Below are 113,657 nucleotides of genomic sequence, written 5' to 3'. Positions count from 1 at the left end.
CGGCTATCTGGGCCAGGAAACCAATGGTGCTGGCGGCCTGTTTAAAGGCCTGCGTACTATTCCGGTGATTTTTGACATCATAAAAGATGTCGAAGAGATCTGCCCGGACGCCTGGGTGATCAACTTCACTAATCCGGCCGGTATGGTGACCGAAGCGGTATTCCGTCACACCAAATTCAAGAAATTCATCGGCGTCTGCAATATCCCGGTGGGCATGAAGATGTTTATCCAAGATGTGCTGAAACTTCAGCCGCACGATGACTTGTCGATTGACCTCTTTGGCCTGAACCACATGGTATTTATCAAAGATGTCATCGTGAATGGTGAGTCACGTTTTGCTGAACTCCTGGACGGCGTCGCCTCCGGTACGCTGACGGCAGGTTCGGTTAAAAATATCTTCGACCTGCCATTCAGCGAAGGTCTGATCCGCTCCCTGAACCTGCTGCCTTGCTCTTACCTGCTGTACTACTTTAAGCAGAAAGAGATGCTGGCCATTGAAATGGGTGAGTTCTACAAAGGCGGCGCGCGCGCGACAGTGGTACAAAAAGTCGAAAAACAGCTCTTTGAACTCTACAAAGATCCTGAGCTTAATGTAAAACCGAAAGAGCTTGAACTGCGCGGCGGCGCATACTACTCCGATGCCGCCTGTGAAGTGATCAGTGCGATTTACAATGACAAGCAAACCGAGCAGTACGTCAACTTCCCGCACCACGGCCACATTGATAATATCCCGGCTGACTGGGCAATCGAAATGACCTGCACTATTGGTCGCGATGGCGCTAAGCCGCATCCGCGCATCACCCACTTCGATGAAAAAGTGCTTGGGCTGATTTATACCATCAAAGGATTTGAAATAGCCGCCAGTGAAGCCGCGTTGAGCGGTAAGTTTAATGACGTTCTGCTGGCACTGAACCTCAGCCCGCTGATTCATTCGGATAAAGATGCCGAGAAGCTGGCACGTGAGCTGTTATTAGCCCATGAAGCGCTGCTGCCTAATTTTGCCGCAACCATTGCCACGCTGAAGTGATCTGCCGCCTCCCGCAATGGGAGGCAATTTAAAGAGGCCTTTATGGACAAATTACTGATTGTTAATGCGGACGATTTTGGCCTTTGCAAAGCCCAAAACTACGGCATTATCGAAGCCTTTAATCACGGCGTTGTGACATCTACTACCGCCATGATGAATACGACGGCAGTCGAACACGCCGCTGAACTTAGCGCCGCAGCCCCGGTTCTGGCAGTGGGAATGCACTTTGTTCTGACGCTCGGACGCCCTTTATCACCCATGCCGAACTTGGTACGTAACGGCGAACTGGGGAAATGGATCTGGGAAGTCGCCGAGGCAGGGACCCTGCCGCTGGATGAAATTGAGCAGGAGCTGGCGTGTCAGTTTACCCGCTTTATCGAGTTGTTTGGCAGGCTACCCACCCACATCGACAGCCACCATCATGTTCATATGATCCCGCAGATATTCCCGCTGGTGGAAGGCTTTGCGAAAGAAAAAAATCTGCCCCTGCGTATTGACCGTGACGCAGTAAAGAATGACAACATTGCGCTGGCTGGTGCACGGAGCTCTCAGGGTTTCGACAGCGGATTCTATGGCGACGCCATCACCGAAGACCTGTTTCTGAATATTCTGGATAACGCGACACAACGGCAGGAACGCTCATTAGAAATCATGTGCCACCCGTCGTTTATCGATAACACCCTCCTCGCCAGCAAATATTGCTACCCACGCCTCACCGAACTGGAAGTGCTGACATCAGCCTCGCTAAAACAGGCTATTACGGAACGTGGATTCCGGTTGGGTTCGTTCATGGATTTGCAAGAATAGGGGCTTTGTTGAATAAATCGTTTTTAGATAAAAAGTCTCCCTTTCAATCACTTCCTCAGGCAATTCGCACACTTTCGGGCATACCTGCACGCGTCATTTTGTTTAAAGCACGGATCATGGCCATAGCCTCACCGACCTGCGCATCGTAGTCGCGCAGCGTCAGGTGTCCACCAAACAATTGTTTAACCCGATACATCGCCGTTTCGGCCACTGAACGCCGGTTGTAAGCCGTGTGCCATTTCCAGTAAGCATTGCTCCCCGTCAGCCGTTGCCTCGCCACCGCCTGATTTCTGTCGGCATACTCCACCGGCCAGTAACCGGCGCGCGTTCGCGGCGGGATAAGCGCCTTAATTTTCTTGCGCCGCAACTCGTCGTGGCACCGTTTTGTGTCATAAGCCCCGTCGGCACAGGCGGCTCTGATTTTCCGGTGCGTCTGACGGATAAGCCCCGGGAATGCCTCTGCATCAGTCACGTTGTTTAGGGACAAGTCAGCGCAGATAATCTCATGTGTATCAGCGTCCACCGCCAGGTGCAGTTTCCGCCAGACACGGCGCTTTTCCTGACCGTGTTTTTTCACCTTCCATTCGCCCTCACCGAAAAATTTTAATCCGGTGGAATCGATAACCAGATGGGCAATCTCACCGCGTGTCGGGTTTTTGAAAGGGATGCTGACGGACTTAGCCCGCCTGCTGACGCAGGAATAATCCGGGCAACGGAGCGGAAGATTCATCAGGGTAAAAATGGAGTCAATGAACCCCTGCGCGGCGCGTAATGTGAGGCGAAAAACGCGTTTGAGCATCAGAACGGTGGAGATGGCCCGCTCAGAATAACGTTGTGGACGACCACGTGACGGCGTTTTTGGTTCGTCATACCAGGCCTGAATCGCCGACTCATCGAGCCAGAATGTCAGTGAACCCCGATTGATGAGCGCCTTGTTGTAGGCTTTCCAATTGGTGATTTTGAACGTTTGTTTTGCCATGGGGTACCACTACAGGGTCAGGGATGTGGTGATCTGATCCTCATTGCGGCCAAAAGTTCGATTAATTCAACAAAGCCCGTGGGGTTCTCTAACTTGCGCTGAAAGGCTGTTTTCTCAGCTGCCGCTATTTGTCGTGCGACACTGGTTAACGCTTGTGCCGCCGCGAAAGGCATTTGCTTTTTAAGCGATTGGAGCTGTGCTGAAAGCTCTTTTATTCCAGCCATATTAACTCCAATAAAAAACCGCCTGTATGAAATGACCCCATAAAGTTGGACGGTTTATACTGCGACATAGGGTGCAGTTCACGTAGGCAGCTTGTGATGATTACCTGACACGATATCTTATTCTGTACAACACGCTTGGACCGAAACTCACTATCAGTGATGCGATAATCCCGCAGATACTTGAAATACGAACTTCGGGACCCGTAACATATTCAAACAAAGGAGTACCAAAAATAATTGCGTACTGTAGAGCAGTGAAAACCAGACAAAGTACAATAAACAGCAGCACACTCTTCAGGGTAAATAATATCCATCCTCCTAGCCCGAGGTACCTATCCCGCCTAAACGCACCTTTGTAGTCCTTTATGAAGTCTGACATGCCTAGTAACCTTGAGCTTAAATTGTTCCATATAATCGCATAGATTATCTGTTATTGGATGTCTACTGAGAGCCGTTGTGAAAGTGGATCTCAAATCGGAGCCTTCAACATATGCTCATGCTGCTTGGTCGTTATTGCGATACCGATGTTTGTTTGCCGATCACCGACTGGACAGTTTCTCTTTTCCGTTTATCCGGTATTTGAGGCGCCAGTAACGTGATCCATTGGTGTTGACCAGAAGGTAAAGGCCACCACCATCACTGAGCTTGTAAGGTTTGTCTTTGGGCTTGGAAGTATCGACCTGACGGGCGTTGAGTTTCAATTGGGGGTATCTCACTTCATTGAACCTGAGGATACCCCCATATATACCCCCCATTTGCATGTTGATTTCAATGGATGGCAATAGACGTTGGGATAATTGAATATGGCTGAAAGCCTTGGTACTAGCGGGATTTATGGACTTTAAGAGACGTTAAAATAAGTAAGGATGGTACGCCCTACAGGATTCGAACCTGTGACCTACGGCTTAGAAGTCCGTCAACTTTATCTTTCCTTTAGATTCATCTGTTTGCATTAAATTTCATAATGCTGATTTATAAAGGTTTTAATATGTTGTATGCGTGCATTGGATTTCATACCATTTCACCACAACCTGACCCGCTACCTGACCTGTAAAAAATGGCAAGCACCCTACTCACTGATAGCAAAATTCGCGGGCTAAAGCCCAAAACCTCCGCATATTATACGTGGCAAGCATCGGCGGAGCGCGGAACTGGGCGGCTAGGCCTGAAGACCTACCCCTCTGGGCGAAAGACCTTCTATTATCGGTACTATATTCAGGGTAAAGAGAAGTTTATCAAGCTGGGTGATTACCCTCAAATAAGCCTTTCAGAAGCCGGAGACAGGGCGCGAAAGGCGGCAGAGAATCCAGCGGAAGCGAAATCTCCCGCAGAGTCATTTTCTAGCCTCAAGGGGCTTTTTAATGATTACATAGCGCACCAGAAAACCACGGGGCGGCGCGGTTGGGAAAAGACAGAGAACCGGCTGGCGCAGGTGCTCAACTCTCCCCACGTCAACCCAGAGATTCCGGCGCGGGAGGTCACGCCGAATATCATAAAACTGGTGATTGCAGAGTTTATACAGCGCGGGGCGGTTGCTGGTTCAAATAAGGCGCGGGGAGCATTGCACGCTGCGTTTAATTTCGGCCTATTCGCTGATAACGATCCAGCGAAACTGTCCAGCAAAACGCGCTACGGGCTGACGGTTAATCCAGTGGCGGCAATCCCTAAACAGGCGGGAGCGGAAAAGGCGTTAGACAGATTCCTGGCATGGGACGAACTGGCGGCGCTGCTGAAATTAATCAGGGTCAGTGATTTGGCCTGCCCAATGTCGCCGGACTTTGCCCGCCTGCTGCTGCTCTGCATTTACACCGGAGGCCAGCGCCCGTGGGAGCTACTGGCGAACGCCGCAGCCAACTACGACAAAAAAGGGAAGGTGTTGACCGTACCGCCTGAAATCTCGAAAACAAAGGATTTTCACGTAATCCCGCTGTCACCCCTAGCAATTGAAATCATAGAGACGCAGCTCAAGCTATATCCGAAGTCAGCCTACCTTTTCCCAGCCAAAACAGCGCCGGGACACCTGCTTTCAGCGGAGTTTTCGAAACAGCTTAGGAAGTTCTGCAAGTTGGAAGGGTTCGCACCATTTACCCCACGTGATATAAGGCGCACATTCAAGACGCTGGCGGGGGAAATGGGGGTTAGCTCGGAACTGAGGGACAGGCTGCAAAATCACAAGATAGCGGGCACATCTAGCAAGCATTATGACCGCTATGACTACCTGAAGGAAAAGCGGGCGGCGATTGCCACGTGGACCAAAAGAATAAGCCAGCTCTAAGGCTGGCTCTCTTATTCAACTTACCGCGTTTTGCTGCACCCAATCATCATAGAGATTCTCAGGCCAGCCCAAAAAAGTACCGCCTTTGCTGCGCTGCGGGGCTGGGAATTCCTTTCTCTTTTCCCACATTCTCCACAGGGTCGTGTGGCTTTTTCCGGTAAGCCGCTGCATCTCCTTTAAACCTATATATCTGGTAGCCATCTGAATCACTCCGGCAAAAGCGCCTCTACATAACCAACTGTTTCCAGCTCCCGCGCCATCGCATCAATCAAGCCCTGAACCACAGGCGGCATGGCTTTAAACATCCCTGTAGCCACGAACAATTGCCGTAATGCATCCTCCGTGCGCTTAAGTACGGCGCGCGCTACCTCCTCCAAATCAGCGGCATAATACTCCGGCTCGGGGAGGTCTGAGGCTTGCGGAGTGAGATACGCGCAAGTGCCACACCCACCCAGTGCCCCGTCTCTGCATAATTCGCAGGGGTCACGTTCGGCGCCGTCTGCGGTTGCGCCGTCGAACCACTTAACCCACGCATCAACGTAAGAGGGTGCCATATTGGACTTAAAAGCCGCCTCCACGGCTTTCTGCGCGTAATCCTTGGAGCCCAAGCCATGTACCTTTTTAGCTGTCATTATTAGCCACCTTGATTTGCTGCATTGCATGTACTAATTTGGCGGGGTCTGTAGTAGCGCATGCCACACGGTAAGCCCCATCTGCTGATACGGAGACAGCACAACCGCTCGCCAGCGCTGCTGTCTCCACCTTCCCGTTAGGGTATTCAGTCGTAACCGCGCACCCGCTTAAAAGTGCCGTAGCCATTCCAACCGCTAAAATCTTTTTCATCCCATTGAATCCCTGTAGACGCCCGCCGCTATTAGCTTTGCGCGTTTTTTTGCAAGTTGAATATTCCGCTCCCTGTTGTTTTCCCCAGCCGTCAACATGGACTTTTGAGACAGGAATTTAAGCGAGAATTCCGGCGCGGGCTTGTAGGCTTTTTCGTGGTGTACCTTAACCAGCGTGTAGCGGATTTCCGGCATTCCGTCGTCGTTCTCAAAATGATGAATGTCTACATCTGTCATTTTCGACTTTGCCAACGAATTCATGCAGCTACGCATTTTAGTTCGTGGCATCCCATGCCTTTCCACCAACTCGGTTAATGTTGCTGGGGATTTATGCAACCCCCACACAATGCGCTCACGAATCCCCTCAAACTCTCCGGCGTTATTCCCACAGCGGCGGTAATAAGTGACACGTTTCATTTTGCTAAATCCATCTGCCGTGAGTGCCCGCGCTCAATCCGCACCTTTTCCATCATTGCGTTTAAACGCCGCTGTGACAGGCACTTGCCGTTTTTTGCAATGTCCTGACAGATAGCGAGAAATTGCCGCTCCGTGGTGGTCATGGCTTTGGCGTGCAATTCGGTGCGCAATTCGTCAAGCATTCCGCGCAGCGTGCTGATTGTGCGGCGGTCATGGGTCAAGCAGGCTTTTGTTGCGGCGTGCAATGCGGTTTCTGCCGCCAGTTGGCGTGTCAAGATTTCGGCCTCTATCGGGGCTGCGGCCTTACGGGTGAAGATTGATTTAAACCAGTTCATCAAAAGCCCTTACCTTTCAAAATGGATGATTGGATTTCTGCGGCGCGGGTATTAAATCCGCGTGGATTCCGTTCCTCGAAAATACTTACAACGGTTTCCCGCTTATGCGGTTTATTATTAAATAATGGCTTTGTGTTAACGGTGCCATTTAACCAACTGCGTCCGGTAGGTTTAATACGGTTCATTTTCTTGCCTCCAATTCTTCTTTGATTGCGGAAATAGTTAATTTATTACCTTCCGCCCACGAATAAGCGAAAGCTCGTAATTCAAATAATTCAGAATCACTAAGACCTTTAATAATGTTTTTGAATGTTGCGTTTTTATCTCTCACCGGAATAGCCCTCTTGTTTTTGAGGGTTCCCCATTTACCTTGTGTTGAACTTTGGGTGGGGTGCCGGAAATGCTTTCTAAATGAGACAATTCGTAAGCGTTAGTAACTCCGTTTCTGTTCCATATTCGGCCTCAAACGTGTGCCGCGCCTTGTGTATAGCTATTTTCCCGCGCTCTCCGTTGCGGTGGTGGTCAGGGCAAAGCGGTAACACCTTGAACCAGCTTGCCCGCTGCGCGTATCCCTGCCCGTGCCTCACATGGTGAATCTCTGCCGGTGTGCCTAATATTCCCGACATCACATAACAGGCAATACAACCCAGAGCCGCAACTTTATCAACGTGCGCTTGTTCTGCTTTTTTCATTAATGAATACCTGTAGCCATTAACCCGAAAATAAAACCAAGGGCGGCACTTGATACCGCCAGCATATAAACCTTTAACATTGAAAAGTTGCCTAACCTTCTAATAAGTCATTATTAGATTCGCACCATTCACGGCAAATTAATTCACCGTCAACCAGTGCCGTTAATGCACTGGCTAATTTCTCCTTTAATGCTTTTTTAACTTTATTCTGAAAGCGTGCCAGTTGCGCACTGGAAGCCGCATAACGGAAAGTGTTCACGTAGTCCGCCGCTTTCTGCGTCTCTGTTGGCTCTGCGGGGGCGGGTGGGGTCATGAGTACCGCCAGCGCCAGATAAATGTCTTTCGGGGTGTCGGTCAAAGCGTCAGCCGTGTTAATTGCCGCCTTTGTTACCGCTTCCCGCTGCGCTTCCTCGGTTTCGGTGTGTGCGCAGAGGTTCAGCATTTCAGACAGGGCATTATCTACCGCTGCCTTGCGTTTCATGTCCCAGATTGACGGGTCGATAACCAGATACATAGCGGCCTGAAATTCAGTGATGCCATGAAATTTAATTGCATGGTCGCGCCATTCGGTCAGGCGTTCACGGATTTGCGCCAGAGTGATGCGCGGGCGGGCAACCACTTCTTTTTTAAACTGCGCAATTAACTGAATGATGATTTGTTGTTGTGCGTTGTTCATTATGACACCACGATTTAAATGACACCGTTTCGATGTGCGTAAGATACTGGCAACAGCTCCTTATTTTTTGCACTTTCGTGCTATTATGACACCATCATTCAAATGATACTATTTTGGCAATAAAAAAGGGGCATTTAAGCCCCTGTTTTTGATCTTTATTTGATCATTTATTACGCCGGATTAACTCTCTTTTGTTTCTCGTAACACGCGGAACACCGTGCTGCGACTGGCTCCCAGCGTTTTGACTATTTCGTCAACGGTCATGCCAGCATTGCGCAACTTCACAACCTGTTCATGCTTTTCAGTATTCGGCTTTCTGCCGGTGTAAGCGCCTTTGTCTTTTGCCAGCGCAATACCTTCTTTTTGCCTCTGCCGAATCATGCCGCGCTCAAGCTCGGAAACTGCCGCCATGACCGTGACCAGAAATTGAGTCATGGGGGAGCGGTCGAGAATTAAGCCCATGTCCAGAACTTTGAGCGTTGCGCCGGTTTTCTCAATCTCTGACCAAATATCCATAAAGCCTTTGAACGAACGCGCAAGCCTATCCATCGACTTGACCACAACCACGTCACCCTCTCGCAGTTTTGCCAACATCCGGTTTAGTTCCGGCCTGTTATTGTCCTTGCCGGAAATCTTCTCCTGAAACACCTCATCAATCTGGGTTCCAGCGAGTGCCTCTAATTGCCTGTCTAAATTTTGGTCTTTAGACGAAACGCGGGCATAACCAAAAATCATATAGCCTCTCTTAATGCCAAAAGCGGGTTATTGTGACACGGTGTCATATTAGTCCATTTATCTCTCTAAATGACACTCTTTTAGCGCCTTTGTGATGGGTGCCGGTAGAGTGTACCCATTAGGCACTCTATGAGCGTAAAAAAACCCGCCGTAGCGGGTTGTGCTAATAACTCGTTTGTGTTGTTGCTTACCGGTAGCAAACCTTTTTGTAAATCTCAAAAGTTTCTGCCTGCCTTTGTCGCTCCTCTGGTGTTCCGGTGCTTCTTATTGAATTTGAGTAATCAATGGATGCAGCGCGGCAATCGTCGTAATCAATCTCGCTTCTTTCGTGAGTCCGTCCCGATACCCAGCCAGCAACAAAAAGCCCTAATAAAACCACTATCTTTAAAAAAGTTTTCATGCTTCGCGCTCCGTACAATTAATGCGCGGCACAATACCCGCAACGATCCAGCGGTTTTTGCTAATTAGTGCTACGTGACCAAAAGGCCCTCAATTTGCGCCAGCCGGATTTCTAGCGTTCTGATTCTGTCCTCAAGTAGTGCAACGTCGTGAACGGTTGTCAGCTCGTAGCCGTTCGGGTCGGTGGCGTTCAGTGCCGACATTGTGACGTGCCCGTCTGCAAAACTATAAATAAACGGACGCAGCCCTGATTCACCCAACCATTTAGACCCTATGTATGCCTACACATCAGGATGGTGTGAATACTATTCTCACCGTAACCCCGAACGCTATAAAAAATAGGGCGTGCCGGGTTCGTGCCCATCCAGTTCTTGAACCTTTTTCGTCAAGAGCCCTATTGCGTCGTTCTGCTGTGACGTAACAAACGCATTGTTGTGCGCGAGATTATTGGTTAACTCCTGCTTTTCTTCCAACGCCGTTACTCTGGCCAGTAGTGCGGCGTACTCCTCCCGCGTTACCGTTGGGGGAGCTACCTTTTGCCACAGTGACAAAATGTAAGACTGTGCGCGGGCTACCTTTGTTAACTCACTGCTTACGACACGGTGAAGGGTTTGCAGGTCGCCCATGTTAACTTTTGGGGCCTGGTAGATTGCTGGCGGTGAGCCGGTTAACTGGCTTGATGTTGTTGGTAATGCTGAATTAGATGAGCTTCTCATTTTAACCCCGTCTGTTTATAGGTGAATGTCAGGGCGCTGGGAAGGTCGCCCGTGCCGTTGATTTCAAACCGGTAGGCGATAACGCCGCCCTCCTGTCTGAATGTTGGGCGGCGCGTGGTCTGTAGGTCTATTGTCTGGCTCTCCCACTGATAACCAGCGTCGATGTGATCCGCTGAACCCACTGTGATTGTTACCTGTGATTGTCCCTTGCCTTGTATGTAGCACTCAGACACAAAGGCGCGGGCATCCTCTTCTCCGAACGTTAAGCCTCTGCGCTCCATGTAACGCTGAATGGGTTGCTGGGTCATGGTGTAAACCCCGTTACTGTATACGTTGCGCCATTCCACCTCTGAAACATTTAGGTAATACACGCCACCCGCTGCACAAGAGCCGCAAAGCGTACCCTGTGCCACTTTGTCAGCCTGGGTGTTCCATGTGTTCGTCTCGTTGTCCCATGCCTTCGGGTTGTCGTCCCACTTAATTTGCACTGAGTCCGGAGGCATCCGTAGGAATTCAGCATCATAGATGTAGGGTAGGCTTTTCTTTTGCCACGTCTGGCGGTTGTAGTTGTAGGCGTAAGCCGTGGTTTTTGCGAAGTCGTCAGCCTCGGTATCTGTGCCGTATACCATGAGCCAGATTTCTGACAGGTCGGGATAGTTGATAAGCCGAACTTGCCCTAACTGATGTTGCTCCACCAGCTGCGCGATGTAGTCCCGTACTTTGTCGTCGGCAATAGACACCCAGCTCACGGCATCGTGGCGGGCCACGTCTGAACCGGTAAACACATAGTTATAACTGTGAGCATTGACGGCGCAATAAATATCGAGCACTCCGAGATCGGAATATACCAGGTTGGTGATGAATGGCTTTTCGTCGTTACCACTGGGAGACATGCTGTAGGTTTCGCGCTCCGTGTACACGTAGAGCGTGTTTCCGTTGGCAACTGCGTCAATCACTTGCGTGTTACTGCTCAAGTCCTGCCAGCCCGCATAGCCGTCAATTACAGCCGCTGCGAAGTCCTCCGGAGTGCCGTTCCCGGCCTGGTCATCCCAGTTTATCGGTAAGGCGTTTTCCTGCGCGAAGCCAGACCAGCGGACGCGGGACGGGTATGGGACGTCTTGACCGCCTGCGCTCTCTTCTGTCGTGTTTAGCGCTAATAGGCGGTTGTCGAAACTGACTATCTTTCTGGCCGTCCAACGCCGATGTGAAACGATACTCGTAGGGTTGGCGGGGTCGGTGGTGCTGTCAATGCCCGTTGTTTGATAGCCCCATGACGGGAGGGCGTCGAACCCCGTCCAATCGTATTGTTTACCAGTCGGGGCCATATCGGTTTGTCCGAAGATGGGGCAATTGTTAATACTTTCTTTGTAGTAGGTCCACGGTTGCGTATTGTCAGGCGTCCAGCCTGCTGGCGTCACCATCTCTGTGACGGTTCCGCTGTTGAGGTTAGTCTGAAATATACGGCGCGGGTCCGTTGTGCCATCTGGTGGGTTTTTCGTGATACCACAGCCGAAAATAAGTGTAGAGCCGTCGCTGAATCCATCAAACTGGACTTGCGTCATGAGGAAGAAAACGCGGTTTTGCCACTCTGCGTCTGTTGCACCGCCTGTGTAATATGGCTGCTGTTGGTTGCCATAGTAGGGCGCAACCTCGCGCCCATTGAAACGTACATTAAGAGAGTCAGTAAAGGCATTAGAGGGCTTCTGACTGTCGTCACCATCAATCATTAATCCGGTTGCGCCCAGCTGCTGAATGGTCTGCTTTGTCATGCGGTACGCTCCCAGACATAAACGGCGCGGCCAGGTGACATAAATGCAGTTGTTTGCGTACCGAATGCCACAGAACCCGATGGTGTGTGACCGCCTGAACTTGATGTGTGTGGCATAAGTGACTGGCTAGCGCCTGATGATCCGGAAAAACCATAATCCTCTGGTAGGGTGTCATTACCATATCGACCATTTTCACCTGTGACGCCCATTAGGTGGTAATGATCGCCTACCGCATCCATTGCCAGGGTGTGTTGTTGCGGTGCCATGCTCTCTTCATGGATAAAGAGGTCACCGACGATATTTCCTGCGGGGATGCTGTATTGATTTCCCCACCTGTCGGTAACTGTGCCAGCTCCATATATTGTTCCCGTTATCGGCACCCACGTATGGCCTAGGTTTGCCAAAAAGGAGGGGAATACACCGTTAGTATTCATATAAACCGCGCCTATCGGATACATGAAATCAATAAACGTATTGTTTACGTATGCGAGATTTACAGCATGGTCCCCTTGCATTGGTGCTGCCAAGTTTGACAGCACTGCCGGAGTCACTCCGTCAATAGGGTCGTGAAACCAAAACTGGCGGAAATTGATATCGGCTGTCGGCTCAGTGAAATTTATGCCGTTAGCAACATTATTAATGCTGGTTTGTGTGGCCGTTATTGCCCCGTTGATGTTCGGGAATGTGTTTTTGATAGTCTGCTTTAATAGTCGTAAGTGGTCATCGCCTGCGCTTTCTGGGTCCTGACCTGTCGGCCAATCTGGCTGCAAATCACTAATGTAGGTTCCGGATTCAATAGGCATTATTTAATCCTCTCGTTATCAAGCCGTTTTTCAATCATATTGACGCGGTATTTCTGTACGTGCGTATCATCGATAACTGCAATGGTCAGCGCGTGGATTTCTTTCACTTCTTCCCGCGTTGCCTTCCCCTGCACCACTGCGCCCTCTATCTGGTCTTCGTACCGCCCCAACTGCACAGCAAACCCCATTAGTACAACGATGCCACCAAATCCGATGAATTTGATTAAGCTGCTATTTTTCTTTTCTTCAGAAGTATTCACGGGCCTGCACTCCCACGGTTCCCGCCATTTTGTAGGCTTCGTGTGATTCGTTAAGGGTCTGGATTTCCTGCGCGGCCATCTGTGACCATGATTGCGCCGCGTCGTCTTTGGTGAACACACCTAGATATTTCAGCGAGAGCCACAGCAAGGCGTTTTCCGCGCCTGCTGCATAGGCGTTCGTCTGTACGGTATCGGACAGCCTAACCGGCTTCTCATAGACATACAGGCGTACCGGTTGCGGGGCCACCAGCTCTATAACGTTGCCATTAATTGAGAATGCAGTGAGGTCGCTAGGTGCGCCGGGAGATAAGCCTTTACGGCTTTTGTATATGTCGGCGATTGTGGTCAACGTTCCTTCAAAATCGCCCACTATCACGGTTTCAATTTGCAGCGCGGCGATGGGGCCAACTGTGTGGCTCAAAGCTGGGAAATTCAGGATTTTGAACATTGCGGCAATGCGTAATTCCTTATCGAGATCGGTTTGAGCGGCGGCGATAAACTGCGGGATAGCGTTAATCGTTCCGCTGTCTGTGCGGCCTGAATAGCTTTTTATGTTGGCTATAAGGTCTTTGTAGGTTGTTGCCATTTCTGGATACTCCGATACAAAAAAGGCCAGCCAGTTGGCTAACCTCTGTTTGCTTCTGGTGGTTTAAGCTGCGGCGGCTGTGTTAATCGTGGCGGCGGTGTTCCCGCTTCTGGTAGTGCCGTAGCTGTCTTTAACTGACAGGGTAACAGTTACCACGCCTGCGGCTGTTGGGGTGCCGGTTAGCTTGCCTGTCTGGTCGATTGCCAGCCCTGCCGCGCCAGCCCCTGAGAGGCTCCACGTTTTGGTATAGGTTCCATCGTCAGGCGCAACCAGAACCGCTGTCACTGACTGGCTGTAGGCTACGCCCACTTGCGGCATAGTTGCCGGTGCCGTCAGGGTCACGGTGCTGATTACGCTGCTGGCTTTGGGAGCACAGCACCTGACGCCCACGGGTTGCGGTGACGTAACCCCAGCTCTGCAATCAGTGCCGTTTTCTTAAAGTCGCCGGTTTTAGAAAGCGGCTCGTTAGAAGGGGCACGGAATACCATTTCTTGCCAGTCTTCTGGGTTGAAAATATATGCGGTGTTGTCCGGCATCTGGCGGTTATAAATAACCTTCACGGTCTGGCCTAATGGGTCGGTGATCGTGTTCACTTCCAGAGTTATTTTTTCGGTGTTTTCGAACATGCGAACGCGGTTTTCGCTCGACTGCATGCCAGAAATAACATCTTTCATGGTGTCGTTAACCATCAGCACGGCTGGTTTGCCGCCCGTTTTCCAGATTGCAGCCATGCAATCTAGAATGTCCTGTTCTGTTGGGGTGTCTGACGCTGACGTAATCAGGGTAATTGCGTCGGTCAGTGGGTCGCCCTCTACTGTGATGCCGCCGTCAGTGCTGGAAATCATGGACTGATAGCCGCCCAGCTTACGCGGGGATGTGCCTTTAACCTCGGCAACCGTTGCACCGTTAGACAAAAACGCGGCTTCTATGTCGGCTTTTAGGGCACGGCCTTTTTTCTGCACTTGGTAATTGGATTCGGTGCCGCGCCCCCAGTTTGCCTGTGCATCAGCGGAGCCAGTGACTTTGATCACTTTGGCGAAAATCTGCGTGTAACCGGTCATTGGCACGGTTGCGGTGGTTGAGTCGTCCAGAGCTGAATAATCCACACCTTCCATCTGTGCATTATCTGGGTCTGGCTGTTCGTCGCTGTCGGTCTGCCATTCGAATTTAGGCTGAGTGGCTTTTGCTTTACCGATTATTGCACTGAAAGGAAAATCGTATGGCTCAAGGTTAGAAATCCAGTCTGCTACATCTTCCTTTACGCCTACTAATTCATACGAGTTTAACGGGGTGCTTGGCATTGCTAGTGTTTCTCATTTGCGCGGTCATCCATGCGCCAAATTATGTCATTTCTTTTGTGCTGCCTTTTTTAGTATCCACACCATTTAGCGCTGATGTAAATCTCATATGCGGCATTAACTACCACAAAAGCATTTATTGTTAAAATATTATTCGTGTGACTTTTTCACCAATTCATCTACAAGCGCCTTATTCCTGCGGCGGCGTTTCAGTGTCCGTGCGCCATTCACGGCTTTTTTCGCGGCGGTTTTAATGACAGGGGCGGCGATTGCTGCCGGTGCTCCGCCAACCACAAACGCGCCAGCCATGTGAGCGGCGGTATTGTCCAGTAGCTTATCTAAATAAGTGTCTTTCCTGACCTCCGGTAATGCGCTGGCTACGCTGCGTATTTCGCGGAACTGGTTCAGAACATCAAGCCCGCGTTTTGCTCCGTCATGGGTCAGCCCCATAGCCTCATAGATTGCCTCTGCGTTGGCGTCCAGCCCGTGCGACGTGCTGCCGTTCCCGCGCTTCTTAAACTCACCGGTTTCTATGAAGTGTTCAAGGTCAGATTGCATGTGTTGCAATGTTGCCTTTTTGTGCTTTAGCGCTGTGATAACGTTAGGTTTATCCGTTGGTGTTCTGTCCAGTTCCTGCGCTGTCGTCGTGTACTCCTGTTTCACATTTCCCAGAACGTTTTCGGCCTTGTTTTTCATGGCATCCCTGACGCCCTGCGCGTGCGCGTCGTACATGGATTTAGTGATTTTCTCCACGTTATCGGGGTTTGCTATCCCCCCCACGTCCAGCCATTGCGCCAGCTCAGGTGTCTCTTTTGACATTTTAATGATGTGGATTAGGTGCGCTTTTGGGGAGCCGTCAACAAAGTCTTTAACCCTTTCGTGCATTTTCATTTCGTAGCCCTTTAGGGCGTCTATTGCGTGGTTTGTGTTTACCTTCGCGCCCATTTCGTAATCCTGAATCATCTTGTCAATTTCAGGACTATCCCTGCGCATCATCGCCTCATAATAGGGAACGTCCGCAAGGTGCCAGTAGCTTTCACTTACGGCTGGGTGCGGGGTAGCGCCGGAAGCGTAACCGCTGGTGAAATCCCTGTAAAAATCCAGCGCAGTGCCAAACTCTGCACCCAAGCTGCCGTTAGCCTGCTTTTGTAACTGGCTCAGAAAATATGATTTTGCCTCGGTGGCAGATAACCGGCGTATTGCCAGCTCTTGGAAATCATTACGCCACTGCTCCTGTGACTTCATAACACCTTCGGCCTGATTCCCTAACGCGCTTTCTCCTGCCGCCTTATTTATCCCTTTGCTTATTTCTCCCGTCACGGGATTTTGTCCTGCCTGCGGTGCCTGGCCAGCGTCACCTCTCGGAATAATATCCTGCATTTCTTCCGCTGGGATTTCTGTAACCTTTCCAGCCGCACCTCCTGCGGGCGGCATGTCCATAATTATCGGGGCGTCTGGCTTAGGAATAGGTGCGTCAGAAAATAGCCCTTTGGCATAGGCGGCTACACGCGGACTAAAACGCTCTAAAAGCGGCGCGGCTATCTTCTCCGCCGCTTTCCCTATGGCGTGACCTGCGGGAACGGACAAAACGCCCTCTAAAACGTCCGTGGTGGGGTTTGTGATGCCGTCGCCGCCCTCACGCTTAGTTTCCAGTGCATCGTCCGCCACGGTTGCGCCTGTGTTGATTAATGCCTCTGCGCTTAACTGTGCCACCCGCCCTAATTTAAGCTCAGGTAATGCCGCCCAGCTCGCAATGCTCATAATGTCACTTTCTGCGTTGTTAATGGCCTTGGTTGTCGGGTTGTTCGCGTATGCCTGCAATGCCGCCGCCATTTCTGGCGTCACTCCCAGCGCTTTTTCTGCTGGGGTGATTTTTGCCGGTGCCAGTTGAGCATAGATTTCTGGGAAGCTGGCGAAATCGTCCGCCGTGGCGTAACCCTTCTCAACGGCACGGGATGCAATCTGTTGTTGTGTGGCGTCGTCTGGGACGTTGTTCATGATAAAGCCGTTAGGCAGTTTTACTGAATGCGTCATTTAGTAATCCCCCTGCGTCGGTTTTTCTTTGCCTGTAGGCATGTCGCCAAAGGCTACCGGTAAGCCGTATTTGTCCGCTTCCTGCTCCGCCCATTGCTGCGGGGTCATGTCGCCGGATTCCAGCTTTTTCAAGTCGTCGCCAGAAATGTGACCACCCAGACCGGACACGACACCGGCCAGAATTTCTGGGTTGTTCAGGTCATACCCGCCAGATTTCACAGCGTTGGCGGCTTCGTTCGCCAGCCCGCTGGCCTGCTGAATGAATGAGTTTTTAAGCGTGGCGTTAGTCTGTGCCCGCGCTGCGTCGCTTTGCCCGTTTCCGGTGTAGCGGTGCAATGCGTCATTAGCCCAGCCAAACATACCGTCGCTCATGTGTTCCTCAGTTGCTGCAACCTGATTAGCTCTTGGTGACGCTGCGGGGGACTCAATGCCCAGCACGGATTGATTAGCCTGAAAATCACCAGCCTGATTGTGAGGGGCGGTTAAGCCTTTTTTGTAATAGTCCTCAACCTTCCCGAAAAGCTGATTTGGTGATGAAAGCCCCATTCTCAGGTTTTTGGCGTTGCTTAACTGCGTGGCAATGTCTTTCAACCCTTGCGTGTGAAGCGCTCCGGCGTATGCGTTCATGGCTGCGGCCTGTAACTGCGGGGGCATGGCGGCAATCTCTGGCGGCATAGTCGGGGCTTTCCCTTCCTTCACGAAAGCGGCGTTTTGAGCGTGTACCCCGTCAGGCATTGCAGCGCCAGCGGCGGCACCCTTACCCATATCAACCGCATATTTTGCCAATTGCAGATTATAGAGCCGGTCTGCGTTGCTCTGGGCTGCTCCCATTCGGCGGTTTTGCAAGTCAAACATGCGGCCTTGCTGGGCTTCCTGCTCCGCCATGCGCTCACGAAATTGCGTGTCCTGCTGGTCAAATTTGCGGTTGAACTGGTCAGACTGTTGCGATTCCCGTTCATCGAATTGTTTCGCCTGCTGCATCTGTTTTGCTTCTGATTCCAGCGTCTTGTTATTGCCGGTTTTGTACCAATCCAGAATAGCGGGGAACGTGTACCCGTCCGCCTGTAGCTTGTTAACGTACTTCGCACGCTGGCGTAATGCGTTGCCGTGGTCGTGAATGGCAATGGCTCCCCACATACCCGCCACAATCGCAGAACCGGCGTTACCCGTGGCAAGGCCAGCCATAACCGCCACCATAAAAGAGCCTGTCCACATTTCCTTATGGATTTCACCCTGTGACGGCGGCTTAACCGTAGGGGCGCTCATTTGCTCCTGCACGTAGTTGCGTTGGTAAACCGTAGGGACAACACTCCCTTGATTCATGGTGACAGGGGTTTGCTGGATAGATTCGGCGGCGGTTTTGGCCTGTTGAATCTGCTGCTGTTGCTGTAGTGATGTTGTCATTTACCCGCTACCTTTTGGCCTTTTAATGCTTTGCTCATGGTCTGGGACTGGTCAGCGCTATTTGCTGCCGCGCCGGTTCCCTGTTTGCCGGTCTGCTTCACGGCTTCGTCATATGAATCCTGCGCCAGTTGATAGGCCAGCTCGTTTGCGCGTTGGTGGGTAATCTTTCCATCCAATGCAGCGGAAATGATTTCCTGTAACACGCCGTCAAGATGCTGTTGTTTGAAAGCGAACATTGGGAAGCTGTGCCCCAACTGCTCGGGAGACATTGAACCCTGTAAGCGCATCAGTTCCGGTTGCTGGTAGGGGGCTTTCGGTGCCTGAACCCATGTCACGGCGTCAGCGTTGGGGTCATACTGCGGTTTAAACCCTTCCTGCTTTGCCCATTCCAATTTCACAGGGTCGTCAATTGGGGCGCTTGCCGGAGCGTCAGGCATAAGGGTTGCAGCAAGCTTGTCATAGCCCGCCAGCATTGCGTTAAAGTCCTGCGTTGTCTTTTTCATCCGAAAAGGTTGCTCCACTGGTGAATGCTGCTTAACGGGTTATCGTCCGCCATCTTGATGACTTCGTTAAACGGTGCCATTTCGCCGGATGTGTTGGCGTTGATAGCGTGCGCCGGAGTCGCAGCGCCAGCGGCATGGCTTGCGGTGTGTGGGCGGAGCGCCGCGCCCATAATGGCTGGCATCATTGGCTTTAATGCGTCTCCTATCCACGATTCCGCATCATCCATAGCGCTATTTGCCGATAGCCCCGCCGGTCCGTTATTGGTGGCTGTCATTCCAGCGCCACCCTGTGCCGGTGTTAGTGGAACGGTTGAGGCGATTTGTCCGGCCTGCTGCGGCGTGTCGCCCATGCCTAACATGCTTTCTACAGAATCGACGCCCTCAGATGCCAAAGAACTCAAGCTATCCCAGATACCCATTAGAACAAGCCCCCCATAATCCCAGAATCGCTGTCACTGCTGCTGGAACTGCTGGAAGTGGTATCAATGCCCGCCGTAGGTAGAACCACGTCAAGCATTGCCGCCATGTTGAGCCAGTTCATGTTGTTGTTGATCATGTCGTTTTTGCGGTTGTTGTTTGCTGTTTCTTGGTTGTACCACTGTTCAAACAACCCAGATTTAAACTGGTTCGCGCTGCCTTTGCCCGCCATTTTCGTGCCGGTGTTAAAGATGCTTTCACCGGTTCCCATCATCTCAGAAATAAGTCCGATTTCGCCAGACATAGCGCCGCCTGTCAGGTTCACAGCCTCGTTTAGAACCTGCTGTGATACTTTGCTCATTTGCTGGGTCATGCTGTTAGCGCCAGAGGCCAGAATGCTGTTAGTTGCGTTCTGTGCTGCACTGCTGCCAGCTACGGATGTAGACGCCATGTTTGATTGTGCGGACTGCCCGAACTCTGCGCCCATCTGGGAATAAACGCTGTCCTGAATGGCTGCGTCCTGCCCAGCGATGAAATCATCAGCGGAGTTATACAGGCCGGACACGCCGCCCATGAATTGAGACTTTGCGCCGCCGTTGAGTAGATTCTCAAGGCTCGCAATTGACTGCTGAACCAGTGACGCGCCGCCCTGTGCAATGTTGGTGCCTGTGTTAATAGTGCCGCCAGAGGCGTAACGGTCTAATGCCGCCTGTTCTGCCGGAGTCATGCCCGCAACGGTTGAATCTGTGTAGTCAATCGTCGGGTTGCTGTTGATAAAGTCCGTGACAATCGGCTCTAAAATGTCAGAAAGCCAGCTCGCTTGTGAGTTGCTGGAACTGCTGGAACTGCTGCCGGAGCCGCCGACAACGTTGGAAATTACGCCCATTATTTAGCGCCCCAGATGTTTTTAGTGATCCAGTCGTCTGTCCCTACGTCGGTTTTCTTCTCTACGCGGGCGACAGGCTTTTTGTTCTGGACGCGCACGGCTTTTTTGCCTGCTGCCCGTAACTTGGTTTCAGCTTCTGCCTGTGCTTTGCGGTGCGCCATAGCATCACGCGCCAGCGCCATGAATTCTGGGCTGATTGCGTCCATGATTTGATCGGGTTTAAACAGGCCGGACACAAAGTTATCAACCTCTGTCAGCTCTGCTTTAGACCAGCCGGATCGGTAGAGATTGGTCGCAGTGTTGCGTACGTTCTGAATCTGCGCCTGTTTAAGCGCCTGTTCGCGCTGCTGCTTTTCCTGCGCTGCGGCAGTGTTCAGGACGTTGAGACGCTGCTTAGCTTGAATTAACTGTTGGTGGGTGCTCTGGTAGTCAGTGGCGGGGAGGCGTCCAGATTTGAGCGCGGCCTCAAGCTCTGCGATCACCTTACTGGTTTCAGTGGTCGCCAGAATCTCAAGTTGCTGGGCGGTTTCGCCATAGCTGCGGATATTAGCCACCAGCGGCGCGAATGACTCATTAAAACGGGTGAACACTTCGCGATGTTGCAGGGCTTCTGTTACGTCGTCGGTGGTGTAATCGACATCGCCTAGCGTCCAGATTTCGCCGTCTGTTTCGCTGCCGTCAGAATCTCCCTGAATCTCGGTGCCGTCTCCGGCGCTGGCGTCAGCTTCGTCCTCTGGGAAACCAGCGCCAGCTCCTGCGCTCGCTTCTGTGCTTTCGTCGTTTTTCGCTTCTGGTTCATGTCCAAAAAGTGATTTCGTAATGTCCATTGGGGCATCGTTGTTTACTCCGTTTACTTCCACGGTGGCGGCTTCTGCTGACATTGGTAATTATCCTGTTAAATTGTTAAAGGATGAAATTTATCACCCCTTTTTAGTTTGCCTACAGTTTTTAAAACCAATCAAGCTGCGTTATCCAGTGACTCCTGCGATTGAGCATTTTTTGTTAAGTCGCTATTTTCGTCGTCCCGCTGCTTCTGGGCGTCCAGTATCAACCGCATCTTGTCCGTGTCGATTTCACTAAGTATCTGTTTAATCTCAGCAAGGTCTTTGGCGGCTTCGTTGTATTTCTTCTGTGTGTCCGCTTTCTGGTCGTTGACTTTGCCCTCTGCTAATTCAGTTGCGGCAATCTGTGAGCGGAGTTGCGCCACGGTCAGAACGGCCTGAATCAACTGCTGTGCCTTGCTCGGTTTCGGCATATCCTCCGGTGCGGTGATGTAGTTCGAAACATCTTGCTGACCGGTTGCCGCCCGCATGTAATCGGCAAAGATGTTGTATTTATTTTCATCCGTTATGTTCGCCGGAATGGTGCCAGCCTGCGTGCCGGTGTTAAGCGCGTTCAGCACGTTGGCGGCGGCGTTTGCTCTGTCGTAAGCCGTCTCTACGTCAATCGACAAACCTAAATCGCTGCGGATTGCTTTCAGGGGGAGCGCTATCCCGTTCACGTCTAAGTTGTTGCCCATTTCCTGCAATACCAGTAATAGAATCCGGTACATAGGTTTGATAAACGTCTCTGCAATCGTCTTAGCAATCTGGTTTTCGTTAAGCTCCTGTTTGTCTTGAGTGAGCGCCACAGCGACGCCGGACGCCTGCCCGTTTTCTTCCAGTGCCTGCGCCTGTCCTGCGCTGCCCTGAATGGTGTCTTTAGCATCCTGTGAAATCTCGTTATTCAGTAATTGCATGGCGTTGGGAATGTCCGTTACCTGCAACTTGCTGATTGCGCCAACCCCCTTGACTTCATAAAAGGCTCCCGCGCCACGATTGGCTAGTGAGGCTTTCCCCTTGGCTGTTAGCAGTGATTCAACCCCGACGTACTCACCATAAGCGGCGTTATCTGCTGCGCGTTGAATTGCACGCATAGCGCGGGTTTTGCTGGTCTGTGCTGATTGGCAAATGTCATACAGGGATTCACTCCACGCGGAGCCGTTAGCGACTGACATACCTCCCAGAACAAGCGGGCAATAGGCTACTTTTTCCATGTGAACAATCTGCACGTCAGTAGTGACGCAGTAATACATGTTCTGTTTCTTGCTGTTGTAATACCCGCGCCAGTAGTGATGCCAGATGGTGATCGTGTTGTTGTAGTCGCTAATTACAGAATCCTGGCCTGTCACATCGTCGCCGTTCATGTCGTCAATAACTAACAGGGTCTTATCTATGCCGCGCCCCTCTGCGGTGTTGTCTTTCTCTCCCTTACGGAGTGCTTTCAGGTCGTAGCCGCGCTCTGCTGCCTGCCCGATAGTGATTTTCTCCGCGTAACCCGTGTAATTGCTGTCCTCTACCGTCTCCGCTTCTGGGTGTAACAGGAAGTCTTTAAAGTCGATTAAATTGATGACCGGATATTTGATTTCACGGGTGCCCTGAACCCAGCCGGTTACGGTCTGGGTGTCTTCGTCCAGCGTTATGTCTGACACGACGTTATAGCCCGCCAGCTTAATGGCTTCTGTTGCGGTCATTAGCTCCCGCACGTCTGCGCCGTCGAACTTGTGTTTATCCGTTTCGTATGTCTTGGTTTCATAGCCCACTAGTGCCGCCTGATTGCCTGTGATTAGCATTTCTTTGATGGCTTTCATGTAAACGGTGTAAGCGTTGTTTACCTTGAGCGCTGCGGTGTGTACGGCTTTGGTGATGGCCTTTGCAATGTCGATATTGCCGGTTTCGTCACTGTCGAACGATACAGGGGCTTTCTCTGAATCCGTGAATAGCGCCACCAGCGATGGATAGATACTTTCAAACGCTTTCCACATCACGCGGGACGCGGGCAAATCCCCCTTACGCATGACCTCCGGCGCGGTGCCTCTGTAGAACGCCCATGCGCGGTTATAACGCTTTGCGAGGGTGTTTTGTCGAACCTGCGCGGCGGTTTTGTTGTTCCATAATTCGGTGAAAAGCTGGCTTTTATTCAAGGTCGTAAGCTCCCATATCTGTATCAAATGGATTAATGCCTGGTGTGTCGCTTGCTGTTCGGCGCTGTTGCGCGGTGGAGTGATATTCCCCATCGTCACGCACGCGAATGGCGGCGATTCTCATTGCATCTATAAAGTGGTTGTCTACGTCACTCGGGATAGTGCGTGTTCCTGACTTCTTCCACTGGTACAGCCGTATTTCCCTCATAACCTCCGTGCATGTTGTGAATATCTTTAACATCCCGTCTTGGAACCATTGCGCGATGATGGCTATTGAACCGGTCAGGCTGCGCCGGTTGTTTTCCATAGGGGCAAGGTCGGGTGGTATTTCAAATAGTGCTGGGTGAACGTTAGCGCCAGCCCCGCGCATAATTTCGGCGCGTGATTGCTGCGTACCGGCCTGAATGCCTGCGGAGTCGTGGGGGGTTTTGATTACGATGGATGGCAAGCCCAGCCCGTCGAACTCATTCGGCGTTTTGCCTGTGCTCTCCGTCCAGTCGGCGGGACAATCGCCCGTTACCTTGCGGGCGATGTAGTCAGGCATATGGCTGTTGGCGTAGGCGTCACGCTCTGCCGTGCTGCCCCATTCGTTGAACACGTAGCGAATTCCGGTATCAGGGTCGTAAGCAATAAACACCAGCGTTGATGGGTCACGAATGCCCGAATAGCCAAAGTCGCAAGCCGCCACAACCAGCCAGTGGTCTGGAATAGCAAATGGGGCGCAAAGCATCTGTTCATCTGTGTACGGGTAGATTGCACCCACGCCGATAACTGGGATTCCCTGACTTCTCATTTTGCGTTGATAGTACGGAATACGCGCCAGCAAACTGGCCTTAACCTCTGCGGTCAGGTGTTCGGCGTCGTCCCATGTCGCATTCTGGAAGAAAATTTCCCCAGTTTTGTCGTCACGACATTGAGCATAAAAATCCGTGATTCCGATTTCAGGGGTAGCGGTAACAGCAATGCAACCGCGTGTGGTCGTAGTACGAGTGGTGCACTGTGCAATGATTTCCAGCTCTTTTTCTGACTGTTCATCAACCCATGCAAAGACGATTGATTGCCCCATGTACACGGTTTCATCTTGTGTCGCACTATAGAAATGAATCTCACTTTCTGCCCCTGATACATGCCTGACACGCAGGCTAATGAGTGTTTCACCACGGCGGACAATGGAATCCCAAACAATCAGCTCACGGGGAATGGATCCTGTCCCGTAAAGCGATGTGCTGCGGGCGTCATTGGTGCCGATGATTTCTTTCTGCAAAACCTTACGAGTAGAGTCCGCACTGATACCGATAGCCCACAGGGTGCCAGCGTCACACCGGAACCCGTTCCACCATTCGGGATAGAGGCCTGTTGCGTGATAGGCGAACTCATGCGCCGCAGCGTATGTCTTCCCGATTCGGTTTGCTGCTGACAGGTAGCGGAGCAAGCATTGCGATCCAGACGAAAACCAGCGGCGCTGATACTCATACGGGGTAAAGAAATCCATGCGGTAGAACTTATTGAACGTCTGCGCGGCGCGGATTACATGCAGGTTTCGGCGCATGGCTTCCACCCCGGCGCGGGCGATGCCTGCCGCCAGAGTCCTGACCTTTGTCCGGTGCTCAAGTGTTGATAGGGCTATGTCTGCGGTGCTCACAGCTTCACGCCCATTTCTGCGGCGATTGCTGCCAGTTCATCGTCTGAAACGTTGTTTCCGTCTGTGGCCTGTGCGATGCGCTGCCCTTCGTCAACCAGTGAAGGGGCGGAACTCATGAGGCGGACGGCAAGAGTTGCCAGAACTGCAAACGGGGTGTCTTTCAGTGTTGGCGAATTCAGGCGCTCAAAGACACGCCCCATTACGCCACCCTCAGCTACATACAGGCTTGTTTCTTCCTGCATGGCTCGGGCGCGATTGGCTGCGGCCTGTGAATTCTTGAATGCTGCGTATCGTGAATATTGCTGAACTGTGGGTAACGTATTCGGGGGACAAAATCCCTCAGAACGCATTTCGATTAGGTGGGCTTTAGCCTCTGCACTTAACAAAACCTCTTTTCGTTGTGTGCGGGCGTCTTCTTGTTCCATCTGTTTCGGCTTTGCACCTACCAGAATGTTAGCCCTCTTGCGGGCATTCTCTCTGACTTTGCGAGCGGCTTTGCTCATTGCTCAATCACTGCAATTCTGTGGGCTTATCCTGCCCAAAAACTATACGGAAAATATTTCTACGGTGATGCCAGACGGTGCCAATAACAACCATTCCTAAGCAACGGGAGGAAGCACGGCACGAACAAGGTTAGGGATTAGCCCCGACCTGTCCGCGCTTTCAAGTGCCTTACCTTAAGTTTCCGGTTAGGTTTTCACTTGCCCCGCCCCAGAATGCCGTCTGTGCGTGGGTCAAGGGTCTGATTCGAGCCTAACATTGCTCTGCCGCGCCCCCCTTGCCTCTCTCTCTCCCATTGCCTACGCGCAAACTCAATCGCAACGGCGGGGAGGGGATACAACGGCGCTCACCAATGGCGTTCATTCATCTCGGTGATTCACTTATTCCGGCGATGCAACCTGCCCTTGTATGCGATGGCTCAACGCTAACCGGAACTCTATCCCTGAATAGTTACAGGGACAGCATGAGCACAAAACTCACTTATTTAGTAAGCACAGAAAAATATCTAGGGTTTGTGGCGATTCGTGCGGGAGTTTTTTTACGGTTCGGTGAATACGGTTGTACCTGACCCGTTACCTGACCTGCTAGATTTAAGCTTGCGTGATGGAATTTGGCTTAAGTGATTGATTTTAAATGGTACGCCCTACAGGATTCGAACCTGTGACCTACGGCTTAGAAGGCCGTTGCTCTATCCAACTGAGCTAAGGGCGCATTGCAGTCCCGTTTGGGAGCGTTGCGGACTCGGATTATACGGGCAGACCGCAGTGAGTCAATGGCTTTCGACCTCACTGCTTAATGACTGAACGATTTGTCGTTATTCTCTGCCCTGCCCGCCTTTAGTTGGATTGCGTGGAGACCTTTTTCTCTGAATTTATGGCCGCAGTGATCACCCTTGCCGATGCTTGATAGGCGATATTTTCATAGGCCGTCAGTTCAGGTTGCAGGGTTTGTACCACGCCTCTTTTACCGATAACGGCAGGCTGGCCAATGTATACCCGCAGATTCTCATCCCACGCTGCGACCGGATAGACAGTGTTGGCATCCGAGAGAATGGCATCGACTAAGCGTGCGGTGGCCGTCGCGATACCAAAACTGGTCCAGCCTTTGCCTTGCAGTATCTCCCAGCCACCACCGCGCACAGCGCTGTCCATTTTGGCCCAGTCCACAGCGGTATCGCCCGCCAGTTCGGCAACCGGTCGGCCGCCTAATGTCACGGTGCTCCAGGCCACAAACTGCGACTCACCGTGTTCACCCATCACGTAACCTGTGACACTTTTCGGATCAAAGCCGAAGAACTCACCGACCACGCGCTTCATGCGGGCAGTATCGAGTGATGTTCCGGTACCGAAAACCTGTGAATCCGGGAAACCGCTGGTCTGCTGAATAATCTGGGTTATCACGTCACAAGGGTTGGTAATGTTGAGGATCACCCCACCAAAACCGCTGGCAATAATGCGCGGTACCACTTCACGCACGGCGGCACGGGTCTCGGCCAGCTCTTCCAGCCGGTCTTCGCGCAATAATGTTTTTGGACCGACGGCGATGACCACTACGTCTGCATCCTGCAATTGAGCATAGTCATTGGCGATGACCTTGACCCGAGACGCGATAAGCGATGCCATATCGCGCAGTTCCAGTGCCTGACTGGCCGCCTTCTTCTCGTTTTCATCCAGCAAAACAATCACATCGCACAGTCCCTGCGTGACCAGAGAAAAGGCCACATCCGCGCCGACATGGCCCGCGCCGATAATTCCCACTTTACGTGTCATCCCGCTTTTCCTTATATTTTCGATTTTACGTTCTCTTAAAATAGCCACATTCCCTGCAAACGTCTTCGCAATCCTGCCGCAATTTTATGGGTCACGACAATTCAGCGCCTGACAGCGCGCGCTGCATCTGCCAAAATAGGACCATCCCCTGCATTTTTTAATTGATGGATTTACTCCCCGATGTCAGCAAAGATTATTGACGGTAAAACGATTGCGCAGCAGGTCAGAAACGAAGTTGCGGAAAAAGTGAAACAACGACTGGCCGCCGGTAAACGTGCACCGGGTTTGGCTGTTGTGCTGGTCGGAGAGAATCCGGCGTCGCAGATTTATGTCGCCAGCAAGCGCCGCTCCTGTGAGGAGGTCGGCTTCCTGTCGCGCTCTTATGATTTACCCGCTACCACCACCGAAGGCGAGCTGCTGAAGTTAATCGATGAGCTGAACAATGACAGCGCCATCGACGGCATCTTGATTCAGCTGCCGCTGCCTGCGGGCATCGACAATGTGAAAGTGCTGGAAAGCATTCACCCGGACAAAGACGTCGATGGCTTCCACCCTTACAATGTCGGCCGTCTGTGCCAGCGTGCGCCAACCCTGCGCCCTTGTACACCGCGCGGCATCGTGACGCTGCTGGAACGCTATGGCATCGATACTTTTGGCCTGAATGCCGTGGTGATTGGCGCATCTAACATCGTTGGCCGTCCGATGAGCATGGAACTGCTGCTGGCCGGTTGTACCACCACCGTTACGCACCGCTTTACCAAAAACCTGCGTCATCACGTCGAGAATGCCGATCTGGTGGTGGTTGCCGTGGGTAAACCGGGCTTTATTCCCGGCGAATGGATTAAACCGGGCGCAATCGTAGTGGATGTCGGTATAAACCGTCTGGAAAGTGGTAAAGTTGTCGGCGATGTGGAATTTGATGCCGCCGCAGAACGTGCTTCATTTATTACACCGGTGCCGGGCGGCGTAGGCCCGATGACGGTCGCGACGCTGATTCAAAATACCTTGCAGGCTTGCGAGGAATATCACGACATCAGCGCCAACTAAAAGTCAGTAACAGATAAGTCAGGAAACCATGGAAACTTTTTTTCTCGAAAAACACCCGCACGTTGAACTGTGCGACCTGCTCAAATTTATGGGCTGGTGTGAAAGCGGCGCAGCGGCTAAAGCCGTGATCGCTGAAGGTCAGGTGACGGTCAACGGGCAGGTAGAAACCCGCAAACGTTGTAAAATCCTTGCCGACCAGCAGGTAGAATTTGCCAGCAGCAAGCTGGTGGTCAAAGCCTCAGCCGAATAAACCCGGTTCTGAGCAATAAAAAAGCGCGGAGGGGATAACCCGGCCGCGCTTTTTTTATGCTGCATTTAGAGCATCAGAACCGATTACTTACGACGCCATGTCGTTCCATTTGGCCCATCCTCTAACACGATACCCATTTCATTTAAGCGATCGCGCGCTTGATCCGCCATACCCCAATCTTTGCTGGCACGGGCGTCGTTACGCTGTTTGATCAGGGCTTCTATCTCAGCTACTTCGCCGTCGTCCTCCGCCTGAGCACCAGATTGCAGGAACTGCTCCGGATCTTTCTCCAACAGGCCCAGCACGCTGCCCAACTGGCGCAGTTCTGCGGCTAAACCGTTGGCCGCATTCATGTCTTCCGCTTTCAGACGGTTGATATCTCGCGCCATATCGAACAGAACGGAATAGGCTTCCGGCGTGTTGAAATCGTCGTCCATCGCTTCACGAAAACGCGTGACAAAGGCTTCGCCACCGGCTGGTGTGGCAATGGCATCCGTACCGCGCAGTGCGGTGTAGAGGCGCTCCAGCGAGGTGCGCGCCAGTTTCAGGTTCTCTTCGCTGTAGTTCAGCTGACTGCGGTAATGCCCGGACATGAGGAAATAGCGCACGCTTTCGGCGTCGTAATATTTCAAGACATCACGCACGGTGAAGAAGTTATCCAGCGATTTGGACATCTTCTCGCGGTCAATCATCACCATACCCGAGTGCATCCAGGTATTGACGTACGGGCCGTCGTGGGCGCAGCTCGACTGAGCGATTTCATTCTCGTGATGCGGGAACATCAGGTCAGAACCGCCGCCGTGAATATCAAAATGTTCACCAAGCTGTTTGCAGTTCATCGCCGAACATTCGATATGCCAGCCCGGACGTCCTTCGCCCCAGGGTGAGGTCCAGCTAGGTTCGCCCGGCTTGGACATCTTCCAGAGTACGAAGTCCATCGGGTTACGTTTGACATCGGCCGTTACTTCAACGCGCGCACCAGCCTGAAGTTGGTCCAGATCCTGACGAGACAGCAAACCGTAATCCGGATCGCTTTCCACCCAGAACATCACGTCACCGTTAGACGCCACGTAGGCGTGATCGCGGTCGACCAGCTTCTGAACGATGTCGATGATCTCCGCAATATGCCCTGTGGCACGCGGCTCGGAATCGGGTGGAAGAATACCGAGTGAGGCGAAATCAGCGTGCATCTCAGCGATCATCCGGTCGGTCAGCGCGGTAAAGGCTTCGCCCTTTTCTGCTGCACGTTTAATAATTTTGTCGTCAATATCGGTAATGTTACGCACATATTTCAGGTCATAACCGAGATAGCGCAAGTAGCGCGATACCACATCAAAAGAGACAAAGGTGCGACCGTGACCAATGTGACACAGGTCGTAAACGGTGATCCCACACACGTACATACCGACTTTACCGGCATGAATTGGCTTGAATTCCTCTTTTTGGCGACTCAGGGTATTAAAAATCTTCAGCATCAGGCTATTCCGTGTGTTGGGCATTGAAAACGTCAATTGTGCTCATAATATAACGAAAAGGAGTTTGCCGAAACGGCATAAGCCCCCGGAGAGACGGATTCGGAAAATAATTAGCGTTATAAAGTAACATTAAAACCAAAATGTAGCAGCAACGTCGCTGTGAAAATGAGCAGATGAAACGCCCGGCTGACGCCTGCTTTCGAGTTATGGTATAAAGAAAGGCTATATTGGGTGCTCGCACCGAGAGCATAAATCAACATAAGCAGGATGATTATTATGGTCACTTTACACACCAATCACGGCGACATCGTCATTAAAACCTTCGCGGACAAAGCGCCGGTCACCGTCGAAAACTTCCTGAACTATTGCCGTAAGGGTTTCTACGACAACACCATTTTCCACCGTGTTATTGACGGCTTCATGATTCAGGGCGGCGGTTTTGAGCCAGGCATGAACCAGAAAAATACCGACGCGCCAATCAAAAACGAAGCGAATAACGGTCTGAAAAACACCAAAGGCACGCTGGCAATGGCCCGTACCAATGACCCGCATTCAGCCACTGGCCAGTTCTTCATCAACGTGACTGACAACGATTTCCTTAACCACACTGGCGAAAACGCACAGGGTTGGGGCTACTGCGTATTTGCAGAAGTGGTTGAAGGCCAGGACGTGATCGATGCGATTAAAGGTGTGAAAACCGGTCGCAGCGGCATGCATCAGGACGTTCCAAAAGAAGACGTGATCATTAAAAGTGTTACTGTCAGCGAATAACTGACATTTAATGACGACGTTTTTTATCGCAGATATCCATCTTTGCGCACAGGAACCGGCAATTACTGCCGGTTTTCTGCGTTTTTTACGTGACGATGCACCGCAGGCCGATGCGCTGTACATTCTCGGTGATCTGTTCGAAGCCTGGATAGGTGACGATGACCCGCAGCCCCTGCACGCAGAGATCGCCACGGCGCTTAAAACTCTCCACCAGCAGGGCGTCCCCTGTTTCTTTATTCATGGTAACCGCGATTTTTTGGTCGGGCGACGCTTTGCACGCGACAGCCTGATGCAAATTCTGCCCGATACCAAAGTGCTCGAACTTTATGGCCACCGGGTGCTGATCCTGCACGGCGATACACTTTGCACCGACGATACCGGCTATCAGAAATTCCGCAAAAAAGTCCGCAATCCGCTGATTCAAAAAGTCTTCCTCGCTCTGCCGCTAAAATGGCGTCTGTCGATTGCCGCGAAAATGCGTGCTGACAGTAGGGCCTCTAACAGCGGAAAATCGCTGGAGATCATGGACGTCAATCCGCAGGCGGTGATTAACGCTATGCAGGCAAACGGCGTCGAATGGATGATCCACGGCCATACTCATCGCCCCGCGATCCACGACGTGCCGTTAAACGACCAGACCGGCCACCGCGCCGTACTGGGTGCCTGGCATGAAGAGGGCTCGATGATTAAAGTCAGTACCGATGGCGTGGAGCTGGTGACCTTCCCGTTCTGATCCCTTCGTTTTAAAAGCCGCATAAACCCGGCACGCAATCGTTTTCCTCGCTTTGGGAGCGTGATATGATTTGCGCCCTCTCCGTCAGAAAACCCCGGTGTAAAATCTCCGGATGCCTGGCGACGCTTGTTTAATCACAGGAGCTTTACAGACATGTCATCCAACGTTACCCCGGCAAAAATCGCCATCGTTATGGGGTCTAAAAGTGACTGGGCGACCATGCAGTTCGCCGCCGAGGTTCTTACAACGCTGAATATTCCTTTCCATGTCGAAGTTGTTTCCGCTCACCGTACGCCAGACAAGCTGTTCAGCTTTGCCGAGCAGGCGTCTGAAAACGGTCTGGATGTGATTATCGCAGGCGCAGGCGGCGCGGCTCATTTACCGGGAATGATTGCCGCGAAAACGCTGGTACCGGTGCTCGGCGTACCGGTGCAAAGTGCCGCGCTGAGCGGTGTCGACAGCCTCTATTCCATCGTCCAGATGCCACGCGGCATTCCTGTCGGAACGCTGGCTATCGGTAAAGCGGGTGCCGCCAACGCGGCCCTGCTGGCAGCGCAGATTCTGGCGCTGCACGATGCTGAAATTGGCAAAAGTCTGGCGGCTTGGCGCAAGGCGCAAACCGATGAAGTGTTGAATAACCCTGACCCGCGGGAGGAAGCATGAAGCCGGTTTGCGTACTCGGAAATGGCCAGTTAGGCAGAATGCTGCGTCAGGCGGGTGAACCCCTGGGGATCGCGGTTTACCCCGTCGGCCTCGATGCCGAACCGGAAGCAGTGCCCTTTTCGCAAAGCGTGATCACCGCTGAAATTGAGCGCTGGCCAGAAACCGCCCTGACGCGCGAACTGGCGACGCACGAAAGTTTTGTGAATCGCGATATTTTTCCTCGTCTGGCCGATCGCCTGACGCAAAAGCAACTACTCGATCAGCTCGGTTTAGCCACCGCACCGTGGCAGTTGCTGGCTGATGTGGCCGAATGGCCGCAGGTCTTCGCGCAGCTCGGCGAGCTGGCAATTGTTAAGCGCCGCGTAGGCGGTTACGACGGCCGCGGACAGTGGCGTTTGCGCGCCGACGAAGAAACGACATTACCGGCTGACTGCTACGGCGAATGTATCGTCGAACAAGGCATCAATTTCTCCGGCGAAGTCTCGCTGGTTGGCGCACGCGGCCACGACGGCCAGACCGTGTTCTATCCGCTGACCCATAACCTGCATGAAGAAGGCATTCTGCGCACCAGCGTGGCGCTGCCACAGCCGGACGCCGCTTTGCAGCAGCAGGCAGAAAGCATGTTATCGGCCATTCTTAATGAGCTGAATTATGTCGGCGTGATGGCGATGGAGTGTTTTGTAGTCAGCGAAGGTTTACTGATCAACGAACTGGCACCGCGCGTACACAACAGCGGGCACTGGACACAAAATGGCGCATCCTACAGCCAGTTCGAAATGCATCTGCGCGCGATTCTTGGCCTGCCGTTGCCAAAACCGGTGGTCAGTACGCCTTCTGTGATGGTTAATCTGATTGGTACGGCAGTTTCCACCGACTGGCTGAGCCTGCCGCTGGTAAACCTGCACTGGTATGAGAAAGAGGTGCGAGAAGGCCGTAAGGTCGGGCACCTCAATCTGAATGACGCCAGCGCCGGGTTACTGAAAGAAGCGCTGATCGCGTTAGTACCGATGCTGCCGCCGGCATACAAAAGCGGTATCGAATGGGCCGTTGAAAAACTGTGATCGGTATTTCCTCCCCTTTACCGGGGGGAGGAATAAACCGTCAGCTATCGTATTGCCTGAACAGCGCCCTTCCCCGCAGTAAACGCACGCCCATCCAGCCACCGCATAGCGACAGCAGCAGCGCGCTGACCAGCGGCACCGACCACCAGAGCACCCTATTCGGCTCCCACGGGAAATCAAACACCTTACGTTGCAGTATCCACAGCGCGGCTTCAGCCCCGACGGCGGCGGCGATCCCAGCCACCAGCCCGAGCACGGCGAACTCACACCACAGCGTGCTGCGGAGCAGTTTTTTGCTGGCCCCCAGCGTGCGGTAGACAATCAGCTCCTGACGGCGCTGACGCATTCCGACCTGAATCTGTGCCAGCAGCAGTAAACCACCGCACAGCATCACCAGAATCACCATCACCTCCAGTGCGCGGCTCACCTGTTGCAGCACCTGGCCTACCTGTTTGAGGATAGAACCGATGTCCAGCAGGCTGAGCGTCGGGAACTGGCGGTTAAGTTGCGTAATAGCTTTACCGTCACCGTGGTAACGGAAGCTGGTTAACCAGCTTTGCGGCTGGGCATCCAGCGCGCCCGGCGGGAAGATGAAGTAGAAGTTTGGTCGCAGACTGTCCCAGTCCACTTTACGCAGGCTGGAAATTTTAGCGCTGAACTCCTGGGTATCACCGCTGAAGGTCAGCGTATCGCCCATCTTCACATCCAACCTTCCGGCCAGACCTTCGTCTATCGACACTTCACCGGCCTTCGGGGGGCCGTCACCGGCCACCAGCGGGTTATGATCTGGCAACCCCTGCATCCATGTCAGGTTCAGCTCGCGGTTGACCGCTTCGCCTGCGGCATCGTCCGGCTTAATGACGTCAGTCGCCACCTGCTGATTAATACCCGTCAGGCGCACGCGGACAATCGGGTAGAAGATTTCTGGTTCAGCCTGATGCTGACGCAGGAAGTCCGTCACCTGCGGCACCTGATCCTTGGTGATATTGAGCAGGAAATAGTTCGGGCTGTCCGGCGGCAGCTGTTGCTCCCAGCGGTCGAGTAAGTCACCACGCAGCACCAGCAGCAGGGCCAGCAGCATAAATGACATCGAGAACGCCGCCAGCTGGCTGAGCGTCACCCACGGCTGGCGCACCAGACGGTTGATTGCCAGACGCAGCGGCAGGCTGCCGACGCTGATACGCCGCAACAGCAACAGGCTGCCCCAGCCGATGGCGCCGAGCAACAACGACAGTACCACCACGCCTGCCAGCAGCGACCACAGCAGCGTACTGCCCCCCACCAGCGCGGCCAGCAGACCGACCACAATCACCAGCATCACAGGAATAAACCAGCGCAGCGGCCAGACATTCGCCACCACATCATTACGCAGCACGCGCAGCGGCTGCGTTGCCAGCAGTTGCTTATACGGACGTGCGCCGACCAGCAGCGAAATCACCACCAGCGATCCCATCGACCAGATCCACGGCCAGATACCGGATGGCGGCAGCGCCGACGGTAACACCGGTGCCAGCATTTTCATCAGCACGGCTTCAAACAGCAAACCGATGACGCTGCCACAGACCGCCGCTAGCAGCAGAACGGATACCCATTGGCCGATGATCAAACGGCGCAGCGTTTTTTTACCGGCGCCGAGCGTTTTCAGCACCGCCACCAGATCATAGCGGCTGCGGCAATAATGACCCATCGCGACGGCCACAGCGGCAATCGACAGCATCAGCGTCAGCAGCGCCGACAACAGCAAGAACTGTTGCGAGCGTTGCAGGGATTTGCCCAGTGCCCCTTCTGAATCCTCCATGCCATACCAGCGCTGATCCGGTTTCAGCAGGCCTTTAATGGCTTCGCCATAGGTATGAATATTTTCAGCCGTTCCGGCAAACATATAGCGATACGTCAGACGGCTGCCCGGCTGGATAGCACCGGTTTTCGGTACATCATCCAGATTCATAATCAGGCGTGGTGCGGTCTGGAATGGGTTGAACCCGGAGTCCGGCTCCTGAATGATTTCACCGGCAATTTTCAGCGTCGCGTCGCCGACTTCAAGATTGTCGCCCACTTTGACGTTCAGCAGCGCCATCAGGCGCGGGGCGGCAAGTACCGTGCCCGGATGAGGCTTAGCGCCCGGCGGCTGGGTTTGTAAGTCGCCATACAACGGATAGGCCTGATCCGTCGCTTTGACATCCGCCAGCTGCGGCGGTGTTTCGCCATCAACAGAACCCGCGAAAGTCATAGTCATAAAGCTCAACTGACGGCTGACTTTCAGCCCCTGCTTCTGCGCATCCTGCAACCAGGCTTCGGTGATCGGATGGGCCGAGCGCAGTACGCGGTCAGCGGCGATAAAGTCGCGGCTTTGCTGGCTCAACCCTTTTTCCATGCGGTCGCTGATACTGCCGAGCGCCAGTACGCAGGATACTGCCAGCGTCAGCGCCAGCCAGACAATCAGCAGTGAGGGTTGACGCCACTCACGCCAGAACCAGCGCCAGATCATGCCTCCTCCCACAATTTTCCATCACGCAGGCGCAGGCGGCGCTGGCAGCGGGCCGCCAGTTGTTCATCGTGCGTAACCAGAATCAGCGTAGTGGCTGCATCACGGTTGAGGGAAAACAGCAGATCCACAATGCGCTCGCCGGTGGCACGGTCCAGATTCCCGGTCGGTTCGTCGGCAAACAGCAATTTTGGCTTGCCGATAAACGCGCGAGCCAGCGCCACGCGCTGCTGTTCGCCGCCGGAAAGCTGCGCAGGCAGATGATGCTGACGCTCACCCAGCCCAAGCTGTTGCAACAGCTGCACGGCCTGAGCGCGGCTGCTGGCATCAGACTCGCCGCGCAGCAGGGAGGGCAGTTGCACGTTTTCCAGCGCATTCAGCGTCGGAACCAGCATGAAGGACTGAAAGACAAAACCGACGTTTTTGGCCCGCAGCGCCGCACGCCCCTCTTCGTTCATTTGTGTCAGCGATTGCCCCAGCAGTTTCACATCGCCACCGGTACCGTCGTCCAGACCGGCCAAAATACCCAGCAGGGTCGACTTACCCGAACCCGACTCGCCAATCAGCGCAATGGTCTGCGCCGGTTTGACAACCAGCTCCACACCGGAGAGGATGGTTAACTGACTTTCACCCTGACCAACGTGTTTACTAAGATGATGAACTTCAAGAACGTTTCCCGCTGGCATCTTCCTTTCCTTTTCCTTGTATCAATGCTGGTCACTGCGACCCTGAGTTTTCGTGCCGCAGCGGCTGATAATTTGCTGATTATCGGTGACAGTCTGAGTGCGGTTTACCGCCTGCCGGCCGAGAGTTCCTGGCCGTCGCTGCTCAATAAAAAGTGGCAGAGTGAGGCCGGTAAACCCACTATTATTAATGCCAGCATCAGCGGTGATACTGCCGCGCAGGGGCTGACGCGCCTGCCCGCGCTGCTCAAACAGCATCATCCGCGCTGGGTGTTAATTGAACTGGGAGCCAACGACGGTCTGCGCGGTTTCGCGCCACCGGCCATCTCGCAGACACTAAGCCAGATTATTACGCTGGTGAAACAGGCCGACGCCCAGCCGCTGCTGATGCAAATCCGCCTGCCGCCCAACTATGGCCGCCGTTATAATGACGCGTTTTATGCGATTTATCCGGCGCTGGCCAAACAACATGACATTCCGCTGGTGCCTTTCTTTATGGAACAGGTCGCCGTGAAACCGGAGTGGATGCAGGATGACGGTTTACATCCTGCGCAGGCGGCCCAGTCGTTTATCGCCGACTGGATGGCGGACAAATTGGCACCGCTGGTCAACTCCGGCGAAACCCTAAGTAAACCACAGTCCTGAAAAATAGGGGCTTCTGACAGGTAAAGTTATGCAAAAAGCTGTATTGATCACCGGCTGCTCCAGCGGCATTGGTTTGGTTGCCGCGCAGGATTTACGTAACCGGGGTTATCGCGTTCTGGCCGCCTGTCGTAAACCGCAGGATATTGAAAACCTGCGTCAGCTGGATTTTGAAACGATCGAACTGGATCTGGATGACAAACAGAGCGTCGCCCGCGCCGCCGCGGAAGTCCTGACCCTGACCGGCAACCGGCTTTATGGGCTGTTCAATAATGCCGGTTATGGCGTTTACGGCCCGCTGCATACTGTCAGCCGCGAACAGTTCGAGCAGCAATTTTCCACCAACCTGTTCGGCACCCATCAGCTAACGCAGTTACTGTTACCGGCCATGCTGGCGCACGGCGAGGGCCGTATTATTCAGACCAGTTCGGTAATGGGGCTGGTCAGCACGCCGGGCCGCGGTGCTTACGCCGCCAGCAAATATGCACTGGAGGCATGGTCCGACACGCTGCGCATGGAGCTGCACGGCACCGGGATTCAGGTCAGCCTGATTGAACCCGGCCCGCTCAGCAGCAACTTCACCCAAAACGTGAACCAGTCACAGGCCGATAAACCGGTGAATAACCCCGGTATTGCTCAGCGTTTTACCCTGACACCTGAAGCAGTATTGCCAAAATTACGCCATGCTTTAGAGAGCCCGAAAGCACGCTTACGCTATCCGGTAACACTGGTCGCCCACGCTTTATCGGTGCTAAAACGCCTGTTGCCCGGCCGCCTGCTGGACAAACTGCTGCGTGGCAATAGTTAACGCCACGGTTTTCGGGGGTTGAAGCTGCGAAAGCCGCCCCCATTTAAACCTGTATACTCATACCGTTGCGTCAGAAATAAGAGAACCTAATTCATGCTTGCACAACCTTCGATTATCGATATCAACGAAACCAACCTGCACCAGACGCTGGAACAGTCTATGGCGCTGCCGGTGATGTTCTATTTCTGGTCTGAACGCAGCCAGCACTGCCTGCAACTGGGGCCGATCCTCGACCGGCTGGCGGCGGAATACGCCGGTCAGTTGATCCTGGCCCGTGTCGACTGCGACGCCGAACCGGCTATCGCTCAGCAGTTTGGTTTGCGCTCCATTCCGGCGGTTTATCTGTTTAAAGACGGTCAGCCGGTCGATGGCTTCCAGGGCCCGCAGCCGGAAGAAGTGATCCGCGAACTGCTGCAAAAAGTTCTGCCAAAAGAAGAAGAGTTGAAAGTGACTCAGGCGCAGGAACTGATGGAAGCAGGCGATCTCACCGCCGCCCTGCCACTGCTGAAAGATGCATGGCAACTGAGCCACCAGCGCAGCGATATCGGCCTGATGCTGGCGGAAGTGCAGATTCAGCTTAACCGCAGCGACGACGCCGAAGCCGTGCTGGCGACCATTCCTTTGCAGGATAAAGATTCACGCTATCAGGGTCTGGTGGCGCAAATCGAACTGCTGAAACAGGCTGCCGATACGCCTGAAATCCAGCAGTTGCAGCAGCAACTGCAACAGGAGCCGGAGAACATCGAACTGGCCGTAAAACTCAGCCTGCAACTGCACGCCGTCGGGCGTAATGAAGAAGCGCTGGAACTGCTGATGGCACCGCTGAAAAAAGATCTCGGCGCGGCAAACGGCACGGCGCGTAAAACGCTGATGGATATTCTGGCCGCACTGGGCACCGGCGACGCGCTGGCCGCCAAATATCGCCGCCAGCTCTACTCTCTGCTCTACTGATTGTCTTCACGCGGTGGTCCCTTATGCGGGCCGCCGCGTTGTTTTCTTCCCCAGCTTCCGCGTCTCTTCCCCTGAACTATCCTTAATCAATACGCCTTCGTGTCGAATTGTGCGACAATCCCTGCTGAGCAAAGTTTGTCCTTATGCTTACAGGAATCTGTTTTTACTGGAAAAACCGGAAAAACACTCAGGACATCGAGTTACAGGAGTTGTATACCATGCTGACCGTCATCCCCATTATTATTGTTCTCGCGCTGCTGGTGGTATTTGCCGGCGTCAAAATTGTGCCACAGGGTTTCCAGTGGACCGTCGAACGCTTTGGCCGCTATACAAAAACGCTGATGCCAGGGTTAAATCTGGTGGTGCCGTTTGTTGACCGCGTTGGCCGCAAAATCAACATGATGGAACAGGTTCTGGATATTCCGTCCCAGGAGATCATCTCCCGCGATAACGCCAACGTGGCTATCGATGCAGTCTGCTTTATTCAGGTTATCGATCCGGCGCGCGCCGCGTATGAAGTGAGTAATCTCGAGCAGGCGATTGTCAACCTGACAATGACCAACTTCCGTACCGTACTGGGGTCGATGGAACTCGATGAAATGCTATCACAGCGTGACAACATCAACGCCCGCCTGCTGCATATCGTCGATGAAGCGACTAATCCGTGGGGCGTGAAAATCACCCGTATTGAGATCCGCGACGTCCGTCCACCCGCAGAACTGGTTTCCGCAATGAACGCCCAGATGAAAGCCGAACGTACCAAGCGTGCCGACATTCTGGAAGCCGAAGGGGTGCGTCAGTCTGCTATTTTGCGTGCCGAAGGTGAGAAACAGTCACAAATACTTAAGGCCGAAGGTGAGCGTCAGTCCGCGTTCCTGCAGGCAGAGGCCCGCGAACGTGCCGCTGAAGCGGAAGCACAGGCGACCAAAATGGTATCTGAAGCCATCGAAGCGGGCAGTGTTCACGCCATCAACTACTTTGTGGCGCAGAAATACACCGATGCTCTGACCAAAATAGGCTCAGCCAATAATAGCAAAGTGATCATGATGCCGCTGGATGCCAGCAGCCTGATGGGATCCATTGGCGGTATCGCTGAATTACTGAAAGAAACCAAAGGCGGCAAATAATGCTGCAACAGCTTATAGCAAGCCCGCACCTTTTCTGGCTGTCGCTCGGCGGCCTGCTGCTGGCAGCGGAACTGCTCGGTGCGAGCGGTTATTTGCTGTGGAGTGGCATTGCGGCGGCGCTGGTCGGTTTACTGACCTGGGTGTTGCCGCTGTCGTGGGAGTGGCAGGGGGTCTGCTTTGCCGTGCTGACCATGGTAGCCGCATGGTTGTGGTGGCGCTGGCTGAGCAGCCGCCAGAAGTCTGACCCGCAGAACAGTTCACTGAATCAGCGCGGCCAGCAGATGGTCGGTAAGCACGCAACGGTGCTGGAACCCATGAGCAACGGCTATAGCCGCGTGCGTATCGGTGACAGCACCTGGCGCATTACCAGTACCGCGCAGTTAAGCGTGGGCGATGACGTGATCATCACTCACGTAGAAGGGATCACTTTGCGGGTTGAGCCGGGGAAGAACAGCACCCTGTAAGATTATTGATAATCGGACACTCCGCCCCTTCATCACCCGGACAAGATTCTGCCAGCGTCAGCAGCCGCTGGCGCATCTCTTTCAGTTCTTCGATGTGCCGCGCAATCTCGGCGGCCTTCTCCAGCGTCCGCGCTTTGACGTCCGCACTGTGGCGCTCAGGGTTGTGGAATAACGCCACCAGTTCCTGACACTCATCCAGCGTGAATCCGACCTGCCGCGCCTGACGCAGCAGAGTCAGCTCTTCGATATGTTTGGGTGCATAACTGCGGTAACCGTTATCGCTGCGCATCGGCGCGGTGACCAGTCCCTTCTCCTCATAAAAACGGATCGCCTTGCTGGTCAGTCCGGTTTTTTTTGCCACATCGCTGATATTCATATTACCTCCTTGACCTTACCCTTGCTGGAAGGTTTATCCTACCGTCTGAATCAAAAAAGACCAACCGGCTATTGATGAGGAACATACTATGACGACCACCGTTTTGAATCTTGAAGGTTTATCCTGCGGGCACTGCGTGGCCTCTACGCGTAAAGCGCTGGAAGCCGTCCCTGGCACCACTCAGGTTGATGTCGAACTGAATAAAGCCGTTGTGCAAAGCTCCGCTGACAGCCAGCAGTTGATTGCCGCCGTGGAAGAAGCCGGGTATCACGCCGAAGTGGCCTCCTGACATCATCCCGAAAAATCAGGACTTTCCCCCTGTTCGCTAGGCCAGTGACGCGCTAGCATGTCCCTTCGTTCATTGAAGGAGACAACGCCATATGGGCCATATTTTTTACCAGCTTGCCCGCTGGCTGGGTCTGCTTTCGCCGGCTGAATATCACTACCCGGCTATCGATATTCAGCTTACCGGCGACAGGCATTTGCATCTGGTGGGCAGCATTCACATGGGCACAATGGACATGCAACCGCTGCCCGATATTCTGCTTAAACGCCTGTCACAGGCTGACGCGTTGATTGTTGAAGCGGACATCAGCGGCGCCGACTCCCCTTTTGGTCAAACCGATGACCTTTCCCCCCTCGCCGAACGCCTGAACGAACAGCAATATCAGCAGATCGAAAGTCTGTGTGATGAGCTGGGCACGTCGGTCTACAGCATGAACCGGTTGCCGTGCTGGCAGGTCGCGCTGATGTTGCAGGCAGGACAGGCACAGCGGCTGGGTCTGCGGGGCGAATATGGAATTGACTATCAGTTGCTGAATGCCGCCCGTCAGCAGCACAAAAAAGTGATTGAACTCGAAGGCCCGCAGGAGCAGTTGGCGCTGTTACAACAGCTGCCTGAAGATGGCCGCGCGCTGCTCGACGATACCCTGACTCACTGGCATACCAATGCCCGCTTGCTGCAAACCATGATCAGCTGGTGGCTGGAGTCGCAACCGAGCCAGGCGATGGAACAGCTACCCAATACCTTCAGCAATGAGTTATACGATGTGTTAATGCATCAGCGTAACCAGCGCTGGAAACAGCAACTGAACGCCCTGCCTGCGGGGAAATATGTGGTGGCCGTCGGTGCGCTGCATCTGTATGGCGAAGGAAATTTGCCGGATCTGTTGTTAGAAGGGAAGCACTGAGGCCGCTTTAAGGAGGGAGAGGATAAAAAAATGGCCAATATTTCTATTGGCCAGTCAAAGAGGAACTTCATTTTATTAGTTATAGCTACAGCGCTGGTCCCTTGCAGGGCACAGTACCGGCGGCGGTAGGTTAGCAATCTGTATTGGGTCTTGGCAACAACCATTCGCTGGACTAGTATTGATGGTCCGCTCAAGAAACAGGCTTTGTTGTTTACTATCAAAAGATTGAGCAGGGTTATTATTTTTTCGCTAATTAAGTCATCGTGATTGCCTGAGGCCATTTAGGGCAACGGACACGGTGGCTTTTTTATTGGGATGTTCTGTCCGGGGAGTGTCATGACACCAGCAGTTAATTTATTAGAAAAGAACAAGATAGCCTTCACGCTCCACCCTTATGAACACAGCAGCGACGAGACTAACTTCGGCGATGAGGTGGTTAAAAAGCTCGGACTGGATGCGCATCAGGTCTACAAAACATTACTGGTGGCACTTAACGGTGACGCAAAAAATCTGGCCGTGGCGGTGACGCCGGTAGCCACTCAACTCGATTTGAAAAAAGTCGCTAAAGCACTGGGAGCTAAGAAAGCCGATATGGCGGATCCGCAATTAGCCCAGCGCGTGACCGGATATCTGGTGGGTGGGATCAGCCCGCTGGGGCAGAAAAAACTGTTGCCGACGGTGATCGACAGCCCTGCGCAGAACTTTGCCACCATTTTTGTATCCGGGGGTAAACGCGGGCTTGATATTGAGCTGTCCGCCAGCGATCTTTGTAGCCTGCTGCGTGGAAAGTTTGCCGACATCGCCAAAATCGACTAACTCAATCCACTACCTATACCCAATAGATTTCAAGATGCAGGAAGGCGGCAAGCGAGTGAATCCCGATGCGCTTACATAAGTAAGTGATTCGGGTGATTGAGCGCAGCCAACGCATCTGCGGCTTGAAAGATGAAGGGTATATTACAATAAGAAAGGCCCGACAGAATGACCGACCGTACTGACATCCCCGCGCCTCCACCGGTGAGCGCGGCGAAACGCACCGCTTTCTCTATTCTGGCGGCGATCAGCGTCTCACACTTGCTTAATGACATGATCCAGTCGCTGATCCTTGCGATCTACCCGCTGCTGCAAAATGAGTTTTCCCTCAGTTTTACGCAGATCGGCATGATCACGCTGACCTATCAGATCACCGCGTCCCTGTTACAGCCGCTGATTGGCTATTACACCGATAAACATCCGCAGCCCTATTCGTTGCCGATTGGCATGGGCTTCACCCTGTCCGGTCTGCTGCTGCTCTCCGTCGCGCAGACCTTCCCGCTGGTGCTACTGGCAGCGGCGCTGGTCGGTACTGGTTCATCGGTATTCCATCCGGAATCCTCCCGCGTGGCGCGCATGGCCTCGGGTGGGCGTCATGGTCTGGCGCAGTCGGTCTTCCAGGTCGGCGGAAACTTCGGCAGTTCACTGGGGCCGCTACTGGCAGCGCTGATTATTGCGCCTTACGGTAAAGGTAACGTGGCGTGGTTCTCACTGGCGGCGCTGCTGGGTATTGTGGTTTTGCTGCAAATCAGCAAGTGGTATCGCCAGCAACAGCAGATCATCAAAAAACGTGGGCCGGTGCCAAATAATGTAACGGTACTGCCGCGCAAAACCGTGGCGCTGTCGATGGGCATTTTACTGGTACTCGTGTTCTCAAAATACTTCTACCTGACCAGCCTGAGCAGCTATTACACCTTCTATCTGATCCACAAGTTTGGTGTGTCGATTCAAAACGCCCAGATCCACCTGTTTGTGTTCCTGTTCGCCGTGGCGGCAGGCACCATTATTGGCGGACCGATTGGCGATAAGATTGGTCGTAAATACGTGATTTGGGCGTCGATCCTTGGCGTGGCCCCCTTCACGCTGATGCTCCCCCACGCCAACCTGATGTGGACCAGTATTCTGAGCGTGATCATCGGGGTGATTCTGGCGTCGGCGTTCTCGGCGATTCTGGTCTTCGCGCAAGAGCTGATCCCCGGCAAAGTCGGCATGGTTTCGGGGCTGTTCTTCGGTTTGGCATTTGGGATGGGTGGACTCGGCGCGGCCGTTCTCGGCTACGTGGCTGACCGTACCAGCATTGAACTGGTTTACCAGATCTGCGCCTTCCTGCCGCTCCTCGGGATTCTTACGGCATTCCTGCCGAATCTCGAACAAAAACAGTCCTAAACCTCCTGCCTTCAGCTGCCGATACTTCAGTATCGGCAGCGCACCTGCCTTGTCAGATAAAACATTGCCATGCAAAACCCTACGAAATGTCACTCCCGGCCTGATTTGCATCCAGTCTGCTCTTTTTGACATTCAGGGCACTTTTTTCTGCACATCAAAACACGATATACAATAAACTGATTAACAATCTCTTACATATTGGTCTGATGTATCACAAGAAGGAGTCTGGATGCACAATTCTACGCCCTTGATCACCACCATTGTCGGCGGTCTGGTGCTGGCGTTCCTGTTCGGAATGCTCGCCAATCGTCTTAAAATTTCCCCTCTGGTTGGCTATCTGGCCGCTGGCGTACTGGCCGGGCCATTTACGCCTGGCTTTGTCGCAGATACTTCTCTGGCTCCGGAGCTGGCGGAAATTGGCGTCATCCTTCTGATGTTCGGCGTAGGTTTGCATTTCTCCCTTAAAGATCTTCTTGCAGTTAAATCCATCGCTATTCCCGGTGCGGTGATACAAATCGCCGTTGCCACGCTGCTGGGCATCGGCCTGTCGCGGCTGCTCGGCTGGGATCTGGGCGCGGGTGTAGTCTTCGGTTTATGCCTTTCTACCGCCAGTACCGTGGTGCTATTGCGGGCACTTGAAGAACGGCAACTGATTGACAGCCAGCGCGGGCAAATTGCCATTGGCTGGCTGATTGTCGAAGATCTGGTGATGGTGCTGGCGCTGGTTCTGCTGCCGGCCTTCAGCAATATGATTGATAACAATCACTCCAGCTTCACTGACCTCGCGCTGGAGCTGGTGCTCACGCTCGGAAAGGTGGTGGCCTTTGTTACGCTGATGCTGGTGGTAGGCCGCCGTCTGGTGCCGTGGATACTTGCCAAAACTGCGAGTACCGGCTCACGCGAACTGTTTACGCTGGCCGTGCTGGCACTGGCGCTGGGCATTGCTTACGGTGCCGTCAAATTGTTCGACGTCTCCTTCGCGCTGGGAGCGTTCTTTGCCGGAATGGTACTGAACGAGTCAGAACTAAGCCACCGCGCCGCGCACGACACTCTGCCGCTGCGTGATGCCTTCGCGGTGCTTTTCTTCGTGTCAGTCGGCATGCTGTTTGACCCGCTGATTATCCTGCATGAGCCGCTGGCGGTCCTGGCAACGCTCGGCATCATCGTGTTCGGCAAATCCATCGCCGCCTTCCTGCTGGTGAAAACCTTCGGCCACTCGCGGCGGACAGCGCTGACGATTTCGGTCAGTCTGGCGCAAATTGGCGAGTTCGCTTTTATTCTGGCAGGGCTTGGGATCACGCTCGGTTTGCTGTCAGAACATGGCCGTAATCTGGTGCTGGCCGGGGCGATTCTGTCGATTATGCTCAATCCGCTCCTGTTCAGCCTGCTGGAGCGGTATCTGGTCAAAACGGAAACGATTGAAGATCAGAGTATCGAGGAGGCCGTCGAAGACGAGAAACAGATCCCCTTCGACCTCTGCAATCACGCCTTGCTGGTGGGTTACGGACGTGTCGGCAGTCTGTTAGGTGAAAAGCTACAGGCCGCCGGGATCCCGCTGGTCGTCATTGAAAATTCCCGCCCACGCGTCGAAGCGTTGCGCGCCCAGGGGATCAGCACCGTACTGGGTAATGCAGCCAATCAAGAAGTGATGGATCTGGCGCGTCTTGACTGCGCACGCTGGCTGCTGGTGACTATTCCCAACGGTTATGAAGCCGGTGAGATCGTCGCATCTGCGCGCACCAAGCGCCCCAATATTGAGATCATTGCCCGCGCCCACTATGACGACGAAGTGAATTACATCATGGAGCGCGGTGCCAATGAAGTCGTCATGGGAGAACGCGAAATAGCCAACAGCATGCTAAATATGCTGCGCGTTGACGTGATGAGCGAAGAAGATAAACGGCCTTACTGCCCGATCTGATGTAGCAATCGGCACAACAATTCCCACATCCTAACCCCAGAAATCCGCCTCTCTCTGCGGATTTCTGGATTTAACTTTACGGCTCTACTCCTCTGCAAACGACCGAGTTTAAGGGATAATCAATCCCGGTGGTTTTATTGATCAATAGGTTTATTGATCAACGGGTTTATTGACCGATGAGCTTATTGATCGACCATTTTATTTGCCGGTATATTCCGGCGTATTAATCCATTGATGGTCTTTCTCCCAACTGAACAACCATTTTCGATTTGGACCGGCCATCACATTAAGGTAATAGCTGTCATAACCCGCCAGTGTCGCAACCGGGTGATAGCCTTTAGGGACCATGACAACATCTTTATTATAAACGGCCATTGTCTCATCTAAAGAACGATCATCAGTATAAACACGTTGCAGGCAAAATCCCTGTGATGGCTTCAAACGATGGTAATAAGTTTCCTCCAGACGGGTTTCCTTGCCAGGGATATCAGTGTCATGCTTATGGCTGGGATAAGAACTGGTACAACCTTGCGCTGTATACACCTCAACAATCAGTAAACTGCCCGCCGGTTCATCATCAGGTAATATATTTTGCACAAAGCGCTGATTATTACCCACCCCTCTTAATTCGGTTTTGATCTGCTGTGGCGTAATCAGGCGGGTGGCGTAACCGCTTTTCCCCGGTGCCTGACAAACCGCCAGTTCCAACGCCGTCTCGGCGATAATCTGGCAGGTCTCATTCGGTTTGAGATACACGGCCCAGGGCGGTATTTTCTCGAACGGGTCCATACGCTCACCGATATTCTTAAACGTCTGAGACGACGTGATCACCGTTGCCCGCCCGGCCACCAGAACCAGACATTGTTCCAATGGCGTGACGGGCAAGGTGATGATTTGCTCAGGCATTAATTCATAAACAGAGAACCCGATATAGTCCCAGCCAGCCGTTTCAGGCGTAATACATTGCGTTCTTCCTTTTTCATCGGGAGCATGATATTTCGAGAGTAAATATGACATGGCCTGCCTCTTAACAAGAAGTGAGCGTAGGAAAATTCATTCTTCGCGAATGCCTATTTTCCCCGTTGGTCCCAAAGTTCGATCAGTGAACGGTAATTATTTCTGATATTTTCCACCAGAGTTTCATCGCTAATATCATTGTTAAGCCATGCGGCAGCAGAGCGACCAAATATCGACCGACCAACGGCAAAACCTTTCACGATGGGATAACCTACTGATGCATCAAAACCGGCTTTCAATTTTTCCATCGGCATATCAAGGCCGAGAATCAGTACGCCCCGGCACCAGGGATCGAACTCTTCAATGAGCCCGCTGAGTTTCTGCCAGGATGCTGATGATAAAGGCGGTAATTTCCACCAATCGGGTTTGATACCCAACTGATAGAAATGCTGAATTTGCTGTAGAAAAGCCCCATCGTCTTGTGGCATACCCGCTGGCAAAATCACTTCTAGTAAGAGTTCATGCCCGGACTGGCAACAAGCCTGGTAAATCTCCTCCACCAAGCGGTCTTGTTCTTGTTGCATAGGCGCAGCATCTTGTGGATGACAGAAAACCAGACATTTAACGACCTGCTCCAGAGGCCAGGTGCGAAGTTGTGAGCCGATATTTCCGTGCTCCAGACGCAGCGGGCGTGAACCTGGCAGCTCGACCGGGCGGGCAATCCAATACCCCGTACCCGTTGCCTCATTGAGAACGTCCTGCCCAAAAGTGCTGTCGCAAAGAATACCGGCTTTTCCCTGTAGGCCGCGCTCTTCAACCACCGAACGGTAACCAGAAAAAATCAGCTTTTTCAATTGCGGGATCAGGGCAAGATCCGCTCTGGCCGCATCGGCCATCGCGACCAGTTGGCTTCGATGATCAAAGGCTAAAATGCAGAGTTCATTCCATTGGGTACGACGGGTCGTCACCCGGTGAAGATGGTTAAGACGGCTATCTTTATCAGGCCGTGGCACTGTGTTTACGCGCGATAAATAATCGTCCAGCTCTATCCTGGTAGGCATGGCCGGGGCGCATCCGTGGCGCGAAACCACCAGCGCACCGCAGGCATTCGCGTAAGCGCAGGTTTTCTCCCATCCATCATTACTGAGATACCCCCGCAATAATCCGGACATGAAAGCATCACCGGCCCCCAGAACGTTAAGTACCTCAACCTGCACACCGTGAACGGTTAAGCCAAGATCCAGGCTGTCCGGTATTTTGCCTGAAAATACTGAGCACCCCAGGGAGCCCCGCTTGCAGACCAATTCTGCCTGCGTTTTTTTACGCACATTTTTCAATGCTTTCAGCGTATCGGTTGAACCACCTGCAATATGGAACTCTTCTTCCGTACCGACAATCAGGTCAAACATATTTAAAACGTCTTGCAGCTCATGCGTGACTTCATCTGAGGCGACAAAACGCGTTTCCCCATCACCCAAAGAGGTCAGTCCCCATAGCACCGGGCGATAATCGATATCTAATGCCGTTTTAACGCCATGAAAACGGGCATAACTCAACGCCGTCAATACGGCTTCGCGCGTTTGAGGATGTGATAAATGCGTCCCCGTCACGGCAAGGCAGCGGGCAGAGGCAATATATTCTTCATTGACGTCATCTGCAGTGATCGCCATATCCGCACAATTATCACGGTAAAAAATCAGGGGAAAGGTATCGCGGTCTTTAATTCCCAGCAGAACCAGCGCCGTCAGGTGGTTTTTGTCTGTAATAAGGTGGCTGGTGTCACACCCTACACTTTGCAACTCCTGTCGCAAAAAGCGCCCCATGTGCTCATCTCCAACCCGTGCCAGCATGGAAGATCGTAACCCCTGCCGGGCCGTGCCATAGGCAACATTGCCTGATGATCCTCCGAGGTATTTTGAAAAAGTAGAGGCATCTTCGAGTGACGCACCTATTTGTTGTGCGTAGAAATCAACTGCCACCCTTCCCATACAGATCACATCGAACTGTTTATCTTTGTTCACAACGTCGATCTCCTGAATGATGTCTGGTCATAAGACATCGAAATAAATTGAGCCTGAGCCGCCGGTTGATTAATAAGGTCGGGCAAACGTCTGCAACATATCTTCGATATCGCTGGCGGCGGCGGTAATGGCTGGATTTGTGGCAACCTGCGCCGTGCCCGTGCGCCACCAAGCGTTGTAGCCATGCGTCATGGTTTTGGGCAAAATTTTGATATCTATAAGAGTGCTATGCGGATGCTGGCGAGCCTCATCCAATGCTTGCCATAACTCACTTTCGCTGTGGACACTCCAGCTTTTACAGCCATAGCTTTCGGCATTTTTAGCGAAGTCGATCACGGCCAGCGCTCCATCGAGCACACCACTTATTGGATTACGCTGACGGTTTTCGGTGCCGAAACTGCCCATGCCCTGACTCATTTGCAGGTTGTTGATACATCCGAACCCTGCGTTATCAAACAGGAGTACGGTGATTTTTATCCCCTCCTGAAGAGAAGTAACGAGTTCGCTATGTAACATCAGGTAAGCGCCGTCTCCCACGAAGGTGTATACCGGTTGCTGCGGGCAGGCCAACTTAGCGCCGATAGCGGCGGCGACTTCATACCCCATGCAGGAATATCCATATTCGGCGTGATAAGTGTCAGGCGTCTGTGCTTGCCACAGACGCTGCAAATCACCGGGCAGGGATCCGGAAGCGCTGACCACAATGGCGTTATTTTCGAGATGCTGTTGCAGCACGCCAATAACCTGAGTTTGGGTGAGCGTCGTTTGCAGGGCCTGACTGTATTCAGGAAGCGAATATCGCAGGGGGTCTGAGACTTCTGGTGTGAAATCAGAGAGATATCTGATGGCATAAAGGCGCTTAACTTCGTCACGCCACTCCGCTTTAGCGTCCGGGATCTCATTACCCCATTGGCTACGATAGCCCTTGCGGGCGAGGAGATGCGTCAACACGGCCAGACTCTCGCGCGCGTCCCCCACAACCGGCAAGGCATCGAGTTTGCACGCGTCAAATTCCGCGACATTCAGCGTAATGAATTCCACATCCGGATTCTGGAATAGTGATTTTGAGGCCGTCGTAAAATCGGTAAAACGGGTGCCCACACCGATAATTAAATCAGCCTGATTAGCGAGGGTGTTGGCTGGCATCGCCCCCGTGACACCGATCCCCCCACAGTTAAGGGAATGTGAGGAAATAACTGCACTTTTCCCTGCTTGTGTTTCACCGAAGGGGATCTGGAACCGTTCAGCAAATACCCTGAAGGCTTCATGTGCCTCAGAATAGCGAACACCACCGCCACAAATTAAAAGCGGGTATTTTTTTCGATGAATCAGCGCAACGGCTTCCTCGATCCGCTGTTCCATGGGTGGACGCCGTTCAATGACATGTATCCGGGTACGAAAGAAAGACTCCGGATAATCATAGGCTTCACCCTGAACATCCTGTGGAAGACAGAGAGTGACCGCTCCCGTGTCGGCGGGATCGGTTAATACTCGCATGGCTTGAATTAATGCTGACATCAGCTGTTCCGGGCGAGTTATCCGGTCCCAGTAGCGTGAAACCGGACGGAAGCAATCATTGGTGCTCAGCGTATTGTCGTGGTATTGCTCCACTTGCTGTAACACCGGGTCAGGCTGGCGGGATGCATAAACATCGCCAGGAAGCAGCAGCAGGGGAATGCGGTTTGCCGTCGCGGTTGCGGCAGCGGTGATCATATTTGCCGCACCGGGACCGACTGACGAGGTTACCGCATAGACACCGCGCCGCTTAAGCTGTTTGGCATAGCCGAGGGCAATATGTGCCATGCCCTGCTCATTGCATCCCTTATGCACGATCAGGTTTCCGGCGTCTTGCTCCAATGCCTGGCCTAATCCCAGAACGTTGCCATGACCAAAAATTGTAAAGACACCCCGTACAAAAAGCTGGCGAGTGCCGTCAAACTCGATGTACTGCTGGTTCAGAAATTTGACTAAGGCTTGCGCCATCGTCATTTTTTGGGTTCTCATTAAGACTCTCTCCTGACGAATGGCACTATTTCATGGTCGGCATTGAGAAACCGTTGTCCTGGGTCTCGCCTTCAGGCCAACGCGTTGTCACTGTTTTCATTCGGGTATAAAAACGCACGCCATCAGGCCCATGAACATTGAGTGGGCCGAAAATGGAACGTTTCCAGCCGCCAAAACAGTGGAATGCCATAGGAACCGGGACAGGAATATTGACCCCGACCATGCCAGCAGTCACATGGGTACAGAATTCACGGGCTGCGCGGCCGCTACGGGTGAAAATTACCGCACCGTTGCCATAAGGATTGTCATTAATTAATTTCAGCGCGCTGGCAAAGTCAGGAGCACGAATCAGGCAAAGTACCGGCCCGAAAATCTCTTCCTGATATATCGTCATCTGTGGAGAGACGTGATCAAATAGCGTCGGGCCAATAAAGAATCCGTTTTCGTGCCCGACGACATGAATATCCCGGCCATCGCACAATATTTTCGCGCCCTGCTCTTCACCACTCATGATATAAGCGGAGATCTTATCCAGATGAGCACGGGAAATAACCGGCCCCATATCGTTCTCAGGTTCCTGCTTATCGCCTGCCCCGACACGGATATTGCGCATCAGCGGATGAAGTTTGTTAATTAGAGCATCAGCCGTTTTATCACCAATGGCGACCACCACAGACAGCGCCATGCAGCGCTCCCCGGCAGCACCGAAAGCCGCGGCGGTAATGGCAGCCGCCGCCATGTCCAGATCGGCGTCCGGCATCAGAATGGCGTGGTTTTTTGCCCCCCCCAATGCCTGACAACGCTTACCATTGGCCGACGCCGTTGCATAAATGTATTCAGCTACAGGGGTGGAACCTACGAAGCTAACGGCCTGCACGAGCGGGTCGGTGATGAGAACATCAACCGCGTTTTTACCGCCGTTTACCACGTTGAATACGCCTTTAGGCAGACCCGCCTGGGTTAATAATTTAGCGAGATGCAGGGCTAAAGAAGGGACTTTTTCAGAAGGCTTAAGGATAAACGTGTTTCCCGCAGCAATGGCTATTGGGAACATCCACATCGGCACCATGGCAGGAAAATTAAACGGCGTGATACCCACACAAACGCCGATGGGCTGCATCAATGAGTGACTATCAACCCCAGATCCAACGTTGTTGGAAAAATCACCTTTAAGCAGATGCGGAATACCGCAGGCAAACTCAACCACCTCTATTCCCCGCGTGATTTCCCCTACAGAGTCAGAAAGAGTCTTACCGTGTTCCTGAGTGATAATGTGCGCGAGCGAATGGAGGTTATCTTCCAGCAATTGTTTGAATTTAAAAAGAATACGAGATCGCTTTAGTGCCGAGGTTGCCGCCCAGGCAGGGAATGCCGCATGGGCGGCAGCAATGGCGCGCTGCACATGCACGGATTCGCTGTCTACCACCCGGTGCACAGGCAACCCAGTTGCTGGATTTACTACGTTGAGAGTATTTGGGTAAACACTTCCGTCGATCTTTCCATCAATGAAGTTCTGAACAATATTAGCGACCATTTTGTAACCTCTCGTTCCATGATAAATCGAAATGAAAACGTAAATTCCAATAATTATAATAGTGAAATATTAATTTCATTTAGTGACGGAGGTAGCTTTTCCAGATGAAAAAATCAAACTTATGGCAGCTTGCCGTGGAGGGAGTTACCCATTCTGGTGCTAAGATAGCTAAACGATGAAAAATACATTCGAAATTAAGCATCACTTTTGGTGATAGGAGTAATGATTTTGGCAGTGACTACTCTGGGCGAACTTCAGGAACAAATCCGTAATCGCTATGAAAGCCTCAGTAAGCGTCTACAGCAAGTTTCAATATATCTGATTGATAATTCGCATGATGTCGCCTTAGACACTCTCAACATCACTGCGCAAAAAGCCAATGTGCCCCCTTCAACGCTGATTCGTTTTGCCAGTGCATTTGGTTTTGATGGTTTCAATGAAATGAAATTACTGTTTCGAAACAGCCTGGCTGAAGACACCGCAAGTTACACCGACCGGGCCAGACTTTTTCATGAAATGAATGGCACAAAGGAGATGAGCGAAACGCCTCAGGAAATTTTACAGGAGTTTGTTCGGGCCAATACTCAGGCTATGCAACAGTTGGCACTGCGCATTGAGCCAGAACAACTGCAAAAAGCCGTGGATTTGCTACAGGATGCGGAAAATATTTATATCGTCGGGCTGCGTCGCTCGTTTAGCGTAGCGGTTTATCTGGCCTACGCGTTTAGTCATCTGGAGCGCAATACCTTCTTAATCGATGGTCTCGGCGGCATGTTTAATGAGCAGCTAAACCGCTTAAGTGCGCGCGATACCGTCATATCTATCAGTTTCTCGCCTTATGCTCAGGAAACGCTGAATGTCAGTGAGGCCGCAGCCAAATCCGGCGCCCGGCAAATCGTTATCACAGACAGCCAGCTCAGCCCGTTGGCCAGTTTTAGCGACGTGTGTTTTGTGGTGAAAGAAGCTCAAATCGATGCATTCCGCTCTCAATCGGCCACCCAGTGTTTGGCACAAACCTTAGTTGTGGCGCTGGCCTATCAACAAAGCCATCGCCTTTAAACCGCTTTTGCACGAAGGTCTGTGAGACATCGGTTCTGACAGACTTTTTCTCCGCGCATGTCAAATTTCATCCTGCCTTTGATGCTCCTCCTTGCCACAAAAAAATAACTCATTGAATTATATTAATATTATTTAATAACCTGTGATTGAGAACGCATAAAACAAATTTATTGTTTTACTTGAATTTGAAATATGCATTTCATGTAGCAACTCAGGCAATACCCTACGCGCTTTTTAGGACTGTTTGTTTTCTCTCACTATGAATGTCGCCTATGCCTTACGCAGCCTGGGTTTTAAAAGGGATATGTGCACAAATGAGGATCTAATTATGACTATTACAGCACCGCCGCTCACGCTTCCCCAAAAAGAATATGACCCGAGCGGAGTTAAGCACAATGTTTGGTATGTCGTATCGGTATGTCTTGTTGCAGCCTTAGGCGGTTTTTTATTTGGATTCGACACCGCCGTTATTTCTGGTTCGATTGATGCGCTTAATCGCCTTTTCTCACTCACTCCCGCACAAACAGGCTGGGCCGTTTCGAATGTCATCATCGGTTGCATCATCGGTGCCTTGCTTGCAGGCAAGTTGGCGGAGCGTTTCGGGCGTAAAAAGGCGCTGTGTATCGCGGCTGTTCTTTTTATTGTCTCGATCGCAGGCGTAGCACTGTGTCATTCATTCACAACGTTCGTGATATTTCGTATGTTGGGCGGCGTCGGTGTAGGGTTGGCATCCGTGGTTTCTCCCATGTATATGTCGGAAGTCGCCCCCAAGGATATGCGGGGAAGAGCGGTTGGCATGCAGCAATTTGCGATTGTTTTAGGGCAAAGCGCGGTTTTTTTCTCTAACTATCTCATTGCTCGTGGCCATACCCCGGACTGGATAATGGATGTTGGCTGGCGCTGGATGTTTTGTGTCGGTATCGTGCCATGCGTGGCATTTCTGATCACCGTTTTTATTATCCCTGAGTCACCGCGCTGGAATGTGATTAATGGCTTTGAAGATAAAGCATTTAAAACATTTTCACGCATCTCAGACCCTGCACATGCAAAGCATCTGATTGATGATATCAAGAGTTCATTAATCGCTGAGCAACAGTGGCAAGGTAAAAAAGGGATGTTGCTCTCCCCAGAGGTCATTTTCATCCTGATGGTTGGTTGCATGATTGCGGTATTTAATCAACTTACCGGGATTAACGCCATCATGTACTACGCCCCAGAAATATTAAAAAATGTTATGGGTTCAATGGAAAGCGCCCTACTCCAAACGTCTCTTCTTGGGGCGGTATTTGTCCTTGGTAATGCACTCGGCCTCTACTTAATTGATAAAACAGGTCGCGTGAAATTGATGTATATCAGCTCAATCGGTTGTGCAATTGGACTGCTGTTAGCTTCATTCAGTTTATATATGCAGGCTTACGGATACCTGGCAATTGGTGGATTGATGATTTTCCTGGTGGCATTCTCTGTCGGTTGGGGAGTGGCAAGTTGGACATTAGTCTCGGAGATATTCCCCAATAGAATACGCGCCTCTGGCATGGGTATAGCGATTGGTTGCCAATGGATTGCGGCATTTATCGTGGCCCAACTCTTCCCGATTATCAGTGAAAACGCGTGGTTAAAAGACAATTTCCACGGCGCATTCCCGATGTGGATTTTCGTGGTCCTGATGGTTATTTCACTTTATCTCATTCATCGATTTATTCCTGAAACCAAAGGAATATCCCTTGAGAGAATTGAAGGGATTATTCTCGCAAGGCGCAGGACACAACATTAAAACATCATAAGACTTGGAACTATTTCACCTGGCAAAACAAGTGTCAGCACTGACGCTAACCGCATTATTCATATGAAATAAATGGAGTTATTATGAACGCCGAAAAAGTAAGATTGGGTATAGCCCCTATCGGGTGGACAAATGACGACCTGCCAGAATTGGGGGGAGAAATCACCTTTGAGCAGTGTATCAGTGAAATGGCACTGGCAGACTACACAGGGTCAGAAGTCGGAAACAAATACCCAAGAGACACGAAAATTCTTAAAGAAAAACTCTCCTCACGTGGCCTTGAAATATGCAACGCATGGTTTAGTACTTTTTTTGCAGACTATAAAAGTGAACAAACCATAGCAGACTTCATTAAACACCGTGATTTCTTACACGAAATGGGGGCTAAGGTTATTGGTTGCTCTGAACAGAGTAAAAGCATTCAGGGGCTTAAACTCCCTATTTTATTTAATAAAATAGAATTCAGCGACAAAGAGTGGGAGTTAGTCGCAAACGGTTATAACACGTTAGCTTTACTGGCAGCAGAAAAAGGTATGGAAGTCTGCCTGCATCATCACATGGGCACGGGAATTCAAACCACGGCAGAAATTAACCGTTTTATGCAATCCGTAAGCGACAATGTTTATCTGTTATTTGACACAGGCCACCTCTATTATGCTGAAGGAACGCAGTCAGCCATGTTAGATGTGTTAAAAACTCATATTGACCGTATTATTCACGTCCATTTGAAGGATGTTCGTGATGAGATTATCGAAGAAGTAAGAACAAAAAAATTGAGTTTTTTAGATGGTGTAAAAAAAGGAACCTTCACAACACCCGGTGACGGTGTTATCGACTTCTCGCCCGTATTCGAATTATTGGATAAGCATAATTATTCGGGTTGGATGGTGGTGGAAGCCGAGCAAGATCCAGCGATTGCCAATCCATTTAACTACGCCTTACAGGCACGTAGTTACATCAAAAAATTAGCGGGGATATGAATATGTTAACCATTGGTATTATTGGTGCAGGACGCATTGGCCGTGTACATGCCACAAGCATCACAAATTATATTCAAAATGCAAAAATAAAAGCTATTTCAGATATTCATATTACACCTGAGTTAACGGCCTGGGCTGCCTCTGTTGGAATAACCGAACTACATGATGACTATCACCAAATTCTTTCAGATAAAGAAATTGATGCCGTTCTCATATGCTCTTCAACCAATACCCACGCTCAAATTGCTATTGAAGCGGCGAAAGCGGGCAAACATATTTTTTGTGAGAAGCCGATAGATACGCAAATACCTCTGATTAAAGAGGTCATCAGCGCCGTTAAAAAACATAAGGTCAAATTCCAGGTGGGCTTCAATCGTCGTTTTGATCATAACTTCAAAGCACTGAAGGATCATGTCACCAACGGAAAAATCGGGGTACCGCATATCATCAAAATCACGTCACGCGATCCTGATGCGCCCCCCATCGAATATGTGAAGGTCTCCGGTGGGATGTTCCTGGATATGACAGTCCATGATTTTGATATGGCACGCTATCTGTCGGGAAGCGAAGTCGTTGAAGTGTATGCTGCCGGGGCTGTGCTGGTTGATCCTGCTATTGGTAAGGCCGGGGATATTGATACGGCAGTCATCACACTGAAAATGCAAAGCGGCGCGATTGCGGTGATTGATAACAGTCGTAAAGCTATTTATGGCTATGACCAGCGCGCTGAAGTGTTTGGCTCTTTAGGGGCCGTTGAATCTGGCAATGACACTGATACCACCGTCCGTTATTCCCACGCAGGTTCTGTTGAGTCTGACAAACCAAAATATTTCTTCCTTGAACGTTACATGCAGTCTTTCGCTGATGAAATGAAAGCATTCGTCGATGCGGTAATCAATAATACGGATGTTCCCGTCGGTGCTGAAGACGGCTTGCCACCGATCCGAATTGCACTTGCAGCGAATTTGTCGTTGAAAGAAAACCGTCCGGTTAAAATTAGCGAAATAGTGATCTAAGCAGACGGACAATAATGTCGGATTATTGTTTGTTAAAGCAGAAAGCAAACTCACCACGTCCTCGCGACGCGGTGAGTTTTTTCATGTTGAGACGCGCTAAAACCTTAAAGCTGGCATCGGGCTGACGCTCAGACCGATGAGCGACTCACCACGATATTGAACCCCTCCTCGGCCTGCGGCGGCACAAAGAAGCTGGTGATGAAATCGAATTGTTGGTCGGTGGCTGAGAAATCATGCTCACCGGCCTGATTACGGGCGCGTAAACGGGCTTTGCATACCTCGTCAGGCACATCAAGAAAATAGAGGCGGTTATCCGCGCCTGATGCCTCAACAATCCCCTTCATCCAGTGGCGGTTTGCCAGCGTGTTGGCGGGGAAATCGAGGACAACCGACATTCCGGCTTGCAACAAAGCAACCAGATGCGGCGCCATAGCATCACGCAGTTTGGCCGAACAACGCACGTAATCCGCTACGTCGTGCATTTCGCCCGCGTACAATCGCGCCAGCCATTGATCTTCACTGATAATCACCGTCAGGGGGCGTGCAGCAAGCTCCGCCGACAGTGTCGATTTGCCCGAGGCAATTTTTCCACAAAGCAGATGAAGGGTGGGATTTTGCGTGGCTGTCTGTGTCATTGTTTTCCTCGCTGAATATGATTATCTGCAAATGAATCTCTGAGACTGTCTTCTTGCTGTCCGACTGGCTGATCGTGCAATAACAACATCCAGTCGTGAAAGACCTGCACTTCAGGACGACGGAGTGCTTGTTCCGATCTGACCATATAATAAGACCAGGTCAGCGGCCATGGATAGGTGGAATAGAGCTGAATAAGTTGCCCGTTATCAATCGATTGTTCAACCAGCGCCCGCCGCACAATAGCCACACCGCGACCGCTGAGTGCCGAGAGGATCACCGCCGACGTGGAGTTAATATGCAAACTGCTCGTGCCGATGTGAACATACCCAAGAGTGCTGAGAACACGCTCCCATGTCGGCATATTCGCGCCGGGATGGGGTGTATCGTCGTAGATGAGTTTCTGTTTGTTTAACCAGGCGCCGTCAGGTTCTTCCCCAGCGTTTAGTATCAGCGGACTGCATACCACCACAGCCTCTTCATCCATGAGCCAGGTCGGGTGCAACCCCGGCCAGTTCCCCGGCCCGCAACGAAGCCCGATATCCGCCTCACCATGTGCCAGATCACTATGTCTGTCTGTGACATCGAGGCGTAAATCGATATCTTCGTGCTGCTCTGCAAAGCGGTTAAGCCGCGACATCAGCCAGTTCATCATCAGCACCTGTGATGCAGTCACTACAATGACGGAACGGGCACGGCGTCCGCGCAATTTTTTCAACCCGCTCTCGAGTTTATCCAGCCCGTGAGTAATGTCCTGTAACGCTTCCCGCACTTCTGCCAACACCACCAGCCGCTGCTTACCGGAACGGGTGCGAGTCAGTAACGGATGGCCAACCCACTCTTCCAGCGAACGCACCAGTTGCCCGACTGCCGCAGGTGTGACGCCGAGTTCTTCTGCCGCGCCGGTAAAGCTGCCATGGCGGGCAGCTGCTTCAAAAGCATGAAGCCATTTAAGTCTGTTTAATGAGCGCATAGTCAGGTCGCTTTCTCAATTTCGTTGAAGAGATCCTAGCCCACTACTTTCCATCGAGATAGATTTTCTTTGCCGTCAGGTAATTTCTTCTCATTCGTCAGCGCAGCCCGTGCGTGGCAATCTTCTCTCATCGCAATGCATCAATGCGAATTCAGAGGTAAATATCGCCTTCTCAATCACAGAAAGTACGAGGTCAATATGTCAGCTTCTTTTGCAGGTAAAAAACTTTTAGTTGTGGGCGGCACCAGCGGTATGGGTCTGGAAACAGCACACCTCGTTCTGGAAAATGGCGGCAGCGTCGTACTGGTCGGTAACCGTCAGGCGAAAGCCGAAGAAGCGCGAAAAACGCTGTCACCGCTGGGTAATGTGTCGGTGATTGTGGCTGACCTGATGAAAGAGGAAGGGATGAAACACGTCATGGCGGAGATCAATCGCGATCACCGTGACATCAACCTCTTAGTAAATGCTGCCGGGGTGTTTTTCCCTAAAGCGTTCACCGAACATGAAGAAGCAGACTACGACATGTACATGAACATCAACCGCGCGACGTTTTTCATTACCCGCGACGTGGCAAGAAATATGGTAAAGGCCGGTATCAAGGGTTCCATCGTCAATATTGGTTCTATGTGGGCACAGCAGGCCATCGGTGCAACGCCATCGTCAGCCTATTCCATGGCAAAAGCGGGTTTACATGCGTTGACCAGGAACCTGGCACTGGAACTCGGCCCGCAAGGTATCCGCGTTAACGCTGTCTCCCCGGCTGTTGTGCATACGCCAATCTACGAAGGGTTCATTCCGAAAGAGGATGTTGGCGGCGTGATGAACAGTTTCGACAGCTTCCACCCGATTGGCCGCGTAGGCACCCCGCTTGACGTGGCTGACACTGTCGCGTTCCTGCTGTCTGATAAAACCAGCTGGGTCACCGGCGCAGTATGGGATATCGATGGCGGCGTGATGGCTGGGCGTAACGCATAACCATTTAACCCAGTGGAAATCTGGGCGCAGCACCTGATTGCGCCCTTCTCTTTTAGGCCTTTCTCAGCGTTTTAATAATCACTTTCCCGTTACCATCGTAATAGCGGCTTGGCCAGATCTGCGCCGCAGGAACGCCAATCGCCTTAGCAATCAGCATTTCCCCCTTCGGCCACGGGCGATTCAATGCATTCGCCAGTGTAGAAGAAGACAAACCCGCCGCCCGCGACGTGGCCGCAAGCGTCGTTCCCTTCTTACGCAATGCCGCAATAATATCCGCCTGATGCCAGTCGGTTCGCTGGAATTTACTCATTGTTCACCTCCGTGATGCCAGCCAATCAAACGCCATAGCGGCGCATCTGTTCTCCAGTTCTCACAGGGCGCAATTCCCGGCTGCAAGCTTGCCGCAGCACGATGATCATAATTCAACTAATGACAGGCTTACAATATTAGAATCAGTAACTTGCTAGGAAAATTCCAGTAAATATCAGACGTTACATGGCGTTGCAGAGAAGGAGATGAATTTCGATTAAAAGCCCAGGCCGCATTCAAAATGCCCCAAACAAGCGGCATAAAACCGCGCGGTTTTTTGCGGCGGTGACGGAAATAGCTGAAACACGGCTATCACGATTCTGCGATAGCACGGAGCGAAAAGTGCGTAGAGTCCAGAGACCCGCGCGATTGCGGGTCTCTGGTCGGTATGGGCCGACGCCCACGGTTTTGAATTTAAAAACTCACCGTTCCCAGTATGACTCTTCCAGACTGTCTTCCCGCTCTGGCAGCCCACGCGTCAGTCTCGGCGAATGCTGATTCAGCACCTGATAACTCACGCGGTTGGCGTATTTACACACCTGCGCCAATGACGAATAGGTCAGGTAGTCGCGGGAGTGCTTACTGGAATTGGGCACACTGCTGCGGTGGAAACCGTTGGCGGCGATATCATGCAGCAATGCAGAAAGTGCGCCGTCACCAGCACCGTTGGTGTTCATGATCTTCTCCGGCCCGCCCATGTATGGCGCGATGTGCGAATAGATCTTCAGCGGCGTCTGGCAGCAGTCACGGCGCATAGCGCGGCTGAACTCATACTGGTTGAACTCAGCAATCGCTCCCGGCAGCAGCGGATGATTGGTTATCCGTTTAAATTCTTCTTCGGTATAACTGGCCATAAACAGCCCGTTAGGCCCCGCGGTGCATAAGACCAAATCCACCCAGTCCAGCGCTTTGTCGGCCGCCATCAGCGGGTCTTTCAGGCCAGTCAGCGCGAAGCCTTCGTCCTCATTCATAGCAAGAATCGAGACGTTATCGCGAATAAAATCACGCCACGCCTGAGGATTTTCGGCGATGACAAACTGGGTGCCCAGCGTCAGCACGACCGGTACCTGATATTTCTTGGCGTAGGCGATGGCCTGCATGGTGGCTTGCGGCATCGGTTCACCTTCGCCGCTGCGCAGCAGATACGAAGTGAGTACTAACGCCGATGCACCGGCGATCACCTCTTCCGGTACGCTCTCTTCACGCAGATTGTTCATATGGCCGGGACTGATAGCAAAGGTGCGTTCGCCGCTGTCGCTGATCAGCGTAAAACAGCGGCCGATCGCGCCGTCAACGCCCTGCAAATAGTTAAGATCCACACGGCTCGAGGTATTACAAAGATAGCGGTAGGCGTAGCTGCCGATCTGCACATGGCTGCACATCACGCCCAGCAGCACCGAGCGGTCATCCGCCAGCACTGAATAGTTGTGTAACGTGTTGCCGATGGTGCCACCGGCAAACTGATGTGTGATCAACGCTTCACGCATCAGTTCCTGATAAAGCGCTTCGGCGGTATCGTCGTCAATCACGCTCGATTCACCGGCTTTCAGACCATAACGCGCAACGAAGTCTTCATCCACACGGGCTTCAATATCCACCATCGTCTGGTCGATACCGACAATATAGGACGCGCCCGCTTCGCTTTCCGGCTGCATCTGTTGCAGCATCGAGTCACGTAATAACGGGTCACGTGCACTGACAGGGAAATAGTGTTTTGACTTACGTTTACCAGGAAATTTCATGGATGTTCTCTGTAGTTCAAAAGCGCGAAATGTGTCTGCTATTTTTCAGACGTAACGGTCAGAAGTGCTGGGTGACCAGCTGTTGCAACAGGTCAATATGTTCTGGCTGATCGTTAAGTGCGTCGATGTAGTCGAAGCGTTCGCCACCGGCGTGCATAAAGATCTCGCGGTTCTCTTCTTTGATCTCTTCCAGAGTTTCCAGGCAGTCAGACGCAAAACCCGGACACATAATCTGAACATTTTTGATGCCCTGCGCAGGCAGGCCTTTCAGCGTTTCGTCGGTGTACGGCGTGAGCCACGGTTCGCGGCCAAAGCGCGACTGGAAGGTCAGCATGATTTTACCGGCTGGCAGGCCCAGGGCTTCGGTCAGCGCCTGTGCGGTGTCATGGCAGCGCTGCTCGTAGTCATCGCCCAGCGCCACAAAGCGTTTTGGGATGCCGTGGAAAGAGAGGATCAGGCGGTCCGGTTCGCCACGTTCGGCGAACGAGCGCAGCACCGTGGATTTCAGCGCAGAAATATAAGCCGGATGCTCGGCGTAGTCACGGATAAAACTGACCGACGGCAGACGGCGCTGATCTTTAAGCACTCGCGCCACGCCGTCGAATACGGCGGCACTGGTGGAGCAGGAGTATTGCGGATAGAGCGGCAGCACCACCATTTTAGTCACGCCCTGCGCCAGCAGCTTGGTGATGGCGTCCTGCATGTTCGGGCTACCGTAGCTCATGGCCAGTTCAACCGGCGTGCCCGGCAGGCGTTCGGCCAGCGCTTTTTGCTGACGACGGCTGAAGACCATCAGCGGTGAGCCCTCTTCCATCCACACGGCTTTGTACAGTTTGGAGACGCGCGTTGAGCGCAGCGGCAAAACCACACCGTAAAGGATAGGTAACCAGATCAGCCGGTTGGTGTCGACGACACGAATATCACTTAAAAATTCAGCCAGATACTTTCTTACGGCCTGCGGCGTTGGTGCTTCGGGTGTACCGAGATTGACCAGTAACACACCGAATTTCGTCTGCATCATGCTGAATTTCCTAAATTAATGCGGCCAAGGGGCCAAAATGACACGAAGCGGCCAGAAGGCACTTCGACGTAACGCCTCATATTGTAACGAAATTGCGGGGGATCGGAACCGATAACAGCCAACGGCAGGAGTAATCAATAAAAGCAAAGAGAGGTAAAGTACGGAGATTTAAAAATAACAAAGGCGACCGGAGTCGCCTTTGTGTCATGCGGTTTTCATGCTGAAAATCATTAGCCCAGAATCTGAGCCAATTCCTGACGCACTTCGTCCACTTTCTGTGTGCCGTCGATGCGCACATATTTGGTGTTACCCGCTTCAGCTTCTTTGCTGTAGTAGGAGATCAACGGTTCTGTCAGCTCATGGTATTCCACCAGACGCTTACGCACGGTTTCTTCCTGATCGTCTTTGCGGGTGATCAAGTCTTCGCCGGTCACATCATCTTTGCCATCTACTTTCGCAGGGTTGAATTTGATGTGGTACACGCGGCCAGAGCCAGGGTGTACACGACGTCCAACGATGCGATCAACGATCAGTTCGTCCGGCACGTCAAATTCCAGAACGTAATCCACTTTGATGCCAGCGTCTTTCATCGCATCAGCCTGTGGAATAGTGCGCGGGAAGCCATCCAGCAGGAAACCTTTACGGCAATCTTCTTGCTGAATACGCTCTTTTACCAGTGCAATCACTAATTCATCGGTCACCAGTTTTCCGGCGTCCATAATTTCTTTCGCTTTCTTGCCGAGTTCACTTCCGGCTTTCACAGCTGCGCGCAACATATCACCGGTAGAAATTTGCGGAATGCCATATTTCTCCATGATGAATTGAGCCTGTGTACCTTTACCAGCGCCAGGAGCGCCCAGCAGAATGATACGCATTGCGTAAATCCCCTTGCATGTAATTTTTATTAAAACGCAAAAAACGACCAACCATACCATTCTGCACGCCCTTCCTCAAGGAAGGGACATTGCGCGAAGCGGCTCAGGCCAGTGCTTCCTGACGTTTTACCCGCAAGGTTTGCGACACCACTGCCAGCACGATAATGCACCCGCCGATTATCGCCTGCGGAGTCGGCGCTTCGTGTAAAAACAGATAGATCCACAGCGGCGCCAGCGCAGTTTCGAGCAGCAAAAACAGCCCAGCATTGACCGGTGAAACAAAGCGCGTAGAGAGTGAAATCAGCCCCATCGCCAGCGGCATAATGATCGCGCCTTCAATCGCCAGCCACAGCCACTGTGTGTGCGTGAGCAGCGGTACGCCATGCAACACGCCGCCTCCGGTAAAGGCCACGACGCAGGCTGACGCCAGAACGCCGCCAATCGAGGGTAAACCAACGGTGCCGCTCTCCACTTTGGAGGCAAAAATAAAGGCCAGCGCCATCGACACGGCGGTTGCCAGCGCAAAATAGTTTGCCATCGGATCATGCCCTTCTGCGCGCCCGGTCATGACAATCGCCACCCCTAACATCCCGGCGATAGCAGCCAGCAGCAGGGCTTTGTCGATTTTGGTGCCAAAGAACAGCCGCGAAATGATGGCGGAAACAAAGGGCGTAGAAGAGATGATCACCAGCACGGTGGCGATGCTGCCGCGGTTCAGGGCATTAACAAAGCAGGCCGATGCGATACAGAAAAACAGCGTCGGGAGCGTATTCTGGCGCGTGATCCAAGGTACGCCCAGCACTGCCCGGCTTTTCGGCCACAGCAGATAGACCAGCACCACCAGCCCCCACATAAAGAGGCCGCGCAGCATCACGATCATCCAGGAGTTATCGATGCTCATCAGACGGATAAACACTGAGTCAGTGCTCAGGATAATGCCGCCCAGAATACCGATCAGGTTGCCATTAACGGGGATAGATTTACTCATTTTTGACTCCAGAGCCGGGCTAAATCATCAATCACACTTCCCGTATGATCAACATATTGCGAGTGTTTTCCACGCGTGCAGCGTGAAATCCGCAGGGTGTGGGCGTGCTCGAAATAGCTGCCATCCATCTGCTTGATTTTGCGCAGCTGTTCTTCAGAAAGCGTTGCCACCGGGAAGCAGGCGAATGGCAATCCTGAGGCACTGACCGAAGTAAGACGCAAACCATTGGTCAGCGGCAGGTCGATTTTCTCAATGCTGGCGACGTTATACGGCTGCCATGCTGGGTCATCCATGGCGTCGATAGCCTCCTGCAATGGCCGTTGTGACACCGTTGAACCTTCGAACAGGCGCAGCTCGCTGCGAAACAGACAGCTGTGGTGCTCGGGGCGCACGGCAATGATCGCCAGCCCCACGGCAACCGAAGCATGTTTGTGCAACGGTGCGAGAAAAATCGAACTGTTGGTGATCAACTCATCATGCAAGCCGGTGGCAAAGCTGTGCGATGCATCCACCACCGCTTTGCCTTCGCTGCATTCAAGGTCACTGATCACACCGGTATAAGGATTGACGTGGGTGACAATATTGACGCCGCTGTTTTGTGCAGAGGCATCGTTCGCCACCGGGTGCGAGAACAGCAGCTCAATCGGCTGATAGTGGCGGTGATCGCCCAGCTCCAGAGAAAAATTATGTTTATGCAGTAAATGCGACAGCATGGCTAAGCCGACACGCACTGACTGCACCAGAAAGATGTCGTAACCTTCCAGCCGGTAGGTGGTCGTCAGCTTATCGCGCAGCACTTCCCGCAGCCGGTTAACTTCCCTGTAATAGTGGTCACCGTGCTGTTGCTGCAAGGCGGGAGCAAGGGATGAAGGATCCATCAGTCGATCAACTCACGCTGGTACAGTAACGGCAGGACGTTGTCGCGAAACACAGATCCCACTCCCACTTCGCAAGGTGGCTTGCGGTAATTCACCCAGGCAATTTCAGCGATCTCCGCGCTGGCGACGGGTTGTCCAACCACTTCCACCTGATACACATGATTTTCAATCGCGACTTTTTCGAACTCGGCCACGCCGTGAAATAACCCCAGCGGGGTTATTTTTGCGGTATCAACATTCAGCTCTTCTTTCAGTTCACGTTTCAGACAGCTGATATGATCTTCGCCGGTCAGCGGTTTGCCGCCGGGAGAAATAAAAATATCGGTACCGCGTTTGCGCGTCAGTAATAACGCGCGGTCACGGATGATCACTGCCGAACATTTGACGATAGTTTTCATCGCAATACCTTCAATTACGCCGCAGCATGCGCCGCAGTTCTTGGGCCAAGATTCAGGGTTTCACCTGAAAGGAATTTGACAATATTCAGCGCCAGCGGGGTTTTCTCATTCAGGTAAGCCAGAATGGTTTCATCGCTCGGCGTAGTGAAGCTGTCACCGAAAATGCTCACTCCTTCCAGCGATTTGGTGGAGATACCCAGTTGCAGCAGGCGGTATTTCACGTCATCCGCCGACTGGGCAAATTCGTAGATTGGGGAGTGATATTGAATGTCGAACTGATTCATCAGGTTCACCAGGAAGTCTTTCGCCACCTGACGCTGCTCCGGAAACTCCTGCTGATAATGCGTAATACCGTCGTTGATCACGCTGATGTCGTTGCGGCGGCAGAAGTCCACCAGATGCGCGTGAATCGCCAGTTTTTCGCCCAGCAGCACCAGATTTTTACGGTGGCGCAGGATATCGCTTTCGATATTTTCTATGGCGATGGAGCGGAAGGTGCCGCTGATATCTTCCACAGTATGGGCGACCAGTAATTCGCCAAAGCGGTTACGCAGCTCTTCAACGCGGTGCGCCAGAATGCCGCGGTGTAGCGAACACCCGCTGTTAGCGGAGTAAAGATGCACCGGGATACCTTGTAACATCAGATAACAGGCAGCCAGCGTACTGTCGCGGCCACCGGTAAACATAACGAGCTGAGTGCGGGGTGCAGAGGAAGCTGTGTAAGTCGATTTATCAGAAAGTGAATTGTTCATAGTCATCCTTATTTTTTATACAGACATAACCAGCGCGCAAGGCGCAGACTGGCGCATCCACTGAGTGTTAGTCAGTAAAATCACAGCGCCTGTTGGAGAGATGTGCTTCGGAACAAGGTCGAGACTAATGGGTTTTTTCGGCACAAGAAAATGATATAAACAGACACTAGAGATGAATAAATCTAACAAGGTTGAGACATGGCTGACCTACCGGCACTGCGCGCGCTGCACTATTTTAAACAGGCGGCGTTGTTTGAAAGTTTTAGTCTGGCGGCGGAATCGCTGAATGTGACGCACAGTGCGGTGAGCCATCAGATCAAAAATCTGGAAGGCTGGTTAGGGACGCCGCTGTTTAAGCGCGCCGCGGGCCGGGTTTATTTAACCCGCGACGGCGAGAAATTAAAGAAGTGCTGCGATCAGGTCTTTAGCGAAATAGAAACGACCTGTCGGGAAATAAAAGCGCGGCAGGAAAATAACTTAATTATCTCCTGCGCCCCGAGTTTTCTGGCGCAATGGCTCATTCCGCGCATCAGTCGTTTTTCCGAACGCCATGAGAATATTGTTCTCACGTTTCAGACCCACACTGATGTGCAGCAAATCCACGAGCAGCGCACCGATATTCTGATCAAAAGTAATGAGCATCAGCAAACCCACGACATCGAATCCACGCTTATCACTGTCGATTATATCGGGCCGGTCTGCTCACCGGGTTTTCGTCACCGTTTCACCTACCAGACTGATTTCTCCACCCTGCCGCTGCTGCACGCCGACACCAAGATGAACGCGTGGCAGGAGTGGGCCAGAAAAACCAACGCCAAAGGCGATTTTGTGGCGGGCAAACATTTCGATAATCTGACGCTGGCGATCCAGGCGGCAAAAAACGGGTTGGGGATCATTATGACGCCGCAAATTTTGGTGAAGAAAGAGCTACAGGAAGGGACGGTTATCGCCCCGCTGGGTTTTGCCGAAGTTGATCGCGCCACTTATATGCTGGTAAAAAGCAGTCGCAGCCAAGAACCGGAGATCACGGCGTTTCGCCGCTGGTTACTGGAAGAGGCCAGCAGCGGGTAGCCGCCAACACGAGATAAAATACGTTTTTTGCGCTGAAAATAATAATTGACCGATCATTCCATAATCAATATTATGGCGCCTCAACTCATCGAAAGCCCCCCACCTCTTATGAGTGCCGACAAACCTGCTTATCCCGGTCGTCCAAGACTGTTTGAAAACGAAGATGTCATCGATGCTGCCGTGGCCGTATTTAGCGCCAATGGTTACGCGGGCACCTCTGCGCAAGATCTCTGCGACGGTACAGGGCTGGGGAGAGGAAGCTTATATAATGCCTTTGGTAGCAAGCAGGCTCTGTATGAGCAAGCATTGTTGCGCAGCCATGAGCACACTATGAGCGCGCAACTGTCTATTCTCACACAATCAGGCCTAGTCAAAGAACGTCTGCATACCCTGCTGCTCTGGGGGATTGCTGAGGATTTATCCCAGCCGGAACAGCACGACGCGATGCTCTTATTCTCTGCCCTCGAACGCGGCAGCAAAGATGAAGCCGTCTCCAGGCTGAATCAGGAATATCGCCAGCGCCTCGAACAGACGCTGGTCTCGGTATTTACCGAAGGTCAGCAAAGCGGCGAACTGGGTAATAAAGCCACGGCCATCGAAATGGCGCGGGGGTTTATGGCGGGCTATTACGGCCTGCGCGTACTGAATAAAAACATCTCAGACAGAAAAATTCTCGAAGACGTCGTCTCCGGCTTGCTCATCAACTTATAAATTAATCGCTTACCGCGCATTAATTTCTGCTTTCAATTTTGTAACGATCGTTCAAATACAGGATAAATAAAAGAAATGCCATTCGTCGTTTATGTCTTAGGGTTAGCTATTTTTTCGCTGGGGACAGCAGAGTTAATGGTGGCAGGAATGATGCCCAGCTTATCTGCCGCTTTTGGAATTACCACGGGGGAAGTCGGCCATCTGATTTCTTATTATGCTTTCGGCGTGATGTTAGGCGGCCCGGTATTAACCTATTTTTTCCTTAAATTTAAAGCGCCGTATCGCGCCACCTTGCTCTGGCTTCTGGTGTTATACGTTGCAGCTCAGGGCTGGGGGGCTTTTGTCACGGATTATTCCCTTCTCGTGCTCATCAGGATCATCACCGGTATTTTGTGCGCCGGATGTCTGAGTTTATCTTTAGCTACCAGCATGGCGATGGTGTCTGTCGAAGACCGCCCGCGCGCCGCATCCATTGTTATCGGCGGTTTTATGGTCTCCAATGTTTTTGGCGTGCCGCTGGCCACCATTATCGATCAGCATTATGGCTGGCGAATCAGCTTTGGTTTAGTGGCCATTCTGGTGCTTCTCTGTCTGCTGGTGCTGTTTCGCCTGTTACCGCAGGTCAAAGGCAGCGGTGCGCTCAATATGGGCATAGAACTCCAGGCATTTAAAAAGAAGGCGTACTGGAAAGCCTGCATGACCAGCTGTTTAATTCTGGGCGCCAGCTTTGCGGCATTCAGCTATTTTATGCCGGTTTTGGTCGACATCAGCGGTTTCAGTATGAAAACTGTACCCTTTATTTTGATGCTGTATGGGTTAGCCAATATTGTCGGCAATATGATCACGGGTCGTCTGGCTTATCGTTATAGTCTGGCGGTGATGCTGGTCGGGTTATCTATTCTGAGTCTTTCCCTGCTGGGCATGGCACTGTTCGCCGAATATGCGTTAATCGCGATTGCGGCAGTGATATTGATTGGCTTGTCCGGTGTGCCGATGAATCCGGCGATGATGGCCAGAATTGTGAGCGTGGCTCATCCGGGACCGATGGTCAACGCGGTGCATACCTCGGTCATTAACATCGGTTTAGGTGGCGGTTCTTATCTGGGCGGGATGGCGTTATCCGCAGGTTTTGGGCCACGTTCAACGTTGTGGATCGGCATGGTGTTAGCCGTCCTGGCACTGTTATCCATATTGCCTTACCTGCGTCGCACGCCCAAAAGCTGGGCATAATATCCCGTAAAGTCAGAGGATCGGATTTAACCCAGGCAAAAAAATCCCTGTCCGTGGACAGGGATTTTCGTGCAGGGTAAGACGTTACGCCTGCAACAGCTGATTCATGCGGCGGATAAACAGGTTTGGATCTTCCAACGTGCCGCGTTCTGCAAACAGCGCCTGGTCCAGCAACAGCTCAACCCACTCGCTGAATTGTGCATCGTCGGTGACGTCCGATGCGCGTTTTACCAGCGCGTGATCCGGGTTCAGTTCGAAGATGTATTGCACTTCAGGCGCATCCTGACCGGCAGCAGCAAACAGTTTTGCCATCTGCGTGGTCATTTCGTCAGCACCGGTGGTGACAATGGCCGGCGTATCGGTCAGACGGTGAGTCAGACGCACATCTTTCACGCGATCGGCCAGCAGCGTTTTAACGCGCTCAACGAACGGCTCCAGCGCTTTCTCCGCTTCTTTCTGCTCTTCGCTCTCTTCGTCTGCCAGTTTGTCCAGCTGGTCGTCAGCTTTGCTGACGGACTGGAACACTTTGCCGTCGAATTCGGTCAGGTAGCTCATCATCCATTCGTCGATACGATCGGATAACAGCAGGACTTCAATGCCTTTTTTACGGAACAGTTCCAGATGCGGGCTGCTCTTCGCGGCAGCATAGCTGTCGGCGGTGATGTAGTAAATCTTGTCCTGACCTTCCACCATGTTGGCAACATATTCTTCCAGCGACAAAGTCTGCTCGCTGCTGTCGTTGCGGGTGCTGGCGAAACGCAGCAGTTTGGCGATCGCTTCTTTGTTCGCGCCATCTTCTGCCGGGCCTTCTTTCAATACCAGGCCAAACTGTTTCCAGAATTGCAGGTATTTTTCGTTGTCGTCTTTCGCCAGTTTTTCCAGCATCTGCAGGACGCGCTTGGTCAGCGCACTGCGCAGGTTCTGGGTGATACGGCTGTCTTGCAGAATTTCACGCGAGACGTTCAGCGGCAGATCGTTGGAATCTATCAGACCACGAACAAAACGCAGGTAGTTCGGCATGAACTGCTCGGCTTCGTCCATGATAAAGACGCGCTGGACATACAGCTTCAGGCCGTGTTTGTGATCACGGTTCCACATATCCCACGGTGCCTGCGAAGGAATGTACAGCAGGCTGGTGTACTCCTGCTTACCTTCAACGCGGTTGTGGCTCCAGCTCAGCGGATCACTGAAGTCATGGGAGATATGTTTGTAGAATTCAACGTACTCTTCGTCGGTCACTTCCGACTTACCGCGGGTCCACAGAGCCTGCGCCTTGTTGATTTGCTCCCAGGTTACGGTGCCGTCTTCTTCGTTGCGGGTTTCAACTTCAACCGGCAGCGCAATGTGGTCGGAATATTTGCTGATGATCGAGCGCACACGCCAGTCATCAAGGAATTCGTCCTGATCTTCACGCAGATGCAGGGTAATTTCAGTCCCGCGTTCTGCTTTCTCGATATCCGCCAGTGTGTATTCACCTTCACCGGCAGATTCCCAGAACACGCCCTCTTCCGGCGCTGCGCCTGCGGCACGGGTGCGTACGGTGACTTTGTCTGCCACGATGAACGCAGAGTAGAAGCCCACGCCGAATTGGCCGATCAGCTGGCTATCTTTAGCCTGCTCGGAACCGACAGATTGCAGGAAGGCTTTGGTGCCGGATTTCGCGATGGTGCCGAGGTTGTCGATCACTTCGTCACGGCTCATGCCGATGCCGTTATCGCTTAATGTCAGAGTGCGTTTTTCTTTATCAAACCCCAGACGTACGTGCAGCTCGCCATCGCCTTCATACAGTTCAGGCTTTGACAGCGCACGGAAGCGCAGCTTGTCGGCGGCATCGGAGGCGTTGGAGATCAGCTCACGCAGAAAAATTTCTTTGTTGGAGTACAGCGAGTGGATCATCAGATGCAGCAGCTGTTTAACTTCAGACTGGAATCCGCGGGTTTCTTGTCCTTTCATACTCATCAAATTACCTCAATCACACTGTTTGATTTGTCATTACGCTGGAAAGCCCGGCCTCACGGCGGCATGCTTGCCAAAAAGTAAAACGCTGAGGAGTAGATGGGGTTTTAAGATGAGGAATTCAAGAGGAAATAGCGGGTTTGGCGGAAAAGTGAGCCGACGCGCGTGAAAAACGCGTCGGAGCAAAGTATTTAGAACTTGAAAGGATGACGCCCTGCCAGAGAGTGTGACAGCGTGGTGCCGTCAACCATCTCCAGCTCGCCACCCACCGGCACGCCGTGAGCGATGCGGCTGGCCAGTACGCCATACTGCCCGCACATTTCAGCGATGTAGTTCGCCGTGGCGTCTCCTTCCACCGTCGGGTTGGTCGCCAGAATTACCTCTTTCATGCTTTCGCTGGAAAGACGGTGCTCAAGACGATCCAGACCGATATCATCAGGGCCAATGCCGTCCATCGGAGACAAGTGGCCCATCAGCACAAAATAACGGCCGGAGAACTGTCCGGTTTGTTCTACCGCATGAATGTCTGCAGGGCTTTCTACCACACAGATCTGGCCATTTTCTTTACGCCGCGGGTTGGCGCAAATGGTGCAGATTTCTTGTTCAGTGAAAGTACGGCAATCGGCACAGTGGCCGATTTCTGACATGGCACGCGTCAACGACTGCGCCAGCCGCATTCCGCCGCTGCGATCGCGCTGCAACAGCTGGAATGCCATACGCTGCGCCGATTTCGGGCCAACGCCCGGCAGGCAGCGCAACGCCTCCATTAGTGATTCAAGGAGAGGGCTGGTTTGCATCAGAATGGCATCTTAAAGCCCGGTGGCAACTGCATGCCGCCCGAAACGGAAGCCATTTTTTCTTTCTGTGTTTCTTCGATGCGACGCGCAGCATCATTGAATGCCGCAGCAACCAAATCTTCCAACATGTCTTTGTCATCTTCCAGCAGGCTTGGGTCAATCTCAACGCGACGGCAGTTATGGGCGCCGTTGATGGTGACTTTTACCATGCCAGCACCGGATTCGCCGGTGACTTCCAGCTGGGCGATTTCTGCCTGTACCTGCTGCATTTTTTCCTGCATTTGCTGGGCCTGTTTCATCAGGTTACCAATGCCGCCTTTTCCAAACATAGTCTTCTCTCTCAGCAATGGCCGCGTGATTATCGCGGCGTTTAAACGGGGCGAATACTCTCTTCATCCAGATCTGCGTCGAAGAAACGGCGCAGGGTCTGAATGTTATTATCCGCAATAATGGACTGACGCGCTTGCGCCAGTTTTTCTTCATAAATGGCCTGTCGCCATTCAAGCGGCGTTTTGACTGCCAGATTATCATCTTCCAGCACAATCAGTTCAACCGGCTGCTGATGTAAAGCTGACAGCGCCTCCGCCAGCACTTTCTGCGCTGACGATGAATTCAGATGCCGCTGCGAAGTGCGCAAATGCAGGCAAATTTTTCCCGACTCGGGCTTTTCACACCACGCATTCAGCGCCAGTTGCTGTACCAGTTTTGGCATCACCATCTGGTTGATTTCGGCCGCCCACGCATCGCGTTCGGTGGCTTCAACCGCCAGACGCGCAGCAAGCTCCGGGGACTTTTCATGTTCAAGTGCGGTACGCAGCGCTTTTGGCGTGGTGACCGGCTCAGCGATTTCTTCCACGTCATTCACGGCCTTCCAACGGTAAGCTTCTTCTTTTACCGGTGGTTCGGGCTGTTTCTCTTTGCGGGCGCTGGCCTGCGTTTGCACACGCTCAGTCACTGAGGCGAGGCGCTCCAGTGCTGAGTTTGCCGGCCGCGCTTTTCCTGGCGCTGCCGGCTCAGCTTTTTTTGGGGTGGTGTTTCCCTGCTGTCTGAGTAACTGCGTCCGCGCCTGTAAAAGCTGGGCCGTGCTGTCCGGCATTCCCGGCTGCGGCCCTCCGTGCGGCGGCGGATTATCCTGCTGAACGCTTCTTGCGGGCTGCGGTGCAGCCGGAGCAACAGAAGCTGGCGGCGCAGTAACTTGCGCAGGCACCACGGGTTCAGCAATAAAAACTTTCGGGTGGAAGGCCAGCGCACGCAACAGGGTCATTTCAACCCCCATGCGTTTGTCTGGCGCGTACGCCAGCTCTTTGCGGCCAATCAATAGGGTCTGGTAGTAAAGCTGAACGTCAGCCGGTGGGATAACCCTGGCCAGTTCACGCAGGCGCTGTTCGATGGCCGCATAGTGGTTGTCGAGCACGGCTGGCAGCAGTTGCACCATCGCAATACGGTGCAGCAGGGCCAGTGTCTCCACCAGCAGATTTTCCCAGTCAACACCGCGCGAGGCGGCCTGTTCGACCTGCGCCATCATCTGCGCGCCATCGGCGCTGACCAGCGCTTCAAGCACTGCCAGCGGCTGTTCGTCGTCCAGCGTGCCGAGCATCTGCGCCACGGTTTCGGTGGTGACAGCGCCCTGCCCCATAGCAATGGCTTGATCGGTGAGGCTTAAGCCATCACGCATACTGCCGTCAGCGGCACGCGCTAGCAGTTGCAGCGCACGGGGTTCACTGGCGATCTGCTCGGCGGTCAGCACACGCTCAAGCTGATGGCGGATCTGTTCGACATCCAGCGCTTTCAGATGGAATTGCAGGCAACGGGATAAGATGGTCACCGGCAGCTTTTGCGGATCGGTAGTTGCCAGCAGGAATTTAACGTGTGAAGGGGGCTCTTCCAGCGTTTTCAACAGCGCATTGAAGCTGTGACGCGAGAGCATGTGCACTTCATCGATCAGATAAACTTTGAAGCGGCCACGGGCCGGAGCGTACTGCACGTTGTCCAGCAGTTCGCGGGTATCTTCAACTTTGGTACGGGAGGCCGCATCAATTTCAATCAGGTCAACAAACCGGCCCTGTTCTATTTCACGGCAGTTATCGCACACACCACACGGCGCGGAGGTGATGCCGGTTTCGCAGTTCAGTCCTTTTGCCAGCAGACGCGCAATAGAGGTTTTACCTACACCACGGGTACCGGAAAACAGATAGGCGTGATGGATGCGCCCGAGCGAGAGGCCGTTAGCCAGCGCGGTCAGCACATGTTCCTGTCCGACAACGTCGGCGAAAGTTTGGGGGCGCCACTTACGGGCCAGGACCTGATAGCTCATTAATACCGGAGAAGTCGAGTGGTCGGGGGGCCATGCTATCACAGCCTCGCCTGAGCAGGCGAGGCTTGTCTGAATCAATGGCCTGCGAAGGAAACCAGGCTGTAGCAGTTGATATTCAGATTGTTTAAACGCTGTTCACCGCCGAGATCTGGCAGATTAATAATAAATGCGGCATCCGTCACTTCTCCACCCAAACGGCGGATCAGTTTGGCGGTAGCTTCGATGGTTCCGCCGGTCGCCAGCAGGTCATCCACAACCAGAATTTTCTCACCGGCCTTGATGGCGTCGGTGTGAATTTCCAGGCTGTCGGTGCCGTATTCCAGCTCATAGCTTTCGCTCAACGTCGCACGCGGCAATTTGCCCGGCTTACGTACGGGAACAAAACCGACGCCCAGCGCCAAAGCAACCGGCGCGCCGAACAGGAAACCACGGGCTTCGGTGCCCACGACTTTGGTTACACCGGCGTCACGGTAGCGATCAGCGAGTAATTTGATGCTGGCGGCGTAAGCTTCTGGATTCTCCAGCAAGCTGGTGACGTCACGGAACAGAATACCCGGCTTCGGGTAGTCAGGAATGGTTTTGATGCTGCTTTTGATAAACTCTAGCTGCTGTGTGGTAGCTGTCATAGTAATTGCCTGATAAAGCTGCTGTTCATCCTTAAACGCGAGGGTAAAATATCCCCGCAATGCCACAAAATAAAGGCTGTTTAAGAAAGGAAAATAGGCGCGTAACGCAATACGCGAGATGCCCAAATCTATGCAAAGCCGCTTTAAAAAGCAACCCGCAGCCGGACATGATCGCCTGTTTTATTGCTTCAGGTCAACCACTGGCAGACGCCACATCATGATCAGCAAAGCAATCATCATGCAGAGCAATAAGATACGCACCCACCATAGGGGCACAAAATAGAGTGAAACGGCAAAAGTGGCGATGATCATCACCACCGCTCTGCTTTTCGCCCCCGGCGGTAAGGCGCGATGTGCGTGCCAGTGACGCAGATAGCAGCCAAACCATGAACGGTACAGCAGCCAGTGATGAAAACGCGGCGATGAGCGGGCAAAGCACCAGGCAGCCAGAAGTAAAAATGGCGTGGTCGGCAACAACGGCAATACCACGCCAAGCGTGGCCAGTACCACGGACAACCAGCCAAGAATAATCAGTAACAGACGTTTCATTTCACTCCCTGAAAAACGTTTCCGGCCCGTTTTCCTAGCCAAAAGAAGCAGTGTAAACAACCGGCCAGCCGCTGCCAAATCCCGCATATCTTGTTTCTGGTGGTGTACAGGTTAAGCTAGGCGCGTCGTTATCGGAGAAACCCTGTGAGCACTGAACAAATATTGCATGCACTCAACCAGCAAATTGAGACGCTGGCCAGCGAAATTGAACCCATCGGTCATGTTTCCGCCCAGCAGGCCCGCTTCGACGTGGCGCTGTTTGCTACCAAAGGCACCCGCCTGCGCGACTATCTGGCGGAGATCCGCCTGAACCTCAGCCAGCTAAATCAGGTGGTAAAGGAGAAACGTCAGGCACAGGTTGCCTTTGTGGCTGAACGGCTGATTTCCCAGATAACGGCCTTGCAGCGGGAACTTGCCACTCAGGCGCTGCGTAAAAACAATCAAACGCCGGAACGCAAAAGTCATGATAATTATACCCGGTTGTCTGAGCATCAGCAGTTTGAGAGACGCCTGATCGCGATGATTCAGGACAGGGAAAGTACGCTCGGCCAGCTTGCCACGTTCAGTGACCAGCAGCGGGTGCAGCAGGAGCTGGCGGCACTGGAAGGACGCCTTATGCGATGCAGACAGGCGCTGGCGAAAATTGAGCGGCAGATTGAGCGGCAGGAAAAAGGTTTTTGAATGTTTATCACAACTTTTGAAAACGCCGGGTCAGACGCCCGCATTTGTATCTATAATCAGTTTCTGATCTTTACATCTCATACTACAAAAAATGTTGGCCTCCATGTCTGTTGAAAACGCGCCACCCGAGCTACAGCTCGCTGTTGATCTCATCTATCTGCTTGAGTGCAATGAAATTGCCCCCGAGACGGCGCTGGCTGCGCTTGAAATTGTTCGCCGCGACTATCAGGAAAAGCTCAAGGGGAGTAAAAACACCTTGTCCATCAGCTATTTATAGCGCTTCTTTTGATAATATCTTCAATGACTGAAATTCAGGGAATGTCGCCATCCATTCCCTGAAGGTGACGGTATTAACTCTGCTCTGGCGCTATCGCATCTGGCTCATCGCCCGGCTGGCGTAGCGTACGTTTCACTTCCTGCACTTCCTCATTACCGCTCTGGTTATGCAGGTAAACCTCAAGCTGATTGAATGCAATGTTAATGTCATTTTCGCGGCACAGTTTGTCGATGCTGCGGTTCAGTTCATCCACGGTCGCACTTCGGTCACCCAGTTCCCGCACGTATAAACGCAATTCATGGTCAAGCGTGCTGGCACCAAAGTTGACGAAATAGACCTGAGCCGCCGGATCACTCATCACACGCGGGTTATCATGCGCCGCCTGCAGCAGCACCTCTTTGACTTTATCCAGATCAGAACCATAGGCCACACCGATTTTAATCACCACGCGGGTCACGGTGTCAGACAGCGACCAGTTGATTAGCCTTTCCGTAACGAAAGCTTTATTCGGAATGATCACTTCTTTACGATCGAAGTCAGTAATGGTCGTCGCACGGATGCGGATACGGCTGACTGATCCGGAATAAGTGCCTATGGTGACGGTATCGCCGATACGTACCGGACGTTCGAACAAAATAATCAGACCCGATACAAAGTTGGCGAAGATCTCCTGTAAACCGAAGCCCAGCCCAACCGACAGTGCCGCTACCAGCCACTGTAGTTTGTCCCAGGAAACGCCAAGGGATCCCAGCACCGTAATCGTGCCGATCACCGTGATCGAATAGCTGAGGATAGTAGTGATTGCATACGAGGCACCCTGCCGCAGCTGCAACCGCGAAAGCACCACCACTTCCAGTAGTCCGGGTAAGTTTCGTGTCATGACGTAGGCGACAATGATCGCGACGAATGCCAGTAACAGGTTACCTAGCGTGACCGTTTGCTGCACCACCGAACCCGCGACATTACTTGAGTAATGCCACAAGGAGATGCTGTCGAGGTAAGAGATCACCGTCAGTAAGTCAGACCAAATCCAATAAAATACCGACGCAAAGACAAAGAATAGCGCCATGGTAGTCAGACGCAGAGATTGCTGGTTGATCTGATCCAGACCCAGCGGCTGTTCTTCAACAGCTTCGCTGCCTTCTGCGCCCTCTTTAGCATTATTACTTTGACGACGAGCCAGCGCACGCCGGTAGGCCAGGCGACGGGCCGCGACGCTCAGCCCGCGCAAGGCGGTCTGATAGGTGAAATTCCACAGGATCAGTAAATAGAGGCTGTCTATCCAGCGACCGGCCAGACGCAGAGTGGTATAGAAATAGCCAGCCAGCATCAGGCCAATTAAAAACAGCGGTGCCAGTGCAATGGCGGTGACAATCGTGAGACGTACCGTATGGGAATTTTTCTCACGCCAGCCATCGCGGCAGATTGGGAAAACTAAGACGGCCAACACGGCCAGAGTCACCAAAATCACGACCTGTCCGATGATGTCATCCACCAGCCCTAACGGGGCTTTTTCGCCCCCTACGGACCAGAAAATCAACGGTAACATCACCAGACTTAAACGCACGACAGAACGGCGATAATGCTCACATAGTTTTGCCGGTGTGCCGAAATGACGTTCGCTCACACCATTGGGTTTCAGCAAGCGGTAACAGAAGCCCATCACCAACATGAAGACCGCCAGCCGCTGGGAGAGCGTCCACAGGAAGTCACTGAGCGGGATATCGCACTGTGAGAACCAGTAGCCGATCCCCAATACCAGTAACACCAGGGGTAGAGTATTCAGCAGTGTGAGCACCAGCGCGCGTGGCGTGTGCAATTGGGTATCGTGCTTTAGCTGACCCACTTCGCTATTGAGCTTGTCGAGATGCATGTTGATCGATTTTCTGCGCCAGAGCAGCAGCAAAATCATCACAAGTATTGGTACGGTCACCGGCAGAGAGTGCAGTGCCCCCATCATCAGTTCGCCACGTGGGAGATCGATGTGCAAATTGCTGAGCTGGTTTTTCACATCTTCAGGCAATGCTTTAATGAACGTCCAGTTCATTGGCTTGTTACTGTTTACCCAGAAAATCTGCTGGGTGAGGGTTTGCGTCAGCGACTCGTTAATACTCGTCAACTGCTGCTGGTTAATTTGCAGGTTTATCGCGAGCGAAAGTTGGTTGCCCAACTGCTTGTTGAGCTGATCGAGCAGTTCTCGACGCATGTCGACAATCTGGTCGAGCGCGTCGCTGATATCGTCGTTGATCTTCTCTTTGCTGTTATCCACCACGCCCTGAATATAGGTATCACCTTGGAATAAAGCGTCCCGCTGCTGGTTAATGGTGAACTGCTCAAGACGCAGATCGGCGATGCGGGCGCTCATATCAGTAATAAGCCCGGTCGGCGGAATGGTATTTTGCTGCTGCTGATAAAGAATTCGCGAAAGCAACAAACTGCCCTTCAGCACGCTGATCTGCTCTTTCAGGTCATGCTCTGCCTGAGAGGAGCGATCGAGCCAGTTTTTGACGGTAATGTTCTTCTGAACCAGCTGATTGCCCTCTTCTGTCGCGGCAATCAGGCGCTGACTGAGCGTGCGGTTTATCCCGAGCTCCTGCGCCACTAGCGGATCATTTTGAATATTTGAGGTATCGTCCGGCGTTTGTGCTTCTTTCGCCGTGCGTTCAGACAGCGTTAACCTCTTGCCATTGACGACCTGCTGGAAGAGCTGCGCTACCCGCTCAAGCTGGCTGATGTGGGCATTGGTGAAATCGCGCTGCTTTTGCAATAAGTCCTGCAAGGTGGTGTTCGCCTCAAGGCTTTTTCGCTGGAAATCTATCTGCGCATTGAGCAATGCCTGCTGGACTATCAGCATCGTCTGCTGGGTCGCCCTCAGGTTCTCCTGACTGGAGGTCAGTCCGTTGAGCTGATTACGGATCTTCTGCAAGCCAAGTGAATAGGTGTACATCGCACTCTGCACGCGCTCAGGTTGTGTTTGCAATGAGATGAGCTGCGTGTTGAAAGTCGAGAGATCATCCTGCGAAGACTGCAGATCGTCGAGCGTGTCATTGAGGCGGTTTTCCAGCTGACGCAGTGACAGCGCGGCCAGCGATTCCTGTGTTACGCCGTCGTTATCCCCATTTTTAAGCTTTTGCAGGCCATCAGTGGCCGTTCGCAATTTGGCCGGGGCTTCAGCGACCTGCTGACGTAGCTCTGCGGCATCTTGTTTAACGCGATCCAGCGCATCAAGATATTCAAGGGTATGAATCAAATCCTGCTGGGATAACTTATCGACCGGCGTCAGGCTTTTCTGCCTGGTCAGGGAATCGAGCTGATTTTGCACTTCGTTGCGGGTTGGCAAATCGTTACTGATAGCCGCACTCGCAGGTGACACCATTAAAGCCGACAGCGAGAGCGTCAGGACAAACGCCGCCACACGCCAGAGGGTTAGCGGAAAAAAAGAAAACCACGACGTAGAGAACAACGCGGAAAATCGGCTTGGCATGAGTTAACTTTATGTCAGAAAAGAGGGAATGATATTAACACTACAATAACAGCTGACACAGAGCCAAAAATCCGGAAAAGCGTGTCAGAATACAACAGACAGCAGGACGAAGTGATGATCGGGAAGGTTTGAAATCAGAGGGCGTTTTTGGTTTGCAGCAGACTTGGGCACAGTTTCAGCATTTCTATATATGTATCAATAAACTGCGCTGCCTGATTTTCTAAATCAAAACTTTCGGGTATAAACAGCCAGTTCTCCATCAGTCCGGTCAGATAGGCACGTAAGATAATGGCTGCCTGACGGGGGTGGAGATCTTGGGGTAGTTGTTCGGCCTCGATGCAACTTTGCAGGATACGTTCTACTTTTCCATAACCTTCCATATAAAGCGCTTTACGCGCGTCATGGACCGAAGTCATCTCCCCAACAAATTCACATTTGTGAAATATAATTTCCATCAATGCCCTACGACGAGGATCCGTCACTGTGGCACGTAAAATGTAAATCAGTATCTCACGCAGAATACGCAGTGGATTATTGGGAAACTTTGTCTGATACTCTATTTCGAGATCATGTATCTGGGATTCGCATTGTTCCCAGACACCATTAAACAGTTCCACTTTATTCTTGAAATGCCAGTAGATAGCGCCCCTCGTGACACCGGCTGCATTCGCAATATCGGTTAACGACGTAGAAGCAACTCCGCGGGCAGAGAATTCCCTTACTGCAGCATTTAAAATTTGCTGCCGGGTTTCAAGGGCCTGCAATTTGGTTTTTCGTGCCATAGGGTTAGCTTTTGGGGGCGTTTGATTTACATACATTCGGGAATGTATGTAACATAGCACGCACATATTAAAAGCGCAGCAATGGGTTTAAAAGCTTGTGATCCATTGGACAATTTGAAATCGGACACTTGAGGTTTATTTATGAACAAAAACAGAGGGTTAACGCCTCTGGCGCTAGTTCTGATGCTTTCCGGAAGCTTAGCACTTACAGGATGTAATGATAAAGAAGCTCAACAGGGTGCACCAAAAGCGCCAGAAGTCGGCGTTGTTACGCTGAAAGCTGCGCCGCTGAATGTCACTACTGAACTTCCAGGTCGTACTGCATCTTTCCGAATCGCTGAAGTCCGCCCACAAGTCACCGGGATTATCCTTAAACGTAACTTCGTTGAAGGCAGTGATATCAAAGCGGGTATGTCCTTATATCAAATTGATCCGGCCACCTATCAGGCTGCCTATGACAGCGCTAAAGGCGATCTGGTGAAAGCTCAGGCTAACGCTCAGGTTTCCCGCGTGACGGTAAACCGCTATAAGGCATTACTCGGCACCAACTACATCAGTAAACAAGATTACGATACCGCCTTCTCAACCGCGGCTCAGGCTGACGCATCCGTCGTCGCTGCCAAAGCTGCTGTAGAAACTGCCCGTATCAATCTGGCCTACACCAAAGTGACCTCCCCTATCAGCGGACGTATCGGTATTTCGTCGGTGACAGAAGGTGCACTGGTGTCCAACGGTCAGGCCACCGCGCTGGCAACGGTTCAACAACTCGACCCTATCTATGTTGACGTCACTCAGTCGAGCAATGATTTCCTGCGTCTGAAGCAGGAACTGGCTAACGGTTCGATTAAACAAGCTAACGGTAAAGCGCAAGTTAAGCTGCTGTTGGATAACGGTAGTGAATATTCTCAGGCGGGTACATTGGAATTCTCTGATGTTACCGTTGACGAAACCACCGGCTCCATTACGTTACGTGCTGTCTTCCCTAACCCGAAAGATGAGCTGTTGCCTGGCATGTTCGTTCGCGCCCGTCTTGACGAAGGTGTGAATGAGAACGCGTTACTGGCACCTCAGCAAGGTATCACCCGTAACCCACGCGGTGATGCGACTGCAATGGTCGTTGGCGCAGATAACAAAGTTGAACTTCGCACAGTCGTGACATCACAAGCAATTGGCGACAAATGGGTTGTGACCGATGGTCTGAAATCTGGCGACAAAATCATCGTGACCGGATTGCAGAAAATCAAGCCAGGCGTGCAGGTCAATGCGCAGGAAGTCGATCAAAACGCAGGCGCTGATAAAAAGCCTGCATCTGATACAGCGCCGAAGTCTTAATAGGAGCCGGTAATTCATGGCTAAGTTTTTTATAGATCGCCCGATATTCGCCTGGGTTATCGCCATCATCATTATGTTGGCGGGCGGATTGGCAATCATGAGTTTGCCAATCGCACAGTATCCAACTGTTGCACCACCAGCTATCCAGCTGACTGCAACCTATCCGGGCGCTGATGCGCAAACGGTTCAGGATACCGTGACTCAGGTTATCGAACAGAACATGAACGGCATCGATAACATGATGTACATGTCCTCGACGAGTGACTCGTCGGGGACCGTTCAGATAACCATCACCTTTGCCTCCGGGACCGATGCGGATATCGCTCAGGTTCAGGTGCAGAACAAACTGCAGTTAGCAACGCCGTTGCTGCCGCAGGAAGTTCAGCAACAAGGTATTTCCGTTGAGAAATCAAGCAGCAGCTTCCTGATGGTTGCCGGCTTTATTTCCAACAATGGTTCAATGAACCAGGATGATATCGCCGACTACGTAGGTTCTAACATTAAAGACCCTATCAGCCGGACTAACGGTGTTGGCGACGTTCAGCTGTTTGGTGCTCAGTACGCAATGCGTATCTGGATGGACCCGAACAAACTGAACAATTACCAGCTAACGCCGGTTGATGTCATCAATGCGATTAAAATTCAGAACAACCAGATTGCTGCAGGCCAGCTCGGTGGTACTCCTCCGGTTCCAGGCCAGCAGTTGAACTCATCTATCGTGGCGCAGACACGTCTGAAGTCGACGGATGAATTCGGTAAAATCATTCTGAAAGTAAACACTGATGGTTCGCAAGTTCGCCTGAAAGATGTGGCGAAAATCGAACTGGGTGGTGAGAACTACGACGTAATTGCCCGCTATAACGGACAACCGGCATCAGGTTTGGGTATTAAACTGGCGACCGGTGCTAACGCCCTTGATACCGCAGCATCGGTCAAGGAGACGCTGGCTAAGCTGCAGCCATTCTTCCCGGCGGGCTTAGAAGTCGTTTACCCGTATGACACCACACCGTTTGTTAAAATCTCGATTAAAGAAGTAGGGAAAACGCTGTTTGAGGCCATCGTTCTGGTCTTCCTGGTTATGTTCCTGTTCCTGCAAAACTTCCGCGCTACGTTGATCCCAACGATTGCCGTGCCGGTGGTACTGTTGGGTACATTTGCAATCCTGGCCGCGTTTGGCTATTCGATAAACACCCTGACGATGTTCGGGATGGTGCTCGCGATAGGCTTGTTGGTGGATGATGCCATCGTGGTGGTAGAGAACGTTGAGCGTGTTATGGCCGAAGAGGGCCTGCCGCCAAAAGAAGCCACCAAGAAATCGATGGAACAGATCCAGGGTGCTCTGGTTGGTATTGCCATGGTGCTGTCAGCGGTATTTATCCCGATGGCATTCTTCGGTGGCTCTACCGGTGTTATCTACCGTCAGTTCTCCATTACAATCGTGTCCGCGATGGTGCTGTCAGTGCTGGTGGCGATGATCCTGACCCCGGCGTTGTGTGCCACCATGCTGAAACCGATTGCCAAGGGTGACCACGGCGAGAAAACAGGTTTCTTCGGCTGGTTTAACAAGAAATTTGACCAAAGTGCGCACCACTACACCGACAGCGTAGGCAACATTCTGCGCAGTACCGGTCGTTACTTGCTCATCTATCTGCTGATTGTTGTTGGGATGGCGTTGCTGTTTATCCGCCTCCCTACCTCCTTCCTGCCGGAAGAAGACCAGGGCGTATTCCTGACCATGGCGCAGTTGCCAGCAGGTGCGACTCAGGAACGTACGCAGAAAGTGCTCGATGAAGTCAGCCATTACTATCTGACCAAAGAGAAAGCTAACGTTAACTCTGTGTTTACGGTTAACGGCTTCGGTTTTGCAGGACGTGGCCAGAATACCGGCCTGGCGTTTATCAGTCTGAAAGACTGGGCAGACCGTCCGGGTGCTGAAAACAAAGTTCCGGCGATTGCGGGCCGTGCAATGCACGCGTTCAGCACCATCCAGGATGGTCTGGTCTTCCCGTTCAACTTGCCAGCGATTGTGGAATTGGGTACGGCGACAGGCTTTGACTTCGAGCTGATTGACCAGGCTAACCTTGGACATGACAAACTGACACAGGCGCGTAACCAACTGCTCGGCATGATTGCCCAGCATCCGGATTTGCTGTCTCAGGTTCGTCCAAACGGTCTGGAAGATACACCACAGTACAAAATCGAAATCGATCAGGAAAAAGCCACGGCGCTTGGCGTGTCAATTTCCGATATCAACACCACGTTAGGTGCATCGATTGGTGGTAGCTACGTCAATGACTTCATCGACCGCGGTCGTGTGAAGAAGGTCTACATTCAGGCCGACAGCCAGTTCCGTATGCTGCCAAAAGACATTAATAATCTCTATGTCCGTAACAGCACCGGCCAGATGGTTCCGTTCTCTGCGTTCTCAAGCGCAAAATGGGAATACGGTTCACCACGTCTGGAACGCTATAACGGTTTACCGTCAATGGAAATCCTCGGTCAGCCTTCACCAGGTAAGAGTAGTGGTGATGCGATGGCAATGATGGAATCCCTGGCCTCTAAACTGCCTAGCGGTATCGGCTACGACTGGACAGGTCTGTCCTATCAGGAACGTTTGTCTGGTAACCAGGCCCCTGCCCTGTATGCCATCTCCCTGATAGTGGTATTCCTCTGTCTGGCTGCACTGTATGAAAGCTGGTCAATACCGTTCTCGGTCATGTTGGTTGTTCCATTGGGTGTTGTGGGTGCGTTAATTGCGGCCACAATGCGTGGTCTGAGCAACGACGTTTACTTCCAGGTGGGCCTGTTGACCACCATCGGATTGTCGGCGAAAAACGCCATATTGATTGTAGAGTTCGCCAAAGACCTAATGGACAAAGAAGGTAAGGGTCTGATTGAGGCGACACTCGAAGCGGTTCGTATGCGTTTACGTCCGATTCTGATGACATCACTGGCATTCATCCTCGGTGTTATGCCGCTGGTTATCAGTAGTGGTGCCGGTTCAGGCGCACAGAACGCCGTAGGTACTGGCGTAATGGGCGGGATGATCACCGCAACGCTGCTGGCGATCTTCTTTGTTCCGGTCTTCTTCGTGGTGGTTCGTCGCCGCTTCGGTAAGAAGAACGTGGATATCGAACATACGCACGCACCAGAGCATCACAATCCGTAACGGATAGAGTCATCACCATGAAGGCCGCGCAAGCGGCCTTTTTTTTTGGCTGAAGGAGCTTGAACCTCAAATCGAAGCGGTGCATACTATTGTTATAGTATAACATAACAATTGAGGCTTATATGAAACCCGGCATCCATCCTGCTTATCGCACCGTGGTATTTCACGACACCAGCGCTGATGAATATTTCAAAGTCGGCTCGACCATCAAAACCGATCGCACGATTGAACTGGAAGGTCATACCTTCCCGTACATCACTATCGAAGTCTCCTCTGCCTCGCATCCGTATTACACCGGCAAGCAGAAAGAGTACTCAAAAGAAGGCAGTACCGCGCGCTTCAACCAGCGTTTCGGCAGCTTCCTGGGTAAAAAGTAAGACGTTTTGAGGGAGTGATTCATGCAGGTATTAAGTTCGTTACGTTCGGCGAAAAACCGCCATCCTGATTGTCGCGTCGTGCGCCGCAAAGGGCGGGTGTATGTGATTTGCAAAACGAATCCGCGCTTCAAAGCCGTACAAGGTAAGAAGAAAAAACGCTGATTGGCGGGAATGCTTTTGGGTTCCCTGATACTAAAAAAGCCCCGTCGCTTGCCCGACGGGGCTTTTATTTATGGCAGAAATGATGAAGACCTTTCCGCACTGAATACGGAAAGGAGGTAGTACTTACTTCATGCTGGCCGCGATGGACTCAACGTTGTGTTTGAATGCTTTCTCGTAGGTCGTCGCCGGGCCTTTCGGGCCAGACAATGCTTCCGGATAGAGTTCGCCACCGGCCTGAGCCCCCGTCGCTGCGGCGATCTGTTTCACTAAACGCGGATCGGTCTGATTCTCGATAAAGTAGGTTTTCACCTGCTCTTCTTTGATCTGTTTGATCAGTGATGCCACACCGCTGGCACTGGCTTCTGACTCAGTAGAGAACCCCACCGGGGCCATAAAGGTGACATTATACTCACGGCCAAAATAACCAAACGCGTCATGGCTGGTCAGCACTTTGCGTTTTGCCTGAGGAATACTGGCAAACTCTGATTTGGCCCACTCATCCAGCTTTTTGAGTTGCTCAATGTAGGCGCCACCCCGTTTACGGAAATAATCAGCATCCTCAGGATCGGCAGCAATCAGCGCATTCATCACGTTAGTCGCATAAATGACACCGTTCGCCATACTGTTCCAGGCGTGCGGGTCAGTGATTTCTTTACCGTCATCCACCATCTGGCGTGAGTCCACACCCTCTGATGCAGTAACCACTTTGCCTTTATAGCCGGAAGCAGAAACCAAACGGTCTATCCAGCCTTCCAGCCCCAGACCACTGACGAAAACAACGTCAGAAGCATTGATGGCTTTACTGTCCTTTGGCGCAGGCTCAAAGCTGTGCGGATCGCCGTCCGGACCGACCAGACTGGTGACTTTGACGTGCTCGCCGCCGACTTCGTGGACGATATCCCCTAAAATTGAAAAACTGGCCACAGCATTGACGGTTTTCGCCATGGCCAGTGGGCTCGACAGCAGGGCAGCTACTGCCAGAGCAACAGGTAAATGTTTCATCATTTCTCCTTTCTTGTGGTACTGCTTAACGGCGCGATGCGGTCAACATGCCGCCCCGCGTTCCAAATAATACTGATATAAAGAAAATAACGCTGGCGCTGAGAACAATCGCCGGTCCCGCAGGCAGCGAGGCATAGTAAGACCACACCAGACCCACTACGCTGCTGATGACGCCAATCACCATCGCGCTCAAAATCGTATGTGGCAGATCACGCGCCCAAAAACGCGCACTGGCGGCAGGTAACATCATCAGACCAACCGACATCAGCGTGCCCAAAATCTGGAAACCCGCGACCAGATTGATAACCACCAGCGCCAGAAATATTCCATGGATTGCAGCCAGCCACTTGCCAGCACTGACCCGCAGGAAAAGTGAGTCGAAAGATTCAATCACCAGAGCGCGGTAAACCGCTGCCAGCACCAACAGTGACACGCTGGTAATAATGCCGACCATGATGATCGCCGATGAGTCGATAGCCAGAATCGAACCAAAAAGCACATGCAGCAGATCGACACTTGAACCACGCAACGACACCAGCGTCACACCGAGCGCCAAAGAGCCCAGATAAAACCCGGCAAAGCTGGCATCCTCTTTCAACTGCGTCCGGCGGCTCACCAGTCCGGAAAGCATGGCAACCGCCAGACCGGCGATAAATCCACCGATTCCCATGGCGACCAGCGACATCCCGGAAATTAAATAGCCAATCGCCGCACCGGGTAATACCGCGTGCGATAAAGCGTCCCCAACCAGGCTCATACGGCGCAGCAACAAAAATACACCCAACGGGGTGGCACTGATAGAAAGCGCGAGGCAAGCAATCAGTGCGCGGCGCATAAAGCCGAATTCGATGAAAGGATCGGCAAGTAAATGGAAAAGCATCATGACGCAGTGACCCCGGCGGCAAGGCTAAAAGTCTCAGTGGAAACGCAGGCGTGCGTCCGGTTGGGGAAATGATTCAGTACGTGGTCGGTGGAACCCCAGATATTCCGTTCAGCGCTGAGATACAGAACCTGCGGAAAATGACGTGCTACCATCGAGATATCATGCAGAACGGCAATCACCGTTTTTCCTTCGCTGTGCCACTGAGCAATCACTTTCAGCAACAGCTCTATGGTTTGACTGTCGATGCCAGTGAAGGGTTCATCCAGCATGATCAGGGGTGCCTGCTGAATAAGCAGCCGGGCAAACAAGGTACGCTGCAATTGCCCGCCTGAAAGATCCCCGACCGGCGAATGCGCCATCGCAGTCATCCCAACGGTATCAAGTGCTTGAACCACCTGCCCTGCCGACTGGCGGCTGATGCCACCGAATAATCCGCTTTGCGGCCAGCATCCCATTGCTACCAAATCAAAAACGCTGATAGGAAATGCGCGATCCAATTCAGCCTGCTGGGGCAAATAAGCCATGCGCGGCCGCTTCGCGGCACTGCCTTCGCCAGCAAATAAGATGTCACCTGAGACCGGAGTCTGTAAGCCCGCCAGCGTTTTCAATAATGTGGATTTACCCGCGCCATTTGCGCCGATAATGGCCGTGAGCGAACCTGTAGCAAAGCAGCCGTCAACAGGCATCGCCACTGCACGTCGGTCGTAGCCGACAGAAAATTGTTTAACTGAAATCATGGCAATGAAATAGCCCAGTAAATACCGCCCCAGAGCATCGCCAGCAAAATGACAGCGACACCACAGCGGGCAAGTGCAGAGAGAGTAAATAACGTCTTGTGCATAGAAAGCCTCGATTATGTTATAATATAACATCACAATTTCGATTTTATTACAAGATACCAAGTTGTAATCTTTCATGTCTTTCAGTGCCTAGCAGGGTAAACAGTCTCCTTGGGGGCGATAAAGTGAGGCCTGGTCAACTAAATGTCATAAAAAGGTAATCAAATATGAATTCATCATAAAAAACATATAAATCATGGAGATAAAAACACGTTATAGGACAAAAAAAATCCCGACGCTGGACACATTCTCCGCGAAAATATGTAATAATATGATCAAGGCCATTTCAAAGAGGGGATCAGCATGAAGAAATTAATCCCTTATGAAAATGATGGGCAAGAAAAATCTGTCGCGTATTTACAGGGTGTTATTGAGAAGCAAATTTCAGTTATCGAAGACCTTTTGGTTGGCGATTTGAGTTATTACTCTGAAAATGCGCAATATACGCCGGATTCGTTACAGATAACGTCTATCGACTTAGTTGATAAAAGCGTTTATTCAATGAGTTATCAGTTTAAATGGACTATTTTCAACGGCTGTCTGGACATTAATGCGGAAGAATTTACGTCAGAAAAAGTGTCATTTAAAGTGAAAACCCATGCGTTAGAATTTGATATTATTGATACAGCGCGTTCTGCAATGGCGGACGAATTGTAAGATTGAGTAATCAGTTTGCGCAGTTTTAGTAAAATGAATTATATTTAAAATGTTGTCATCTTAATAAACCCTCTTTTCAAAGTGTGATTGTTAACTGTGTTTATTGATGTTGAGTAGCAGCAGATGTTTTAGTTTGTCGATCAATATATCTCGTAGTTTGCCGTTGTCCGTAAACCACCAAGTTTTGTTGTTTACTCACTGAGTGTTATCAACACCGAATAAGCCATTACGGAGGGGATGATATGGATGAGTACTCGCCTAAGCGACATGATATAGCGCAGTTGCGGTTCCTCAATGAAAATCTGTATGATGAGGGTATTGCAACGCTGGGGGACAGCCATCACGGCTGGGTTAATGACCCGACGTCCGCGGTCAATCTGCAACTTAATGAACTGATCGAACACATTGCGTCTTTCGTGATGAGTTTTAAAATAAAATATCCTGATGATAATCATCTGAGCGATCTGGTTGAAGAGTATCTGGATGATACCTACACCCTGTTCAGTAATTATGGAATTAACGATTCTGATTTACGTCAATGGCAAAAAACCAAAAAACGATTATTCGGAATATTCTCAGGTGAGTACGAGTGTACCCTGATAAAAACATAAGTAATACTTTACCCGTAGTATTTGAGATCAATAACGAAAAGGCCATGATGAACAAAATCGACTATTTGATGCGTTTAAGAAAATGCACCACAATTGATACACTTGAGCGCGTCATTGAAAAAAACAAGTACGAACTTTCAGACGATGAACTGGAGTTGTTTTACTCCGCAGCCGATCACCGCCTCGCAGAGCTGACGATGAATAAGCTTTACGACAAAGTCCCCGTTGCCGTTTGGAAATTCGTCCGTTAACGTTGTTCATAAATGTCTTCATTGGGCCGCTAATATTATCGGCCCAATGGTTATTATACGACCAAAACATTCCCGATCCTTAACTGTCCCTTTTATTGAAACTCCATTCCGCCTTTCTTAATTTTGTCCTGAAAAGTCTGCAATAAAAATTGAAAGCACTGTTCCGTTTGCGGCGATCGTAGAGGGGCGGGCTTGCGCATCATCGCAACCGTACGGCTGAGCGTAGGTTGTTGTAAATGAACAACCATTAATTCGTCATCATTTAGCGTTGCTGTATATAATTGCGGCAAAATAGCCAAAGCCAGTCGTGAACGCACTAACCCATAAAGCGTTTCCTGAAAATCGACGCGATAGCTGATATTCAGGTTAAGTTTGTGGCTCTCCATCAATGAAGCCACCAACCGGCTGACATTTCCCTTCAGGAATAGCGCAATGGGTCTTTGCGCCAACTGTCTCCAGGGTAAATTATGCGTTTCTGCTAATACGTCATCTTTACGCATCACCACAACAAAGGGATCTTCGAGCAGCGGATAAGCTGTCAGGCTGTCCGGAAAAGTGCTGTCGGTGGCACCAATGCCAAAGTCCAGCGAACCATTATCCAGCGCAATGAGCAGGGCATCATTGGTCAGGTCATGAAACTCAAGACGCAAAGCAGGAAAGTGTTCTGAAAGTAACTTCGGTACTGCAGGAAACAGTAGTGCACTAACCGAAGGCACTAAACCGATACGCAGCGTCCCGTCGCCGCCCTGTTGCACGATTTGCTGCATGTCCTCGAACGCGCTGTGGGCAACGTTCAGCAACCGCTCGGCATACGGCAATATCGCGGTTCCCAGTTCGGTTAATGTCACGGCTTGCGCGGTGCGGTTGACCAACTTCCCGCCCAATACGGACTCAATTTGCCGCAAGGCGCTGCTCAGCGCAGGCTGGCTGATTGCGAGTTTATTGGCGGTTTCTGTGAAACTGCGCAGCTGCGACAGCGTGACAAAATACTGTATTTGTTTGAGGGATAACGCAGGCAGTCGGCGCCAGGGGTCAGACATAGCTTCCGGGTATCCATTCGTAAATAAGTAAACGTTTGCTTAGCATAACCCCTTCTTATAGAGCGATAAAATAAATCATCTGTGCAAAGCCCCTTCCCCTGCCTACATTAGCCTGATGATTTCCCGCTATGGACCTTTTAATGAATCACTCTGCTCCAGCCTCTTCCCTGCGTCAGCGCGCCATAAAAGCAGCGTCAGGCAAAATTCCTTTTGACCGCCTGCTGCGCAACGCCCGCGTTATCGACATGGTGACCGGTGAGATTCGTGACGCAGATGTCGGCCTGATGGGCAGCATGATTGCCAGTGTGCATCCGTGCGGCGAATTTACTCAAACCGAAAATGTTGATGATCTCGCCGGCGCTTTGCTTTCACCAGGGCTTATCGATACCCACGTCCATATCGAAAGTTCGCATCTGCCGCCAGAGCGCTATGCAGAAATCGTCGTCGCCCAGGGCACGACGACTGTCTTCTGGGATCCTCACGAACTGGCTAATGTGCTGGGCGTGGACGGCGTGCGCTATGCGGTTGAGTCCAGCCGTAACCTGCCTCTGAGAGTCATTTGCGCGGCACCGTCCAGCGTGCCCTCCACGCCCGGACTGGAGATGTCCGGCGCTGACTTTACAGGTCAGGAGATGGAAACCATGCTCAGTTGGCCGGAAGTCGCGGGTGTGGCTGAAGTGATGGACATGCATGGCGTACTCAACGGCAGCGAACGTATGCTGGAGATCCTCGAGGCGGGTTTACGCAGTGGCAAATTAATTGAGGGCCATGCCCGTGGCCTGAAAGGCGCGGGGTTACAGGCTTATCTCGCCGCCGGCGTCACGTCCGATCACGAACTCACTTCGGCAGAGGATGCGCTGGAGAAACTGCGCGCCGGGCTGACCTTGCAAATTCGCGGCTCCCACCCTTATTTATTGGCGGACATTGTGGCGGCCCTGAATTCGCTTCCGCATCTTTCCTCGCAAATCACGCTCTGCACCGATGATGTCCCGCCCGACCATTTACTCGAAAAAGGCGGTTTAATCGCGCTGATTAAGCTGCTGATTTCCCACGGTCTGAAGGCAGAGGACGCCCTGCGCATGGCCACGTTTAATGCCGCATTGCGTATGCAGCGTGCAGATTTAGGGCTGATTGCCGCCGGACGAACGGCTGATCTCATTGTCTTTGACTCTCTGGACACACTTAATCCGCTGCGGGTTTATGTGTCGGGGGAGTGCGTTTCGCATAACGGCAAGATGCTCTTTAGCCCGAAAGCGGCCAGCGGCGTAGTTCCCCCGCGCAACACCATGCGGATCTCACCGCTGGTTGCTGGTGATTTTCAGCTACGAATTCCGGGCCTGAACAACGGCAAAGCGCGCCTGCATAACATTAAAGGCGCGCGCTTTACCCAATGGAGTGAAGTCACTGTAGACGTTCGTGACGGCATTGCGCAGATCCCCGCAGGTTTCAGCCTCATTTGGGTCAAGCACCGGCATGGCCGCCACGACGCCACGCCACGTATGGCGCTGCTGGAAGGCTGGGGCGAGCTACGCGGTGCAATTGCCACCTCCTATTCCCATGACTCCCACAACCTGGTGGTGCTGGGACGTAACCCGGCTGACATGGTACTGGCGGCAAATCAGCTTATTGCCAGCGGAGGCGGCATGGCACTCAGCCAAAATGGGGCATTACTGGCCCATGTGGCGATGCCGATTGCCGGTATGTTGTCCGATTTGCCCGCCGAACAGTTGGCAGAGCAGTTCAAAAACCTGCGTGAATTGAGCGCCAAAATAGCCGATTGGGAGCCGCCTTATCGGGTATTTAAAGCCATCGAAGGCACCTGTCTCGCCTGTAATGTCGGTCCGCACCTAACCGACTTAGGCCTGACCGATGGTGAACGGCGAGAAATTGTCGACCCTGTCCTCGAAATTTGGGAAGACCACGCATAACGCTCAGGCAAACCACGCCTTACCAAAGTGATAGCCAATACAACATCATAATAAACAGAATGTTCCGGGGAGTTTTTTATCATGACTGACAGTTCCATTAAAAACATTGCCACGACCAGTGACAAAAGCTGGCTTGAGCGACGCTTTAAACTGCGTGAGCGCGGAACGCGGGTTAAAACTGAGTGTCTGGCCGGTATCACCGGATTTCTGGCGGCAGCCTATTTATTAGTGGTGATCCCCGGCCTGCTGGCTGTTGGTGGTATCGATAAAGGGGCAGCGACTACCGGCGTCATTGTGGTCTTTGTACTTGGCACCTTACTGATGGCGTTCTATGCCAACTTACCGTTTATGGTGGGTCCCGGTATTGGCGGTTCCGTTCTGGTGGGGATCACTCTCGCGGGCGATGGCATCAGCTGGCCCGTCGCGCTGGGTATCGCCTGCTGGTCGGGTATTTTGTTTTTCGTGATGACCGTCTTTGGTCTGCGCGAAGTGGTAACGCGCTCAGTCCCTCAGTCGATTAAGTTGGGGCTAACAGCTTCTATTGGCATTTTCGTGGCGCTGCTGGGTTTTCGCAATGCCGGTCTGGTGCTGGCGAATGCCAAAACCCATGCGCTGGCGTTAGGTGATTTCACCGCACCGGGTGCACTGATTGCCCTGTTGGGCTTACTCATTGCGGTCGGTTTGCAGGCGCGGAAAATTCCGGGGGCTATCCTGTGGGCCATACTCTTATCTACGCTGGTCGGTATTCCGTTTGGCGTTACCCACCTGCCGCCACAGTGGTTTTCTCTGCCCTATTCACTTGCCCCTCTGTTTGGAAAAGTTGACCTGATTGGCGCCATCAACATTGCCTTCCTGCCGTTCCTGTTCATTTTCTTTGCTTCGGAATTTTTCTCCACCATGGGCACGACGCTGGCGGTCGGCGGTGAAGCCGGTCTGCTCGATGAGCAAGGCAATATGCAACATATCAACCGCCCGTTTATGGTGGATTCTATCGCCGCCGCACTCGGGCCGATTGTGGGTATTCCTGCCGCCACCGCGTTGATTGAGTCAGCAGCGGCGGCTGAAGCGGGAGGGAAAACCGGGCTTACCGCGCTGTCAGCGGCGGTGATGTTCCTGCTGATGCTGCTGCTTACCCCCATTGCGCTGATGATCCCGAAAGAGGCGACCGCTCCTGCGTTAATCCTTATCGGCCTGAATATGTTCAGCGGTCTGCGCAAGGTCGATTTAGCGAACTTCACCGAGGGTTTACCCGTATTGATGATGGTGATGATCACGCTGATCGCCAACAGTTTCGGTACCGGTATTGCCGGTGGCCTGCTGTTTTACATCATCATTAAAGTGGTGGCGGGCAAAGCACGTGAGGTGCCGCTGGGGCTGTATATTTTGGCTATTCCGCTGGCGTACTATTTTACAACGCTGGTGCATCACTAAAAGTCTGAACGGCAACGAAAATAGGGTGCGATGATCGTGCCCTTTTTTATGGGCGCAGAAAAAATGACAGAGGAGGTAAAGAAAAGAGGTAGAGCGGAAATGGTGGAGGCCCTGCCAGCTACATCCCGGCACACACGACGCCTGCTGCGGCTGCTTCCTTCCGGACCTGACCGAGTTAACAAGTTAGTGTTGCGGGAGAACCAACAGGGCCCCCATTGTCATTACTGGCTCCACATCTACACATGCGGGAAGTGAAGCGGACTGCATTATCAGGGATGGGCGTCCCAAAAGCAAGGTAACCGCCGACGACCGTTGCTTTCTTATACAATCCCCCGCAGCCTGCAGGCGGCTAAGAAACTTTATGAAATCAGGGTTTACGGCATAATGGGCCTATCTATACGCAGGAGCCAATCATGTCGGAAACGCAAACAGATACTTTTCGCCAACGCGTCTATCAGATTATCGCGGCCATTCCGCCCGGACAGGTCACCACATACGGCAACGTGGCACAACTGGCCGGTTCCCCGCGTGCCGCGCGTCAGGTGGGTGGCGTACTGCGAAAACTCCCTGAGGGCAGCTCACTGCCCTGGCATCGGGTAATTAATCGCCACGGTGAGATCTCCCAGCAAGGTGAAGATTTTAAACGTCAGCGTCAGGTGCTGCTCTCGGAAGGGATCATGTTTGAGAACGGACGTATTGATCTGGAAAAATATGGCTGGAAATGGTGACAGCGCCCATAAAAAAACACCGCCGTAGCGGTGTTTTTTAGCGCTGCCTCAATCCTGATTAATACATTGGCTGAGTGGGCGCCGGGTTTACCGGAGCCGGAGCGGGCGCGTTGGGTGAAGCTTCAAGGCCCGGGTTGTTCGGGTTGCTCATCGGCCCTAACGCAGCCGGTTTCGTTGTCACCGGCACCGAAGCGACAGGCACTAACTGCAGATCAGCTCGTGTACCTTGGCCGCGGTTGACGACTTCTTTCACAGAATCGGTGATAAAGGTCATCTGACCATTCACCGTCACCGCCGCACTCAGGATCACGCGGGCATTGGGCGAAATATCCTGAGGATTGTATGGCAGAATAAAGGTAAATGGCGCTTGTTTGCCGCCGGTACGCGCGACTTTCTGCGCAATCACGCGGGATGGCGCATCCGCCAGCGAGGCATCCGACATCGTGACAGTCAGCACCGCATCAGGCGGCAATGCAATTCGCTGAGAGATATTCACGGTACCAGACACATTCGGACCAGTGATGGCCGGGCCTGACGGGCTGGCCGAGGTATTGGCAGGTGCTTCCTGCGCGGGTGTAGTGTGCTGCGATGCGCAACCGGCCAGTGTGAGAGACAGCGCGGTTCCACCTACAATCTGCCAAAGTTTCATTGATCGTTCTCCTTTTTATTTTCGCTTGTCGACAAGCTCTAATAAACGCCGACTATGAGCAGTGGCTTTAACCACCTTACGCATTAATCATGGCACAAAAATCTGGTTCCTGCCTCCCGACCGCCAAATTCAGCTTCTGGACTTGGTTTTTTTCTACTATTATGAATGAGATAACTCACCGCTCCTCTTGCTGCTGATGCTTTTATCGGAGTTTTCCGATCAGCCAGGAGACCAACTTTCATGAGGCCACCTATGAGTCAGGCACTGCAAAACTTACTGGATCTGCTGGATCTGGAAAAAATCGAAGAAGGGTTGTTTCGTGGTCAGAGTGAAGATCTGGGCCTGCGCCAGGTTTTTGGTGGTCAGGTTGTCGGGCAGGCGCTGTATGCTGCGAAACAAACCGTGCCGAGCGACCGTGGGATCCACTCCTTCCACAGCTATTTTTTACGTCCCGGCGACAGCAGCAAACCGATAATTTATGACGTGGAGATCCTGCGCGACGGCAACAGTTTCAGCGCTCGCCGTGTCAAAGCGGTACAAAATGGCAAACCGATTTTCTATATGACCGCCTCGTTCCAAAGCCAGGAAGAGGGCTTTGAGCATCAGAACACCATGCCAGATGTGCCACCGCCGGAGTCGCTGGTGTCTGAATCGGATATCGCCAAAAGTCTGGCGCATCTGATACCGGAGAAAGTGCGTGAGAAATTCATCGGCCAGAAGCCCATCGAAATGCGTCCGGTGAAATTCCATAATCCGCTTAAAGGCAGTGTCGAAGAACCAACCCGCGCCGTCTGGTTCCGTGCGAATGGCACCATGCCGGATGACCTGCGCATTCACCAATACCTGCTGGGTTACGCCTCTGACTTCAACTTTCTGCCAACCGCGCTGCAACCCCATGGGATTGGCTTCCTTGAGCCGGGTATGCAGGTCGCCACTATCGATCACTCGATGTGGTTCCACCGCCCTTTCCGGCTGGATGACTGGCTGCTGTATGCCGTGGAAAGTACCTCAGCGTCCGGCGCTCGCGGTTTTGTACGCGGTCAGTTCTATACCCGCGATGGCGTGCTGGTTGCCTCCACGGTGCAGGAAGGAGTTATCCGCAAGAGAACGCCGGAATAACTGAAAGGGCTAAGTAAAAGAAAAGGGGCGCTACCTGATGGTATCGCCCCTTTTGCATTCATCATTATTGTTATATTTTACTCATCAAACAGTTAGCGCACTACTTTCTCTGAATCTTACTTCTGTTCTATTACTGGTTGTAAGCGTTCTCGCCGTGGCTGTTGACGTCCAGACCTTCGCGTTCCTGTTCTTCCGGAACACGCAGACCGACCAGCATATCCGCCACTTTGTAAGCGATGAAGGCCACAACGCCAGACCATACCAACGTAACACCCACGCTCAACAGTTGAATCCAAACCTGATGGCCCATGGTCACGCCTTCTGCGTAGCCTACGCCGCCCAGAGAGCTCGAAGTGAACACGCCGGTCAAAATACAACCCACAATGCCGCACACGCCGTGCACACCGAAGACGTCACAGGTGTCATCGACTTTAAGCCATTTCTTCAGGGTAACGACACCCCACAGACCCGCTACGCCGCCGACCAAACCGATAACTAACGCACCACCCACGCCGACCGTACCGCATGCCGGAGTAATAGCAACCAGACCGGCGATAGCCCCTGAGCTTGCACCCAGCAATGAAGGTTTACCGCGTACCATCCACTCAACGAAGGTCCAGGAGAGGATAGCGCCCGCTGTTGCCATGACGGTATTCAGGAAGGCCAGCGCCGCGATGGAACTTGCTGCACTCGCTGAACCGGCGTTGAAACCAAACCAGCCCACATACAGAATCGACGCCCCCGTAAAGACCATTGGCAGGTTGTGTGGTTTGAACGCTTCTTTACCGAAACCAGCACGTTTACCCACCAGATAAGCCCCCACCAGACCCGCGATAGCGGCGTTGATGTGAACCACTGTACCGCCGGCAAAGTCCAGCGCGCCGTCAGCGGCCAGGAAACCACCCGCCCAAACCATGTGTGCGATGGGCAGATAAGAGAACGTCAGCCAAATCACAGTGAAAATCAGTACCGCCGCGAAACGCACACGTTCTGCCAGACCACCGACCACCAGAGCCACGGTAATACAAGCGAATGAACACTGGAAGGCCACGTGGATCATCTGCGAGAAGGTCCCGGTGACGGAATCCAGGCCAATGCCTTTAAGCATCGCATTACCGAAACCACCGAAGAAAGCATTACCTTCGCTGAAAGCCAGGCTGTAGCCATAGAGCATCCACAGAACGCAGACCAGAGCAAAGGTGACGATGACCTGAGTCAGCATCGACAATACGTTTTTAGAACGCAGCAGGCCGCCGTAGAACAGGGCCACGCCAGGAACGGTCATAAACAGCACCAATGCGGTACAAATCATCATAAAGGCGTTATCAGCACCGTTAGCTACCGCAGGCGCAGCGGCCATGGCGAGTGATGGCAGCATGGCTACCGCACCGAGCCCCATCATCGAAAGAAGTTTTTTCATTATTAACCCACCCCTGTTTCTCTAAGCTGTTGTTCTAAAATTATGTTCTAACGCCATGAGCCGGAAATTACAGTGCTGCTTCGTCGGTTTCGCCGGTACGGATGCGAATAACGCGTTGCAATTCAGCAACAAAAATTTTGCCATCACCGATCTTGCCGGTGTAGGCCGCTTTGCTGATCACGTCGATCACTTCATCAAGCTGATCGTCGGCAATCGCAATATCGATTTTGACTTTTGGCAGGAAATTAACGCTGTACTCTGCGCCACGATACAACTCAGCGTGTCCCTTCTGACGACCGAAACCTTTAACTTCGGTCACGGTCAGCCCTTGAATTCCTACAGCAGACAGCGCTTCGCGCACGTCTTCCAGCTTGAAAGGTTTGATCACCACAGTAACCAGCTTCATTTTGCCACTCCTCGAATTAAGAGCTTGTCGCGAGGGAATTCGCGCCCGATACGCAAGGATTAAAGCAAAGGCTGTGCCAGAGTTGTATTCGGGATGGGATTAGTTCGTTTACCGCAGGGTAACGCCACTTTTGCAATATTCGTGACGTGGGACACAGTTGTCGCAGACATATTGCCCCGCAGAGTCCGCACCATAAAAGTGCGGCACGCTATTTTTCAGTGCAACGAAGAAGCGGGCAGAAAAGGAGTGCCAGATGATGGTGCGCAGATGGCGAAACAGGGGAAGAAATACGGAGAAGCTGAAAAAAGAAGCCGCGATAAACGCGGCTTTTGCAGTGTCTTCAGCTGTTCTCAGTGACCGGTAATTCATGCTGGCCGCAAGCCAGCTCTTCCCCCACCAACTGCAACTGATACATTTGATAATAGCGGCCTTTTTCGGCCAGAAGCTGATGATGGCTACCCTGTTCAACCGCCTGACCACGATGCAGAACCAGAATATTGTCAGCATCGACAATGGTCGATAAGCGGTGTGCTATTACGACCAGCGTGGTTTGCTGGCGAATAGCGCGAAGTGCCCGCTGAATCGCCTGCTCAGTGCCTGAGTCAATATTGGCGGTTGCCTCGTCAAGGATCAGAATCTCGGGCGCTTGCACCAGAACGCGTGCCATCGCCAGTAATTGCTTCTGCCCCACCGACAGATTATTTCCCTGCTCGCCCAGGCGGGTATAAACACCGTCTGGCATCGCACGAACCAGCGGCGCAAGCTGGACGGTTTCCAGTGCATGCCAGACCTGCTCTTCGTCAATGTCACGCCCCAAGGTCACGTTGGCATACACCGACTCGGCCAACACCACCGGATCCTGCTGAACCATGGCGATGCCCTTTCTCAGGTTGGTGTGCGAAAGCTCAGAGATCAAGCGTCCGTCGACCCGGATCTCGCCCTGGGTGATCGGGTAGTAACCCATCAGCAAATTCGCCAGCGTACTTTTTCCGCTGCCGGTGTGCCCCACCAGCGCCGCAAACCCACGCGACGGGACATCCATGGAGATATTCTCCAGTACCCATTTGTCCGTACGGTAAGCGAAACTGAGATCACGGATAGAAATTGCCCCGCTGGTCAGCGGCTTCACATCTTCGCCATATTGCTGCTGCGTACGGTCCATCAGGTCAAAGATGCGCTCACCGGCTACGATCGCCTGTTGGAAAATTGACTGCTGCGAAGTCAGCGCAATCAGCGGCTCATTCAGACGCCCCAGATAGTTGATGAAGGCGTACAGAACACCCACGCCAATCGTGCCTTCAGCGCTGAATCCGAACAGCAGCAACAGACCGCACAAAATAAGCGACGAGAACAGACTCAGCAGCGGGCGTAACAGAAAGCCTTCCAGCTTAAGCGTCTGCATACGGGCAAAATAGTGCGACTGGCTGGCTTTAGCCAGACGTTCACCAAAGCGTTTCTGCTGGCGGAATTGCTGAATCACGCCCATGCCGTTGATCACTTCATTGAAGCCGTCATTGATGTCTGCCAGATAGCTGCGTACCCGGCGCACCACCGGTGTGCTGTAGACCTGATAGATTGCCATCACGATAAACACCGCAGGGAAAATGCAGATAGCGATGGACGCCAGCCGCCAGTCGAGGCTGTACATCGCGATCAACATTGCACCGATCAGCGCGATACTGCGCAGCACCGTCGACACCACCGTGACATAAAGATCGCGAATCACCTCAGTGTCATTAGTGACGCGTGAGATCAACTGCCCGACCGGTTGGGTATCAAAGGCGCTGAGAGGCTGACGCAGTGCTGCATCCATCACGTCGGTTCTCAGCCGCTGTACCACGCCTACCGCAGCGCGGTTAAACAGCAGTGCCTGAAAATAGTGCAATCCGGCCGCCAGAAATTGCAGAAAAATAAAAGTAATCGCCAGCAGGCTGACCATGCCGAGCGGCAACTCCCCTTTCGCCACGTAGTGGTCGATAAAGAAGCTGATAAGGATTGGCCCCAGCACTTCGGCGGCCGCCGCCACCCAGAGCATAACCACGGCAATCGACAAGGGCTTGCGGTAGGCCTTGCCATAACTGAGCAATCTTTTGAGCGTCGGCCAACTTTTCTGAATTTTAATCATGTTTAATGTCTACCAAAACCTGTGGCAACTCATCTGCCGGAACATCATCCAGGGCGGCTTCCAACTGCTGATAACGGTACATATCGCGATACCAGCCCGGTTGTGACGACAACTGGTTGTGATCGCCACGCTGAGCTACCGTGCCACTGTTGAACACCAGAATTTCGCTGGCTTCGGTCAGCGCCGACAAACGGTGCGCGCTGATGATCACGGTGCGATCGCTGCCCCACTGGCGCAGGTTGTGCAGGATCTGATGCTCGGTGCGGCCATCAACCGCTGATAACGCGTCATCAAGCACTAAAATTTCGGCCTGCAGCAACAGTGCGCGGGCAATCGAGATACGTTGTTTCTGACCACCGGAAAGCATCACGCCACGTTCACCGACTTCCGTTTCATAGCCTTGCGGCAGGCGCAGAATATCATCGTGAACACTGGCAAGACGGGCGGCTTCCTCGATGTCTTGTTGAGTAGCCTCTGGGCGGCCGAGGGCAATATTTTGCGCTACGGTGTCAGAAAACAGGAACGGCGTCTGGCTGACAACGGCCATGCGCCCGCGCCAGTCATCGAGTTTGATCGCTGTCAGGGACAAGCCGTGGTAAATGATATCGCCTTGCGTGACGTCAAACTGACGCTGGATAAGCCCCAGAAGCGTACTCTTGCCGGATCCCGTCGGCCCGCACAGGCCCAGCATCTGGCCGGGGCGCAGCAGGAAGTTCACCGCGTGCAACGCAGGCTGGCTGTTTTCCGGATAGTGGAAGTCATCAATGCGTACTTCCAGATTGGCGCGTCCGGCAGGCAGCGGCGTGTCACCGTCCACCACGCTTGGGGCTTCCTGCAATAAACTGCGGATCCGGCTGTAAGCCGCGCTGCCGCGCTCAACAATATTGAACATCCATGCCAGTGCCAGCATCGGCCAGATCATCAGGCCGAGGTACATAACAAAACTGGTTAGTTGCCCGAGCGTTAGGTGGCCGTTAACCACCATCCAGCTACCACCGCCGATCGCCAGCAGGTTAGCCATACCAATGGCGACATAAATCGTCGGGTCGAAACGGGCATCCACGCGCGCGACGCGCATGTTTTTAACGCCAGTATCAGCAGCAACGTCAGCAAACTGTGAGGACTGATGATTCTCCAGACCAAAGGCTTTGATCATGCGGATACTGGTCAGGCTTTCCTGTGCCTGATCATTGAGCGAGGAGAACGCCGCCTGCGCGGTTTTAAAACGCTGATGCAGTTGGTCGCCATAGCGTTTAATCACAATAGCCATGATGGGCATCGGCACCAGCGAGAGCAGGGTCAGCTCCCAGCTGATTTGGGTCGCCATGACGATCAGAACAGCCAGTCCCATCACCATCGAATCCACCAGCGTCAGCACACCTTCCCCCGCGGCAAAAACCACGCGGTCTACGTCGTTGGTGGCGCGGGCAATCAGATCACCGGTACGGTGGCGCAGATAAAATGCAGGATGCTGGCGGCTGAGCTGCTTAAAGAAATTTTGACGCAGCTCTACGGCCAGTTGGTATGAGGCACCGAACAACAGGACGCGCCAAACGTAGCGTAGTAAATACACCACAATGGCCGTGGCGAGCATCAGCCCCAGCCAGGCGAATAAGACTTTTGAGGTCATCTGTTTTGAGGTCACGCCGTCAATGATGATCCCCACCAGTTTTGGCGGCAGTAACTGCAAAATAGCAATCACGATCAGCAGCGCGACAGCACCGAGGTAACGCCGCCATTCGCGGCGGAAATACCAGCCTAATTGAGCAAACAATCTCACGCAGATTTATCCATTTATTGATGACCAACGCATTGGCCTTCGAAAACCCAGAATGATTTTTATTATCGAACTGCGCTCAGAATAACATTGTTAACATGCCATTCTGATGAAACTTTTTGCTGAAACATGCCATGCAACGCAGCCCCCACCGACAGGGTAAGGATGCCGGTCCGATGTGAATGAAGAAACGTTTTATAACGGCAGTGCCGTAGTGGATTTAATCCGCTCCATCGCAAAGCTGGACGTGACGTCAATCAGACCCGGTACCCCATTGACCAGTCGCTTGTAAAAGTTGTCGTAGCTCTTCATGTCGGCCACCTGCACCTGCAACAAATAGTCGTATTCGCCAGCCATGCGGTAAAAACTCAACACCTCGGGTAAGGCCGCGACCTGATCGACGAAATTCTGATACCAGTCGCTGCTGTGGTGCTGAGTTTTTATCAGCACGAAGGCCGTCAGGCTCAGCCCCAGCTTTTCGTTATCCAGCAGGGCCACCCGTCCGCGAATAATACCCTCATCTTCCAGCCGCTTAAGGCGTTTCCAGCAAGGCGTTGTGGTCAGATTTACCGCCTCTGCCAGCACGGTGATTGGCTGAGTGCAATCTTCCTGCAACATCGCCAGCAGCTTTCGGTCAATTTTATCTACCACTCTGCCTCTTTAGAGAAAAATTTTCTCTTATCATCACCATTAATGGACTAAAGAGTAACTTATTTCTCCGCCAAATACGTTAACCTACGCACAATCGAAATCCTTTCTGACGGACTGCAACATGACCAATGCCTGGGTAACTCATGCCATCAAAGAAATTGACGCGGATTTCCAGCGTTCTGCCGACACCCACCTGATGCGCCTCAGCCTTGCAGATTTCCCCGGCATTGCGCTCTATCTGAAAGATGAAAGCACCCATCCGTCTGGCAGCCTCAAGCACCGCCTGGCGCGTTCGCTGTTTTTGTACGGGTTGTGCAATGGCTGGATCCGTGAGAACACACCGATCATTGAAGCCTCATCGGGCAGTACCGCCATTTCCGAAGCCTATTTTGCCCGGCTGCTCGGTCTGCCGTTTATTGCCGTGATGCCCTCTTGCACTGCACCGCGCAAGATCCAGCAGATTGAGTTTTATGGCGGCCGCTGCCACTTCGTCGAAAATTCAGGCCAGATTTATGCCGCCTCTGAGCAACTGGCGCGCGAAATGAACGGCCACTACATGGATCAGTTCACCTACGCAGAGCGCGCAACCGACTGGCGCGGCAACAATAATATTGCCGACAGTATTTTTCGCCAGATGTCTCTTGAACCGAATCCAGTACCGCGTTATCTGGTCATGAGCGCCGGAACCGGTGGTACATCGGCGACACTTGGCCGCTATATCCGTTATCAGGGGTATCAGACCGAACTGGTGGTGGTTGACCCGGAAAACTCGGTGTTTTATGACTATTTCCAGCAGCGTGATCCGTCAGTGACCGCTCAGTGCAGCAGTAAAATAGAGGGTATCGGCCGCCCGCGCGCCGAACCGTCATTTATTCCGAGTGTGATCGACAGCATGATCCGCGTACCCGATGCCGCCAGCATTGCCACACTGCGCTGGCTTGAAGGCATTCTGGGCCGCAAGGTCGGTGGTTCAACCGGCACCAATGTCTGGGGTGCGCTCGAGTTAGCGAAGCAGATGCGCCAGAAAGGCGAAACCGGATCGATTGTCACGTTGTTGTGCGACAGTGGTGAACGCTATCTGAACACCTATTTTAACGACGACTGGGTCACAGCGAATATCGGCGATATCAGCCACTACAGTGAACAATTGGCCAGCGTGCGCTGATTGCACCATCAGATGTAAAAAAGGCGGCCAGAGCCGCCTTTTCATTTCATTCCATCCTGCTACTTCGCATTAACGCTCTTCGAGCGGATAGCTACGGAAACTCCACAGACCCATCGTTTTCAGCGCGTCGCGGTAAATCCCCTGCTTGTCACCGTCAGAAACTGTCTGCAGTTCGGCTAAAGGCTTATCGATAGCCGCAACCGAAACATAACGGATATCTCGCGGGCCGGTTTCCCAGCTGGCAATAGTGAACAGCGCCTGAGCGCGCCGTACATGGCTGCCGGAGCTGACAATCACAGCATTTTTGATGCGATGTTTTGCCAACGCATACCGGCTGAACAACGCATTTTCCACCGTAGAACGGGCAAAGTTATCCTGATAAATCCGTTTGCTGTCGATGCCCTTTTCCACCAGCCATTGCGACATCAGCCTACCTTCCGTCTGATGGCTTTGAGGTACGCCACCGGTGACCACAATCAGCGCGTCCGGTAACTGTTTGGCGAGTTCCAGCGTTTTCGCCAGACGCTGGATAAGCACCTTATTCATTGAACCATCGGGGTCGAGCGCATAACCGAGCGTCACAATGGCGGTCGGGCCGGTGAAAGATTTAGCAACGTCCGCAGGCAAGGTATCGCGCAGTGGCATTGAGGTGACTTCATCAATCACCGCAAAAACTTTCTTCAGTTGATCTGCCCGGCCCGGATTGAGCTGTTGCAGTTCAGCCATCTGCGAATCAACGGCGGCCGTGTTGCCTTTGTAACGCTGCCACGCGGCGATATAACTGTGGGCATCGACGTCATCCGGCGCGATGTCGAGGATCTGCTGGTACAGCATGAGCGCCTTATCGACATTTTTATTGTAGATGTACGCACTGGCGGTGCTGAACAGCAGGTCAGCGCGGTAAGGCTCCAGTTTACTCGCCTGTTGCAGGCGATCGGCAACTATCTCCATGTTAGTGGGCAGTTTGCCAGTGAAACCAGCATCAGAAACACGGGCCGGAGATTTAAACGCGGTTAGCGCGTCCTGGATCAGGAAATCGACGGTCTGGCGCTCGGAAATGTACTGTTGGTAATCAGCCTGCGGCTGAAGCGTATTAATGGCCCTGGCGGACACATTGGCTGAAATCAATAAAGTTAAAGCAAGTGCAATACGGGTTGCCCCATGAGTAGCGATCATCATTTTATCCTTAACGGGTGAACTACCTGTCGGGACTATAGATAAAAGCGCAGTTGAGTAACAGACAGGCAAGGTCAGATCGGGGAACTATATGAAATCCCTATGACAATTTTGTGACGTCGGTACGAGACAGGCAGAAAAAAGCCGGGACAGATAGCCCGGCTGGCTGGAATAACCTTAATATTCGGGGGAATAGGTGAGGTGTGGTGAATTCAGCCAATGTTGTAAAAAGTGGGACACCGCCTGATTCTGGCAGTGGCCGATAACTTGCAGATGAGGAGATTGCTGTTTGAGCACCGGCAGCGCGTTGCCCATCACCAGCCCCATGCCGACGCTTTCCAGCATTTCGCGGTCGTTCATCGCATCGCCAAAAGCCATGCATTCGGACATCTCGATATTCAGACCTGACGTCAATAGGGCCAGTGCACTGCCCTTATTACTGCCAGCTGGCATGATATCCAGACAGTCCGCAGCGGAGAAACAGAGGTCGACGCGTGAGCCGAAGTGGGCTTCTATCGACGGCACTAGCTCAAGCAGGACGTCATGCGGTGCGGTAAAACAGACTTTACTGTTGCCAGTGACCGGCAGCTTTGACAGCTCGCACAGCTGATAACGAAAACCACTGAACTCATGCGGGACTAATAACTGCGGGTCATCGAGATCGGTAAACCAACCTTCGTCACGAAAAACATGCAGGCTGGCAGACGTATTCCAGTGGGTATTTAGCAGCTCTTGTGCACAATCTGAAGGTAAGTCACTGCCGTGCAGACGATTGCCGGCCAAATCATGAATGCGGGTTCCGTTGCCGGTAATGAGATATCCCTCCAGACTCAGATTCGACAGAATATCTTTCATCTCAAGGTAATGGCGGCCGGTCGCAAACGTCAGCGTCATCGGTTTTTCGGCCAGCTGACTCAGGGTCGACAGTGTCTTCTCACCCAAGCGGTGATCGGGCATTAACAGCGTGCCGTCCATATCAAATGCAGCCAAACGAAACATAAAACCTCGCGATTACCCGACAGAACAGCATGAAAAGAGTTTTCTACCTGGCTGTCTTGGAGAAAGTTAGCGATGTAAGTATGCCGCCAGATTTACGGAAGTAATAGTGAACACTTTATGAATAGTGTTCCGGATTTAGATCACAGTATGCCGCTCTGGTTGATGTCGCAGCCCTGTGGCTCGGATATGCTGAACACCTTCTAGTGGACTTTCATGGATGTTCCGGATTTCCTATGCGATTACAAAACCGTCTTAATCAGTATCAGCGGCTGTATGTAAAAGTGGGCAATCAGCCGGCGGCGCTGACCGTGGCCGATCTGGCCGGAATCTTCTGTTGCAGTGAACGTCATACACGTACCCTGCTGACGCAGTTCCAGCATGCTGGCTGGATTAGCTGGCAATCGCAGGCGGGTCGCGGGAAGCGCGCCTCGATTCAATGCCTGACGTCGCCGGAAAGTTTACGTGAATCCTATTTGCAACAGTTGCTGAAAAACGGCGATCACTCAGCAGCTTTGCAGCTCAGTGAAATGGACCCCAAACACCTCAATGCATTGCTGGCTCCCCATCTTGGCGGACAGTGGCAATCCGATGCCCCGACGCTGCGCATCCCCTATTACCGCAGTATGCAGCCGCTGGATCCGCAAACCCTGACCGGACGTGCAGAACAACATCTGGCGCATACGCTGCATGCTGGCCTGACGCATTTTATTACCGGAGAGCCTCTTCCCCAGCCCGATCTGGCGCACCACTGGCAGATCAGCAACAACGGGAAGACCTGGCGCTTTTTCCTGCGCAGCCAACTCTACTGGCACAACGGTGAGCCGGTGACTGCCGGACAATTATGTCGCGGCTTTGAAGCGCTGCTCCAGTCACCGCGTAGCAGGCACAGTCTGGCAACAGTTGCCCAGATCAGCCAGCCACACGCCCTCTGTCTGCAATTCGATTTACATGCGCCGGATTACTGGCTGGCTCACCGTCTGGCTGACCTGAACTGCTTGCTGGCACATCCGGATGACGCACTGTGCGGTGCAGGGCCGTTTCGTCTGGCAAGTTTTGCGCCGGAACTCGTCCGCCTCGAACAGCACGCCTACTATCATTTGCAGCATCCTTTTCTGGCCGCGATTGAATTTTGGATCACACCGCAGCTTTTCGCGCAGAAAGACAACGTTAGTTGCCAGCACCCTGTACGTATTATGTTAGGTGAGCAGGATGAAATAGCCGATGTGAAGCCGGTGAAACGCAGTACCAGTCTGGGCTTTTGTTATATTGCGGCCAATTTGCGGCGCGGGCTTTTATCCTCAGAGCAGGCGCAGAAAATCATTATGATCATTCAGCGATCCGGACTGCTCAACAGATTGCCCATTGACCCCGATCTGGTGAAACCCAGCAAAGAGATGCTGCCCGGATGGCCGATCCCCGAACACGATGTCCCGCAGGTCATACTGCCAGCGAAACTCATATTAGTCTTTCATCCCCCGGTGGAACTTGAATTTGTCGCCGATGCGCTGAAAAGCAGCCTGGCTGCTGAGAATTGTGAACTGGAAATCCGCTACCACCCCGGTCGTTTGTGGGACGACGAAGCATCGCTAGCCACCGCCGATCTGCTGCTCGGAGACCGCTTAATCGGCGAAGCGCCTGAAGCCACGCTGGAAAACTGGCTACGACAGGATCCGCTGTGGTCGGGTATTCTTAGCGATGGCGACATTCGCAAACAGCAAGAGCAATTATTGTCTGTTCAGCAAATTCCGCTCGCCAATAAACGAGCCGAGGAGTTGCGGGATCACTTCTATCACCTGATGAAATGCGGGATCATCACGCCGCTGTTTAACTACCAGTATCAGGTTAGTGCACCACCGCGGGTGAATGGCGTACAGCTAACCGCGTGGGGATGGTTTGATTTTTGTCAGGCGTGGATCCCACCGCCGCTGCCCTGACTTTTATATCAGGCTAAAGGGCAGTACCATGGGCGAAAATTTTAGTGCCAGCGCGTCTGGCATAAGTCTGAGTAAAACAGGTAAAACACATGAAAAGAGCAGTGGTGGTTTTTAGCGGTGGTCAGGATTCAACAACCTGCCTGATTCAGGCATTGACGCAATATGGCGAAGTGCATTGCATCACCTTCGACTATGGTCAGCGACATCGTGCAGAGATCGACATTGCCCGAAAACTCTCGGTAGAGTTGGGTGCGAAAGCCCACAAGGTGCTGGATGTTGGCCTGTTGAATGAACTGGCAGTCAGCAGCCTGACCCGGGACAACATTCCAGTCCCTGCTTTAGGTGAAACAGAAGATAACGGCCTGCCAAGTACCTTTGTTCCGGGGCGCAATATTTTGTTCCTCACGCTGGCGGCAATTTATGCCTATCAGATTCAGGCCGAAGCCGTGATCACCGGCGTATGTGAAACTGATTTCTCCGGTTATCCGGATTGCCGCGACGAATTCGTCAAAGCCCTAAACCATGCTGTTTCACTGGGCATCGCCCGCGATATTCGCTTTGAAACGCCCCTGATGTGGTTGAACAAGGCTGAAACATGGGCACTGGCGGATTATTATCAGCAGTTGGATCTGGTGCGCCAGCAGACTCTGACCTGCTATAACGGCATTGCCGGTGACGGCTGCGGCGAGTGCGCAGCCTGCCATTTACGTGCCAACGGTCTGCAGCAGTATCAGCAGGACAAAGACGCCGTCAGCGCCAGCCTGAAGAAAAAAATCGGCCTGCGTTAATTGCGGATTTTTGCTGACCGGGTTTGAGGCTTCATAGCCGGTCAGCCACTCTTTCACACCTGAGATTTTCATCTCCAACGGCAATTAACTCTCTTTTAGCTCCAGCTCCCGCAGTCTTTCCAGTAATTCACCTTCCAGCGGCAAAGCCTTTTGCGTTCGCAAATCAATGCAGACGAACGTCAGGGTAGCATCGGCGACAATGTCCCCTTCCCGCGTGATCACCTGTTCTATGACGCCACTGCGGCCATTGAGCTGTTGAAGGCTGCTGTCGATGCGTAATACATCCCCCAACGTGGCTGGTTTGCGGTAGTTAATATTGATATTGACGACGATGAACGCGATTTTGTTAGCGCTCATCCATTTGAAACCGCTCTTGTTATCGAGCCACTCCCATCGGGCGGACTCCAGAAACTCAAGATAGCGGGCATTATTAACGTGCTGATAGACGTCGATATGAAAACCGCGAACCGTGATAAACGTATGCATAATCTCTTCGGGCTCCTGAGATAGGGGGGTCAAGTGATGAATCTGAACTGGTCAGATGTCTTGAAAGATTAGCAGAAGAAAACGGCGATAACCGTTAGCAGGTTATCGCCGCGACATCCGTCACAGTTTCAGACGGTCCTTGTTACGTTCGAACAATGCAGTGCCAATTCCCGGCACTTCCTGTAATTGCTCAATGGCAGTGAACTGCCCCAACTCTTCACGATAACTGATGATCGCCTGTCCCTTCTTCAGCCCTACACCGTTCATTACCCGCGCGAAGTCCTCCGCTGACGCCGTATTAATATTGACTGTGGCGTCATCCGTCGTGATAGCTTGCTCCTTTTTGGCTACGGACGTTCCCGCTTTACTGGCGGGAGCCTGAGCCACAGCAGGCGTGGTGGTAGCAACCTGACTGACCGCCAAAGGTGCTGCCTGAAGCATAACGGGAAGCGTGGAGAGACCCAAAGCCAGGGCCAGTGAGAGTGAAGTAATACCTAATTTTTTCATGCTGTATCCTCCATGTGTTTTCAGCACGGACAGAGTGCAGCAAGTTTTATCAGGCAACAATTGGCAGATTCAAAATGTGGAAAAGGCCGCGAAAGCGGCCTTTTGTTGTTGCAACGCGTTGCAAATATTTGCGGCGTTTACTGGACTTGCGCGGCAGAGCCCAACTTAATTTTGGCTTCCTGACGCAGGTTTGTCAGCAGTGCATCAAAGGTCACGTTGGACGAGGACTGTTGTAGTTCCTGCTCAAAACGTGCCGTTTCATTATCTGGCAGAGTCCCCGGATTAACCGCGGTCAGCTCAACGAGAACGCTATTACCTTTTTCATCCTGAGACAAACCGTATACCGGCTGATCTTTTTGCGGATGCGGTAAAGCATAAACATTTTGCTCAAATGCAGAAGGCTGCTGACTACGCTGAACTTTCTGCACATCACCAAAGCTCAGACCCGCCGCTTTCAGTGCTTCATCGCCTTTACCGGCTTTGAGGGCGGTCAGCAGTTTCTCACCATCCATACGCGCCTGGTTTTCGGCTTTCTGACGCTTCACTAACGCGATCACTTGATCTTTAACATCAGCAAAAGGCTTAAAGCCTTCAGCTTTGTGCGCATCAACGCGCACAACAAAGGCACGATCACCGTCGACGGTAATGATGTCTGAGTTGCTGCCCGGCGTACCGTCCTGCCCAATCAACCCGCCTTCAAAAATAGCCTGAACAACAGGTTTGAAGTTGATACCAGCCGGGATAGTTTGTTGAGTAAACCAGTCAGTGTGTGTCGCTTTCACGCCCGCAACTTCTTCGGCAGAAGCCAAAGATTCGTTGTCGTTATTCGCGGCTTCGCTGACTTTCTGCTGCAATGCGTAATACGCATCCACGGCTTTCTCTTGCTTGAGTTTATCCACGATGCTGTCATGCACCTGAGCCATTGGTTTAATCTGCTCAGGTTTTACATCTTCGAGACGCAGAATGAAGAAACCACTGTCAGATTTAATCACATCGGAGATCTGGCCTTTTTCAGTCAGATTGGCGCTCTTGAATTCTGGCAAGGTGGTTTCAGGCTCAACCCAATCCATCATGCCACCCTGCTTACCGCTCAGGGTATCGACGGACTTAGTTTTTGCCAGCGAGGCGAAATCAGCGCCTTTTTTCAGCTCAGCGGCGACGGCATCGGCATCCGCCTGCGTTTTGAGTACGATAACGCTGTATCGGCGACGCTCAGGCTGACCGAACTCACTCTGGTGCTGGTCATAGTAAGCAGTGACGTCGGCATCGGTAACAGTCGATTTCCCCTGCATAGCTGCTGCATCCATTTCTATGTAGCTAACTTTTACCTGCTCAGGAGAGACAAAGTTGTTCTTGTTCTGATCGTAGAACGCCTGCGCTTCGCTGTCACTGACCTGCTGTTTCGCAGCCAACGCCGTGGTATCTAAAGTCACGGTGCGAACGTCACGTTCTTGCAAAAGCAATTCAGACATGGCTTTAGTTTCAACCGGCAGAACGAAATCTGACGTGCCAAAAGCCTGAGCAAGCTGTTGACTGACCAATTGCTGTTTCATCAATTTAGCAAAATTGTCTGCGCTGTAGCCCATGCCCTGGATACTTTGCAGATATTTAGCGTTATCGAAACGGCCATCAGTCTGGAATTGTGGGGTCGCCAGAATCGCGTCTTTGATCTGTTGATCGCTGACGGTAATACCCAGTTTTTTGGAATACTGATCGAGCAACGTGACGTCAATCAGGTTGTTCAGCGATTCCTGACGCAGCTGCTGCATATAGCCTTCGCTGCCTGCCAGCGCAGAGAATTGATCCCCTAGCTGTTGTTGCAGTCGGCTACGCTGGCTTTGCACCGCTTCTTCCAACTGACCACGTCCTATTTCCTGACCATTCACTTTCGCTGCATAGTCGCCCGAACCACCGGTCAAGTAGCTACTCATCCCTGTCAAAACAAAGGACAGAATAATCAGGGCCAGAATGATTTTGAGCACGACGTGACTGGACGCCGCGCGTAAATTGTCCATCATAGTGAGGCAACACTCCGCTGTAATAAAAAAAGCGCATCGATTCCGATGCGCCTTGTATCTTACCTTACCAGCCCGGTGACGTCAGGTTATTGTTTAACAACCAGACCTGAGAATGAAAGCACGCTATGGCTTTCGTCTCACAGGGATGACGCCTGACCTGCAAGTAATTAACCGTTGACTGCGTCTTTCAACGCTTTACCAGCGCGGAAACCAGGTACTTTTGCCGCAGCAATGCTGATTTCTTTGCCAGTCTGTGGGTTACGGCCTGTACGCGCAGAGCGCTCACGGACCGAGAAAGTACCAAAGCCAACCAGAGCAACTTCTTCCCCAGATTTCAGAGTGTCGGTTACCGATCCAAGTACTGCATCCAATACACGCCCAGCAGCCGCTTTAGAAATATCAGCACCAGCGGCAATTTTGTCGATCAATTGTGACTTATTCACTCTATTCATCCCCTCTAGAAATTCTATCGTCACGTCGCATTTTCCCTGCGAATATGACAGCGCAGCTGTTATATCAAGCTTGTCAGGGCTATGCAAGCGGCTGAAAGCAGCCAGAAACTCTCTGACAAGCTGTCTAACTTAACGGCACAAAAAAAGGCTGGCAAGTGAGATTTCACCTGCCAGCCCGAGTTTTATATTACTGTGATGGTCTTGATCACTATTTTGTGGCAACCGGCAACGCACCGAAGGCTGGATTTTGCAGTGCAAAATTCAACACATCATCAATGCGTTTCACCGGATGGATCACAAGATCGCCTAAGACGTTAGCCGGGATCTCTTCCAGGTCGCGCTTATTATCATCAGGGATCAGCACCACTTTGATGCCCCCACGGTGTGCGGCCAGC

115 protein-coding genes, 1 tRNA gene, 1 other RNA gene, 1 pseudogene and 1 other annotated feature (2 of these 119 cut by a window edge) are annotated in these 113,657 nt (G+C 52.4%); of the genes and pseudogenes, 43 read left to right on the top strand and 75 right to left on the bottom strand.

Going from position 1 to position 113,657, the window contains the following annotated elements; all coding sequences use genetic code 11:
• Positions 1-1,027, top strand: partial view of a 6-phospho-beta-glucosidase gene (locus ACZRKO_RS01420; protein ID WP_463735495.1) — the 3' portion only. The gene continues 317 nt to the left of window position 1, outside the view; only the last 1,027 of its 1,344 coding nucleotides appear in the window; its start codon lies off the left edge, out of view; its stop codon occupies positions 1,025-1,027.
• A gap of 42 nt (positions 1,028-1,069) precedes the next feature.
• A complete protein-coding gene (gene chbG, locus ACZRKO_RS01415; protein WP_463735494.1) occupies positions 1,070-1,834 on the top strand; it encodes a chitin disaccharide deacetylase in 765 nt (254 codons plus the stop codon).
• A 55-nt stretch (positions 1,835-1,889) separates the two neighbouring features.
• Here the strand turns inward: chbG and ACZRKO_RS01410 are convergent, their stop codons facing one another.
• The 3 genes and pseudogenes from ACZRKO_RS01410 to ACZRKO_RS01400 form a co-directional block, all read right to left on the bottom strand.
• On the bottom strand, positions 1,890-2,813 hold the full coding sequence (locus tag ACZRKO_RS01410; RefSeq protein WP_463735493.1) for an IS5 family transposase: 924 nt from the start codon (positions 2,811-2,813) through the stop codon (positions 1,890-1,892).
• A 17-nt stretch (positions 2,814-2,830) separates the two neighbouring features.
• On the bottom strand, positions 2,831-3,037 hold the full coding sequence (locus ACZRKO_RS01405) for a hypothetical protein (protein ID WP_463735492.1): 207 nt from the start codon (positions 3,035-3,037) through the stop codon (positions 2,831-2,833).
• A gap of 551 nt (positions 3,038-3,588) precedes the next feature.
• Positions 3,589-3,738: pseudogene (locus tag ACZRKO_RS01400) on the bottom strand (Arm DNA-binding domain-containing protein); the annotation flags it as partial.
• A gap of 356 nt (positions 3,739-4,094) precedes the next feature.
• On the opposite strand from ACZRKO_RS01400, the gene ACZRKO_RS01395 reads away from it, so the two are divergent.
• Positions 4,095-5,312 (top strand): tyrosine-type recombinase/integrase, encoded by a 1,218-nt coding sequence (locus ACZRKO_RS01395; protein WP_463735491.1) that lies wholly within the window; start codon positions 4,095-4,097, stop codon positions 5,310-5,312.
• 15 nt (positions 5,313-5,327) lie between these two features.
• On the opposite strand, the gene ACZRKO_RS01390 is transcribed toward ACZRKO_RS01395, so the two are convergent.
• The 27 genes from ACZRKO_RS01390 to ACZRKO_RS01260 all read right to left on the bottom strand — a co-directional run bounded on the left by ACZRKO_RS01390 (position 5,328) and on the right by ACZRKO_RS01260 (position 26,958).
• Positions 5,328-5,513 (bottom strand): helix-turn-helix transcriptional regulator, encoded by a 186-nt coding sequence (locus tag ACZRKO_RS01390; RefSeq protein WP_463735490.1) that lies wholly within the window; start codon positions 5,511-5,513, stop codon positions 5,328-5,330.
• A 5-nt stretch (positions 5,514-5,518) separates the two neighbouring features.
• Positions 5,519-5,944, bottom strand: coding sequence for a hypothetical protein (locus ACZRKO_RS01385; RefSeq protein WP_463735489.1), 426 nt, complete (start codon positions 5,942-5,944; stop codon positions 5,519-5,521).
• A 207-nt stretch (positions 5,945-6,151) separates the two neighbouring features.
• The gene (locus ACZRKO_RS01380; protein ID WP_463735488.1) at positions 6,152-6,571 is read right to left on the bottom strand and encodes a hypothetical protein; all 420 of its coding nucleotides are present in this window, start codon (positions 6,569-6,571) and stop codon (positions 6,152-6,154) included.
• Complete coding sequence (locus tag ACZRKO_RS01375; protein WP_463735487.1) at positions 6,568-6,906, bottom strand: hypothetical protein; 339 nt, start codon at positions 6,904-6,906, stop codon at positions 6,568-6,570. The genes ACZRKO_RS01380 and ACZRKO_RS01375 overlap by 4 nt, the downstream gene beginning before the upstream one ends.
• Positions 6,906-7,091, bottom strand: a complete 186-nt coding sequence (locus ACZRKO_RS01370; protein ID WP_463735486.1) for a hypothetical protein — start codon at positions 7,089-7,091, stop codon at positions 6,906-6,908. The genes ACZRKO_RS01375 and ACZRKO_RS01370 overlap by 1 nt, the downstream gene beginning before the upstream one ends.
• A 222-nt stretch (positions 7,092-7,313) precedes the next feature.
• Positions 7,314-7,598 (bottom strand): Ref family recombination enhancement nuclease, encoded by a 285-nt coding sequence (locus tag ACZRKO_RS01365; RefSeq protein ID WP_463735485.1) that lies wholly within the window; start codon positions 7,596-7,598, stop codon positions 7,314-7,316.
• Positions 7,599-7,689: 91 nt separating this feature from the next.
• Positions 7,690-8,274: a hypothetical protein gene (locus tag ACZRKO_RS01360; RefSeq protein WP_463735484.1), complete on the bottom strand. Its 585-nt coding sequence runs from the start codon at positions 8,272-8,274 to the stop codon at positions 7,690-7,692.
• Between the two features lie 180 nt (positions 8,275-8,454).
• Entirely contained in the window at positions 8,455-9,009 is a 555-nt protein-coding gene (locus tag ACZRKO_RS01355) for a recombinase family protein (RefSeq protein ID WP_463735483.1), read from the bottom strand.
• Positions 9,010-9,196: 187 nt separating this feature from the next.
• Entirely contained in the window at positions 9,197-9,409 is a 213-nt protein-coding gene (locus ACZRKO_RS01350; protein ID WP_463735482.1) for a hypothetical protein, read from the bottom strand.
• Between the two features lie 328 nt (positions 9,410-9,737).
• Entirely contained in the window at positions 9,738-10,124 is a 387-nt protein-coding gene (locus tag ACZRKO_RS01345; protein ID WP_463735481.1) for a hypothetical protein, read from the bottom strand.
• Positions 10,121-11,893 carry a hypothetical protein gene (locus tag ACZRKO_RS01340; protein ID WP_463735480.1) on the bottom strand — a complete coding sequence of 591 codons (1,773 nt, stop codon included), beginning with the start codon at positions 11,891-11,893 and terminating at the stop codon, positions 10,121-10,123. Before ACZRKO_RS01340 ends, ACZRKO_RS01345 begins: the two co-directional genes overlap by 4 nt.
• Positions 11,890-12,696, bottom strand: coding sequence for a hypothetical protein (locus ACZRKO_RS01335; protein ID WP_463735479.1), 807 nt, complete (start codon positions 12,694-12,696; stop codon positions 11,890-11,892). Before ACZRKO_RS01335 ends, ACZRKO_RS01340 begins: the two co-directional genes overlap by 4 nt.
• The gene (locus tag ACZRKO_RS01330; protein WP_463735478.1) at positions 12,696-12,956 is read right to left on the bottom strand and encodes a hypothetical protein; all 261 of its coding nucleotides are present in this window, start codon (positions 12,954-12,956) and stop codon (positions 12,696-12,698) included. Before ACZRKO_RS01330 ends, ACZRKO_RS01335 begins: the two co-directional genes overlap by 1 nt.
• The gene (locus ACZRKO_RS01325) at positions 12,943-13,542 is read right to left on the bottom strand and encodes a phage adaptor protein (RefSeq protein WP_463735477.1); all 600 of its coding nucleotides are present in this window, start codon (positions 13,540-13,542) and stop codon (positions 12,943-12,945) included. Before ACZRKO_RS01325 ends, ACZRKO_RS01330 begins: the two co-directional genes overlap by 14 nt.
• A gap of 63 nt (positions 13,543-13,605) precedes the next feature.
• A complete protein-coding gene (locus ACZRKO_RS01320; protein ID WP_463735476.1) occupies positions 13,606-13,884 on the bottom strand; it encodes a putative Ig domain-containing protein in 279 nt (92 codons plus the stop codon).
• An 8-nt stretch (positions 13,885-13,892) separates the two neighbouring features.
• Positions 13,893-14,843 (bottom strand): SU10 major capsid protein, encoded by a 951-nt coding sequence (locus ACZRKO_RS01315; RefSeq protein WP_463735475.1) that lies wholly within the window; start codon positions 14,841-14,843, stop codon positions 13,893-13,895.
• A gap of 147 nt (positions 14,844-14,990) precedes the next feature.
• Positions 14,991-16,874, bottom strand: coding sequence for a hypothetical protein (locus ACZRKO_RS01310; RefSeq protein WP_463735474.1), 1,884 nt, complete (start codon positions 16,872-16,874; stop codon positions 14,991-14,993).
• The gene (locus ACZRKO_RS01305) at positions 16,875-18,278 is read right to left on the bottom strand and encodes a hypothetical protein (protein WP_463735473.1); all 1,404 of its coding nucleotides are present in this window, start codon (positions 18,276-18,278) and stop codon (positions 16,875-16,877) included. It lies immediately after the preceding gene.
• Positions 18,275-18,781: a hypothetical protein gene (locus ACZRKO_RS01300; RefSeq protein ID WP_463735472.1), complete on the bottom strand. Its 507-nt coding sequence runs from the start codon at positions 18,779-18,781 to the stop codon at positions 18,275-18,277. The genes ACZRKO_RS01305 and ACZRKO_RS01300 overlap by 4 nt, the downstream gene beginning before the upstream one ends.
• Positions 18,778-19,182 carry a hypothetical protein gene (locus ACZRKO_RS01295; RefSeq protein ID WP_463735471.1) on the bottom strand — a complete coding sequence of 135 codons (405 nt, stop codon included), beginning with the start codon at positions 19,180-19,182 and terminating at the stop codon, positions 18,778-18,780. The genes ACZRKO_RS01300 and ACZRKO_RS01295 overlap by 4 nt, the downstream gene beginning before the upstream one ends.
• Positions 19,183-19,199: 17 nt before the next feature.
• Complete coding sequence (locus tag ACZRKO_RS01290) at positions 19,200-20,084, bottom strand: hypothetical protein (protein ID WP_463735470.1); 885 nt, start codon at positions 20,082-20,084, stop codon at positions 19,200-19,202.
• Positions 20,084-20,965: a hypothetical protein gene (locus ACZRKO_RS01285; protein ID WP_463735469.1), complete on the bottom strand. Its 882-nt coding sequence runs from the start codon at positions 20,963-20,965 to the stop codon at positions 20,084-20,086. The genes ACZRKO_RS01290 and ACZRKO_RS01285 overlap by 1 nt, the downstream gene beginning before the upstream one ends.
• 77 nt (positions 20,966-21,042) lie before the next feature.
• On the bottom strand, positions 21,043-23,046 hold the full coding sequence (locus ACZRKO_RS01280) for a portal protein (protein ID WP_463735468.1): 2,004 nt from the start codon (positions 23,044-23,046) through the stop codon (positions 21,043-21,045).
• Positions 23,039-24,595: a terminase large subunit domain-containing protein gene (locus tag ACZRKO_RS01275; protein ID WP_463735467.1), complete on the bottom strand. Its 1,557-nt coding sequence runs from the start codon at positions 24,593-24,595 to the stop codon at positions 23,039-23,041. Before ACZRKO_RS01275 ends, ACZRKO_RS01280 begins: the two co-directional genes overlap by 8 nt.
• A gap of 89 nt (positions 24,596-24,684) precedes the next feature.
• The gene (locus ACZRKO_RS01270; protein ID WP_463735466.1) at positions 24,685-25,191 is read right to left on the bottom strand and encodes a hypothetical protein; all 507 of its coding nucleotides are present in this window, start codon (positions 25,189-25,191) and stop codon (positions 24,685-24,687) included.
• 632 nt (positions 25,192-25,823) lie between these two features.
• A tRNA-Arg gene (locus ACZRKO_RS01265) sits at positions 25,824-25,900 on the bottom strand.
• Between the two features lie 125 nt (positions 25,901-26,025).
• Positions 26,026-26,958, bottom strand: a complete 933-nt coding sequence (locus tag ACZRKO_RS01260; protein WP_463735465.1) for an L-lactate dehydrogenase — start codon at positions 26,956-26,958, stop codon at positions 26,026-26,028.
• Between the two features lie 180 nt (positions 26,959-27,138).
• Here ACZRKO_RS01260 and folD point away from each other — a divergent pair, with 180 nt between their 5' ends.
• Together folD and ybcJ are read left to right on the top strand one after the other, a co-directional pair.
• Positions 27,139-28,005: a bifunctional methylenetetrahydrofolate dehydrogenase/methenyltetrahydrofolate cyclohydrolase FolD gene (gene folD / locus ACZRKO_RS01255; protein ID WP_463735464.1), complete on the top strand. Its 867-nt coding sequence runs from the start codon at positions 27,139-27,141 to the stop codon at positions 28,003-28,005.
• Between the two features lie 28 nt (positions 28,006-28,033).
• Positions 28,034-28,255: a ribosome-associated protein YbcJ gene (ybcJ, locus tag ACZRKO_RS01250; protein ID WP_463735463.1), complete on the top strand. Its 222-nt coding sequence runs from the start codon at positions 28,034-28,036 to the stop codon at positions 28,253-28,255.
• Positions 28,256-28,338: 83 nt separating this feature from the next.
• On the opposite strand, the gene cysS is transcribed toward ybcJ, so the two are convergent.
• Positions 28,339-29,730, bottom strand: a complete 1,392-nt coding sequence (gene cysS, locus ACZRKO_RS01245; RefSeq protein WP_463735462.1) for a cysteine--tRNA ligase — start codon at positions 29,728-29,730, stop codon at positions 28,339-28,341.
• A gap of 276 nt (positions 29,731-30,006) precedes the next feature.
• Here cysS and ppiB point away from each other — a divergent pair, with 276 nt between their 5' ends.
• The 4 genes from ppiB to purK all read left to right on the top strand — a co-directional run bounded on the left by ppiB (position 30,007) and on the right by purK (position 32,958).
• Positions 30,007-30,501, top strand: coding sequence for a peptidylprolyl isomerase B (gene ppiB, locus ACZRKO_RS01240; protein WP_463735461.1), 495 nt, complete (start codon positions 30,007-30,009; stop codon positions 30,499-30,501).
• A 10-nt stretch (positions 30,502-30,511) separates the two neighbouring features.
• Positions 30,512-31,234, top strand: coding sequence for a UDP-2,3-diacylglucosamine diphosphatase (gene lpxH / locus ACZRKO_RS01235; RefSeq protein WP_463735460.1), 723 nt, complete (start codon positions 30,512-30,514; stop codon positions 31,232-31,234).
• A 153-nt stretch (positions 31,235-31,387) separates the two neighbouring features.
• The gene (gene purE / locus ACZRKO_RS01230) at positions 31,388-31,897 is read left to right on the top strand and encodes a 5-(carboxyamino)imidazole ribonucleotide mutase (RefSeq protein ID WP_140470627.1); all 510 of its coding nucleotides are present in this window, start codon (positions 31,388-31,390) and stop codon (positions 31,895-31,897) included.
• Positions 31,894-32,958 carry a 5-(carboxyamino)imidazole ribonucleotide synthase gene (purK, locus tag ACZRKO_RS01225; protein WP_463735459.1) on the top strand — a complete coding sequence of 355 codons (1,065 nt, stop codon included), beginning with the start codon at positions 31,894-31,896 and terminating at the stop codon, positions 32,956-32,958. Before purE ends, purK begins: the two co-directional genes overlap by 4 nt.
• 40 nt (positions 32,959-32,998) lie before the next feature.
• Here purK and ybbP read toward each other — a convergent pair whose 3' ends face one another.
• On the bottom strand, positions 32,999-35,446 hold the full coding sequence (gene ybbP, locus ACZRKO_RS01220; protein ID WP_463735458.1) for a putative ABC transporter permease subunit YbbP: 2,448 nt from the start codon (positions 35,444-35,446) through the stop codon (positions 32,999-33,001).
• Complete coding sequence (gene ybbA / locus ACZRKO_RS01215; RefSeq protein WP_463735457.1) at positions 35,443-36,129, bottom strand: putative ABC transporter ATP-binding protein YbbA; 687 nt, start codon at positions 36,127-36,129, stop codon at positions 35,443-35,445. Before ybbA ends, ybbP begins: the two co-directional genes overlap by 4 nt.
• Here ybbA and tesA point away from each other — a divergent pair.
• The 5 genes from tesA (at position 36,100) to ACZRKO_RS01190 (ending at position 40,118) form a co-directional block, all read left to right on the top strand.
• Entirely contained in the window at positions 36,100-36,771 is a 672-nt protein-coding gene (gene tesA / locus ACZRKO_RS01210; protein ID WP_463737435.1) for a multifunctional acyl-CoA thioesterase I/protease I/lysophospholipase L1, read from the top strand. The two genes, ybbA and tesA, sit on opposite strands and share 30 nt — an antisense overlap.
• Positions 36,772-36,799: 28 nt before the next feature.
• Complete coding sequence (locus tag ACZRKO_RS01205; protein WP_463735456.1) at positions 36,800-37,576, top strand: SDR family oxidoreductase; 777 nt, start codon at positions 36,800-36,802, stop codon at positions 37,574-37,576.
• A 93-nt stretch (positions 37,577-37,669) separates the two neighbouring features.
• A complete protein-coding gene (locus ACZRKO_RS01200; RefSeq protein ID WP_463735455.1) occupies positions 37,670-38,527 on the top strand; it encodes a co-chaperone YbbN in 858 nt (285 codons plus the stop codon).
• Positions 38,528-38,745: 218 nt separating this feature from the next.
• Complete coding sequence (locus tag ACZRKO_RS01195; protein ID WP_463735454.1) at positions 38,746-39,654, top strand: SPFH domain-containing protein; 909 nt, start codon at positions 38,746-38,748, stop codon at positions 39,652-39,654.
• Entirely contained in the window at positions 39,654-40,118 is a 465-nt protein-coding gene (locus tag ACZRKO_RS01190; protein WP_463735453.1) for an NfeD family protein, read from the top strand. The genes ACZRKO_RS01195 and ACZRKO_RS01190 overlap by 1 nt, the downstream gene beginning before the upstream one ends.
• Here the strand turns inward: ACZRKO_RS01190 and cueR are convergent.
• Entirely contained in the window at positions 40,078-40,494 is a 417-nt protein-coding gene (gene cueR / locus ACZRKO_RS01185) for a Cu(I)-responsive transcriptional regulator (RefSeq protein ID WP_463735452.1), read from the bottom strand. The two genes, ACZRKO_RS01190 and cueR, sit on opposite strands and share 41 nt — an antisense overlap.
• A gap of 88 nt (positions 40,495-40,582) precedes the next feature.
• Between cueR and ACZRKO_RS01180 the strand changes: the two genes are divergently transcribed.
• From ACZRKO_RS01180 to ybaL, 5 genes are all read left to right on the top strand, one after another.
• Positions 40,583-40,783, top strand: coding sequence for a cation transporter (locus ACZRKO_RS01180; RefSeq protein WP_463735451.1), 201 nt, complete (start codon positions 40,583-40,585; stop codon positions 40,781-40,783).
• Positions 40,784-40,874: 91 nt separating this feature from the next.
• On the top strand, positions 40,875-41,684 hold the full coding sequence (locus ACZRKO_RS01175) for a TraB/GumN family protein (RefSeq protein WP_463735450.1): 810 nt from the start codon (positions 40,875-40,877) through the stop codon (positions 41,682-41,684).
• A gap of 336 nt (positions 41,685-42,020) precedes the next feature.
• Positions 42,021-42,500, top strand: coding sequence for a Cys-tRNA(Pro)/Cys-tRNA(Cys) deacylase YbaK (gene ybaK, locus ACZRKO_RS01170; protein WP_463735449.1), 480 nt, complete (start codon positions 42,021-42,023; stop codon positions 42,498-42,500).
• 165 nt (positions 42,501-42,665) lie between these two features.
• Entirely contained in the window at positions 42,666-43,883 is a 1,218-nt protein-coding gene (locus tag ACZRKO_RS01165; RefSeq protein ID WP_463735448.1) for an MFS transporter, read from the top strand.
• A 229-nt stretch (positions 43,884-44,112) separates the two neighbouring features.
• Positions 44,113-45,804, top strand: coding sequence for a YbaL family putative K(+) efflux transporter (gene ybaL / locus ACZRKO_RS01160; RefSeq protein ID WP_463735447.1), 1,692 nt, complete (start codon positions 44,113-44,115; stop codon positions 45,802-45,804).
• Between the two features lie 198 nt (positions 45,805-46,002).
• Here the strand turns inward: ybaL and iolB are convergent, their stop codons facing one another.
• From iolB to ACZRKO_RS01140, 4 genes are all read right to left on the bottom strand, one after another.
• Positions 46,003-46,821, bottom strand: coding sequence for a 5-deoxy-glucuronate isomerase (gene iolB, locus ACZRKO_RS01155; protein WP_463735446.1), 819 nt, complete (start codon positions 46,819-46,821; stop codon positions 46,003-46,005).
• Positions 46,822-46,874: 53 nt separating this feature from the next.
• On the bottom strand, positions 46,875-48,782 hold the full coding sequence (locus ACZRKO_RS01150) for a bifunctional 5-dehydro-2-deoxygluconokinase/5-dehydro-2-deoxyphosphogluconate aldolase (RefSeq protein ID WP_463735445.1): 1,908 nt from the start codon (positions 48,780-48,782) through the stop codon (positions 46,875-46,877).
• A 69-nt stretch (positions 48,783-48,851) separates the two neighbouring features.
• The gene (gene iolD, locus ACZRKO_RS01145; RefSeq protein WP_463735444.1) at positions 48,852-50,786 is read right to left on the bottom strand and encodes a 3D-(3,5/4)-trihydroxycyclohexane-1,2-dione acylhydrolase (decyclizing); all 1,935 of its coding nucleotides are present in this window, start codon (positions 50,784-50,786) and stop codon (positions 48,852-48,854) included.
• A gap of 25 nt (positions 50,787-50,811) precedes the next feature.
• Complete coding sequence (locus ACZRKO_RS01140; RefSeq protein WP_463735443.1) at positions 50,812-52,320, bottom strand: CoA-acylating methylmalonate-semialdehyde dehydrogenase; 1,509 nt, start codon at positions 52,318-52,320, stop codon at positions 50,812-50,814.
• A 225-nt stretch (positions 52,321-52,545) separates the two neighbouring features.
• On the opposite strand from ACZRKO_RS01140, the gene ACZRKO_RS01135 reads away from it, so the two are divergent.
• The 4 genes from ACZRKO_RS01135 (at position 52,546) to iolG (ending at position 57,158) form a co-directional block, all read left to right on the top strand.
• Positions 52,546-53,379: a MurR/RpiR family transcriptional regulator gene (locus ACZRKO_RS01135; protein WP_463737434.1), complete on the top strand. Its 834-nt coding sequence runs from the start codon at positions 52,546-52,548 to the stop codon at positions 53,377-53,379.
• Positions 53,380-53,707: 328 nt separating this feature from the next.
• The gene (locus ACZRKO_RS01130) at positions 53,708-55,153 is read left to right on the top strand and encodes a sugar porter family MFS transporter (protein WP_463735442.1); all 1,446 of its coding nucleotides are present in this window, start codon (positions 53,708-53,710) and stop codon (positions 55,151-55,153) included.
• A gap of 92 nt (positions 55,154-55,245) precedes the next feature.
• On the top strand, positions 55,246-56,142 hold the full coding sequence (iolE, locus tag ACZRKO_RS01125) for a myo-inosose-2 dehydratase (protein ID WP_463735441.1): 897 nt from the start codon (positions 55,246-55,248) through the stop codon (positions 56,140-56,142).
• A gap of 2 nt (positions 56,143-56,144) precedes the next feature.
• Positions 56,145-57,158 carry an inositol 2-dehydrogenase gene (gene iolG, locus ACZRKO_RS01120; protein ID WP_463735440.1) on the top strand — a complete coding sequence of 338 codons (1,014 nt, stop codon included), beginning with the start codon at positions 56,145-56,147 and terminating at the stop codon, positions 57,156-57,158.
• Between the two features lie 128 nt (positions 57,159-57,286).
• Here iolG and ACZRKO_RS01115 read toward each other — a convergent pair whose 3' ends face one another.
• Both ACZRKO_RS01115 and ACZRKO_RS01110 read right to left on the bottom strand, forming a co-directional pair.
• Positions 57,287-57,793, bottom strand: a complete 507-nt coding sequence (locus ACZRKO_RS01115; RefSeq protein ID WP_463735439.1) for a P-loop nucleotide/nucleoside kinase family protein — start codon at positions 57,791-57,793, stop codon at positions 57,287-57,289.
• A complete protein-coding gene (locus ACZRKO_RS01110; RefSeq protein ID WP_463735438.1) occupies positions 57,790-58,764 on the bottom strand; it encodes a LysR substrate-binding domain-containing protein in 975 nt (324 codons plus the stop codon). The genes ACZRKO_RS01115 and ACZRKO_RS01110 overlap by 4 nt, the downstream gene beginning before the upstream one ends.
• 198 nt (positions 58,765-58,962) lie before the next feature.
• On the opposite strand from ACZRKO_RS01110, the gene ACZRKO_RS01105 reads away from it, so the two are divergent.
• Positions 58,963-59,739, top strand: coding sequence for an SDR family NAD(P)-dependent oxidoreductase (locus ACZRKO_RS01105; RefSeq protein WP_463735437.1), 777 nt, complete (start codon positions 58,963-58,965; stop codon positions 59,737-59,739).
• Positions 59,740-59,791: 52 nt separating this feature from the next.
• Here ACZRKO_RS01105 and ACZRKO_RS01100 read toward each other — a convergent pair whose 3' ends face one another.
• The 8 genes from ACZRKO_RS01100 to ACZRKO_RS01065 form a co-directional block, all read right to left on the bottom strand.
• Positions 59,792-60,049 (bottom strand): helix-turn-helix domain-containing protein, encoded by a 258-nt coding sequence (locus tag ACZRKO_RS01100; RefSeq protein ID WP_463735436.1) that lies wholly within the window; start codon positions 60,047-60,049, stop codon positions 59,792-59,794.
• Positions 60,050-60,470: 421 nt separating this feature from the next.
• On the bottom strand, positions 60,471-61,790 hold the full coding sequence (locus ACZRKO_RS01095; RefSeq protein WP_463735435.1) for an inosine/guanosine kinase: 1,320 nt from the start codon (positions 61,788-61,790) through the stop codon (positions 60,471-60,473).
• A 58-nt stretch (positions 61,791-61,848) separates the two neighbouring features.
• On the bottom strand, positions 61,849-62,811 hold the full coding sequence (hemH, locus tag ACZRKO_RS01090) for a ferrochelatase (RefSeq protein WP_463735434.1): 963 nt from the start codon (positions 62,809-62,811) through the stop codon (positions 61,849-61,851).
• Between the two features lie 230 nt (positions 62,812-63,041).
• A complete protein-coding gene (gene adk / locus ACZRKO_RS01085; RefSeq protein ID WP_463735433.1) occupies positions 63,042-63,686 on the bottom strand; it encodes an adenylate kinase in 645 nt (214 codons plus the stop codon).
• Between the two features lie 103 nt (positions 63,687-63,789).
• Entirely contained in the window at positions 63,790-64,674 is an 885-nt protein-coding gene (locus ACZRKO_RS01080) for a DMT family transporter (protein WP_463735432.1), read from the bottom strand.
• Entirely contained in the window at positions 64,671-65,552 is an 882-nt protein-coding gene (locus ACZRKO_RS01075) for a DUF6024 family protein (protein ID WP_463735431.1), read from the bottom strand. The genes ACZRKO_RS01080 and ACZRKO_RS01075 overlap by 4 nt, the downstream gene beginning before the upstream one ends.
• Positions 65,552-65,950 carry an NUDIX hydrolase gene (locus ACZRKO_RS01070; RefSeq protein WP_140470648.1) on the bottom strand — a complete coding sequence of 133 codons (399 nt, stop codon included), beginning with the start codon at positions 65,948-65,950 and terminating at the stop codon, positions 65,552-65,554. The genes ACZRKO_RS01075 and ACZRKO_RS01070 overlap by 1 nt, the downstream gene beginning before the upstream one ends.
• 14 nt (positions 65,951-65,964) lie before the next feature.
• The gene (locus ACZRKO_RS01065) at positions 65,965-66,636 is read right to left on the bottom strand and encodes a hypothetical protein (RefSeq protein ID WP_463737433.1); all 672 of its coding nucleotides are present in this window, start codon (positions 66,634-66,636) and stop codon (positions 65,965-65,967) included.
• Between the two features lie 264 nt (positions 66,637-66,900).
• Between ACZRKO_RS01065 and ACZRKO_RS01060 the strand changes: the two genes are divergently transcribed.
• The 3 genes from ACZRKO_RS01060 to ACZRKO_RS01050 all read left to right on the top strand — a co-directional run bounded on the left by ACZRKO_RS01060 (position 66,901) and on the right by ACZRKO_RS01050 (position 69,714).
• Entirely contained in the window at positions 66,901-67,773 is an 873-nt protein-coding gene (locus ACZRKO_RS01060) for a LysR substrate-binding domain-containing protein (protein ID WP_463735430.1), read from the top strand.
• A 108-nt stretch (positions 67,774-67,881) separates the two neighbouring features.
• Positions 67,882-68,484, top strand: coding sequence for a TetR/AcrR family transcriptional regulator (locus tag ACZRKO_RS01055; RefSeq protein WP_463735429.1), 603 nt, complete (start codon positions 67,882-67,884; stop codon positions 68,482-68,484).
• A gap of 75 nt (positions 68,485-68,559) precedes the next feature.
• Positions 68,560-69,714, top strand: coding sequence for an MFS transporter (locus ACZRKO_RS01050; protein WP_463735428.1), 1,155 nt, complete (start codon positions 68,560-68,562; stop codon positions 69,712-69,714).
• 84 nt (positions 69,715-69,798) lie between these two features.
• Here ACZRKO_RS01050 and htpG read toward each other — a convergent pair whose 3' ends face one another.
• From htpG to ACZRKO_RS01020, 6 genes are all read right to left on the bottom strand, one after another.
• On the bottom strand, positions 69,799-71,667 hold the full coding sequence (htpG, locus tag ACZRKO_RS01045) for a molecular chaperone HtpG (protein WP_463737432.1): 1,869 nt from the start codon (positions 71,665-71,667) through the stop codon (positions 69,799-69,801).
• 194 nt (positions 71,668-71,861) lie between these two features.
• Positions 71,862-72,467, bottom strand: a complete 606-nt coding sequence (gene recR, locus ACZRKO_RS01040) for a recombination mediator RecR (RefSeq protein ID WP_463735427.1) — start codon at positions 72,465-72,467, stop codon at positions 71,862-71,864.
• Positions 72,467-72,796, bottom strand: a complete 330-nt coding sequence (locus ACZRKO_RS01035) for a YbaB/EbfC family nucleoid-associated protein (RefSeq protein ID WP_463735426.1) — start codon at positions 72,794-72,796, stop codon at positions 72,467-72,469. Before ACZRKO_RS01035 ends, recR begins: the two co-directional genes overlap by 1 nt.
• A gap of 41 nt (positions 72,797-72,837) precedes the next feature.
• Entirely contained in the window at positions 72,838-74,781 is a 1,944-nt protein-coding gene (gene dnaX, locus ACZRKO_RS01030) for a DNA polymerase III subunit gamma/tau (protein WP_463737431.1), read from the bottom strand.
• Positions 73,447-73,511 (bottom strand) — a sequence feature (DnaX frameshifting element). Its footprint overlaps the gene before it by 65 nt.
• A gap of 74 nt (positions 74,782-74,855) precedes the next feature.
• Positions 74,856-75,407 carry an adenine phosphoribosyltransferase gene (gene apt, locus ACZRKO_RS01025; protein WP_463735425.1) on the bottom strand — a complete coding sequence of 184 codons (552 nt, stop codon included), beginning with the start codon at positions 75,405-75,407 and terminating at the stop codon, positions 74,856-74,858.
• A gap of 180 nt (positions 75,408-75,587) precedes the next feature.
• Positions 75,588-75,956: a DUF454 family protein gene (locus tag ACZRKO_RS01020; RefSeq protein WP_463735424.1), complete on the bottom strand. Its 369-nt coding sequence runs from the start codon at positions 75,954-75,956 to the stop codon at positions 75,588-75,590.
• A 144-nt stretch (positions 75,957-76,100) separates the two neighbouring features.
• On the opposite strand from ACZRKO_RS01020, the gene priC reads away from it, so the two are divergent.
• Both priC and rsmS read left to right on the top strand, forming a co-directional pair.
• The gene (gene priC, locus ACZRKO_RS01015) at positions 76,101-76,637 is read left to right on the top strand and encodes a primosomal replication protein PriC (RefSeq protein WP_463735423.1); all 537 of its coding nucleotides are present in this window, start codon (positions 76,101-76,103) and stop codon (positions 76,635-76,637) included.
• 103 nt (positions 76,638-76,740) lie between these two features.
• The gene (gene rsmS / locus ACZRKO_RS01010) at positions 76,741-76,914 is read left to right on the top strand and encodes a pleiotropic regulatory protein RsmS (protein WP_463735422.1); all 174 of its coding nucleotides are present in this window, start codon (positions 76,741-76,743) and stop codon (positions 76,912-76,914) included.
• A gap of 73 nt (positions 76,915-76,987) precedes the next feature.
• Here rsmS and mscK read toward each other — a convergent pair whose 3' ends face one another.
• Both mscK and acrR read right to left on the bottom strand, forming a co-directional pair.
• Entirely contained in the window at positions 76,988-80,398 is a 3,411-nt protein-coding gene (gene mscK / locus ACZRKO_RS01005; protein WP_463735421.1) for a mechanosensitive channel MscK, read from the bottom strand.
• A 134-nt stretch (positions 80,399-80,532) separates the two neighbouring features.
• The gene (gene acrR, locus ACZRKO_RS01000; RefSeq protein ID WP_463735420.1) at positions 80,533-81,180 is read right to left on the bottom strand and encodes a multidrug efflux transporter transcriptional repressor AcrR; all 648 of its coding nucleotides are present in this window, start codon (positions 81,178-81,180) and stop codon (positions 80,533-80,535) included.
• A 141-nt stretch (positions 81,181-81,321) separates the two neighbouring features.
• Between acrR and ACZRKO_RS00995 the strand changes: the two genes are divergently transcribed.
• From ACZRKO_RS00995 to ykgO, 4 genes are all read left to right on the top strand, one after another.
• A complete protein-coding gene (locus tag ACZRKO_RS00995; protein ID WP_463735419.1) occupies positions 81,322-82,512 on the top strand; it encodes an efflux RND transporter periplasmic adaptor subunit in 1,191 nt (396 codons plus the stop codon).
• Between the two features lie 16 nt (positions 82,513-82,528).
• The gene (acrB, locus tag ACZRKO_RS00990) at positions 82,529-85,681 is read left to right on the top strand and encodes a multidrug efflux RND transporter permease subunit AcrB (RefSeq protein ID WP_463735418.1); all 3,153 of its coding nucleotides are present in this window, start codon (positions 82,529-82,531) and stop codon (positions 85,679-85,681) included.
• Positions 85,682-85,803: 122 nt separating this feature from the next.
• On the top strand, positions 85,804-86,058 hold the full coding sequence (locus ACZRKO_RS00985; protein ID WP_463735417.1) for a type B 50S ribosomal protein L31: 255 nt from the start codon (positions 85,804-85,806) through the stop codon (positions 86,056-86,058).
• Between the two features lie 21 nt (positions 86,059-86,079).
• On the top strand, positions 86,080-86,220 hold the full coding sequence (ykgO, locus tag ACZRKO_RS00980) for a type B 50S ribosomal protein L36 (RefSeq protein ID WP_072009903.1): 141 nt from the start codon (positions 86,080-86,082) through the stop codon (positions 86,218-86,220).
• A gap of 123 nt (positions 86,221-86,343) precedes the next feature.
• On the opposite strand, the gene ACZRKO_RS00975 is transcribed toward ykgO, so the two are convergent.
• From ACZRKO_RS00975 to ACZRKO_RS00965, 3 genes are read right to left on the bottom strand one after another with little or no spacing between them, the layout of a single operon-like run.
• A complete protein-coding gene (locus tag ACZRKO_RS00975) occupies positions 86,344-87,222 on the bottom strand; it encodes a metal ABC transporter substrate-binding protein (protein ID WP_463735416.1) in 879 nt (292 codons plus the stop codon).
• 25 nt (positions 87,223-87,247) lie between these two features.
• The gene (locus ACZRKO_RS00970) at positions 87,248-88,105 is read right to left on the bottom strand and encodes a metal ABC transporter permease (protein WP_463735415.1); all 858 of its coding nucleotides are present in this window, start codon (positions 88,103-88,105) and stop codon (positions 87,248-87,250) included.
• Positions 88,102-88,842: a metal ABC transporter ATP-binding protein gene (locus ACZRKO_RS00965; protein WP_463735414.1), complete on the bottom strand. Its 741-nt coding sequence runs from the start codon at positions 88,840-88,842 to the stop codon at positions 88,102-88,104. The genes ACZRKO_RS00970 and ACZRKO_RS00965 overlap by 4 nt, the downstream gene beginning before the upstream one ends.
• A 405-nt stretch (positions 88,843-89,247) precedes the next feature.
• Between ACZRKO_RS00965 and ACZRKO_RS00960 the strand changes: the two genes are divergently transcribed.
• The 3 genes from ACZRKO_RS00960 to ACZRKO_RS00950 all read left to right on the top strand — a co-directional run bounded on the left by ACZRKO_RS00960 (position 89,248) and on the right by ACZRKO_RS00950 (position 90,463).
• Positions 89,248-89,601 (top strand): hypothetical protein, encoded by a 354-nt coding sequence (locus ACZRKO_RS00960; RefSeq protein WP_463735413.1) that lies wholly within the window; start codon positions 89,248-89,250, stop codon positions 89,599-89,601.
• A gap of 242 nt (positions 89,602-89,843) precedes the next feature.
• Positions 89,844-90,212, top strand: coding sequence for an Hha toxicity modulator TomB (gene tomB / locus ACZRKO_RS00955; protein WP_463735412.1), 369 nt, complete (start codon positions 89,844-89,846; stop codon positions 90,210-90,212).
• A gap of 47 nt (positions 90,213-90,259) precedes the next feature.
• On the top strand, positions 90,260-90,463 hold the full coding sequence (locus tag ACZRKO_RS00950; RefSeq protein WP_034792706.1) for an HHA domain-containing protein: 204 nt from the start codon (positions 90,260-90,262) through the stop codon (positions 90,461-90,463).
• A gap of 92 nt (positions 90,464-90,555) precedes the next feature.
• Here the strand turns inward: ACZRKO_RS00950 and ACZRKO_RS00945 are convergent, their stop codons facing one another.
• Positions 90,556-91,503 carry a LysR family transcriptional regulator gene (locus ACZRKO_RS00945; protein ID WP_463735411.1) on the bottom strand — a complete coding sequence of 316 codons (948 nt, stop codon included), beginning with the start codon at positions 91,501-91,503 and terminating at the stop codon, positions 90,556-90,558.
• Between the two features lie 140 nt (positions 91,504-91,643).
• Here ACZRKO_RS00945 and ACZRKO_RS00940 point away from each other — a divergent pair, with 140 nt between their 5' ends.
• Entirely contained in the window at positions 91,644-93,431 is a 1,788-nt protein-coding gene (locus ACZRKO_RS00940; RefSeq protein WP_463735410.1) for an adenine deaminase, read from the top strand.
• Between the two features lie 81 nt (positions 93,432-93,512).
• Entirely contained in the window at positions 93,513-94,862 is a 1,350-nt protein-coding gene (locus ACZRKO_RS00935; protein WP_463735409.1) for an NCS2 family permease, read from the top strand.
• A gap of 109 nt (positions 94,863-94,971) precedes the next feature.
• Here ACZRKO_RS00935 and ffs read toward each other — a convergent pair.
• Positions 94,972-95,068: signal recognition particle sRNA small type (gene ffs / locus ACZRKO_RS00930), an RNA gene on the bottom strand.
• A gap of 207 nt (positions 95,069-95,275) precedes the next feature.
• Between ffs and ACZRKO_RS00925 the strand changes: the two genes are divergently transcribed.
• A complete protein-coding gene (locus ACZRKO_RS00925) occupies positions 95,276-95,590 on the top strand; it encodes an MGMT family protein (protein WP_463735408.1) in 315 nt (104 codons plus the stop codon).
• A gap of 58 nt (positions 95,591-95,648) precedes the next feature.
• On the opposite strand, the gene ACZRKO_RS00920 is transcribed toward ACZRKO_RS00925, so the two are convergent.
• Entirely contained in the window at positions 95,649-96,239 is a 591-nt protein-coding gene (locus ACZRKO_RS00920; RefSeq protein ID WP_463735407.1) for a YbaY family lipoprotein, read from the bottom strand.
• 252 nt (positions 96,240-96,491) lie between these two features.
• On the opposite strand from ACZRKO_RS00920, the gene tesB reads away from it, so the two are divergent.
• On the top strand, positions 96,492-97,358 hold the full coding sequence (gene tesB, locus ACZRKO_RS00915) for an acyl-CoA thioesterase II (protein WP_463735406.1): 867 nt from the start codon (positions 96,492-96,494) through the stop codon (positions 97,356-97,358).
• A gap of 130 nt (positions 97,359-97,488) precedes the next feature.
• Here the strand turns inward: tesB and amtB are convergent, their stop codons facing one another.
• From amtB to ACZRKO_RS00885, 6 genes are all read right to left on the bottom strand, one after another.
• Positions 97,489-98,778 (bottom strand): ammonium transporter AmtB, encoded by a 1,290-nt coding sequence (amtB, locus tag ACZRKO_RS00910; RefSeq protein WP_463735405.1) that lies wholly within the window; start codon positions 98,776-98,778, stop codon positions 97,489-97,491.
• 67 nt (positions 98,779-98,845) lie between these two features.
• Positions 98,846-99,184 carry a P-II family nitrogen regulator gene (glnK, locus tag ACZRKO_RS00905; protein ID WP_009639071.1) on the bottom strand — a complete coding sequence of 113 codons (339 nt, stop codon included), beginning with the start codon at positions 99,182-99,184 and terminating at the stop codon, positions 98,846-98,848.
• Positions 99,185-99,292: 108 nt separating this feature from the next.
• Entirely contained in the window at positions 99,293-99,553 is a 261-nt protein-coding gene (locus tag ACZRKO_RS00900; RefSeq protein WP_463735404.1) for a hypothetical protein, read from the bottom strand.
• Complete coding sequence (locus ACZRKO_RS00895) at positions 99,525-101,309, bottom strand: SmdB family multidrug efflux ABC transporter permease/ATP-binding protein (protein ID WP_463735403.1); 1,785 nt, start codon at positions 101,307-101,309, stop codon at positions 99,525-99,527. Before ACZRKO_RS00895 ends, ACZRKO_RS00900 begins: the two co-directional genes overlap by 29 nt.
• Positions 101,302-103,089, bottom strand: coding sequence for a SmdA family multidrug ABC transporter permease/ATP-binding protein (locus tag ACZRKO_RS00890; protein ID WP_463735402.1), 1,788 nt, complete (start codon positions 103,087-103,089; stop codon positions 101,302-101,304). The genes ACZRKO_RS00895 and ACZRKO_RS00890 overlap by 8 nt, the downstream gene beginning before the upstream one ends.
• 192 nt (positions 103,090-103,281) lie before the next feature.
• A complete protein-coding gene (locus ACZRKO_RS00885) occupies positions 103,282-103,737 on the bottom strand; it encodes an Lrp/AsnC family transcriptional regulator (protein ID WP_463735401.1) in 456 nt (151 codons plus the stop codon).
• A gap of 121 nt (positions 103,738-103,858) precedes the next feature.
• Between ACZRKO_RS00885 and ACZRKO_RS00880 the strand changes: the two genes are divergently transcribed.
• Positions 103,859-104,902 carry a PLP-dependent cysteine synthase family protein gene (locus tag ACZRKO_RS00880; protein WP_463735400.1) on the top strand — a complete coding sequence of 348 codons (1,044 nt, stop codon included), beginning with the start codon at positions 103,859-103,861 and terminating at the stop codon, positions 104,900-104,902.
• 69 nt (positions 104,903-104,971) lie between these two features.
• Here the strand turns inward: ACZRKO_RS00880 and ACZRKO_RS00875 are convergent, their stop codons facing one another.
• The gene (locus ACZRKO_RS00875; RefSeq protein ID WP_463735399.1) at positions 104,972-106,081 is read right to left on the bottom strand and encodes an ElyC/SanA/YdcF family protein; all 1,110 of its coding nucleotides are present in this window, start codon (positions 106,079-106,081) and stop codon (positions 104,972-104,974) included.
• Between the two features lie 174 nt (positions 106,082-106,255).
• Positions 106,256-107,077 carry an HMP-PP phosphatase gene (cof, locus tag ACZRKO_RS00870; protein WP_463735398.1) on the bottom strand — a complete coding sequence of 274 codons (822 nt, stop codon included), beginning with the start codon at positions 107,075-107,077 and terminating at the stop codon, positions 106,256-106,258.
• A gap of 233 nt (positions 107,078-107,310) precedes the next feature.
• Between cof and ACZRKO_RS00865 the strand changes: the two genes are divergently transcribed.
• On the top strand, positions 107,311-109,011 hold the full coding sequence (locus ACZRKO_RS00865; protein ID WP_463735397.1) for an SgrR family transcriptional regulator: 1,701 nt from the start codon (positions 107,311-107,313) through the stop codon (positions 109,009-109,011).
• 89 nt (positions 109,012-109,100) lie between these two features.
• Positions 109,101-109,799, top strand: a complete 699-nt coding sequence (gene queC / locus ACZRKO_RS00860) for a 7-cyano-7-deazaguanine synthase QueC (RefSeq protein WP_463735396.1) — start codon at positions 109,101-109,103, stop codon at positions 109,797-109,799.
• Between the two features lie 84 nt (positions 109,800-109,883).
• Here the strand turns inward: queC and ACZRKO_RS00855 are convergent, their stop codons facing one another.
• From ACZRKO_RS00855 to lon, 5 genes are all read right to left on the bottom strand, one after another.
• Positions 109,884-110,285: a YbgC/FadM family acyl-CoA thioesterase gene (locus ACZRKO_RS00855; RefSeq protein WP_463735395.1), complete on the bottom strand. Its 402-nt coding sequence runs from the start codon at positions 110,283-110,285 to the stop codon at positions 109,884-109,886.
• A gap of 120 nt (positions 110,286-110,405) precedes the next feature.
• Positions 110,406-110,792: a ComEA family DNA-binding protein gene (locus tag ACZRKO_RS00850; RefSeq protein ID WP_463735394.1), complete on the bottom strand. Its 387-nt coding sequence runs from the start codon at positions 110,790-110,792 to the stop codon at positions 110,406-110,408.
• 137 nt (positions 110,793-110,929) lie between these two features.
• Positions 110,930-112,810: a peptidylprolyl isomerase gene (gene ppiD, locus ACZRKO_RS00845; protein ID WP_463735393.1), complete on the bottom strand. Its 1,881-nt coding sequence runs from the start codon at positions 112,808-112,810 to the stop codon at positions 110,930-110,932.
• A 167-nt stretch (positions 112,811-112,977) separates the two neighbouring features.
• Entirely contained in the window at positions 112,978-113,253 is a 276-nt protein-coding gene (gene hupB / locus ACZRKO_RS00840) for a nucleoid-associated protein HU-beta (RefSeq protein WP_140470871.1), read from the bottom strand.
• Positions 113,254-113,470: 217 nt separating this feature from the next.
• Positions 113,471-113,657: the 3' end of an endopeptidase La gene (gene lon / locus ACZRKO_RS00835; protein ID WP_463735392.1), read on the bottom strand. It continues 2,168 nt past the right edge of the window; only the last 187 of its 2,355 coding nucleotides appear in the window; its start codon lies off the right edge, out of view — the gene reads right to left on this strand; it ends in the stop codon at positions 113,471-113,473.

The sequence above is a fragment of the Ewingella sp. C233 genome, assembly GCF_055407225.1.
The sequence above is the reverse complement of the archived record's forward strand: the minus strand, read 5'-3'. Positions and strand labels throughout refer to the sequence as shown.

Coding starts and splice junctions, on each gene's coding strand:
- chbG (WP_463735494.1), top strand. CDS start 1,070: ATGGACAAATTACTGATTGTTAATGCGGACGATTTTGGCCTTTGCAAA.
- ACZRKO_RS01410 (WP_463735493.1), bottom strand. CDS start 2,813: ATGGCAAAACAAACGTTCAAAATCACCAATTGGAAAGCCTACAACAAG.
- ACZRKO_RS01405 (WP_463735492.1), bottom strand. CDS start 3,037: ATGGCTGGAATAAAAGAGCTTTCAGCACAGCTCCAATCGCTTAAAAAG.
- ACZRKO_RS01395 (WP_463735491.1), top strand. CDS start 4,095: ATGGCAAGCACCCTACTCACTGATAGCAAAATTCGCGGGCTAAAGCCC.
- ACZRKO_RS01390 (WP_463735490.1), bottom strand. CDS start 5,513: ATGGCTACCAGATATATAGGTTTAAAGGAGATGCAGCGGCTTACCGGA.
- ACZRKO_RS01385 (WP_463735489.1), bottom strand. CDS start 5,944: ATGACAGCTAAAAAGGTACATGGCTTGGGCTCCAAGGATTACGCGCAG.
- ACZRKO_RS01380 (WP_463735488.1), bottom strand. CDS start 6,571: ATGAAACGTGTCACTTATTACCGCCGCTGTGGGAATAACGCCGGAGAG.
- ACZRKO_RS01375 (WP_463735487.1), bottom strand. CDS start 6,906: ATGAACTGGTTTAAATCAATCTTCACCCGTAAGGCCGCAGCCCCGATA.
- ACZRKO_RS01370 (WP_463735486.1), bottom strand. CDS start 7,091: ATGAACCGTATTAAACCTACCGGACGCAGTTGGTTAAATGGCACCGTT.
- ACZRKO_RS01365 (WP_463735485.1), bottom strand. CDS start 7,598: ATGAAAAAAGCAGAACAAGCGCACGTTGATAAAGTTGCGGCTCTGGGT.
- ACZRKO_RS01360 (WP_463735484.1), bottom strand. CDS start 8,274: ATGAACAACGCACAACAACAAATCATCATTCAGTTAATTGCGCAGTTT.
- ACZRKO_RS01355 (WP_463735483.1), bottom strand. CDS start 9,009: ATGATTTTTGGTTATGCCCGCGTTTCGTCTAAAGACCAAAATTTAGAC.
- ACZRKO_RS01350 (WP_463735482.1), bottom strand. CDS start 9,409: ATGAAAACTTTTTTAAAGATAGTGGTTTTATTAGGGCTTTTTGTTGCT.
- ACZRKO_RS01345 (WP_463735481.1), bottom strand. CDS start 10,124: ATGAGAAGCTCATCTAATTCAGCATTACCAACAACATCAAGCCAGTTA.
- ACZRKO_RS01340 (WP_463735480.1), bottom strand. CDS start 11,893: ATGACAAAGCAGACCATTCAGCAGCTGGGCGCAACCGGATTAATGATT.
- ACZRKO_RS01335 (WP_463735479.1), bottom strand. CDS start 12,696: ATGCCTATTGAATCCGGAACCTACATTAGTGATTTGCAGCCAGATTGG.
- ACZRKO_RS01325 (WP_463735477.1), bottom strand. CDS start 13,542: ATGGCAACAACCTACAAAGACCTTATAGCCAACATAAAAAGCTATTCA.
- ACZRKO_RS01315 (WP_463735475.1), bottom strand. CDS start 14,843: ATGCCAAGCACCCCGTTAAACTCGTATGAATTAGTAGGCGTAAAGGAA.
- ACZRKO_RS01310 (WP_463735474.1), bottom strand. CDS start 16,874: ATGACGCATTCAGTAAAACTGCCTAACGGCTTTATCATGAACAACGTC.
- ACZRKO_RS01305 (WP_463735473.1), bottom strand. CDS start 18,278: ATGACAACATCACTACAGCAACAGCAGCAGATTCAACAGGCCAAAACC.
- ACZRKO_RS01300 (WP_463735472.1), bottom strand. CDS start 18,781: ATGAAAAAGACAACGCAGGACTTTAACGCAATGCTGGCGGGCTATGAC.
- ACZRKO_RS01290 (WP_463735470.1), bottom strand. CDS start 20,084: ATGGGCGTAATTTCCAACGTTGTCGGCGGCTCCGGCAGCAGTTCCAGC.
- ACZRKO_RS01285 (WP_463735469.1), bottom strand. CDS start 20,965: ATGTCAGCAGAAGCCGCCACCGTGGAAGTAAACGGAGTAAACAACGAT.
- ACZRKO_RS01275 (WP_463735467.1), bottom strand. CDS start 24,595: ATGCGCCGAAACCTGCATGTAATCCGCGCCGCGCAGACGTTCAATAAG.
- ACZRKO_RS01270 (WP_463735466.1), bottom strand. CDS start 25,191: ATGAGCAAAGCCGCTCGCAAAGTCAGAGAGAATGCCCGCAAGAGGGCT.
- ACZRKO_RS01260 (WP_463735465.1), bottom strand. CDS start 26,958: ATGACACGTAAAGTGGGAATTATCGGCGCGGGCCATGTCGGCGCGGAT.
- folD (WP_463735464.1), top strand. CDS start 27,139: ATGTCAGCAAAGATTATTGACGGTAAAACGATTGCGCAGCAGGTCAGA.
- ybcJ (WP_463735463.1), top strand. CDS start 28,034: ATGGAAACTTTTTTTCTCGAAAAACACCCGCACGTTGAACTGTGCGAC.
- cysS (WP_463735462.1), bottom strand. CDS start 29,730: ATGCTGAAGATTTTTAATACCCTGAGTCGCCAAAAAGAGGAATTCAAG.
- ppiB (WP_463735461.1), top strand. CDS start 30,007: ATGGTCACTTTACACACCAATCACGGCGACATCGTCATTAAAACCTTC.
- lpxH (WP_463735460.1), top strand. CDS start 30,512: ATGACGACGTTTTTTATCGCAGATATCCATCTTTGCGCACAGGAACCG.
- purE (WP_140470627.1), top strand. CDS start 31,388: ATGTCATCCAACGTTACCCCGGCAAAAATCGCCATCGTTATGGGGTCT.
- purK (WP_463735459.1), top strand. CDS start 31,894: ATGAAGCCGGTTTGCGTACTCGGAAATGGCCAGTTAGGCAGAATGCTG.
- ybbP (WP_463735458.1), bottom strand. CDS start 35,446: ATGATCTGGCGCTGGTTCTGGCGTGAGTGGCGTCAACCCTCACTGCTG.
- tesA (WP_463737435.1), top strand. CDS start 36,100: ATGAACTTCAAGAACGTTTCCCGCTGGCATCTTCCTTTCCTTTTCCTT.
- ybbA (WP_463735457.1), bottom strand. CDS start 36,129: ATGCCAGCGGGAAACGTTCTTGAAGTTCATCATCTTAGTAAACACGTT.
- ACZRKO_RS01205 (WP_463735456.1), top strand. CDS start 36,800: ATGCAAAAAGCTGTATTGATCACCGGCTGCTCCAGCGGCATTGGTTTG.
- ACZRKO_RS01200 (WP_463735455.1), top strand. CDS start 37,670: ATGCTTGCACAACCTTCGATTATCGATATCAACGAAACCAACCTGCAC.
- ACZRKO_RS01195 (WP_463735454.1), top strand. CDS start 38,746: ATGCTGACCGTCATCCCCATTATTATTGTTCTCGCGCTGCTGGTGGTA.
- ACZRKO_RS01190 (WP_463735453.1), top strand. CDS start 39,654: ATGCTGCAACAGCTTATAGCAAGCCCGCACCTTTTCTGGCTGTCGCTC.
- cueR (WP_463735452.1), bottom strand. CDS start 40,494: ATGAATATCAGCGATGTGGCAAAAAAAACCGGACTGACCAGCAAGGCG.
- ACZRKO_RS01180 (WP_463735451.1), top strand. CDS start 40,583: ATGACGACCACCGTTTTGAATCTTGAAGGTTTATCCTGCGGGCACTGC.
- ACZRKO_RS01175 (WP_463735450.1), top strand. CDS start 40,875: ATGGGCCATATTTTTTACCAGCTTGCCCGCTGGCTGGGTCTGCTTTCG.
- ybaK (WP_463735449.1), top strand. CDS start 42,021: ATGACACCAGCAGTTAATTTATTAGAAAAGAACAAGATAGCCTTCACG.
- ACZRKO_RS01165 (WP_463735448.1), top strand. CDS start 42,666: ATGACCGACCGTACTGACATCCCCGCGCCTCCACCGGTGAGCGCGGCG.
- ybaL (WP_463735447.1), top strand. CDS start 44,113: ATGCACAATTCTACGCCCTTGATCACCACCATTGTCGGCGGTCTGGTG.
- iolB (WP_463735446.1), bottom strand. CDS start 46,821: ATGTCATATTTACTCTCGAAATATCATGCTCCCGATGAAAAAGGAAGA.
- iolD (WP_463735444.1), bottom strand. CDS start 50,786: ATGAGAACCCAAAAAATGACGATGGCGCAAGCCTTAGTCAAATTTCTG.
- ACZRKO_RS01140 (WP_463735443.1), bottom strand. CDS start 52,320: ATGGTCGCTAATATTGTTCAGAACTTCATTGATGGAAAGATCGACGGA.
- ACZRKO_RS01130 (WP_463735442.1), top strand. CDS start 53,708: ATGACTATTACAGCACCGCCGCTCACGCTTCCCCAAAAAGAATATGAC.
- iolE (WP_463735441.1), top strand. CDS start 55,246: ATGAACGCCGAAAAAGTAAGATTGGGTATAGCCCCTATCGGGTGGACA.
- iolG (WP_463735440.1), top strand. CDS start 56,145: ATGTTAACCATTGGTATTATTGGTGCAGGACGCATTGGCCGTGTACAT.
- ACZRKO_RS01115 (WP_463735439.1), bottom strand. CDS start 57,793: ATGACACAGACAGCCACGCAAAATCCCACCCTTCATCTGCTTTGTGGA.
- ACZRKO_RS01110 (WP_463735438.1), bottom strand. CDS start 58,764: ATGCGCTCATTAAACAGACTTAAATGGCTTCATGCTTTTGAAGCAGCT.
- ACZRKO_RS01105 (WP_463735437.1), top strand. CDS start 58,963: ATGTCAGCTTCTTTTGCAGGTAAAAAACTTTTAGTTGTGGGCGGCACC.
- ACZRKO_RS01100 (WP_463735436.1), bottom strand. CDS start 60,049: ATGAGTAAATTCCAGCGAACCGACTGGCATCAGGCGGATATTATTGCG.
- ACZRKO_RS01095 (WP_463735435.1), bottom strand. CDS start 61,790: ATGAAATTTCCTGGTAAACGTAAGTCAAAACACTATTTCCCTGTCAGT.
- hemH (WP_463735434.1), bottom strand. CDS start 62,811: ATGATGCAGACGAAATTCGGTGTGTTACTGGTCAATCTCGGTACACCC.
- adk (WP_463735433.1), bottom strand. CDS start 63,686: ATGCGTATCATTCTGCTGGGCGCTCCTGGCGCTGGTAAAGGTACACAG.
- ACZRKO_RS01080 (WP_463735432.1), bottom strand. CDS start 64,674: ATGAGTAAATCTATCCCCGTTAATGGCAACCTGATCGGTATTCTGGGC.
- ACZRKO_RS01075 (WP_463735431.1), bottom strand. CDS start 65,552: ATGGATCCTTCATCCCTTGCTCCCGCCTTGCAGCAACAGCACGGTGAC.
- ACZRKO_RS01070 (WP_140470648.1), bottom strand. CDS start 65,950: ATGAAAACTATCGTCAAATGTTCGGCAGTGATCATCCGTGACCGCGCG.
- ACZRKO_RS01065 (WP_463737433.1), bottom strand. CDS start 66,636: ATGTTTACCGGTGGCCGCGACAGTACGCTGGCTGCCTGTTATCTGATG.
- ACZRKO_RS01060 (WP_463735430.1), top strand. CDS start 66,901: ATGGCTGACCTACCGGCACTGCGCGCGCTGCACTATTTTAAACAGGCG.
- ACZRKO_RS01055 (WP_463735429.1), top strand. CDS start 67,882: ATGAGTGCCGACAAACCTGCTTATCCCGGTCGTCCAAGACTGTTTGAA.
- ACZRKO_RS01050 (WP_463735428.1), top strand. CDS start 68,560: ATGCCATTCGTCGTTTATGTCTTAGGGTTAGCTATTTTTTCGCTGGGG.
- htpG (WP_463737432.1), bottom strand. CDS start 71,667: ATGAAAGGACAAGAAACCCGCGGATTCCAGTCTGAAGTTAAACAGCTG.
- recR (WP_463735427.1), bottom strand. CDS start 72,467: ATGCAAACCAGCCCTCTCCTTGAATCACTAATGGAGGCGTTGCGCTGC.
- ACZRKO_RS01035 (WP_463735426.1), bottom strand. CDS start 72,796: ATGTTTGGAAAAGGCGGCATTGGTAACCTGATGAAACAGGCCCAGCAA.
- dnaX (WP_463737431.1), bottom strand. CDS start 74,781: ATGAGCTATCAGGTCCTGGCCCGTAAGTGGCGCCCCCAAACTTTCGCC.
- apt (WP_463735425.1), bottom strand. CDS start 75,407: ATGACAGCTACCACACAGCAGCTAGAGTTTATCAAAAGCAGCATCAAA.
- ACZRKO_RS01020 (WP_463735424.1), bottom strand. CDS start 75,956: ATGAAACGTCTGTTACTGATTATTCTTGGCTGGTTGTCCGTGGTACTG.
- rsmS (WP_463735422.1), top strand. CDS start 76,741: ATGTCTGTTGAAAACGCGCCACCCGAGCTACAGCTCGCTGTTGATCTC.
- mscK (WP_463735421.1), bottom strand. CDS start 80,398: ATGCCAAGCCGATTTTCCGCGTTGTTCTCTACGTCGTGGTTTTCTTTT.
- acrR (WP_463735420.1), bottom strand. CDS start 81,180: ATGGCACGAAAAACCAAATTGCAGGCCCTTGAAACCCGGCAGCAAATT.
- ACZRKO_RS00995 (WP_463735419.1), top strand. CDS start 81,322: ATGAACAAAAACAGAGGGTTAACGCCTCTGGCGCTAGTTCTGATGCTT.
- acrB (WP_463735418.1), top strand. CDS start 82,529: ATGGCTAAGTTTTTTATAGATCGCCCGATATTCGCCTGGGTTATCGCC.
- ACZRKO_RS00985 (WP_463735417.1), top strand. CDS start 85,804: ATGAAACCCGGCATCCATCCTGCTTATCGCACCGTGGTATTTCACGAC.
- ykgO (WP_072009903.1), top strand. CDS start 86,080: ATGCAGGTATTAAGTTCGTTACGTTCGGCGAAAAACCGCCATCCTGAT.
- ACZRKO_RS00975 (WP_463735416.1), bottom strand. CDS start 87,222: ATGAAACATTTACCTGTTGCTCTGGCAGTAGCTGCCCTGCTGTCGAGC.
- ACZRKO_RS00970 (WP_463735415.1), bottom strand. CDS start 88,105: ATGATGCTTTTCCATTTACTTGCCGATCCTTTCATCGAATTCGGCTTT.
- ACZRKO_RS00965 (WP_463735414.1), bottom strand. CDS start 88,842: ATGATTTCAGTTAAACAATTTTCTGTCGGCTACGACCGACGTGCAGTG.
- ACZRKO_RS00960 (WP_463735413.1), top strand. CDS start 89,248: ATGAAGAAATTAATCCCTTATGAAAATGATGGGCAAGAAAAATCTGTC.
- tomB (WP_463735412.1), top strand. CDS start 89,844: ATGGATGAGTACTCGCCTAAGCGACATGATATAGCGCAGTTGCGGTTC.
- ACZRKO_RS00950 (WP_034792706.1), top strand. CDS start 90,260: ATGAACAAAATCGACTATTTGATGCGTTTAAGAAAATGCACCACAATT.
- ACZRKO_RS00945 (WP_463735411.1), bottom strand. CDS start 91,503: ATGTCTGACCCCTGGCGCCGACTGCCTGCGTTATCCCTCAAACAAATA.
- ACZRKO_RS00940 (WP_463735410.1), top strand. CDS start 91,644: ATGAATCACTCTGCTCCAGCCTCTTCCCTGCGTCAGCGCGCCATAAAA.
- ACZRKO_RS00935 (WP_463735409.1), top strand. CDS start 93,513: ATGACTGACAGTTCCATTAAAAACATTGCCACGACCAGTGACAAAAGC.
- ACZRKO_RS00925 (WP_463735408.1), top strand. CDS start 95,276: ATGTCGGAAACGCAAACAGATACTTTTCGCCAACGCGTCTATCAGATT.
- ACZRKO_RS00920 (WP_463735407.1), bottom strand. CDS start 96,239: ATGAAACTTTGGCAGATTGTAGGTGGAACCGCGCTGTCTCTCACACTG.
- tesB (WP_463735406.1), top strand. CDS start 96,492: ATGAGTCAGGCACTGCAAAACTTACTGGATCTGCTGGATCTGGAAAAA.
- amtB (WP_463735405.1), bottom strand. CDS start 98,778: ATGAAAAAACTTCTTTCGATGATGGGGCTCGGTGCGGTAGCCATGCTG.
- glnK (WP_009639071.1), bottom strand. CDS start 99,184: ATGAAGCTGGTTACTGTGGTGATCAAACCTTTCAAGCTGGAAGACGTG.
- ACZRKO_RS00900 (WP_463735404.1), bottom strand. CDS start 99,553: ATGAATTACCGGTCACTGAGAACAGCTGAAGACACTGCAAAAGCCGCG.
- ACZRKO_RS00895 (WP_463735403.1), bottom strand. CDS start 101,309: ATGATTAAAATTCAGAAAAGTTGGCCGACGCTCAAAAGATTGCTCAGT.
- ACZRKO_RS00880 (WP_463735400.1), top strand. CDS start 103,859: ATGACCAATGCCTGGGTAACTCATGCCATCAAAGAAATTGACGCGGAT.
- ACZRKO_RS00875 (WP_463735399.1), bottom strand. CDS start 106,081: ATGATGATCGCTACTCATGGGGCAACCCGTATTGCACTTGCTTTAACT.
- cof (WP_463735398.1), bottom strand. CDS start 107,077: ATGTTTCGTTTGGCTGCATTTGATATGGACGGCACGCTGTTAATGCCC.
- ACZRKO_RS00865 (WP_463735397.1), top strand. CDS start 107,311: ATGCGATTACAAAACCGTCTTAATCAGTATCAGCGGCTGTATGTAAAA.
- queC (WP_463735396.1), top strand. CDS start 109,101: ATGAAAAGAGCAGTGGTGGTTTTTAGCGGTGGTCAGGATTCAACAACC.
- ACZRKO_RS00855 (WP_463735395.1), bottom strand. CDS start 110,285: ATGCATACGTTTATCACGGTTCGCGGTTTTCATATCGACGTCTATCAG.
- ACZRKO_RS00850 (WP_463735394.1), bottom strand. CDS start 110,792: ATGAAAAAATTAGGTATTACTTCACTCTCACTGGCCCTGGCTTTGGGT.
- ppiD (WP_463735393.1), bottom strand. CDS start 112,810: ATGATGGACAATTTACGCGCGGCGTCCAGTCACGTCGTGCTCAAAATC.